This is a genomic window from Streptosporangium sp. NPDC049046 (genome assembly GCF_040649155.1).
GTDB lineage: Bacteria > Actinomycetota > Actinomycetes > Streptosporangiales > Streptosporangiaceae > Streptosporangium.
This window is the reverse complement of record NZ_JBEZEZ010000001.1, coordinates 171,753-286,261: the sequence shown is the minus strand read 5'-3', so window position 1 is coordinate 286,261 and position 114,509 is coordinate 171,753. Positions and strand designations below refer to the sequence as shown.

The 114,509-nt window shown below is 71.5% G+C and carries 103 protein-coding genes (2 of these 103 cut by a window edge); 68 read left to right on the top strand and 35 right to left on the bottom strand.

What is annotated here, in order from left to right:
* The 11 genes from murD to AB0B96_RS01115 all read left to right on the top strand — a co-directional run.
* A protein-coding gene (murD, locus tag AB0B96_RS01165; protein ID WP_362895480.1) for a UDP-N-acetylmuramoyl-L-alanine--D-glutamate ligase crosses the window boundary here: on the top strand, positions 1–274 show its end. 1,130 nt of this gene lie to the left of the window's left edge; 274 of the gene's 1,404 nt are visible here — the last part of the coding sequence; its start codon lies beyond the left edge, outside the window; it ends in the stop codon at positions 272–274.
* Positions 271–1,569, top strand: a complete 1,299-nt coding sequence (ftsW, locus tag AB0B96_RS01160; protein WP_362895478.1) for a putative lipid II flippase FtsW — start codon at positions 271–273, stop codon at positions 1,567–1,569. Before murD ends, ftsW begins: the two co-directional genes overlap by 4 nt.
* A gap of 14 nt (positions 1,570–1,583) precedes the next feature.
* Positions 1,584–2,672, top strand: a complete 1,089-nt coding sequence (gene murG, locus AB0B96_RS01155) for an undecaprenyldiphospho-muramoylpentapeptide beta-N-acetylglucosaminyltransferase (RefSeq protein ID WP_362895476.1) — start codon at positions 1,584–1,586, stop codon at positions 2,670–2,672.
* A 109-nt stretch (positions 2,673–2,781) separates the two neighbouring features.
* Complete coding sequence (gene murC / locus AB0B96_RS01150; protein ID WP_350948102.1) at positions 2,782–4,188, top strand: UDP-N-acetylmuramate--L-alanine ligase; 1,407 nt, start codon at positions 2,782–2,784, stop codon at positions 4,186–4,188.
* 40 nt (positions 4,189–4,228) lie between these two features.
* Positions 4,229–4,897 carry an FtsQ-type POTRA domain-containing protein gene (locus AB0B96_RS01145; RefSeq protein WP_350948103.1) on the top strand — a complete coding sequence of 223 codons (669 nt, stop codon included), beginning with the start codon at positions 4,229–4,231 and terminating at the stop codon, positions 4,895–4,897.
* Positions 4,898–5,122: 225 nt separating this feature from the next.
* Positions 5,123–6,499: a cell division protein FtsZ gene (gene ftsZ / locus AB0B96_RS01140; protein WP_362895473.1), complete on the top strand. Its 1,377-nt coding sequence runs from the start codon at positions 5,123–5,125 to the stop codon at positions 6,497–6,499.
* 90 nt (positions 6,500–6,589) lie between these two features.
* On the top strand, positions 6,590–7,294 hold the full coding sequence (locus AB0B96_RS01135; RefSeq protein WP_362895471.1) for a YggS family pyridoxal phosphate-dependent enzyme: 705 nt from the start codon (positions 6,590–6,592) through the stop codon (positions 7,292–7,294).
* A gap of 121 nt (positions 7,295–7,415) precedes the next feature.
* Positions 7,416–7,919 carry a cell division protein SepF gene (sepF, locus tag AB0B96_RS01130; protein ID WP_350948106.1) on the top strand — a complete coding sequence of 168 codons (504 nt, stop codon included), beginning with the start codon at positions 7,416–7,418 and terminating at the stop codon, positions 7,917–7,919.
* Positions 7,920–8,001: 82 nt separating this feature from the next.
* The gene (locus tag AB0B96_RS01125; protein ID WP_350948107.1) at positions 8,002–8,289 is read left to right on the top strand and encodes a YggT family protein; all 288 of its coding nucleotides are present in this window, start codon (positions 8,002–8,004) and stop codon (positions 8,287–8,289) included.
* Between the two features lie 49 nt (positions 8,290–8,338).
* Positions 8,339–9,196: a DivIVA domain-containing protein gene (locus AB0B96_RS01120; RefSeq protein ID WP_362895468.1), complete on the top strand. Its 858-nt coding sequence runs from the start codon at positions 8,339–8,341 to the stop codon at positions 9,194–9,196.
* Between the two features lie 42 nt (positions 9,197–9,238).
* Positions 9,239–11,377 carry a hypothetical protein gene (locus AB0B96_RS01115; RefSeq protein WP_362895466.1) on the top strand — a complete coding sequence of 713 codons (2,139 nt, stop codon included), beginning with the start codon at positions 9,239–9,241 and terminating at the stop codon, positions 11,375–11,377.
* A gap of 177 nt (positions 11,378–11,554) precedes the next feature.
* Here the strand turns inward: AB0B96_RS01115 and ileS are convergent, their stop codons facing one another.
* Complete coding sequence (ileS, locus tag AB0B96_RS01110; RefSeq protein WP_362895464.1) at positions 11,555–14,713, bottom strand: isoleucine--tRNA ligase; 3,159 nt, start codon at positions 14,711–14,713, stop codon at positions 11,555–11,557.
* A gap of 474 nt (positions 14,714–15,187) precedes the next feature.
* Here ileS and AB0B96_RS01105 point away from each other — a divergent pair, with 474 nt between their 5' ends.
* Genes AB0B96_RS01105 through AB0B96_RS01095 form a run of 3 tightly spaced genes read left to right on the top strand, consistent with a single transcriptional unit; the run spans position 15,188 to position 17,128 of the window.
* Complete coding sequence (locus tag AB0B96_RS01105) at positions 15,188–15,607, top strand: TraR/DksA C4-type zinc finger protein (protein ID WP_362895462.1); 420 nt, start codon at positions 15,188–15,190, stop codon at positions 15,605–15,607.
* Positions 15,571–16,206 carry a signal peptidase II gene (locus AB0B96_RS01100; RefSeq protein WP_350948112.1) on the top strand — a complete coding sequence of 212 codons (636 nt, stop codon included), beginning with the start codon at positions 15,571–15,573 and terminating at the stop codon, positions 16,204–16,206. The genes AB0B96_RS01105 and AB0B96_RS01100 overlap by 37 nt, the downstream gene beginning before the upstream one ends.
* Positions 16,199–17,128 (top strand): RluA family pseudouridine synthase, encoded by a 930-nt coding sequence (locus AB0B96_RS01095; RefSeq protein ID WP_362895459.1) that lies wholly within the window; start codon positions 16,199–16,201, stop codon positions 17,126–17,128. Before AB0B96_RS01100 ends, AB0B96_RS01095 begins: the two co-directional genes overlap by 8 nt.
* Positions 17,129–17,141: 13 nt before the next feature.
* Here the strand turns inward: AB0B96_RS01095 and AB0B96_RS01090 are convergent, their stop codons facing one another.
* The 7 genes from AB0B96_RS01090 to AB0B96_RS01060 all read right to left on the bottom strand — a co-directional run bounded on the left by AB0B96_RS01090 (position 17,142) and on the right by AB0B96_RS01060 (position 24,802).
* Positions 17,142–18,761, bottom strand: a complete 1,620-nt coding sequence (locus AB0B96_RS01090; protein ID WP_362895457.1) for a protein kinase — start codon at positions 18,759–18,761, stop codon at positions 17,142–17,144.
* 43 nt (positions 18,762–18,804) lie between these two features.
* Positions 18,805–20,181 (bottom strand): acetyl-CoA carboxylase biotin carboxylase subunit, encoded by a 1,377-nt coding sequence (locus AB0B96_RS01085; protein ID WP_362895455.1) that lies wholly within the window; start codon positions 20,179–20,181, stop codon positions 18,805–18,807.
* Positions 20,178–20,753: a biotin/lipoyl-containing protein gene (locus tag AB0B96_RS01080; RefSeq protein WP_362895453.1), complete on the bottom strand. Its 576-nt coding sequence runs from the start codon at positions 20,751–20,753 to the stop codon at positions 20,178–20,180. The genes AB0B96_RS01085 and AB0B96_RS01080 overlap by 4 nt, the downstream gene beginning before the upstream one ends.
* Positions 20,746–22,479, bottom strand: coding sequence for an acetyl-CoA carboxylase carboxyltransferase subunit alpha (locus tag AB0B96_RS01075; protein ID WP_362895451.1), 1,734 nt, complete (start codon positions 22,477–22,479; stop codon positions 20,746–20,748). Before AB0B96_RS01075 ends, AB0B96_RS01080 begins: the two co-directional genes overlap by 8 nt.
* The gene (locus AB0B96_RS01070) at positions 22,476–22,814 is read right to left on the bottom strand and encodes a TcmI family type II polyketide cyclase (RefSeq protein WP_362895449.1); all 339 of its coding nucleotides are present in this window, start codon (positions 22,812–22,814) and stop codon (positions 22,476–22,478) included. Before AB0B96_RS01070 ends, AB0B96_RS01075 begins: the two co-directional genes overlap by 4 nt.
* 303 nt (positions 22,815–23,117) lie before the next feature.
* Positions 23,118–23,792 (bottom strand): response regulator transcription factor, encoded by a 675-nt coding sequence (locus tag AB0B96_RS01065; RefSeq protein WP_350948119.1) that lies wholly within the window; start codon positions 23,790–23,792, stop codon positions 23,118–23,120.
* Positions 23,771–24,802: a histidine kinase gene (locus AB0B96_RS01060; protein WP_362895446.1), complete on the bottom strand. Its 1,032-nt coding sequence runs from the start codon at positions 24,800–24,802 to the stop codon at positions 23,771–23,773. The genes AB0B96_RS01065 and AB0B96_RS01060 overlap by 22 nt, the downstream gene beginning before the upstream one ends.
* Before the next feature lie 867 nt (positions 24,803–25,669).
* Here AB0B96_RS01060 and AB0B96_RS01055 point away from each other — a divergent pair.
* The 9 genes from AB0B96_RS01055 to AB0B96_RS01015 are packed head-to-tail and all read left to right on the top strand — an operon-like array spanning position 25,670 to position 33,108.
* On the top strand, positions 25,670–26,152 hold the full coding sequence (locus tag AB0B96_RS01055) for a SchA/CurD-like domain-containing protein (RefSeq protein ID WP_362895444.1): 483 nt from the start codon (positions 25,670–25,672) through the stop codon (positions 26,150–26,152).
* Entirely contained in the window at positions 26,149–26,895 is a 747-nt protein-coding gene (locus AB0B96_RS01050) for an SDR family oxidoreductase (RefSeq protein ID WP_350948122.1), read from the top strand. Before AB0B96_RS01055 ends, AB0B96_RS01050 begins: the two co-directional genes overlap by 4 nt.
* A complete protein-coding gene (locus AB0B96_RS01045) occupies positions 26,892–27,416 on the top strand; it encodes an antibiotic biosynthesis monooxygenase family protein (protein WP_362895442.1) in 525 nt (174 codons plus the stop codon). Before AB0B96_RS01050 ends, AB0B96_RS01045 begins: the two co-directional genes overlap by 4 nt.
* On the top strand, positions 27,413–28,633 hold the full coding sequence (locus AB0B96_RS01040; RefSeq protein WP_362895440.1) for an FAD-dependent monooxygenase: 1,221 nt from the start codon (positions 27,413–27,415) through the stop codon (positions 28,631–28,633). The genes AB0B96_RS01045 and AB0B96_RS01040 overlap by 4 nt, the downstream gene beginning before the upstream one ends.
* Positions 28,630–29,535, top strand: a complete 906-nt coding sequence (locus AB0B96_RS01035; RefSeq protein WP_362895438.1) for an SAM-dependent methyltransferase — start codon at positions 28,630–28,632, stop codon at positions 29,533–29,535. Before AB0B96_RS01040 ends, AB0B96_RS01035 begins: the two co-directional genes overlap by 4 nt.
* Positions 29,519–29,764 carry an acyl carrier protein gene (locus AB0B96_RS01030; RefSeq protein ID WP_350948126.1) on the top strand — a complete coding sequence of 82 codons (246 nt, stop codon included), beginning with the start codon at positions 29,519–29,521 and terminating at the stop codon, positions 29,762–29,764. Before AB0B96_RS01035 ends, AB0B96_RS01030 begins: the two co-directional genes overlap by 17 nt.
* Positions 29,765–29,795: 31 nt before the next feature.
* On the top strand, positions 29,796–30,632 hold the full coding sequence (locus AB0B96_RS01025) for a cupin domain-containing protein (RefSeq protein ID WP_362895435.1): 837 nt from the start codon (positions 29,796–29,798) through the stop codon (positions 30,630–30,632).
* Entirely contained in the window at positions 30,629–31,891 is a 1,263-nt protein-coding gene (locus AB0B96_RS01020) for a beta-ketoacyl-[acyl-carrier-protein] synthase family protein (RefSeq protein ID WP_362895433.1), read from the top strand. The genes AB0B96_RS01025 and AB0B96_RS01020 overlap by 4 nt, the downstream gene beginning before the upstream one ends.
* Positions 31,888–33,108, top strand: coding sequence for a beta-ketoacyl synthase N-terminal-like domain-containing protein (locus AB0B96_RS01015; RefSeq protein WP_362895431.1), 1,221 nt, complete (start codon positions 31,888–31,890; stop codon positions 33,106–33,108). Before AB0B96_RS01020 ends, AB0B96_RS01015 begins: the two co-directional genes overlap by 4 nt.
* A gap of 59 nt (positions 33,109–33,167) precedes the next feature.
* On the opposite strand, the gene AB0B96_RS01010 is transcribed toward AB0B96_RS01015, so the two are convergent.
* A complete protein-coding gene (locus AB0B96_RS01010; protein WP_362895429.1) occupies positions 33,168–33,341 on the bottom strand; it encodes a hypothetical protein in 174 nt (57 codons plus the stop codon).
* Positions 33,342–33,500: 159 nt separating this feature from the next.
* Entirely contained in the window at positions 33,501–35,684 is a 2,184-nt protein-coding gene (locus AB0B96_RS01005) for an MMPL family transporter (protein WP_362895427.1), read from the bottom strand.
* A gap of 121 nt (positions 35,685–35,805) precedes the next feature.
* On the opposite strand from AB0B96_RS01005, the gene AB0B96_RS01000 reads away from it, so the two are divergent.
* Positions 35,806–36,492: a response regulator transcription factor gene (locus AB0B96_RS01000; protein ID WP_362895425.1), complete on the top strand. Its 687-nt coding sequence runs from the start codon at positions 35,806–35,808 to the stop codon at positions 36,490–36,492.
* A complete protein-coding gene (locus tag AB0B96_RS00995; RefSeq protein ID WP_362895423.1) occupies positions 36,492–37,640 on the top strand; it encodes a HAMP domain-containing sensor histidine kinase in 1,149 nt (382 codons plus the stop codon). Before AB0B96_RS01000 ends, AB0B96_RS00995 begins: the two co-directional genes overlap by 1 nt.
* On the opposite strand, the gene AB0B96_RS00990 is transcribed toward AB0B96_RS00995, so the two are convergent.
* Genes AB0B96_RS00990 through AB0B96_RS00970 form a run of 5 tightly spaced genes read right to left on the bottom strand, consistent with a single transcriptional unit; the run spans position 37,609 to position 44,151 of the window.
* A complete protein-coding gene (locus tag AB0B96_RS00990; protein WP_362895421.1) occupies positions 37,609–37,920 on the bottom strand; it encodes an AzlD domain-containing protein in 312 nt (103 codons plus the stop codon). The two genes, AB0B96_RS00995 and AB0B96_RS00990, sit on opposite strands and share 32 nt — an antisense overlap.
* A complete protein-coding gene (locus AB0B96_RS00985; protein WP_362895419.1) occupies positions 37,917–38,597 on the bottom strand; it encodes an AzlC family ABC transporter permease in 681 nt (226 codons plus the stop codon). The genes AB0B96_RS00990 and AB0B96_RS00985 overlap by 4 nt, the downstream gene beginning before the upstream one ends.
* A gap of 22 nt (positions 38,598–38,619) precedes the next feature.
* Positions 38,620–39,453: an AraC family transcriptional regulator gene (locus AB0B96_RS00980; RefSeq protein ID WP_362895417.1), complete on the bottom strand. Its 834-nt coding sequence runs from the start codon at positions 39,451–39,453 to the stop codon at positions 38,620–38,622.
* A complete protein-coding gene (locus tag AB0B96_RS00975) occupies positions 39,450–41,405 on the bottom strand; it encodes a protein kinase (RefSeq protein ID WP_362895414.1) in 1,956 nt (651 codons plus the stop codon). The genes AB0B96_RS00980 and AB0B96_RS00975 overlap by 4 nt, the downstream gene beginning before the upstream one ends.
* Positions 41,406–41,451: 46 nt before the next feature.
* Positions 41,452–44,151, bottom strand: a complete 2,700-nt coding sequence (locus tag AB0B96_RS00970; RefSeq protein ID WP_362895410.1) for a protein kinase — start codon at positions 44,149–44,151, stop codon at positions 41,452–41,454.
* A 329-nt stretch (positions 44,152–44,480) separates the two neighbouring features.
* Here AB0B96_RS00970 and AB0B96_RS00965 point away from each other — a divergent pair, with 329 nt between their 5' ends.
* From AB0B96_RS00965 to AB0B96_RS00945, 5 genes are all read left to right on the top strand, one after another.
* Positions 44,481–45,428, top strand: coding sequence for a chorismate mutase (locus AB0B96_RS00965; RefSeq protein WP_362895406.1), 948 nt, complete (start codon positions 44,481–44,483; stop codon positions 45,426–45,428).
* A 234-nt stretch (positions 45,429–45,662) separates the two neighbouring features.
* On the top strand, positions 45,663–49,184 hold the full coding sequence (gene dnaE, locus AB0B96_RS00960; RefSeq protein WP_350948139.1) for a DNA polymerase III subunit alpha: 3,522 nt from the start codon (positions 45,663–45,665) through the stop codon (positions 49,182–49,184).
* Positions 49,185–49,364: 180 nt separating this feature from the next.
* Entirely contained in the window at positions 49,365–50,333 is a 969-nt protein-coding gene (locus AB0B96_RS00955) for a DJ-1/PfpI family protein (RefSeq protein ID WP_362895400.1), read from the top strand.
* A complete protein-coding gene (locus tag AB0B96_RS00950) occupies positions 50,330–51,079 on the top strand; it encodes an HD domain-containing protein (protein WP_362895397.1) in 750 nt (249 codons plus the stop codon). Before AB0B96_RS00955 ends, AB0B96_RS00950 begins: the two co-directional genes overlap by 4 nt.
* 443 nt (positions 51,080–51,522) lie before the next feature.
* Positions 51,523–52,911: a non-reducing end alpha-L-arabinofuranosidase family hydrolase gene (locus AB0B96_RS00945; protein ID WP_362895393.1), complete on the top strand. Its 1,389-nt coding sequence runs from the start codon at positions 51,523–51,525 to the stop codon at positions 52,909–52,911.
* A gap of 290 nt (positions 52,912–53,201) precedes the next feature.
* Here the strand turns inward: AB0B96_RS00945 and AB0B96_RS00940 are convergent, their stop codons facing one another.
* The 6 genes from AB0B96_RS00940 to AB0B96_RS00915 form a co-directional block, all read right to left on the bottom strand.
* The gene (locus AB0B96_RS00940) at positions 53,202–54,872 is read right to left on the bottom strand and encodes an ABC transporter substrate-binding protein (protein WP_362895388.1); all 1,671 of its coding nucleotides are present in this window, start codon (positions 54,870–54,872) and stop codon (positions 53,202–53,204) included.
* Positions 54,873–54,949: 77 nt separating this feature from the next.
* A complete protein-coding gene (locus AB0B96_RS00935; RefSeq protein ID WP_362895383.1) occupies positions 54,950–55,813 on the bottom strand; it encodes an ATP-binding cassette domain-containing protein in 864 nt (287 codons plus the stop codon).
* The gene (locus AB0B96_RS00930; RefSeq protein WP_362895381.1) at positions 55,810–56,871 is read right to left on the bottom strand and encodes an ABC transporter ATP-binding protein; all 1,062 of its coding nucleotides are present in this window, start codon (positions 56,869–56,871) and stop codon (positions 55,810–55,812) included. Before AB0B96_RS00930 ends, AB0B96_RS00935 begins: the two co-directional genes overlap by 4 nt.
* Positions 56,868–57,758, bottom strand: coding sequence for an ABC transporter permease (locus AB0B96_RS00925; RefSeq protein ID WP_362895379.1), 891 nt, complete (start codon positions 57,756–57,758; stop codon positions 56,868–56,870). The genes AB0B96_RS00930 and AB0B96_RS00925 overlap by 4 nt, the downstream gene beginning before the upstream one ends.
* The gene (locus tag AB0B96_RS00920) at positions 57,755–58,798 is read right to left on the bottom strand and encodes an ABC transporter permease (protein WP_362895377.1); all 1,044 of its coding nucleotides are present in this window, start codon (positions 58,796–58,798) and stop codon (positions 57,755–57,757) included. The genes AB0B96_RS00925 and AB0B96_RS00920 overlap by 4 nt, the downstream gene beginning before the upstream one ends.
* Positions 58,795–60,477, bottom strand: a complete 1,683-nt coding sequence (locus tag AB0B96_RS00915; protein WP_362895375.1) for an ABC transporter substrate-binding protein — start codon at positions 60,475–60,477, stop codon at positions 58,795–58,797. The genes AB0B96_RS00920 and AB0B96_RS00915 overlap by 4 nt, the downstream gene beginning before the upstream one ends.
* Before the next feature lie 442 nt (positions 60,478–60,919).
* On the opposite strand from AB0B96_RS00915, the gene AB0B96_RS00910 reads away from it, so the two are divergent.
* The 7 genes from AB0B96_RS00910 to AB0B96_RS00880 all read left to right on the top strand — a co-directional run bounded on the left by AB0B96_RS00910 (position 60,920) and on the right by AB0B96_RS00880 (position 68,751).
* The gene (locus AB0B96_RS00910) at positions 60,920–61,615 is read left to right on the top strand and encodes a hypothetical protein (protein WP_362895373.1); all 696 of its coding nucleotides are present in this window, start codon (positions 60,920–60,922) and stop codon (positions 61,613–61,615) included.
* A gap of 5 nt (positions 61,616–61,620) precedes the next feature.
* Positions 61,621–62,973: an amidohydrolase family protein gene (locus tag AB0B96_RS00905; RefSeq protein ID WP_362895371.1), complete on the top strand. Its 1,353-nt coding sequence runs from the start codon at positions 61,621–61,623 to the stop codon at positions 62,971–62,973.
* Complete coding sequence (locus tag AB0B96_RS00900) at positions 62,970–64,352, top strand: amidohydrolase family protein (RefSeq protein ID WP_362895369.1); 1,383 nt, start codon at positions 62,970–62,972, stop codon at positions 64,350–64,352. Before AB0B96_RS00905 ends, AB0B96_RS00900 begins: the two co-directional genes overlap by 4 nt.
* A gap of 203 nt (positions 64,353–64,555) precedes the next feature.
* Entirely contained in the window at positions 64,556–65,563 is a 1,008-nt protein-coding gene (locus AB0B96_RS00895; protein WP_362895367.1) for an aminopeptidase, read from the top strand.
* Between the two features lie 46 nt (positions 65,564–65,609).
* The gene (gene allE / locus AB0B96_RS00890) at positions 65,610–66,374 is read left to right on the top strand and encodes a (S)-ureidoglycine aminohydrolase (protein ID WP_362895365.1); all 765 of its coding nucleotides are present in this window, start codon (positions 65,610–65,612) and stop codon (positions 66,372–66,374) included.
* Entirely contained in the window at positions 66,361–67,644 is a 1,284-nt protein-coding gene (locus tag AB0B96_RS00885; protein WP_362895363.1) for an amidohydrolase family protein, read from the top strand. Before allE ends, AB0B96_RS00885 begins: the two co-directional genes overlap by 14 nt.
* Before the next feature lie 78 nt (positions 67,645–67,722).
* Entirely contained in the window at positions 67,723–68,751 is a 1,029-nt protein-coding gene (locus AB0B96_RS00880) for a LacI family DNA-binding transcriptional regulator (protein WP_362895361.1), read from the top strand.
* A 139-nt stretch (positions 68,752–68,890) separates the two neighbouring features.
* Here AB0B96_RS00880 and AB0B96_RS00875 read toward each other — a convergent pair whose 3' ends face one another.
* Together AB0B96_RS00875 and murA are read right to left on the bottom strand one after the other, a co-directional pair.
* Positions 68,891–71,230: a transglycosylase domain-containing protein gene (locus AB0B96_RS00875; protein WP_362895359.1), complete on the bottom strand. Its 2,340-nt coding sequence runs from the start codon at positions 71,228–71,230 to the stop codon at positions 68,891–68,893.
* 52 nt (positions 71,231–71,282) lie between these two features.
* Positions 71,283–72,599: a UDP-N-acetylglucosamine 1-carboxyvinyltransferase gene (gene murA, locus AB0B96_RS00870; RefSeq protein WP_350950346.1), complete on the bottom strand. Its 1,317-nt coding sequence runs from the start codon at positions 72,597–72,599 to the stop codon at positions 71,283–71,285.
* A gap of 107 nt (positions 72,600–72,706) precedes the next feature.
* Between murA and AB0B96_RS00865 the strand changes: the two genes are divergently transcribed.
* Positions 72,707–73,246 (top strand): hypothetical protein, encoded by a 540-nt coding sequence (locus AB0B96_RS00865; RefSeq protein WP_350950345.1) that lies wholly within the window; start codon positions 72,707–72,709, stop codon positions 73,244–73,246.
* 16 nt (positions 73,247–73,262) lie between these two features.
* Here the strand turns inward: AB0B96_RS00865 and AB0B96_RS00860 are convergent, their stop codons facing one another.
* Complete coding sequence (locus AB0B96_RS00860) at positions 73,263–74,651, bottom strand: amidase (protein WP_362895356.1); 1,389 nt, start codon at positions 74,649–74,651, stop codon at positions 73,263–73,265.
* Positions 74,652–74,887: 236 nt separating this feature from the next.
* A complete protein-coding gene (ybaK, locus tag AB0B96_RS00855; protein ID WP_362895354.1) occupies positions 74,888–75,388 on the bottom strand; it encodes a Cys-tRNA(Pro) deacylase in 501 nt (166 codons plus the stop codon).
* Between the two features lie 99 nt (positions 75,389–75,487).
* Here ybaK and hisD point away from each other — a divergent pair, with 99 nt between their 5' ends.
* The 14 genes from hisD to AB0B96_RS00785 all read left to right on the top strand — a co-directional run bounded on the left by hisD (position 75,488) and on the right by AB0B96_RS00785 (position 89,000).
* Entirely contained in the window at positions 75,488–76,795 is a 1,308-nt protein-coding gene (gene hisD, locus AB0B96_RS00850; RefSeq protein ID WP_362895352.1) for a histidinol dehydrogenase, read from the top strand.
* Complete coding sequence (locus AB0B96_RS00845) at positions 76,792–77,862, top strand: histidinol-phosphate transaminase (RefSeq protein WP_362895350.1); 1,071 nt, start codon at positions 76,792–76,794, stop codon at positions 77,860–77,862. Before hisD ends, AB0B96_RS00845 begins: the two co-directional genes overlap by 4 nt.
* A gap of 5 nt (positions 77,863–77,867) precedes the next feature.
* On the top strand, positions 77,868–78,482 hold the full coding sequence (gene hisB, locus AB0B96_RS00840; RefSeq protein WP_350950353.1) for an imidazoleglycerol-phosphate dehydratase HisB: 615 nt from the start codon (positions 77,868–77,870) through the stop codon (positions 78,480–78,482).
* A gap of 55 nt (positions 78,483–78,537) precedes the next feature.
* Complete coding sequence (locus AB0B96_RS00835) at positions 78,538–78,693, top strand: hypothetical protein (RefSeq protein ID WP_362895348.1); 156 nt, start codon at positions 78,538–78,540, stop codon at positions 78,691–78,693.
* Positions 78,690–79,325, top strand: coding sequence for an imidazole glycerol phosphate synthase subunit HisH (gene hisH / locus AB0B96_RS00830; protein WP_362895830.1), 636 nt, complete (start codon positions 78,690–78,692; stop codon positions 79,323–79,325). The genes AB0B96_RS00835 and hisH overlap by 4 nt, the downstream gene beginning before the upstream one ends.
* 18 nt (positions 79,326–79,343) lie before the next feature.
* Positions 79,344–79,685 carry a hypothetical protein gene (locus AB0B96_RS00825; RefSeq protein ID WP_350950339.1) on the top strand — a complete coding sequence of 114 codons (342 nt, stop codon included), beginning with the start codon at positions 79,344–79,346 and terminating at the stop codon, positions 79,683–79,685.
* 4 nt (positions 79,686–79,689) lie between these two features.
* Positions 79,690–80,421, top strand: a complete 732-nt coding sequence (gene priA / locus AB0B96_RS00820; protein ID WP_362895346.1) for a bifunctional 1-(5-phosphoribosyl)-5-((5-phosphoribosylamino)methylideneamino)imidazole-4-carboxamide isomerase/phosphoribosylanthranilate isomerase PriA — start codon at positions 79,690–79,692, stop codon at positions 80,419–80,421.
* 64 nt (positions 80,422–80,485) lie between these two features.
* Positions 80,486–81,256, top strand: coding sequence for an imidazole glycerol phosphate synthase subunit HisF (gene hisF / locus AB0B96_RS00815; protein WP_350950337.1), 771 nt, complete (start codon positions 80,486–80,488; stop codon positions 81,254–81,256).
* Between the two features lie 109 nt (positions 81,257–81,365).
* Entirely contained in the window at positions 81,366–83,072 is a 1,707-nt protein-coding gene (locus tag AB0B96_RS00810; RefSeq protein ID WP_362895828.1) for a serine/threonine-protein kinase, read from the top strand.
* On the top strand, positions 83,069–86,074 hold the full coding sequence (locus tag AB0B96_RS00805; RefSeq protein WP_362895343.1) for a BTAD domain-containing putative transcriptional regulator: 3,006 nt from the start codon (positions 83,069–83,071) through the stop codon (positions 86,072–86,074). Before AB0B96_RS00810 ends, AB0B96_RS00805 begins: the two co-directional genes overlap by 4 nt.
* A gap of 77 nt (positions 86,075–86,151) precedes the next feature.
* Positions 86,152–86,787, top strand: a complete 636-nt coding sequence (locus AB0B96_RS00800; RefSeq protein WP_362895341.1) for a hypothetical protein — start codon at positions 86,152–86,154, stop codon at positions 86,785–86,787.
* Positions 86,771–87,334 carry an OmpA family protein gene (locus tag AB0B96_RS00795; protein WP_362895339.1) on the top strand — a complete coding sequence of 188 codons (564 nt, stop codon included), beginning with the start codon at positions 86,771–86,773 and terminating at the stop codon, positions 87,332–87,334. The genes AB0B96_RS00800 and AB0B96_RS00795 overlap by 17 nt, the downstream gene beginning before the upstream one ends.
* A 575-nt stretch (positions 87,335–87,909) precedes the next feature.
* Entirely contained in the window at positions 87,910–88,323 is a 414-nt protein-coding gene (locus AB0B96_RS00790) for an ATP-binding protein (RefSeq protein WP_362895826.1), read from the top strand.
* A 44-nt stretch (positions 88,324–88,367) separates the two neighbouring features.
* Complete coding sequence (locus tag AB0B96_RS00785; RefSeq protein WP_362895337.1) at positions 88,368–89,000, top strand: Uma2 family endonuclease; 633 nt, start codon at positions 88,368–88,370, stop codon at positions 88,998–89,000.
* A 32-nt stretch (positions 89,001–89,032) separates the two neighbouring features.
* Here AB0B96_RS00785 and AB0B96_RS00780 read toward each other — a convergent pair whose 3' ends face one another.
* The 5 genes from AB0B96_RS00780 to AB0B96_RS00760 form a co-directional block, all read right to left on the bottom strand.
* On the bottom strand, positions 89,033–90,475 hold the full coding sequence (locus AB0B96_RS00780) for a VCBS repeat-containing protein (protein WP_362895335.1): 1,443 nt from the start codon (positions 90,473–90,475) through the stop codon (positions 89,033–89,035).
* Between the two features lie 18 nt (positions 90,476–90,493).
* Positions 90,494–91,870 carry a glutamine synthetase family protein gene (locus AB0B96_RS00775; protein WP_362895333.1) on the bottom strand — a complete coding sequence of 459 codons (1,377 nt, stop codon included), beginning with the start codon at positions 91,868–91,870 and terminating at the stop codon, positions 90,494–90,496.
* A gap of 96 nt (positions 91,871–91,966) precedes the next feature.
* Entirely contained in the window at positions 91,967–92,590 is a 624-nt protein-coding gene (locus AB0B96_RS00770) for a putative Ig domain-containing protein (RefSeq protein ID WP_362895331.1), read from the bottom strand.
* 349 nt (positions 92,591–92,939) lie between these two features.
* The gene (locus AB0B96_RS00765) at positions 92,940–93,101 is read right to left on the bottom strand and encodes a hypothetical protein (RefSeq protein WP_344744406.1); all 162 of its coding nucleotides are present in this window, start codon (positions 93,099–93,101) and stop codon (positions 92,940–92,942) included.
* A gap of 289 nt (positions 93,102–93,390) precedes the next feature.
* A complete protein-coding gene (locus tag AB0B96_RS00760) occupies positions 93,391–94,020 on the bottom strand; it encodes a TIGR03085 family metal-binding protein (RefSeq protein WP_362895329.1) in 630 nt (209 codons plus the stop codon).
* 153 nt (positions 94,021–94,173) lie between these two features.
* Here AB0B96_RS00760 and AB0B96_RS00755 point away from each other — a divergent pair, with 153 nt between their 5' ends.
* Together AB0B96_RS00755 and AB0B96_RS00750 are read left to right on the top strand one after the other, a co-directional pair.
* Positions 94,174–95,976: an ABC transporter ATP-binding protein gene (locus tag AB0B96_RS00755; protein ID WP_362895824.1), complete on the top strand. Its 1,803-nt coding sequence runs from the start codon at positions 94,174–94,176 to the stop codon at positions 95,974–95,976.
* 67 nt (positions 95,977–96,043) lie between these two features.
* Positions 96,044–97,816: an ABC transporter ATP-binding protein gene (locus AB0B96_RS00750; protein WP_362895327.1), complete on the top strand. Its 1,773-nt coding sequence runs from the start codon at positions 96,044–96,046 to the stop codon at positions 97,814–97,816.
* A gap of 67 nt (positions 97,817–97,883) precedes the next feature.
* Here the strand turns inward: AB0B96_RS00750 and AB0B96_RS00745 are convergent, their stop codons facing one another.
* From AB0B96_RS00745 to AB0B96_RS00730, 4 genes are read right to left on the bottom strand one after another with little or no spacing between them, the layout of a single operon-like run.
* On the bottom strand, positions 97,884–98,450 hold the full coding sequence (locus tag AB0B96_RS00745; protein ID WP_362895325.1) for a GNAT family N-acetyltransferase: 567 nt from the start codon (positions 98,448–98,450) through the stop codon (positions 97,884–97,886).
* Positions 98,447–99,487: an ABC transporter substrate-binding protein gene (locus AB0B96_RS00740; RefSeq protein WP_362895323.1), complete on the bottom strand. Its 1,041-nt coding sequence runs from the start codon at positions 99,485–99,487 to the stop codon at positions 98,447–98,449. The genes AB0B96_RS00745 and AB0B96_RS00740 overlap by 4 nt, the downstream gene beginning before the upstream one ends.
* A gap of 49 nt (positions 99,488–99,536) precedes the next feature.
* A complete protein-coding gene (locus tag AB0B96_RS00735) occupies positions 99,537–100,301 on the bottom strand; it encodes an amino acid ABC transporter ATP-binding protein (RefSeq protein WP_362895321.1) in 765 nt (254 codons plus the stop codon).
* Entirely contained in the window at positions 100,298–101,350 is a 1,053-nt protein-coding gene (locus AB0B96_RS00730; RefSeq protein ID WP_362895319.1) for an amino acid ABC transporter permease, read from the bottom strand. The genes AB0B96_RS00735 and AB0B96_RS00730 overlap by 4 nt, the downstream gene beginning before the upstream one ends.
* A 308-nt stretch (positions 101,351–101,658) precedes the next feature.
* On the opposite strand from AB0B96_RS00730, the gene ppk2 reads away from it, so the two are divergent.
* The 14 genes from ppk2 to AB0B96_RS00660 all read left to right on the top strand — a co-directional run bounded on the left by ppk2 (position 101,659) and on the right by AB0B96_RS00660 (position 113,398).
* Positions 101,659–102,615 (top strand): polyphosphate kinase 2, encoded by a 957-nt coding sequence (ppk2, locus tag AB0B96_RS00725; RefSeq protein WP_362895316.1) that lies wholly within the window; start codon positions 101,659–101,661, stop codon positions 102,613–102,615.
* A 161-nt stretch (positions 102,616–102,776) separates the two neighbouring features.
* Complete coding sequence (gene hisI / locus AB0B96_RS00720) at positions 102,777–103,124, top strand: phosphoribosyl-AMP cyclohydrolase (RefSeq protein ID WP_362895313.1); 348 nt, start codon at positions 102,777–102,779, stop codon at positions 103,122–103,124.
* Positions 103,121–103,717, top strand: coding sequence for a Trp biosynthesis-associated membrane protein (locus AB0B96_RS00715; RefSeq protein WP_362895311.1), 597 nt, complete (start codon positions 103,121–103,123; stop codon positions 103,715–103,717). Before hisI ends, AB0B96_RS00715 begins: the two co-directional genes overlap by 4 nt.
* Before the next feature lie 249 nt (positions 103,718–103,966).
* Positions 103,967–104,380, top strand: coding sequence for a DUF4190 domain-containing protein (locus tag AB0B96_RS00710; RefSeq protein WP_362895309.1), 414 nt, complete (start codon positions 103,967–103,969; stop codon positions 104,378–104,380).
* Positions 104,381–104,474: 94 nt separating this feature from the next.
* On the top strand, positions 104,475–104,918 hold the full coding sequence (locus AB0B96_RS00705; RefSeq protein ID WP_362895307.1) for a DUF2752 domain-containing protein: 444 nt from the start codon (positions 104,475–104,477) through the stop codon (positions 104,916–104,918).
* A gap of 169 nt (positions 104,919–105,087) precedes the next feature.
* Positions 105,088–105,897 (top strand): indole-3-glycerol phosphate synthase TrpC, encoded by an 810-nt coding sequence (gene trpC / locus AB0B96_RS00700; RefSeq protein WP_350948163.1) that lies wholly within the window; start codon positions 105,088–105,090, stop codon positions 105,895–105,897.
* Between the two features lie 28 nt (positions 105,898–105,925).
* Entirely contained in the window at positions 105,926–107,146 is a 1,221-nt protein-coding gene (gene trpB / locus AB0B96_RS00695) for a tryptophan synthase subunit beta (protein WP_362895822.1), read from the top strand.
* 69 nt (positions 107,147–107,215) lie between these two features.
* Positions 107,216–108,010, top strand: a complete 795-nt coding sequence (gene trpA / locus AB0B96_RS00690; protein WP_362895305.1) for a tryptophan synthase subunit alpha — start codon at positions 107,216–107,218, stop codon at positions 108,008–108,010.
* Positions 108,011–108,219: 209 nt separating this feature from the next.
* Positions 108,220–108,753: a MauE/DoxX family redox-associated membrane protein gene (locus AB0B96_RS00685; RefSeq protein ID WP_350948165.1), complete on the top strand. Its 534-nt coding sequence runs from the start codon at positions 108,220–108,222 to the stop codon at positions 108,751–108,753.
* Positions 108,753–109,517, top strand: coding sequence for a thioredoxin domain-containing protein (locus AB0B96_RS00680; protein WP_350948166.1), 765 nt, complete (start codon positions 108,753–108,755; stop codon positions 109,515–109,517). Before AB0B96_RS00685 ends, AB0B96_RS00680 begins: the two co-directional genes overlap by 1 nt.
* Before the next feature lie 26 nt (positions 109,518–109,543).
* On the top strand, positions 109,544–110,944 hold the full coding sequence (gene lgt, locus AB0B96_RS00675) for a prolipoprotein diacylglyceryl transferase (RefSeq protein WP_362895302.1): 1,401 nt from the start codon (positions 109,544–109,546) through the stop codon (positions 110,942–110,944).
* A gap of 148 nt (positions 110,945–111,092) precedes the next feature.
* On the top strand, positions 111,093–111,812 hold the full coding sequence (locus tag AB0B96_RS00670; RefSeq protein ID WP_362895300.1) for a VIT1/CCC1 transporter family protein: 720 nt from the start codon (positions 111,093–111,095) through the stop codon (positions 111,810–111,812).
* A complete protein-coding gene (locus AB0B96_RS00665) occupies positions 111,809–112,654 on the top strand; it encodes a hypothetical protein (protein WP_362895298.1) in 846 nt (281 codons plus the stop codon). The genes AB0B96_RS00670 and AB0B96_RS00665 overlap by 4 nt, the downstream gene beginning before the upstream one ends.
* A gap of 75 nt (positions 112,655–112,729) precedes the next feature.
* A complete protein-coding gene (locus tag AB0B96_RS00660) occupies positions 112,730–113,398 on the top strand; it encodes a hypothetical protein (protein WP_362895296.1) in 669 nt (222 codons plus the stop codon).
* Here the strand turns inward: AB0B96_RS00660 and AB0B96_RS00655 are convergent.
* A protein-coding gene (locus tag AB0B96_RS00655) for a bis-aminopropyl spermidine synthase family protein (protein WP_362895294.1) crosses the window boundary here: on the bottom strand, positions 113,373–114,509 show its 3' portion. 861 nt of this gene lie beyond the right edge of the window; 1,137 of the gene's 1,998 nt are visible here — the last part of the coding sequence; its start codon lies beyond the right edge, outside the window; the stop codon is at positions 113,373–113,375. The two genes, AB0B96_RS00660 and AB0B96_RS00655, sit on opposite strands and share 26 nt — an antisense overlap.

Below are 114,509 nucleotides of genomic sequence, written 5' to 3'. Positions count from 1 at the left end.
CGCGGTGCTCCTGGGCGCCGACCGCGAGCGAATTCGCGAGGCTCTGGCGCGACACGCCGGGAATGTTCCCGTGGTGGAGGTGGCGGGGCAAGACACTGGGGTCATGGACCGTGTCGTCACCGAAGCCGCCAGGCTCGCCGCCCCCGGAGACACCGTGCTGCTGGCCCCGGCCGGCGCGTCTCTGGACATGTTCGCCGGTTACCCCGCCCGAGGGGAGGCGTTCGCCCGGGCCGTGCACCGTCTCGCCGAGGGGCACGACGGGGGAGCGGCGTGAGCGCGACCACCCAGGAGGGCGCGCCCGCCCGCCAGGGCGCCCCAGGGCGCCCCGAGGGGTTCCGCGAGCACCTGACCGCCTTCCGTGAGTTGCTCAACCGGCCGCTGACCTCGTACTACCTGATCCTGGGGTGCAGCGGCCTGCTGCTCGTCCTCGGCCTGATGATGGTGCTCTCGGCCTCCAGCATCGAGGCGCTGCAGAAGACGGGCGATCCCTTCTACTGGTTCTTCAAGCAGTCGATCTCGGTCGGGCTCGGCCTCCCGCTGATGTGGATCTGCGCGCAGCTGCCGCCGAGGTTCTTCAGGCTCGCCGGATACCCGCTGATGGCGCTGGCGATCCTCGGGCTGGTGCTGGTGCTGTTCGTCGGCACCTCCCAGCTCGGCGCCCAGCGCTGGATCGACCTCGGCCCCGTCTACCTGCAGCCGTCCGAGCCCGCCAAGCTCGGGCTGATGCTCTGGGGGGCCGACCTGCTGGCCCGCAAGGCGCGCAACGGCATGATCGAGTGGCGCAGCCTGTTCATCCCGCTGATGCCGGGCACCGCCATCCTGGCCGTCCTGGTCATGCTGGGCAGTGACCTCGGCACCACGCTGGTGCTGATGCTCATCTTCCTGTCGCTGCTGTGGGTGGTGGGGGCGCCGCTGAAGCTGTTCGGCGGGATCCTCGGGGTGACGGCGCTCGCGACCATCGTCATGATCAGCACCGAGGGATACCGCTCGGCGCGGATCGCCGGGTGGCTCGACCCGTGGGGCAACGCCCAGGGGGCGGGCTTCCAGGCCGTACAGGGACAGATCGCGATCGGCAGCGGCGGCTGGTTCGGGCTGGGGCTGGGGTCCAGCAGGCAGAAGTGGAGCTGGATCCCGCACGCCGAGAGCGACTTCATCTTCTCCATCCTCGGCGAGGAGCTCGGCCTGATGGGCACGCTCGTCGCGGTGGCCCTGTTCGGGCTGCTGGGCTACGCGGGGCTGCGGGTCGCCACCCGGGTCAAGGACCCGTTCGTCAGGCTCGCCTCCTCCGCCGCGGTCGCCTGGATCGTGGGTCAGGCGCTCGTCAACATCGGCGCGGTCATCGGCGTGCTGCCCATCACCGGCATCCCGTTGCCGCTGGTCTCCTACGGTGGATCGGCCCTGCTGCCCACCCTCGCCGCCCTGGGCATGCTCCTGTCGTTCGCCAAGCAGGAACCCGGCGCCCGCGAGGCGCTGGCGGCCCATGGCCCCGGACCGGTGGCGCGGGGCCTAAGCTGGCTTGGCCTGGGTGGTCCGGCCAGGAAACGACGGCCGGGCCGCGGAAGACGATAAGCGAAAGGACCGAAATGAGGGTGGTCCTCGCCGGCGGCGGGACGGCCGGTCATATCGAACCGGCGCTCGCCCTGGCCGACGCGTTGCGCCGGCTCGACCCGAACATCGGGATCACCTGCCTCGGCACCGAGCGCGGCCTGGAGACCAGGCTGGTGCCCGCCCGGGGATACGAGCTGCAACTGGTGCCCGCGGTGCCGCTGCCCCGGTCCCTGACGCCCCAGCTGCTGAGCGTGCCGGGCCGCCTGGCGGGCGCCGTCAACGCGGCCGCCGGCATCATGGACCGCGTCCAGGCCGACGTCCTGGTCGGCTTCGGCGGTTACGTGGCGACCCCCGCCTACCTGGCGGCGCGGCGGCGCAACGTGCCGATCGTGGTCCACGAGGCCAACCCGCGCCCCGGCCTGGCCAACCGGCTGGGCGCGCGCCTCACCGAGCACGTGTTCACCGGCCATCCGGACACCCCTCTGGGCCGCGCCGAGCACATCGGGATCCCGCTCCGCCGCGAGATCGTCAACCTGGACCGGCTGTCCATGGGCGACAAGGCCCGGTCCTGGTTCGGCCTGGAGGCCGACCTGCCCACGCTGCTGGTCACCGGGGGTTCCCAGGGGGCACGCTCGCTCAACCGGGCGGCCCTGGCGGCCGCCCCGGCGCTGCGCAGGGCCGGGGTGCAGGTGCTGCACGTCATCGGCCCGAAGAACACGCTGGAGGAGGAGCCGCCGCCGGGCGACCCCCAGTACGTCGTGCTGCAGTACGTCGACCGGATGGACCTCGCCTACGCGGCGGCCGACTTCGCCCTGTGCCGCAGCGGCGCGATGACCTGCGCCGAACTGACGGCCGTGGGCCTGCCGGCCGCGTACATCCCGCTGCCGCACGGCAACGGCGAGCAGCGGCTCAACGCCACCCCGATCGTGCGGGGCGGCGGCGGTGTGATGATCGACGACGCCGAGCTGTCGGCGGAGTGGATCGTCCACAGCGTGCTGCCCATCCTGTCCGACCCCGAGCGCGTGGTCACCATGTCCGAGGCGGCCGCCAGGATGGGCAGGAAGGACGCCGACGTGACGCTGGCACGCAAGGTGCTGGGGATCGCGGCGCAGGGGAGAGGCTGAATGGGCGCGCAGGGGAGCCGGGGCGGCGGGCGCGGGACCGCCGGAGACGAACGACGGCCGGAGGGGCGCGGACGCGCCCGCGCGGCGAACGAGGAGGGGTGAGCGGCCGATGAGCCTGGTCAAGCTGGTGGATCCGGTCGCGGCCGGCGATCTGGGACGGGTCCACTTCATCGGGATCGGCGGTTCCGGGATGTCCGGGATCGCGCGCATCCTGCTCAAGCGGGGAGTGCCGGTCTCCGGCAGTGACGCGCGGGGCTCGGACCTGGTGACGGAGCTGCGCGATCTGGGGGCGAGGGTCCACATCGGCCACGCCGCCTCCCACATCAAGAACGTCGACACCGTCGTGGTCTCCACCGCGATCCGCGACTCCAACCCCGAGCTGGGCGAGGCGCTCCGCCAGGGCCTGCGGGTCATCCCCAGGGCCGCGGCGCTCGCCTCCGTGATGGCGGGCAAGACCGGTGTCGCGCTGGCCGGCACCCACGGCAAGACCACCACGACCTCGATGCTCACCGTGGCGCTGCAGAAGTGCGGCGCCGACCCCTCGTACTGCGTGGGCGGGCAGCTGGTGACGACGGGCCTGGGCGCCGACGAGGGTTCGGGCGGTACGTTCGTCGCCGAGGCCGACGAGAGCGACGGCTCCTTCCTGATGCTCGCCCCCGACATCGCCGTGGTGACCAACGTCGAGCCCGACCACCTGGACAACTACGGAGACCCGCGCGCGGTCCACGACAGCTTCGCCCGGTTCGTCGAGCGCGTCACCGCCACCATGGTCGTGTGCGCCGACGATCCCGGTTCCGCCGCGCTCATCCCGATCGCCCGCGCCCGCGGCCTGAAGGTGATCACCTACGGCGAGAGCGAGGACGCCGACCTGCGGGTGGACGGGATCGTCCCCGAAGGGCTGGGCATCACCTTCACGATCGTGGGGCACGGGGAGGTCAGGCTCGCGGTGCCGGGCCGCCACAACGCGCTCAACGCCGCCTCCGCGATCGCGGTGGCGAGGGAGCTGGGCGTCTCCTTCGACGAGATCCGTGACGGCCTGGCGGCCTTCACCGGCGCCAAGCGCCGTTTCGAGGCCAAGGGGGAGGCGGGCGGGGTGGCGGTCTTCGACAGCTACGCCCACCACCCGACCGAGCTCGCCGCCGACCTGCGCGCGGCGCGGGACGTGGTGGCGTCCTTCTCCGGCGACGGCAGGGTCATCGCGGTCTTCCAGCCGCACCTGTACTCGCGGACGAGATTCTTCGCCGACGATTTCGGTACCGCGCTCGGGCTGGCCGACGAGGCCATCGTCCTGGACGTCTACGGGGCCCGCGAGGACCCCGAGCCGGGCGTGTCGGGGGCGCTGGTGGCGGGGAAGGTGCCGCTGCCCGCCGAGCGGGTGGCCTACGCCCCCCGCCGCGACAGCGTGCCCGCCCTGGTGGCGGAGCGGGCCAGGCCCGGTGACATCGTCCTGACCATGGGAGCGGGCGACGTCACCGAGCTCGGTCCCAGGATCGTGGCGGAGCTGGCCGCGCGGTGACCCACGCCAGCGGGCGCGGGTCGCCGGAGGGGGAGTGGCGATGAACGGGGTGTGGAGGTCGGCCTTCCTGGCCCTGCTCACCGTGGGGGTGGTGGGCATCGCCGCCTGGCTGGTGTTCTTCTCCCCGGTGCTCGGGGTGAGGGAGATCCAGGTGGTGGGCAACGCGGGCCTGTCCGCCGAGCAGATCCGCCAGGCGGCGCAGGTGGCCGAGGACATGCCACTCGCCACCGTCGACGTGGCCGAGGTCGAGGGCAGGATCGGCAGGATCCCGCAGGTGGAGTCGGTGACGGTGAGTCGTGGCTGGCCGGGCACCCTGCGCGTCGAGGTCGTGGAGCGCGAGCCGGTGGCGGTGGTGCCGGTCGGTGACAGGTCCGCGCTGATGGACCGCCACGGGATCGTCACCGAGCTCAGGAACGTCGCGCCCCCGGCACTGCCCGTGCTGAGGGTGTCTCGGCCGGGCCCGGCGGATCCCGCGACCGCGGCGGCGCTCAAGGTCATCACCGCGCTGCCGCAGAATCTCGCCCGCCGGGTCGCGGAGGTTCTCGCGCCGTCGGCGGAGACGGTATCGCTGCGTCTCAAGGACGGCCGCGCGATCGTGTGGGGTGGCGGTGACCGCCCCGCAGACAAGGCGCGGATCCTTGTTACGCTGCTCAAGCGTCCCGCTGACACCTATGACGTCAGTTCGCCTGACGTGGTGACGGTTAAGTGATCTCATCGGATGGCGGGCGTTCCCGGAAAAGGACGGCCCGCGACACGCTGGACACGCTTGCGGCGCGGTTAGTTGACCCGCCAGGAGCGTAACTCCTACTGTCCGTATCACTCCTCAGGTTGACATAAAGCTAAATCTCAACTTGAGGGTGAGGGTTTTGGAAACGACGGCACGGGCCCCGTGCCGCATGAAATTGCAAGTCAACGAGCGGAAAGGCCCCTCGTCGTGGCAGCACCGCAGAACTACCTCGCGGTCATCAAGGTTGTAGGAATCGGCGGAGGCGGAGTCAACGCCGTCAACCGGATGATCGAGGAGGGACTCAAGGGCGTCGAGTTCATCGCCATCAATACCGACGCCCAGGCGCTGCTGATGAGTGACGCCGACGTCAAACTCGACGTCGGGCGCGAGCTCACCCGCGGCCTCGGCGCGGGGGCCAACCCCGAAGTCGGGCGCAAGGCGGCCGAGGACCACCGCGAGGAGATCGAGGAGGTCCTCAAGGGGGCCGACATGGTTTTCGTCACGGCGGGCGAGGGCGGTGGCACGGGCACCGGCGGCGCCCCGGTGGTGGCCAACATCGCCCGTACGCTGGGCGCGCTCACCATCGGTGTCGTGACCCGGCCGTTCAGCTTCGAGGGACGGCGCAGGGCGATGCAGGCCGACGCCGGCATCGAGACCCTCCGCGAGGAGGTCGACACCCTCATCGTGATCCCGAACGACAGGTTGCTGTCGATCTCCGACCGGCAGGTGAGCGTGCTCGACGCCTTCAAGGCGGCCGACCAGGTGCTGCTCTCCGGTGTCCAGGGCATCACCGACCTGATCACCACGCCCGGCCTGATCAACCTCGACTTCGCCGACGTGAAGTCGGTCATGTCCGGAGCCGGTTCGGCCCTGATGGGCATCGGCCACGCCCGCGGCGACGACCGCTCGGTCGCGGCGGCCGAGATGGCCGTCTCCAGTCCGCTGCTGGAGGCCAGCATCGACGGCGCGCACGGCGTGCTGCTCTCGATCGCCGGAGGCTCCGACCTCGGTCTTTTCGAGATCAACGAGGCGGCCCAGCTCGTCTCCACCGCCGCCGCGCCGGATGCCAACATCATCTTCGGTACGGTCATCGACGACGCCCTCGGCGACGAGGTGCGCGTCACGGTGATCGCGGCCGGTTTCGACGAGCCCGCTCCCGAGCCCAAGCAGGCCGCGCAGCCGGCCGCGCGCCCGCAGGCCGTCTCCCGCCCCGCCCCGCCCGCCGCGACGGCGCCGGTCCGCCCGCTGGCGCCCACGGTCAAGGCCGAGCCCCGCCCCGAGCCGAGGGTGGAGCACGCGCCGCCCCCTCCGGTGCGGCCGGTCGCCACCCCGCAGCCGGCGCCGGCGGAGCCCACGCCCCAGCAGCAGATCTACCCGGTCCAGCAGGCGCAGCCCTCGGCGGAGCACGCCGAGCCGCACCGCGCGGAGGAGTCGCACTCCCCGCCGTTGTCGATCCCCCGCCCGGCTCCCGAACCCTCGCAGCCGACGCCGATCTCCGCCAGGGCCACCGACCCGGCCCGGCGCCGACCGGTGATCTTCGAGGAGCAGGAAGAGGAGCTGGACGTCCCCGACTTCCTGAAGTGAGATCTCTCACTGTGGGGGTGGCGACGACCTGCCCGGCCGTGCCGGGAAGAATGGGCTCCGCCGGTTTGCCGACGTCCGAGCGGCGGAGATGTGACGGAAACAACACGACGTGATGAGATCGCGGCCGGGCTGGCCCGGGTGGAGGCGGAGATCGCCCAAGCCTGCCGGGCCGCCGGCCGTCACCGCGAGGAGCTGACGCTCATCGCGGTGAGCAAGACCTATCCCGCCTCCGACGTGCGGATCCTGGCCGAGCTCGGGATCACCGACGTGGGGGAGAACCGCGACCAGGAGGCGTCCGCCAAGGCGCGCGAATGCGCCGGCCTCGATCTCCGCTGGCACTTCGTCGGCCAGTTGCAGACCAACAAGGTCCGCTCGGTGGTCGGGTACGCGGACGTCGTCCACTCGGTCGACCGTCCGCGCCTGGTGGCCGCGCTCAGCCGGGAGGCGCTCGCGGCGGGACGCCCGGTCACCTGCCTGGTGCAGGTCGCGCTCGACGGCGACCCCGCGCGGGGCGGTGCGCGGCCCGAGGAGGTGGAGGCCCTGGCCGACGCCGTCGCCGGAGCCGAGGGGCTTGAGCTGGGCGGGGTGATGGCGGTCGCGCCACTGGGCGAGGAGCCGGGCAGGGCGTTCGCGAGGCTGAGGGAGATCGCGAGGTCCGTCCAGCGGGCTCACCCCGGCGCCGATGTCGTCTCGGCGGGGATGAGTGGGGACATATCCCAGGCTATCGCCAACGGCGCGACACACCTGCGTGTTGGTACGGCGTTGCTCGGTCGCAGGAAGCCCTTCGTCAGGTAATGTCCCTTCAAGTGGACCTTGGCGTCCACGTGTCCGGACAGCGGTCGAACGGTGGTGAGCTCAGGGCGGTCGGGCTGTCCCCCTGGGGCACATCTGAAGTAAGACGGAGGAAGAAGTAGCGATGGCCGGCGCGATGCGCAAGATGGCGGTCTACCTCGGTCTTGTTGAGGACGACCGCTACGAGAGATACGACAGCTACCCCGACGACGAGTACGAGGAGTTCGACGACGCGCGCCGCGAGGGCGACGAGCGGTCTGGCACGGTCCACGACCTCCAGGACGACACCGACTCCGGCGTCCCCGCCCCGAGGCCCGCGACGGCCCTTCTGGAGCGCCGTACGACCGATCTGGCGCGCATCACCACCCTGCATCCCCGCACGTACAACGAGGCGCGGACCATCGGCGAGCACTTCCGTGACGGCACCCCGGTCATCATGAATCTGACCGAGATGGTTGACAGTGACGCCAAGCGGCTCGTTGATTTCGCGGCAGGTCTCGTCTTTGGCCTACACGGCAGCATCGAACGTGTTACGAACAAGGTGTTCCTGTTGTCCCCAGCCAATGTCGAGGTGACCGCCGAGGACAAGGCTCGAATCGCGGAACGCGGATTCTTCAACCAGAGCTAGAGTTCCATCATGAACAGTGACCGGCCTAACAGGTCCCGACGGGCCAGAGGACGGCAGAGCGAAGTGGAGGCGGGCACGGACCGTGGGGATCGTTAGCGGGATCTTGGTCTTCGTCCTGTCCATCTACCTCGTCCTGCTGATCGGCAGAATGATCTTGGAGACGGTGCAGGCGTTCGCGCGCCAGTGGCGCCCCACCGGCATCGTCCTGGTGCTGGCGGAAGCCGTATACACGGTGACCGACCCACCTCTCAAGTTCCTCCGCCGTTTCATTCCACCACTCCGGTTGGGTACGGTGGCCTTTGACCTAAGCTTCACAGTGCTGTTCATTGTGGTCTTGGTCTTGATCCAACTCGTGTCCGCGCTTCGTTGATCGGGTACCGTCCCCCCGGACAGACTCCAAGCGCGCCAAGGAGACCGAAATGCCGCTGACACCCGCCGATGTGCGGAACAAGCAATTCAGTACGACCCGCCTTCGGCCGGGTTACGACGAGGAAGAGGTAGACGCCTTCCTCGATGAGGTCGAGTCCGAGTTGGACCGTCTCATTCAGGAGAACGAGGAGCTCCGCGCCAAGCTGGCGGAGTGCCTGCGGGGCAAGGTCCCCGGCGGTATGGGCATGGCCATGGCGCCGGCCCCCATCGCCGAGCCCAAGCCCGAGATGATGATGCAGCAGCCGGAGCCCATGCGCGCTCCCGAGCCGGTGCAGCATCAGCAGCCTGTTCCCGTCGCGATGGGAATGCCTCCGGCCGAGGACAACATGGACACCGCGGCCCGCGTTCTCGCCCTCGCCCAGCAGACCGCCGACCAGGCCATCGCCGACGCCCGCCGTGAGGCGGACGAGACGGTGACCCGGGCGCGCCGCGAGGCCGACGACATCCTCGGCAAGGCACGTCGCCAGGCCGAGCAGGTCATCGGTGACGCGCGTGCCCGAGCCGAGACGCTGGAACGTGACGCGCAGGAGCGGCACCGCCAGGCCATGGGCTCCCTGGTGCAGACCCGCGACGAGCTTGAGCGCAAGGTCGAGGAGCTCCGCAGCTTCGAGCGCGAGTATCGCAGTCGCCTGAAGCTGTACCTGGAGAACCAGCTCGCAGAGCTTAACGTGGCTGCCGAGGGCAGCGGCGGGTTCCCGATCGTGAGCGGGCCTCCGGCGATGTCCCACGCGGTGGCTCAGGGCGGTCAGCCGACCCTCCAGAGCGCACCCAACCCGTTCGGCGGCGACCCCTCGCAGCACTCCGGTGCCTTCCAGGGCGTTGACGGTCCTCACAACGACCGCCGCTAAGGTGTCGGGTCATCCCCTTGACCCGCACCCGGGAGTCTCTCTGTGATCCTTATCAGCGCCGGTTTGGTACTCACGGCCATCGTCCTGCTCATCGCGGGGTTCGTGCTGGCCAAGCCATTTCTGGTCATGTGGTCGATCGCGGTCAGCGTGCTGTCGGCGGTCTTCCTGGTGATCGGGGCGTTGCTGCGCCGCCACGAGTTGTTCCCCGGCGGGGACGCCGGGGCATCTCAGCCCCTTCCCCAGAAGGGACCGATGCCGGCCGGGCCGCTGCCCGCGCCGCACGGGGTGCCGAACCACCCTTCGGCGCCACAGCAGATGATGGTGCGGCACGGGATGCAGCAGGCGCCCGTGGCCCCGGCCCAGCCGCGACGCGGCCCGGTGGCCGGACCCGCCACCGCCGCGGCGAGGCGGGGCGCCCTGGCCCCCGAGGCCATCGTGCTGGTCATCCCCGGCCGTAAGCGCTATCACGTCGCGGGGTGCCGCCAGCTGGCCGGCAGGGATCATGAGGAGCTCACCCACGAGGAGGCGCTGGAGGAGGGCTTCACGCCCTGCACCACGTGCCTGCCCGCAGACTCCGCCTCCGGGCCCCAGCCGCGGGAGACCTCGCCCGAGGCGCGGAAGCCCGACGAGCCTCTGACCGCCTCTCGGGAGTCCGGCCCCGTCGCCGGTGCTCGCGAGCCAGGTGTTCATGAGGCCACCGCCCGCTTCACCTCCCCGTACCGGCCCGTGCAGCCCACCGCTCCGTCCGGTGGGGTCTCGTCCGGCGGGCAGCAGACTCCCGGAGCGCGGCCCGAACCTCAGCGGCCCGAGTCCCAGCGGCCCGGCGAACAGCAGGGGTCCGAGACTCAGGGGTCCGAATCGCAGCGGCCCGAGACAGCGGCATCGCAGGACCGTTTCGAGGCTTCGCAGACCAGGGCTGAATCTCCGGTGTCTCCGGCGTTTCCGGTCGCGAGCCGCGACGCCGCGCCCGCCAGGCCGGAGAGCTCCGCAGGCGGTCGCGAGAGCACCGCGTCCCGCCAGGAGACCAGGCGTCCGGAAGCCGAGCCCTCACAGCAGGACCCCGTCGTCCCGGTCGCCCGGCCCTACGTGCGGTCCTCCGAGCCCCAGCCTCGGGCCTCCGAGCCCCGGCCCCAGCCTCAGAAGCCCGCGAGCCCTCCGGCCCGCCCGGCGGAGCAGCCCACCCGACCGGCGATCCAGTTGCCGAAGATCCCCGAGATCCCGCACGCCGCGTCCGAGGCCACCAGCTGGTTCAGCCGTGATGTGGCCGCGCAGGCGGCAGGGGAGAGCCGGGAGGCCTCCGCCGGCTCCGTGGGCGCCTCGGCCAAGCCTGGTTCGCCGAAGCCGGAGCCTGACTCCGCGAAGGCCGGACCCGAGCCCGCCGCCTCCTCCGGTACGTCGGCCACGGACGCCTCGGCGAGCCGGGCCGGGGCGTCCGACCCCGATGAGCCGGACGCCGGCGGGGGCGCGTCCGCGAAGTCCGGGTCAGCCGGGCCCGAGCAGGCCGAGGTCGAGCCCACCAGGCCCGCTTGGACCAAGCCCGCGAAGGACGAGCAGACCAGGAGCCGACCGGCCGAGGCCACGTCCGCCGACTCCGCGAAGGGCGGGTCCGGCGGCGGGGAGGCCCGCGCCGAGGCCGTCTCCGGCGAGAACGCCTCCTCCGCGGAGGCGGAAACCACGACCGCCGGTCGGGAGACCTCTCCGGAGCCCTCGGGTTCCTCCGGGCGAGAAGACTCCGCCACGGTCGGCACCCCCGAGCCGGTGGAGCCGGCCGAGACCGCACCCGGGCGCGCCGGGCGGCAGGTAGCGGCCGACTCCACCTCAGCCGAACCCGACCCGGCACCCGAGAACGCCTCGGCCGATGTGAGGTCCGAAGCCGGCACGGGGACCTCCTCCCGCGACGGCCGCGACGACGGCGACGCCCCCGATGATCGAGACGACGACACCTCTCCCGGCGGTATTCCCGCCATCAAGGACCGGCCGCGCCCCGCGACCGAGGAGCGGGAGACGGACGGCGAGACGGTCACGGTCATCGCCGGTACCCGCCGTTTCCACGATTCCGACTGCCCTCTCGTCAAGGGGGCCAGCGTGGGCGGCAGCGGCGTCGAGACCACGACCCGAGCCGAGGCCGAGCGGGCCGGTCTGAGCAACTGCCCGATCTGCCGGATCGACCGCCGGACGTGAGCTGACCGGGCAGGCCGGACACCCGGCCCTTACCGGCCCCTCCGCACATCCGTATCGCTGTGAACCATGACGGCCGGGGTTTCCTGGAGGACATCCAGAAAACCCCGGCCGCGTCCGGTCTCGCCGACCTTCCCGGGCCGGTCCGACCGGTTGAGCCGATCGGACCGGCCGGACCGGTCAGACCGTCGTCGTCGTGCGGCGGAGCTGGAAGGTCAGGCCCAGCTCCGCGTCGCCGTGGACGGGGAGGTCGTCGGCGCCGCCCTCGGTGAGGGAGACGGCGAGGACCTCGTCGGCCACCGTCTGTCCCTGGGTTCGCAGGGCCTCGGCCAGGTCGGCGTCGCCGGTGGACCACCACACGTCGATCCGGTCGGCGATCGACAGGCCGGTGGACTTGCGGGTGTCCTGGAGCAGGCGGATGACGTCGCGGATCAGGCCCGCGCGGCGCAGCTCGTCGGTGATGGTCAGGTCGAGGGCGACCGTCTCACCGGCCCCGGCCTCCACCGCCCAGCCGGACCTCGGCTGCTCGGTGACGATCACGTCGTCGGCGCCGAGCTCCACGGTGCCCAGCTCTCCCGCCTCCACCGGGACCGGTGAGCCGGTACGGAGCGCGCGGGCGAGCTCGGCGGGATCGGCGGCGGTGACGGCCGAGGCGACCAGCTTGGTCCGCGAGCCGAACCGCTTGCCCAGCGCCCTGAAGTTGGGCTTGACCGTGAAGGACACCAGGTCCGCTCCGATCCCGGACAGGTCCTCCAGGTCATTCACGTTGAGCTCGTCGGTGATCAGCTCGCGCAGTTCCGGGGGGAGCGCGGCCCAGCCGGGGGCTCCGACCAGGGCCCGGCCGAGCGGCTGGCGGGTCTTGACCCCGCTGGAGGCGCGGGCCGAGCGGCCCAGCTCCACCAGGCGGCGGACCAGCGCCATCCGCTCGGACAGCTCCGGGTCCAGCAGTTCGCCGTTGACCTCGGGCCAGGAGGCGAGGTGGACCGAGGAGGGGGCGTCGGCGTCGCGGAGCACGTCCCACACGTAGTCGGTGGTGAACGGCACCACCGGCGCCATCAGCCGGGTGACCGTCTCCAGGCACTCGTACAGCGTGGCGAACGCCGCGGGGTCACCGCCCCAGAAGCGGCGCCGGGAACGCCGTACGTACCAGTTGGACAGGTCGTCGAGGAACTCGGCGAGGCGCCGCCCGACGCGGGCGGTGTCGAAGACGTCCATCGACGCGGTGACCTCGTCCACGGTCCTGTGCAGCTCGGCGAGGGCCCAGCGGTCGATCAGCGGGCGCTCGTGGTACGCGGGCGCCGCCGACAGCTGGGACGGCGACCAGGACTCCGCGTTCGCGTACAGGGTGAAGAACGACGTGGTGTTCCAGTAGGTGAGCAGGACCTTGCGGACGATCTCCTCAAGGGCGCCGTGCCCCACCCTGCGGGCCGCCCACGGCGAGCCGGAGCAGGCCATGTACCAGCGCAGCGCGTCGGCGCCGTGCTGGTCCATCAGCGGCATCGGCTGCAGGACGTTGCCCAGGTGCTTGCTCATCTTGCGGCCGTCCTCGGCGAGGATCAGGCCGAGGCAGAGCACGTTCTCGTACGAGGACCTGCCGAAGACGAGCGTGCCCACCGCCATCAGCGAGTAGAACCAGCCGCGGGTCTGGTCGGTGGCCTCGCAGATGAACTGCGCGGGATACGCCTTGGCGAGCATCTCCTCGTTCTGGTAAGGGGCGCCCCACTGGGCGAACGGCATCGAGCCCGAGTCGTACCAGGCGTCGATCACGTCGGGGACCCGGCGCGCCTCGTCGCCGCAGGTGGGGCAGGGCAGGGTGACGTCGTCCACGTAGGGGCGGTGCGGGTCGAGCGCGGAGACGTCCTGACCGGACAGGCGGCCCAGCTCGTCCAGCGAGCCGACGCAGGTGACGTGCGAGTCGTCGGTGGTGCAGACCCACAGGGGCAGCGGGGTGCCCCAGTAGCGTGAGCGCGACAGCGACCAGTCGACGTTGTTGCGCAGCCACTCGCCGAACCGGCCCCACTTGATCGTCTCGGGGTACCAGCTGGTCTTCTCGTTCTCGGCGAGGAGCTGGTCCTTGATCGAGGTGGTGCGGATGTACCAGGCGGGGAGGGCGTAGTAGAGCAGCGCGGTGTGGCAGCGCCAGCAGTGCGGGTAGCTGTGCTCGAAGTGGCTGCCCCGGTAGAGCAGGCCGCGCGTCCGCAGGTCGGCGGTGAGCCCTTCGTCGGCGTCCTTGAAGAACGTGCCGCCGACCTGGGGAACGTTGTCGAGGAAGCGGCCGTCGGGGCCGATCGGGTTGACCACGGGCAGCCCGTAGCGCTTGCAGGTCGTCATGTCGTCGGCGCCGAAGGCGGGCGCCTGGTGGACCAGGCCGGTGCCGTTGTCGGTGGTGACGTAGTAGCCGAGCACCACGTAGTGCGCACCGGGGATGTCGACCAGCTCGAAGGGGCGCGTGTAGGTGGTGTGCTCCAGGTCGGCCCCCTGGAAGGAGGCGAGGACCTCGGCGCCCTCGCCCAGCGCGGCGGCGAGCAGCGGCTCGGCCACGACGAGGACCTCGTCGGATCCGGCGGGACGGGCCGCGACGTAGGTCACGTCCGGGTGCACGGCCACGGCGGTGTTGGAGACCAGGGTCCACGGCGTGGTGGTCCAGATCAGCAGCGAGGCGCCGAGGTCGGCGAGCGGCCCCGAGGTCGCGGGCATGCGGACGTAGACCGACGGGCTGTTCACGGTCTCGTAGCCGCCCGGCTGGCCCAGCTCGTGGTCGGACAGGCCGGTGCCGCAGCGGGGGCAGTACGGGGTGATGCGGAAGTCGCGGGTGAGGAGGTCCTTGTCGAAGATGACCTTGAGCGACCACCAGACGGACTCCACGTAGGCGGGGTCCATCGTGCGGTACGCCTGGGACAGGTCGATCCAGTAGCCCATCCGCTCGGTCATTTCCTCGAAGGCGTCCACGTGCTTCAGCACGGACTCGCGGCACCTGTCGTTGAACTCGGCGATGCCGTACGCCTCGATCTCCTTCTTGCCGGAGAGGCCGAGGGACTTCTCGACGGCGACCTCGACGGGCAGTCCGTGGCAGTCCCAGCCCGCCTTGCGGGGGACGTTGTAGCCACGCATCGACTTGTAGCGGGGGAAGACGTCCTTGAAGACACGCGCCTCGACGTGGTGGACGCCGGGCATGCCGTTGGCGGTGGGCGGACCCTCGTAGAAGACCCAGTTGGGGCCGCCGGCGTTCTGCTCGACCGAGCGCTCGAAGATCTTGCCGTCCCGCCAGCGGTCGAGCACCTCGTGCTCAAGCGCGGGAAGATCGACCTGCGCGGGAAGAGAACGGAAATAGGCGGACATGATGGGCTGGACCTCCACGCTGGAACCGGCTGTGGCGTGGAGGGACGAGGCCGTCGGGCCCCGCGGTACCACCCTCCTTGACCTCGCGTGCGAGGCCCTCTTCCTTCGGTCTGCTGCCGGGTCTACTGGGCCGCCGCGGATCTTCTCCGGGACGTCGCGGCCGTTCTTCCGGCGGCTCCGGGGTGATCGTGCCTTCGCGCCTCGCCCCGGGCTCGCACCGTCCCCGGGTCGCTCGTGCGAGGGGATGCGGAGGTTGCTGTCCCCATCAACGCCTTGCAGGCTCACACGATAACGCACCCGCCCCCCTGGAAGCTTCCCGTTATCGAGGCAGGCTGAGCGGAATCAGGGGGAAGCGACCGGATGTTACGGGAGTGGTAAACAATGCGGCGGGTCGTTTGCCGTTCTGTTATAGAAGACCTAAGCTGCCCGCACCGCTTACCACATTGGAAACGGTCATCGAGCAAGGAGGCCGCCATGGCTGCGACCGTGCGCGCACACAACAGCGCGGTGGCGCCGTCCCAGGACGGCGCCGTCGTCACCTGGTCGGCCGAGGAACTCAAGGTGGTCCGTGAGCAACTGGCCACGGAGATCCGAGAGCTCACCGAGGAGATCGCCAGGGCCGAGACGGAGATCGCGTCGAGCGACGTCACCGACGGCGCGGGAGACGATCAGGCCGACGCCGGAGCCCGGACGTATGAACGCGAGCGCGAAATCGCCCTTACCCTGAACTCGCGCGACCTGGTCGCGCAGAACGAGCGAGCGATCGCCCGGATCGACGCGGGGACCTACGGAGTGTGCGAATCGTGCCATCAGCCGATCGGAAAGGAGCGCCTTCAGGCGTTTCCGAGGGCGACGCTGTGCGTGGCCTGCAAGCAGCGGGAGGAGCGCCGCTGACCGGTGACAGCGAGGACGGGGCGGTTTCCGCCGCCCCGCTCCCGAGGCGGCGGATCGCCGTACTCGCGACGATCGTCCCCGTCATCTACGCCCTCGACCTGGCCACGAAGACCCTCGTGCTTCGGACCCTGGAGGGCAGGGAACCGCTCGTGGTCGTCCCGGATCTCCTCCAGTTCCGGGTGATCTTCAACTCGGGGGCCGCCTTCAGCCTCGGCACCGGGATGACGATCATCTTCACCTGTGTCGCGACCGCCGTCGTGGTGGCGATCCTGCGCACCGCGCGCAACCTGCGCAGCCTGCCCTGGGCGATCACGCTGAGCCTGCTGCTCGGCGGGGCACTCGGCAACCTCACCGACCGTATCTTCCGCTGGCCCTCGGGCTTCGGGCCCGGCAGGCCCTCGCCCTTCCAGGGGCACGTGGTCGACTTCATCGAGACCTTCCCCGGCCACTTCCCGGTCTGGAACGTCGCCGACTCGGCGATCGTCTGCGGGGGCATCCTGGCGGTCGTTCTCGCCTGGCGGGGTTACCAGCTCGACGGCACGCGCGACATGGGGGCCGAGAAGACCACGAAGGAAACGAAGGAGAACAGCGATGGCTGACCGGCGAAGCCTGCCCGTCCCCGACGGGCTGGAGGGCGAGCGTCTCGACGCCGCCCTGTCACGCCTGTTCGGCCTCTCCCGCACCCGCGCGGCCGAGCTGATCGTCGCCGGTGACGTGCTGGTGGACGGCGCGACCGCGATCAAGTCCGACCGGGTCCACGGCGGCGCGTGGCTGGAGGTCACCCTCCCGCCGCCGCCCACCACGCCGATGCCGGTGGCCGAGCCCGTGCCCGGAATGCACATCGTGTACGAGGACGACGACATCGTCGTCGTCAACAAGCCCATCGGCGTGGCCGCCCACCCGACCACCGGGTGGACCGGTCCCACCGTGATCGGCGGTCTGCTGGGCACCGGCCACCGGGTGGCCACCAGTGGCGCGGCCGAACGCCAGGGCATCGTGCACCGGCTGGACGCCAACACCACCGGCGCGATGGTCGTCGCCAAGAGCGAGCACGCCTACTCCCACCTGAAGAGGGCTTTCAAGGAGCGTACGGTCGACAAGCGTTACCACGCGCTGGTCCAGGGCCACCCCGACCCGCACCGAGGCACGGTGGACGCGCCGATCGACCGCCATCCCGTCGGTGACGGTCGCTGGGCGGTGGTGGCCGGGGGCAAGGACTCGGTCACCCACTACGACACGATCGAGGCGTTCCGCGCGGCGTCGCTGCTGGACATCAAGCTGGAGACGGGCCGCACCCACCAGATCAGGGTCCACATGTCGGCGCTGCGCCACCCGTGCGTCGGCGACATGCTGTACGGGGCCGACCCCACCCTGGCCGCGCGCCTGGGGGTGAGCAGGCAGTGGCTGCACGCGGTCTCCCTCGCCTTCGAGCACCCTTCCACCGGCGAGTGGGTCTCCTTCAGCACCACCTACCCCGAAGATCTGGCCCAGGCTCTCAGGATCGTCGCCGCCGAGTCCTAGCGCCGCACACCGATCAGCCGTTCCTGATCTCGCCTCCGGTGTCCGTGTCCTGGCCCGGTCCGTTGATCACTCCGGCGTTCGCGACCTTGCCCTCGGGGGCCGTCCCGGCGTTGGGGTCGACCTGGTCGGGTGAGTCGCCCTGCTGCCCCTCGCCCGGCGCGGTGTCCTGCCCCGAGCCCTCGCCGGTCCCCTCACCCTGGTCCTGCTCCTCGTCCTGCCCCTGGCCGGCGGGGTCCTCCTCAGGCCTGTCGGGTTTGTTGGGTTTGTCGGGCTTGTTTTGAGGGTCCTGTGACGGCTTGGGCGACGGCTTCTCCGACGGTTCGCCCGACGGCCTGTCCCGTGGCGCGGGGTCGTCGTTCCTCGCCCTTTCCGGGGCGGGGCGACCCGAGGTCCCGCCACCGTTGTCTCGCGCGGGTACCTTCGCCTGCTCGGGCTTGTTCGAGGGCTTCTTCTCGTCGGGCCCCACGCTCGCCGACGTCGGCTGATCCCGGGGGATCGGGGGCGAGGAGTTGACGGCGACCCATGCCGCACCTCCCGCGGTCGCGGCGATGGCGAGCGTCGCCGCGACCAGGGCGGCCATCGCCGGACGTCGCCTCCTCCGGGGGACGAAGGCCGGACCCTGCTCCGGGCCGGATCCGGCGGGCACGGGAGGTAGCGGCGGTGTGGCCTCGGCCGGCGCGGTGGGTGCGCCGTCCGGACCCGGGACCGCGGCCACCAGGGGAACCGCCATGGAAGATCCGGCCGACGGTCCGGTGGCGGCCCCGGCGGGCGGTGCGGCGGGCAGTTCGATGGGCATGGTCGGTTCCGGTGCGGTGCCGTTCACCAGGGAGGTGAGGTGGACCTGCACATCGCGGGCCGACATGCGTCGCGCGGGATCCTTGTGGAGCAGGCCGAAGATCACCGGGGCGAGCGGCCCGGCGAACCGCATCGGCGACGGCTCCTGGTGCATGACGGCGCTGAGCGTCGCGAGCGGGTGGGCCCGCTCGAAGGGGGAACGTCCCTCGACCGCCACGTAAAGCGTCACGCCGAGCGACCACAGGTCGGAGGCGAACTCGGCCGGCCCGCCGCTCGCCCGCTCCGGCGCGATGAACGCCGGGGTGCCGATGAGCGAGCCGGTCCTGGTGATCGAGGAGTCGCCCTCCAGGACGGCGATGCCGAAGTCGGTGAGCACCGCCCGTCCGTCCCTGGCGATCAGCACGTTGTCCGGCTTCACGTCGCGGTGCAGGACACCGGCGTGGTGGGCGGCGAGCAGCGCGCCCAGCACCTCCAGCCCGATCCGCGCCACCCGCATCGGCGGCAGCGGCCCGTCCTCCCTGACCACCGCTCCGAGCGTGCGGGAGTCGATGAGCTGCATGATGATCCAGGGGCGCCCGTTCTCCTCGATCACGTCGTAGACCGTCGCCACTCCCGGGTGGCCGCCGATCCGCCCGGCGGTACGGGCCTCCCTGAGGGTCCGGACGGTGAAGACCTCACGCTCGGGACCGGTGAGGTCGGGGGAGGGGACGACCTCCTTGACCGCCACCTCCCGGCCCAGGACCTCGTCCCGCGCTCGCCAGACCGTTCCCATGCCTCCTCGGCCGATGCGTTCGAGTAGGCGGTAGCGGGCTCCGATGATCCCCTGAGAATCGGTCATGGGGTGGCGAGTACCCAGGATTTACGTCGGCATTCAGGAAAGTTTACGCAGACCAGAGCATGTGCCCTTCTTCGCGCATGAACGTGTCCACGAATCCGGTGCCGTGCTCACCCGCCGCGAACCGCGGTTGCGCGAGCAGGGCGCGCAGCAACGGGATGGTGGTGGCCACCCCCGGTCCCTCCACGGCGAACTCGGCGAGCGCGCGGTCTGCCCTGGCGATCGCCTCCTTTCTGGTGGGCGCCCAGACGACCAGTTTCGCGATCATCGAGTCGTAGTCGGGGGGAATCGTGTCGCCCTGGGCGAACCCGGAGTCGACCCGCACCCCGGGGCCGCCGGGCGGACGGAAGACCGTCAGGCGGCCAGGAGTGGGACGGAACCCCGCGCCCGGGTCCTCGGCGTTCACCCGGCACTCGACGGCCGCGCCGGTGAAGCGGATCTGCTCCTGGGTGAACGGCAGGAGCTCGCCCGCCGCCACCCGGATCTGCTCCCTGACCAGGTCGACGCCGGTGAGCATCTCGGTCACCGGATGCTCGACCTGGATACGGGCGTTGATCTCCATGAAGGTCGCCTCACCGGTCGGGCCGACCAGGAACTCCATCGTCCCCGCCCCGGTGTAGCCCACGTGCCGCGCTCCGGCCACGGCGTACTCGCCAAGCCGCCCGCGCGCCTCCTCGGACAGGGCGAGGGAGGGCGCCTCCTCGACGAGCTTCTGGTTGCGCCGCTGCAACGAGCAGTCGCGCTCCCCCAGGTGCACGACGGTCCCGGCGGAATCTCCCAGCAGCTGCACCTCCACGTGGCGGGCCACGGGCACGAACCGCTCGATGTAGACGTCGCCGTCACCGAACATCCGCCGGGCGAGCGCGGTGGTGCGCCGGTAGACGTCACGCAGCTCCGCCCGGTCGCGCGCCACCTCGATGCCCCGCCCGCCGCCGCCCGCGACGGCCTTCACGATGACCGGATAGCCGATCTCGGAGCCGATCCGCTCGGCCTCGGCCGCGGAGGAGACGGCGCCGTCGCTGCCGGGCAGGACGGGCAGCCCGGCCTCGGCCATCAGGGAGCGCGCCCGCGCCTTGTCGCCGACGTGCTCCATGACCTCGGGACGGGGACCGATGAAGGTGATCCCGCTGTCCGCGCAGATCCTCGCGAAGTCGGCGTCCTCCGACAGGAAACCGTAGCCGGGGTGGATCGCCTCCGCCCCGGTCTGCAGGGCCGCCTCGATGACGGCGGGCACCGAGAGGTAGCTGCGCCGCGCCGGGGCCGGGCCGATGTGGACGGCTCTGTCGGCGTAGGCCACGAACCGGGCGTCCCGGTCGGCCGTGGAGTACACGGCGACGGTCTCGATGCCCATCTCGCGGCAGGTCCTGGCCACGCGCAGCGCGATCTCGCCCCGGTTGGCGATGAGTATCCTTCCGAAGCTCATGGCTCGTCCGTCCGTAGCCGCACCAGGACCTGCCCGTACTCCACCGGCTCGCCGTTTCCCACGACCACCTCGACGACCTCGCCCGCCTGGCCGGCGGCCACCGGGTTCATGAGTTTCATCGCCTCGACGAGGCCGACCGTCTGCCCCGCGTCCACCCGGTCGCCGGGTCGTACGAACGGCGGGGCTCCCGGCTCGGCGGCGACGTAGAAGGTGCCCACCAGGGGAGAGGTCACCGCGTACGAGGCGGGGTCCTCTCGCTCGGGCGACCCGGCCGCCTGCTCCGTGGTCACGGCCGTAGGCTGCTGGACCGGCGCGGCGGGCTGGGAGGCGGGCCGCAGGACCGGGGGAGGGGCCTGGGGAAAGGCCCAGGTCACCTCAAGGGCGCACTCGCCCAGGCGCAGGGAGATGCCGGCCACCGGTCCCGGGACGGCCTTGACGAGGTTGGCGACCTCCTCGCGCAGCAGCCGCATCGCCGCGTGGGTCTCCTCCCCCTCACTTCGCCTCTCGGTGTCTCGGACTACCGCGTGGGTGTCCTCTCCCCGGCCCTGCCTTCCGGTGGCCCGCTCACTCATCCTCGACCACCCCCAGCACGCGGAACCTCTCGTGGCGGTGCTTGCGCAGCTCGTCGCCGTCGAGCCCGGACAGCTCGCGCAGTGATTCCAGTACGGCCGACCTGAGCGCGTCCATCGCCGCTCGCGGATCCTCCTGGGCACCGCCCGCGGGCTCCGGCACGACCCCGTCCACGACACCGAGCCGCAGCAACTCGGGCGCGGTGATCCGCAGGGAACCGGCCAGCTCGGTGGCGTGTGAGGGATCGCCGTACAGGATCGCCGAGCAGCTCTCCGGGCTGATCACCGAGTAGACGGCGTGGCGCAGCATCAGGACCCGGTTGGCCAGCGCGAGGGCCAGCGCCCCGCCGCTGCCTCCCTCACCGACCACGGTGGCGACCACCGGCACGGACAGCTCCGACATGCCGGCGAGGCACTCGGCGATCGCCCAGGACTGCCCGCGATCCTCGGCTCCGACACCCGGGGCCGCGCCCTGGGTGTCGACGAGCGTCACCACCGGCAGGCCGAGCCGGTCGGCGAGCCGCATCAGCCGCAGTGCCTTGCGGTAGCCCTCGGGATGGGCGAGACCGAAGTTTCTGGCGACGAGTTCCCCGGTGTCGTGCCCCTTCTGATGACCAATGATCATCACGGGTGTCCCGTCGAGCAGGCCGGTGCCGCCGACGATCGCCGGGTCGTCGCGATGCGTGCGGTCTCCGTGAAGCTCCACGAAGTCCGAGCACAGATGCCAGATGTAGTCGAGAGTGGTCGGACGCCGGGTGTCGCGGGCCAGCCGCAGGGTCTCCCGGGCGGTCGGCTCGCCGGACAGCTCGCCCGGATCGCGGATCACCGCCGCGGACCGAGCGGGGAGCGGCGTCCCCTGCGCGGACCCGTTCCCGTTTCGCGCGTCTCGGTGTGGTGCGTTCCCGGTCTGTTCGTTTCCGGGGCGGCCGGTCGTGGACAGCAGCCGGGCGAGCAGGGGACGCAGCCCTTCGCGGGGCTCGACCCGGTCGAGCATGCCGCGTTCGGCGAGGTATTCGGCGCTCTGGAAGCCGGGCGGGAGCTTCTCGCGGGTGGCGGAGGCGATGACGCGCGGCCCCGCGAAGCCGACGAGCGCACCGCGCTCGGCGATCAGCACGTCCCCGAGAGTGGCGAAGGAGGCGGTCACCCCGCCGAAGGTGGGATCGGTCAGCACGCAGACGCTGAGCACGCCCGCCCGCCGCAGTCGTCGCATCGCCTGGGCGGTCTTGCCCATCTGCATCAGTGACAGGCAGCCCTCCTGCATGCGGGCGCCTCCCGAGGCGACGGCCAGGACCAGCGGCACGCGCTCGCTCAGCGCCCGCTCGCAGGAGCGGGTGACGGCCTCGCCGACCGCCGAGCCCATGCTGCCGCCGAGGAAGGAGAAATCCATGACGGCGACGACCACGCGGTGGCCGCCGATCGTGGCGGTGCCGTGCAGGACGGCGTCGTCCAGGCCGGTGCGCTCGCGTGCCCGCGCCAGACGCTCGCCGTAGGGCAGGGAGTCGGTGAATCCCAGCGGGTCGCCACCGCGCACCCGGGGGGCGGCGACGAAGGAACCGTCGTCCACCAGTGTGCGCAGCCGCTCATCGGCGCACAGCCGGTGGTGGTGGTCGCACTCGGGGCAGACGCCCCGCGTACGGGCCAGGCGGGGGACGTACACGATGGACGCGCAGCCGGGGCAGCGAGACCACAGGGCGGGGGCGGTGGCCGGTGCGGCGGGGGAGATCGTCACAGGGCACGCTCCGGGGGGGTCCAGTGGTAGAACCGCTGTGCCATCGCGTCGGCGGGGCCGCGCCAGGTGTCCGGGTCGTACGGTCTGACGTGCGGGGCGAGCTCCCGGCTCAGCCGCAGGAAGTCCTCGCGTCCGCCGGCCGTGGCCATCGCCTCGGCGGCGGATCCCTCGAACTCGACATGGTGGAAGTAGAGGTCTCGGTAGCGGAACAGGTCGCGGCGCGTCACCCCGAGCGCGCGGGGCAGCTCGCCGGCGTCGGACTCGCCGAAGAGGCGGGAGACCTCGCCGGAGCCGCCGGGGGTGAGGCGGGCGACGATCAGAATCCGGTCGGGCACGGGAACTCCTCGGTGTCCGGTCGATCGGGTCCGTCCCACCGTAGGAACCGGGCCGGGCCGCTGTCGCCCGCCGCCGGCGTGAACCCGGGACTCCTCCGGGGAGGGGACCCTCTCCTTCCCCGAGGGGAGCCGTGCCCTTTTCCGGGCCCCCTTCGGGACCTTCCTTCCGGTCCTCTTCCTGGCGCCTTTTCGGGTTGCCGGTGCTTTTGCGGGATCGGGCGGAAGGTGGTTTCGCGGTATGGGCGGACGCGAATGGGCCGCCCCCCGTGGGGGAGACGGCCGCCGTCGCGTGCCTGAGCCGTGTCAGCCCCGAGGGGTGGCCGCCACCAGGCCGTTCTCGTACGCGAAGATCACTATCTGGACCCGGTCGCGGACCCCGAGCTTCTGGTAGAGGTGCTGGACATGCGACTTGATCGTGCTGTCGCCGAGCACGAGCGCGCGTGCGATCTCGTCGTTGCCGTAGCCACGTACGAGCAGGCGGAACACCTCCCGCTCCCGCTCGGTGAGCTGGTCGAGCACGGCGGTCGGCGCGGCCGAGAGCACCGGGCGCCTGGCGAACTCGTCGATGAGCTTTCGCGTCACCGAGGGCGAGAGCAGGGCGTCGCCCTCGGCGACCTCGCGCACGGCCTCCACCAGCCGGTCGGTGGGCGTGTGCTTGAGGATGAAGCCGCTGGCCCCGCTGCGCAGCGCCTCGAAGACGTGCTCGTCCTGGTCGTAGATGGTGAGGATCACGACCTTCGCGGGGTAGGCGGCACCCAGCTTGCAGATCTCCCTGGTGGCGGTGATGCCGTCCATGCGCGGCATGTTGATGTCCATCAGCACCACGTCCGGGCGGAGTGACTTGACCGACTGCACCGCCTGTAGCCCGTGCGGTGCCTCTCCGACCACGACGATGTCGGGCACCCCGTCGAAGACGGCGTGCAGGCCGCTGCGGATCAGCGGCTGGTCGTCGGCGATCAGGACGCGGATCTTCCGCATGGCTCGTCCTCTCTGGAGATGGCGGAGGTGACGGGGATGACGGCCCGGGTGGCGAACCCGCCCCCGGGCAGTGGCCCCGACTCCAGGTGCCCCCCCTGCTCCGCGACCCGCTCGGACAGACCGGACAGTCCTGTGCCGCCCCGTTCGCCGGGAACCCGCCTGCCGGGAAAGGGCACGGGAGCGGCCACGGTCATCACACCGGGGCGCGTCTCGTTGACCACCGAGACGCTCAGCTCGTCACCGAAGCAGACATCCAGATGGACCGGGCCGGCGTTGTGCTTGAGCGCGTTCGTCAGTGCCTCCTGGGCGACACGGAACGCGGTCTTGGCGACCTCGGGTGGCACGTGGCGTTCGTCGGCGATGTTGCGCAGCCGTACGGCCAGGTCGGGGAGAGGAAAGCGCCCGGCGAGCTCGGTCAGCCTGGTCGAGAGCGGCACCCCGTCGTCACCGCGTCGAGGCTCCTGCCGGATGAGCCCGCCTGAAGGCTCCTCCAGGGGGAGGCCACGCGCCGGTCGCCTCCGGGAGAGACGGCGTGGCGGCTCCCTTCGAGACGGACCACGCGGAGGCCGCTCCCATGCGGGGTCGCCCAACGGGTCCTTCCAGGGCGCCAGGTCGAGCCTCCCCCGTGGGAGAGACGGCTCGTGCCGCAGGGCGGCCAGTGTTTCCCGCAGGTCCTCCAGGGTCGCCTGGGCCGTCTCCTCGATGATCCGGGCCACCTGGTGTCCCGTCGTCGAGGAGCCGGACAGCCGTCTGGCCTGGAGCGCGATGACGGTCAGGCCGTGCCCCACGCCGTCGTGCAGGTTGCGGGCGATCCAGCGCCGCTCGCGGAGCATCGCGCTGGTCTCGCTCCCGGTCGGGATGGTCTGGGCCGAGGTGGTCTGGGTCGGTGTGATCCGGGCCTGGCGGGGATCGGTCGTCGCCGACACGGTGGCCAGGATCACGGCCGCCGTGGAGCACAACAGGTCGGTCCAGCTCAGCTCGGAGAGGAGATAGCCGAAGAAGTCGCTCACCGGACCCACCCCGTTGGGGTCCGTTGAGATCTCCGCTGGGATCGGCTGATCAGTGGATGTGAGAGGTGCTTGCATTTCTGGGTTGTTTTGCCCCGTCGTTCCCCCATGAAAGGTGAGCGTAGTCAGAAAAGGGAGCTATATCAAGCAAATTATATGGGCCGTCACAGGCTTCGTTAAGATTCTGTTCTCCGGGTAAGTGAAACGCCGATCGCGCGTCTGTAAATGTTCTCTGGCGGGCCGTCGGGGAATTCGAGGCGATCCTGTCGGCGGATACCATCGACGGGCTCCGCATTCAAGTGATCTATGGGTTCTCACAGGGAGGTCTCGGAGGTTCTTAAGGTGCGCGGACCGAATCGCATTATGTGCGGTGACTTGATATGCGGGTAAAGTGGCGTGAATCGTGACAACGAGGCATTGTGGTGATGATGTTTTGAATTAAAAGGCGAGGCGGTTTAAGTGCTGGGCGCAATGGCACCATCGCCTCCGCGCCTCTCGCCTCCGCGCCCCTCACCCCTCGATCCCCACGCCCGTGTCCTGGACCTCGGTGTCTCCGTCTCCTCGCTCCGACCTCTGTCGATGCCCTGGCCCTCCCGGTCTCCCGCGCCTTCATACTCCCGTGCCCCGGCCCTGTGCCCTCGGCCCCGTGTCCCCGATTCCGTAGCCAGGGTGCCCGTCCCGTGCTCCCGGGCTCGCACCGGAGGCCGGGAGACACCGCGGTGAGGGGACGCCTGCTCCCACCCATGGCGGAGAGGACCCCACCGAGGGGGGACCGACGGGTTCGGTCACGTGGTGGAAGACAGTCGGGCCCGCCGCGAACAGGCTGGTTCCAGAAGGCGGCGGACGGCTGCCACCGGCCAAGGGAGACCGATGCGGCGCTACGCGATCACTTTCCAGATCAGGCCCGGCACGGAGGCGGCGGTGCGGAAACTCCTGTCGGAGTACGCTCCCCCGGATTGGGAGACCTCCGACGGGACGCGTCTGCTCAGTACGTCGATCTTCATGCACGGCACCACGGTCGTCCGTGTCATCGAGATCGACGGCGATCTGCCGAGTGTGATGGCCCACCTGTCCAGGCAGCCGGGCATTCAGCGACTGGAACGCGAGCTGGACGCCTACCTCGTGGTCCCGCGCGACATGAGCGACCCGCGGGGAGTGCGCGCCTTCTTCGCGTCGGCGCTCATGGACCACGTGACCACCCGCGTCGCCGGGCCGGCCAGGAGCGAGCCTGTCCAGGCAGAGCCCGTACAGGCAGAGGCCGTCCAGGTTGAGGCGGTACGAGGGGAAGCGGGCAGAGCTGAGCCGGCTGAGCCCTTCCGAGCTGATCCGGTTCGAGTGGAGCCGGTTCGATGAGCGCCCCGGCCTTCCTGATCACCGGGGCGACCGGGCAGCTCGCCGAGTCCGTGATCGAGCTGCTCGGCGGCCGGGGCGACCGGCTGCTGCTCACCGGCCGTGACAAGGACCGCCTCGACGGGCTGCGGCGACGGCACGGGGTCGTCGGACGGATCGAGACGCTGGCCACGGACGTCTCCGATCCCGAAGGCGCCCGTCTCGCCGCCGAGGAGGCGATCAGGCGTTTCGGCCGCCTCGACGGGCTGGTCCACCTGGTCGGCGGCTTCCGGGCGGGACCGCTCTTCCTGACGGACATCGGGGTCTACGAGCGGATGCTGCGCGACAACTTCCTGTCGGCGGTGATCGCCACCCAGGCGGTTCTGCCGTACCTGGGCGAGGGGGCGCGGCTGGTCTACTTCAGCACCCCGCTCGCCGGTGAGCCGCTGCCCGCGCTGTCGGCCTACACCGCCGCGAAGGCTGCCCTGGTCGCCTGGGTCCGTTCCATCGCGCACGAGGTGAAGCGGAGCGGCATCCATGCCAACACGGTCGTCATGACCGTGGCGGACACACCGGACAAGCGCCGGGAACGGCCCGGGATGAACTTCGACCACACCGTCACCCCCGAGCTGGTCGCCAGGGTCGTGGGGTTCCTCACCTGCGAGGAGTCGGACGGCCTGTACGGCAGCTGCGTCCCGGTGCTGGGCCGGTTCGAGTTCACCTCCGAGCTGGGCGGACCGCCGCCCGGTGCGGGAGGTCCCCGATGAGGGCCAGGATCGTCTTCTTGATCAGGGTGCCCGACGAGCGGCGAGAGGACTTCCTGGCCGCCTACGAGAAGATCCGTTACCAGGTGTCCGCAGGTGTCCCCGGCCACCTGAGGGACCAGGTCTGCCAGTCGGCCACCGACCCCGAGCAGTGGCTCATCACCAGTGAGTGGCGCGAACTGGCCGACTTCCTCACCTGGGAGGCGACCGAGGAACACCGCGAACTCGTCGGGCCCATGCGCGAGTGCATGACCGAGGCCCGTTCCCTGCGCTTTCTGATCCGCGAGGAGACGGGGGCGGCCTTACCGTCTCCCGAGGGGATGGCGGCCGTACCGCTTCCCGAGGGGACGGCGGCGGCCGTACCGCTCTCGGAGGGGACGGAGGACGGCCATGCCGTCCCCGGAGGGGCACCGCCTGCCGGGGGGACGGCGGTGGCCGTGTCACTCCCTGAGGAGGCGGCCGTGCCGTCCGCGGGGAAGGCGGGGGCCGTCGTGGCCGCCGCCGTCGCGCGGGAGCCGTCGTGAGGGTTGCCGTCGTCGGGGGCGGCATCGGCGGGCTGAGCGCGGCGCTGGCGCTGCGGGCCGCGGGAGCCGAGGTCACCGTGTACGAACGCGTCATCGAACCGTGTGCCGCGCGGGCGGGACACGGCCTGGTGCTCTGGCACAACGCCGTACTGGCACTGCGCGCGCTCGGTGTGGGGCCCGAGGTCGAAAAGATCGGTCACGAGCTTCACCGGCATCGCTTTCGGGACGCGCGTGGCAGAAGGATCGCGGAGTGGTCGATGGCGCGCATGGCGGGGCGCCTCGGCGCCCCCGTCTACGGCGTCGGCCGCCCCCACCTGCACGCGCTCCTCGCCGACCGGGTGGGGGACGACCTCGTGACCGGCTTCCGGTTCACCGGTTTCACCGCGACCGGGGACGGCGTCGTCGTCCGGTTCGGCGAGGGCCGCGAGGAGCGGGCGGACCTGCTCGTCGGCGCGGACGGGCTGCGCTCGGCCGTACGTGCCGCACTGCTCCCCGGCGACCCTCCGCCCCGATACGCCGGGTTCACCGCCTTCCAGGGGGTGATCAGGCTGCCCGGCTCCGGGATGCCCGAGCACACCTTCCTCAGCACGTGGGGCCGAGGCCGGTGGTTCGTCTGCTACCGGCTCTCCGACGACCACGTCTACTGGGACGGGGTGCTGGGCGACCGGGTCGCGCCGCGGCTCGGCGAGAGCCCTCTCGGCCTGCTGGCCGCGGAGTTCGACGGCTGGCCCGACCCGATTCCCGGCCTGATCGCCGCCACCGGGGCCGACGACGTCACCCCGGTGCACGTCTTCGACCGTCCTCCGCTGCGGCGCTGGAGCCACGGCCGGGTGACGCTGCTGGGGGACGCGGCTCATCCGATGACGTTCAACCTCGGCCAGGGGGCCGGACAGGCGATCGAGGACGCGCTCGTCCTGGGCGAGGAGCTCGCGGGCGGCGACGTTCCGGCGGCACTCGCCGCCTACGAGGCCCGCAGGGTGGAACGCACCACCCGGATGGTCCGGCGGTCGCGGGCCAACGGCGAGCTCACCCGCTGGCGACACCCGATCGCCTGCGCGGCACGCGACGCGTTCATGCGCCTGACGTTCGACCGGCTGGTGTACCGCGAGACGTACCGGCTCACCATGGCCGTCGACTTCACCGGAGACGCGGGCGCCATCGGAGCCGGGAGGTCCGCCGGCGACGGAGACCTCACGGCGGAGGGGAGTGAGACGTGACCAGACTCGCGGGGGAGCCCGGACTGCCCACGGGCGTGAGCCGCACCGCGGTGGTGATCACCCAGGCGCGGGAGGCGGAGAGCGCGCGGCCCGACCGGCTCTTCGACGATCCGCTCGCGGGCCCGCTCGCCGACGCGGCCGGGCGGATCACCGGGATCAGCGAGGCGGGCCGGCACGCGGCCGAGCACTTCGTCCTGCGCACCCGCTTCTTCGACGACCGGCTGCGCGAGGCCGCGGAGGCGGGCCTGCGGCAGGTGGCCCTGCTCGCCGCGGGCCTGGACACCCGCGCCTTCCGGCTGAAATGGCCAGAAGGCACCCGCCTGTTCGAGGTCGACCTGCCGGACCTGATCTCCTTCAAGGAGAAGGCGCTCGCCGACCAGGGGGCCCGGTCCGCCTGCGATCGCGCGGTCGTCCCCGCCGACCTGCGCGAGGACTGGCCGTCGGCGCTGCTGTCCGCGGGCCTCGATCCGGACGCGCCGACCGCCTGGCTGATCGAGGGCGTGCTGATGTACCTCACGCCTGACGAGGCGGGGCGTGTGCTCGGCCGGGTCTCCGAGCTGTCGCCCCCCGGGAGCAGGCTCGCCGTCGAGCACGTCAACAAGGCGTACGCCGAACTGCCGCAGATGCGGCCCGCGATGGGCAGGCTCGCCTCCACCCGGGCCGCCTGGCGGTCGGCCGTCGAAGACCCGTCCGCCTGGCTGGCCCGGTACGGGTGGCGTGCCACGGTGACCCACCAGGCCGACCTCGCCCGGGCGCTGGGCCGTCCCGTCCCGGTGATGGCGGATCCCCGGACGGTCGGCTCGGCCCGGATCTGGCTGGTGGACGCCCTGCGAGACGAAGTGCGAGACGAAGAAGGACACCGACCGACGACAGGAGCCGATGACGATGCCGTTCACCGATGAGAACGTACGCGAACTGCTGCTCTGTGTGGGCCTGGACCCCGCGGCCGGGGACGAGGCCCTGGAACTCACCTTCGACGCGCTGGACCTCGACTCCCTGGCCAGGGTGGAGATCGCCACCCGCATCCAGGACAGGTTCGGCGTGGACGTGGAGGAGGAGCTGACGGCCCAGACCACACCGTCCCTGATGAGAGAACTCGTGACCGAGCGGCTGGCGGCGACCGGCGCCTGACCGGTGTCTTCTGAGGAGGCGAACGCACATCATGATCGGACACACCGACAACACGATCGAGATCGACGCTCCCATCGGATTCGTCTGGGACCTGACGAACGACGTCCGGGCCTGGCCGGAGCTCTTCTCCGAGTACGCCAAGGTGGAGGTCCTCACCGAGTCGGACGACTCGGTGACCTTCCGGCTCACCATGCACCCCGACGAGCTGGACCGCGTCTGGTCCTGGGTGTCGGAGCGCTCCTGGGACCGCGACACCTGGACGGTGAGAGCGCGCCGGGTGGAGACCGGGCCGTTCGAGTTCATGAACATCACCTGGGTCTACGAGGAGCTCGGCCCCGACCGTACCCGCATGCGCTGGGTGCAGGACTTCCACATGAGGCCCGAGGCGCCGGTCGACACCCAGGAGATGACCGGCCGGATCAACGCCGGCTCCGCGGTCCAGATGTCGTTGATCAAGGAGAAGGTGGAGAGACGCCGCCGGCGCGTCGTGGGGTTTCACGACGTGCCGTCCAACACCAGGCGCGGCGGCGACCTGCGCACCCTGGTCTCCCCGGCGACCTGCGGTTCCTCGTCGGGCTTCTGCGGGGCCGTGCGCCTGGCGCCCGGCGAGGGCGTCAGCGAGCACTACCACCCCTACTCCGAGGAGTACGTGTTCGTCGCGACCGGGACGCTCAGGGTGGACCTCGACGGTGAGCCGCTCACCGTCGGCGCCGAGCAGGCGCTGCTCATCCCCCGCGAGGTGAGGCACCGCCTCACCAACGTCGGCGACGACGACGCGCTCGTGGTCTTCCAGCTCAGCCCGCTCGCCCCGAGGCCCGAACTCGGGCACGTGGACACCGAGCCCTGTCCGGAGGCGGTGGGAAGGTGAGACGGGTCGTCGTCACCGGCATCGGGGTGATCGCCCCGGGCGGGGTGGGCCGGGAGCGGTTCTGGAACCGGATCGTGGACGGCAGGCCGGCCGTCCGCCGGGTCACCGCCTTCGACCCGTCCCCGTTCCGCTCCCAGATCGCGGCCGAGGTCGACTTCGACCCGGCCGCCCACGGTCTCACCGCGCGTGAGGTCCGGCGCATGGACCGCTTCGTCCAGTTCGCCGTCGCCTGCGCCGACGAGGCGGTGGTCGACTCCGGCCTCGACCTCGGTGCGGCCGATCCCGAGCGGGCCGGGGTGAGCCTCGGCTCGGCGGTCGGGGCCACCATCACCCTGGAGGAGGAGTACGTGGTCGCGAGCGACCGCGGCAAGGACTGGGAGGTGGATCACCGCCACCTGAAGCCGTTCGTTCACCAGGCGCTGGTGCCCTCCAGCGCGGCGGCCGAGCTGGCGGTCCGGTTCGGCCTGAACGGCCCGGCCGCCGTCGTCTCGACCGGCTGCACCTCCGGCATCGACGCCATCGGCAGGGCGTACCGGCTCGTCCAGGACGGCGAGGCGGACATGATGCTCGCGGGGGCGTCGGACGCGCCGATCTCCCCGATCACCGTGGCGTGCTTCGACGCCATCCGCGCGACCAGCCCGGACAACGCCGAACCGGAGACGGCCTCGCGGCCCTTCGACGCCGGGCGGAAGGGCTTCGTCCTCGGTGAGGGCGCGGCGGTGCTGGTGGTGGAGGAGCTGGAGCACGCCCGGCGGCGCGGTGCCCGGGTGTACTGCGAGATCACCGGCTACGCCGCGCGGGCCAACGGCTTCCACATGACCGGGCTGCGGCCCGACGGCCTGGAACTGGGCAGGGCGATCGGCCACGCGCTCGACCAGGCGAGGCTCAACCCCGAGGACATCGGCTACGTCAATGCCCACGGGTCGGGGACCAGGCAGAACGACCGGCACGAGACGGCCGCCTACAAACGGAGTCTCGGCGAGCACGCCCGGCGGGTGCCGATCAGCTCGATCAAGTCGGTGATCGGCCACTCGCTCGGTGCGATCGGCTCGATCGAGATGGCGGCCTGCGCCCTGGTCCTGCAGCGGGGCGTGATCCCGCCCACGGCCAACCTGACCGTCCCCGACCCCGAGTGCGACCTGGACTACACGCCCCTGGTCGCGCGGGAGGTGACCGCCGGGCACGCGCTCTCCGCGGGCAGCGGCTTCGGCGGGTTCCAGTCCGCGATGATCTTCTCTGAGCCGGGGGCGGTCCGATGAGCGACCGCAGGGCGGTGATCACCGGGCTCGGCGTGGTCGCCCCGACGGGTGTCGGCGCGGCCGGGCACTGGAAGGGGTCCCTGTCCGGGCGGAGCCGGATCGGCCCGGTGACGTCGTTCGACGCCTCGGGGTCGCCGGTCAGGCTGGCGGGGGAGGTCACCGGTTTCGACGAGCGCGAGTTCGTCGACAGCAAGCTGCTGGTGCAGACCGACCGGTGGACCTGGTTCGCCCTCGCCGCCACCCGGCTCGCCCTGGCCGACGCCGCCCTCGACCCCGCCAAAGAGGATCCGTTCGACCTGTCGGTGGTGACCGCCGCCGCCTCGGGAGGAAACGCCTTCGGTCAGCGGGAGATCCAGGCGCTGTGGCGGAAGGGGCCACGAGCGGTGAGCGCCTACCAGTCCATCGGCTGGTTCTACGCCGCGAGCACCGGCCAGCTGTCCATCGCTCACCGGCTCAAGGGCGCCTGCGGGGTGCTGGTCGCGGACGCGGCGGGGGCGATCGACGCGCTCGCCGAGGCGGCACGGCTGATCCGCGCGGGTACCGAGGTCGTCGTGACCGGGGGCACCGAGGCGCCGCTGTCGCCGTACGCGCTCGCCTGCCAGGCCGGTGAGGCGACGGTGAACCGCTCGGCCGACCCCGCCGCGGCCTACCGGCCCTTCGCGCCCGACGCGGCCGGGCATGTTCCCGGCGAGGGAGGCGCGATCCTCATCGTGGAGGACCGGCACAGCGCCTTGGGCCGGGGCGCCCCGACCGTCTACGCCGAGATCGCCGGGACCGCCTCCACCCACGACGCCCACCACGTGAGCGACCCGGCCCCCGACCACCGTCAGTACGCCAGGGCGATGCGCGAGGCGATCGCCCGTGCCGGGCTCGGCGTGGACGACGTCGGCGTGGTCTTCGCGGACGGGGCGGGAGACGTGGTCAGGGACTCCCTTGAGGTGGCGGCGCTGCGGGAGGTGTTCGGGGATCGTCGCGTGCCGGTGACGGTGCCCAAGACGATGACCGGCCGCCTGTGCTCAGGCGGTGCGGCCCTCGACCTCGCCTGGGCGGCTATGACGCTGACCGAAGGGGTGATCCCGCCGACCGTCGGCACCGTCGCCCCCGAGGGCGTGGACCTGGTCACCGAGCCCAGGGGGGTGGAAGGGCTCTCGTCCGCGCTGGTCGTGGCCCGAGGCTCCGGCGGCTTCAACTCCGCGGCGGTGCTGACCGCTGTCTGACGGCTCGGGACGAACCCTCCCCGAGGCCCGTGAAAGGGAAGCGTGGACGGCCACCGGCTTCACAGCCGGTGGCCGTTTCGTTGTCCGGTGACCCCGGCCCTGGCCCCGGTCTTGGCCCTGGTCCCGGCCCCGGTCCTGGCCCCGGCCCCGGCCTTGGCCTTGGTCCCGGTCCCGGCCTCGGCCTCGGCCTCGGCCTCGGCCGACCCTCGTCCGGCGCGAGTCCGGAACGGCATGCCCGGCGGCCTCGATCCGCGGCTCTTGGGACGGTGGTCCGGTGCCCCCCGGCCCCGGCCGACTCTCACTCTCCCCCGGTCGACCCGCTCCCGGGCCCTCACCCCGGACCTGCGGCCCCCGGACCATCGGTCCGGGGGCCGCAGGTCCGGAGGCGGGTCCTAGACAGGCTCCGGGATTCGGGTGGGCTCGGGGTTCTCCCACCTCAACGGCGAGGGCTCCACCCGCAGGATCCGAGCGGCCCAGACGGGCAGCCACCAGTTCCACCGGCCCATCATCGCGACCACGGCCGGGACCAGGACGCCGCGGATGAGGGTGGCGTCCAGGAAGACGCCGAGGGCCAGACCGCTCGCGAACACCTTCACGTCCAGCTCGGGGGTCATGGCGAGCGCCGCGAAGGAGACGAACAGGATCAGCGCCGCCGAGGTGACCAGCCGGCCGGTGCGGCCCACCCCCTCGATCACCGCCTGCTCCGTGCTGCCGGACCTGTCGTACTCCTCGCGCATCCTGGCCAGGATGAACACCTCGTAGTCCATGCTCAGGCCGTACAGGAAGGCGAAGATGACGAGCGGCACGAACTCGCCGATCGAGCCGGTCGGCTGGATGTCCAGCAGCTCCCTGGTTCCCCAGCCGAACTGCCACAGCACCACCATCGCGCCGATCACCGCGCCCAGCGAGAGCAGGTTGAGCGCGATCGCCTTCAGCGGCAGCAGCAGCGAGCGGAACGCCCGCGCCAGCATGACGAAGGTGACCAGCGCGATCAGGCCGAGCATCCAGGGGAACGCCCCGTAGGCGTGCTCCTGGAAGTCCATGCTCTGCGCCGCGTTGCCGCCGACGCGCGCGGTGACCGGCACCGCCTCGCGCACCCGGGCGATGGTCGCCTCGCCGGCCTCGGTGCCGTTCTCCGAGATCGGAAGCACGGTGATGACGGCGGTGCCCTCGCGGCGCCAGGACGGGTCGTCGGGGGCGAGCACCGTGGACACGCCCTCCACGTTCCTGATCCGTTCGGCGGCCTGGGCGGGGTCGCCGCTCACCAGGACGTCGAACGGGGTGATCGAGCCCGCGGGGACGCCCGCCTGGCGCAGCGCGGAGAGTCCTTCGGCACCGGGGCCGGTGGTCAGCAGGTTCCCGCTCGCGGGCAGGCCGAGGTTGACGCTCAACGCGGTCACCGTCAGCGCCGTCAGCAACCCGCCGGTGAGCAGGGCGGCGAGCAGGCGCATCCGCACCACGCCGCGGGCCCACGCCGACCAGGCCCGTCCGGCTCGCGCCTCGCGCTGGAAGGGAGCCCCGTCCCGGCCCGCGCGGGTGCGCCTGCGGTCGAGTCGCCGGCCGGTCAGGGCGAGCAGTACCGGCAGCACGGTGAGTGTGGTGGCCACGCTCGTCGCCGCGATGATCATCCCGGCGAGGCCGAGGCTGCGCAGGAACGGCACCGGCAGCACCACCATGGTCACCAGGCCGACCGCGACCGCCGCGCCGCTGAACAGCACCGCCCGTCCCGCGCCCGCCATGGCCCGGTGCACGGCCTCGTCGCCGCGGTGCCCGTTCGCCCGCTCCTCACGCCAGCGGGCCACCAGCAGCAGCGAGTAGTCGATCGCGATGCCCAGGCCGAGCAGGGGCATCGTGGTGAGGGCCACGTCGTGCACGGTCGTCACCAGCGTGAGCAGCAGGATCACGACGAACGACAGGAAGATGGACAGGACCGAGATGAGGAGCGGTACGAAGGCGAGTGCCGAGCGGAACACCAGCAGCAGGACCACCACCGCGGCGAGCACTCCGACACCGATCTTGGTGGGCACGTCCACCCCGCCCGCGTCCACGCTCGGCGCGAGGGCGTCCAGGCCCGTCACGTGCACGCTCGTGCCCGCCGGCAGCACCGGGGTCATCGCCTTGACGATGACCGGGCTCTCGTCCGGTGTCTCCCCGAGGCCCCCGCCCGGAGGGCTGCCGTCGGAGTAGGTGCCGGGGAAGACGAGTCCGAACGTGGTCCGGCCGTCGGTGCCGATCAGCCGGGGATCGCCGGTGCTCGCGTAGGAGACCACGCGGGCCTTGGGCAGTTCGGCGGAGACGGCGGCGAAGGCGCGGCCGAGGATCTCCCTGTTGTCTTCGGCCCGCATTCCCTCAGGAAGCACGACAACTGGAACAAATGGCCGCTGATAGCCACCATTCCCATAGATTCTGACTATTTCCTGGTTGGCCTCGAAGGCGGGCATTCCGGGATGCGAATATTCCTCGGAGAGCCGCTGGATCGCGATCGGCGTCGCGCCCAGGCCCACCAGGAATCCCAGCACGGTCAGCAGGGCGACCAGTCCCTTGCGCCGCAGTACGAAAACCGAGATTCTCTCCATGGCCTCCAGTGCAACAAAATGATCTTCAATGGTTGTGTGCCCGCCCTTAGAGCGGCATGTGAATCACTCTTCACAGAGTTTTCTATGGTCTTTTCAAGATCTTCCGAGTGAAACTTGTCGGGTGAACCGAATACTGGTCGTAGACGACGAGCCCTACCTCGCCGACCTCGTCGCAACCGCGCTTCGCTACGAGGGGTTCGAGACGGCGATCGCGGGGACGGGGGCCGCGGCGGTGTCGCTGGCCGAGACCTTCGGTCCCGACCTGATCGTCCTGGACGTGATGCTGCCCGACGTGCTCGGCACCGAGGTCTGCCACCGGATCAGGTCGAAGGGCTCCGAGGTGCCCGTGGTCTTCCTCACCGCCCTCGACGCCACAGAGGACAAGATCGGCGGGCTCACCGTGGGAGGTGACGACTACGTCACCAAACCGTTCAGCCTGGAGGAGCTGATCGCGAGGATCCGCGCCGTGCTGCGCAGGACCAGGCGGGCCGGCGCCGAGGAGGGCAGGGTGACCTTCGCCGACCTTGTCATCGAGGAGGACGCCCACGAGGTGTGGCGCGACGGCCGGCGCGTCGACCTCACCCCGACGGAGTTCAAGCTGCTGCGCTTCCTGGCGGCCAACGCCGGCAAGGTCGTCTCCAAACGGCAGATCCTCGACTACGTGTGGGAGTACGACTTCGGCGGGAACGACGGGGTCGTGCAGACCTACATCAGCTACCTGCGCCGCAAGGTCGACGCGTCGCATCCTCCGCTCATCCACACCGTGCCCAGGGTGGGATACGTCCTGCGCCTGCCGAGGGAGGACTGATGTCGCTGCGGACCCGCCTCGTGCTCACCGTCGTGGGCCTGGTCGCGCTCGCGCTCGGGATGGCGGCGGGGGCGACGTTCGGCGCGCTGCAGGACTGGCGTGGTCACGGCGGCGCCAGGCTGCTCGTCCTGCCCACCCCCGAGGCGCTCATGGCCGCCTCCGACGAGCTGGTCAAACGCGTCGCCCTCGTCATGATCGGCTCCTCGGCGTTCGCGCTCGTCTGCCTGACCCTGCTCGCCACCCACCTGATCCGCCGGGGGCTGCGCCCGCTGGACCGCATCGTCGAGACCGCGGCGGCGATCGGCGAAGGCAACCTGGATCGCCGCATCGAGGCGGCGCCCATCACCGGGGAGGTGGGCCGCCTCGGCCACGCGCTCAACCAGATGCTCGCCCAGATCGAGGAGGCGTTCCGCGAGAGGGAGGCGTCGGAGGACCGGCTGCGCCGCTTCGTCGCCGACGCCTCCCACGAGCTGCGCACCCCGATCGCCTCCATCCGCGGTTACGCCGAGCTGTTCCGGCGCGGCGCGGACACCCGGCCGGAGGACCTGGCCAAGGCGATGCGCAGGATCGAGGCCGAGGCGACCCGGATGGGCTCCCTGGTCGACGAGATGCTGCTGCTGGCCCGTCTCGACCAGGGCCGCCCTCTGGAGCGCGTCCCGGTGGAGCTCACCGAGCTCGCCGCCGACGCGGTCGCCGACACCCTCGCCATCGAACCGCTCAGGCCGCTCTCACTGGAGTGCGAGGGCCGTGTCGAGGTGCCGGGCGACGCCGCCAGGATCCGCCAGATCGTCGGTAACCTACTGGCCAACGTGCTCAACCACACCCCCGAGGGGACGGCGGCGGTCGTCAGGATCCGGACGGACGACGAGTACGCCGTGGTCGAGGTGGCCGACGAGGGACCCGGCCTCACCGAGGAGCAGGGCGCCCTGGTCTTCGAGCGTTTCCACCGGGCCGGTCATCCCCGCGACGGCGCCCGCCAGGGGGGCGCGGGCCTCGGGCTCTCCATCGTCGCCGCCGTCGCCGCCGCGCACGGTGGCGACGCCACGGTGACCTCCCGCCCCGGCGCCGGCGCCACCTTCCGGGTACGGTTCCCGCGCGGCACGGACGACCTCGACCTCAGCTTAGGACGTGGCGCAGCGCGGCGGTGACGAGGGCGGCCGCGGCGAGGACCACCAGGAACGGGGCGCGCAGCAGCAGCGCCACGACGGCGGCGCACATCCCCGCGGTGCGCGGCCAGTCGAGATGCAGCGCCTGCCCCTCGCCGAAGGTCTGCACCGCGATCAACGCCGCCAGCAGGGCCACCGGGACGAGCGTCGCGAAACGCTGCACCCCCGGGTGGTCGAGGACTCGGCGCGGTGCCGACAGCCCGGCGAGCTTGAGCGCGTAACAGGCGGCGCAGGTGATGACGACGGCCCACCAGATGGTCACTTGGGTCTCCTCAGGATCACCGCGAGCACGGCCACGGACGAGAGCAGCACGGGCACGCCCGGCGGGGTGAAAGGGGTCGCGGCCAGCGCGACCGCCGCGCCGCCGCACGCGATCAGGCGCAGCGCGCGGGCCTCGGCGCCGCTCCCGGTGAGCCGGGGCCACAAAATGGCGAGGAAGGCCGCGGGACCGACGACGTCCAGGCCGAACGCCGAGGGGTCGGCCACCCACGAGGTGCCCAGCGCGCCGAGGAGGGTGGTGGCGTTCCAGGTCAGGTAGAGACTGACGAAGGTGACGAAGAACGCCGTCCTGGCCGACTCCTCGTCCGGCTGGGCGAGGGCGACCGCCGTCGTCTCGTCGATCACTCCCTGGGCCGTCAGCGGCCTGCGCCATCCCCGGACGCCGAGCACCCCGGCCATGCGCAGGCCGTACAGGCTGTTGCGGGCGCCGAGCAGCATCGCACCGGCCGTGCCCGCGACCAGGTTGCCGCCGCCCGCGACGACGCCGACCAGGGCGAACTGCGAGGCGCCGGTGAAGGCGAACAGGCTCAGCACGCACGCCTGCGCGACGCTGAGCCCTGCGGTGACCGCCGCGGCGCCGAAGGCCACCCCTGACAGTCCGACGGCGATCCCCACGCCCAGTCCGTCCCTGATCGCGGAGGAACGAGTGGTTGTTTCCATGGGAGGCGAGCCTAGGTTCGGGTCACGTTCCGGTCTTGTACGTTCCTGCGCGCTGGTACGCGGCCGGTGGCACGCCCACCGTCCGCTTGAAATGCCTGCTCAGGTGGGCCTGGTCGGTGAATCCCACGTCCCCGGCGACCTGGGCGGGAGGTGTGCCCGCCTGGAGCAGCCGCCGGGCCCGGATGATCCTCAGCGTGTTCAGATAGGCGTGCGGAGGCAGTCCCGTCGCGGCCTTGAAAGCCCGGATCAGGGCGAAGGGCCCGGTGCCCACCGCCCGCGCCAGGTCCTCGATCGTGGGCGGATCGACGAGCCGCTCGTGCAGGATCTCCCGGGCCCGGCGCACCGCCGGGTCGTCGTTCCAGCGCGGCGCCTCCGGAGGGCGGCGGGAGGCGTGGTGGCTGAGCAGGGCGGCGAAGGCCGTGCGGGCCAGCGTCGAGGAGGCGAGGTCGTCACCACCCTCCGCGGCGTCGTGCGCGGCCCGCAGCAGCGCGACGGTGGGCCGGTGGTAGGTGACGGTCTCGGGGAAGCAGGGGGTGCCGTGCCCGGCCATCAGCTCTGCGGCGATCCCGGAGACGAACTCGACCGAGGGATACAGCACCCGGTAGGACCAGCCGTCGGGGACGCCCGCGTGGCCGTCATGCACCTCATCGGGGTTGAGCATGCTCAGGCTGCCCGGCCCCACGCGGTGGACGGTGCCCCGGTAGGCGAACTCCTCCACCCCGGACAGCACCAGCGCGATCGCGTAGCTCTCGTGCGCGTGCGGCGGGAAGCGGTGGGTCACGTACCTGGCCTTGAGGAGGTCCACCCCGGGCAGGGCCGGGGTGCGCCAGAAGCGCGCGCTCTCCGGGCCGCTCATGGCCGGAAGGTGTTGGTGAACGCGGCGAAGAGCGATCCGGACCGCCTGGCGTCCGGGCTCTCCCAGTAGATCGCGTACGGTTTGCCGTCGCGGGTGCGAAAACCCCGGTCCAGGACGCGGGTGCGGACCCCGTTCTTGAGGTAGGTGAACTCCCAGTCGGCGGCCGGCACCCCCTGGTACGTCAGTGCGGTGATACTGACCCGCCGGTAGCCCGGCCAGACGTTCTCGGCGACCCCGGCCCGCTCCACCTTCTCCCAGTGCCTCTCCGGGTCCTTCTCCGGGTCCTCGGTCGACTCGATCCACAGGAAGCTGTCGCTCGCGCCGGGGGCACGGAACTCCACCCGGTCACGGCCGGAGAACCGCTTGACCTGCCAGCTTCCGGGCACCGCGATGGAGAAGCCCATCGGGTCGCGGTGCAGCCGCCAGCCCGAGGGGATGATCCTGGACGGACGCGGCGTCGCCGTCGGGGTCGCATCCCGGGTGGGGGTCGCCTCGGGCGACGCGGCGGGGGTGGGGTCGGTGATCGGGGCCGTGACGCCGGCCCGGCCGCCCGTGTCGACCGGGGTACCGGGATTCCTCAGGACCAGCCACGCGCCGACCCCGACCGTCACCGCGAGCGCGGGCACCCCGGCCAGGAGGGCCAGGCGTCGCGCCCCGGTCCGCCGCGCGGGCGCGGCCCCCGTGTCGGTGGGCTGCTCCCGCCTCGTCCAGGGCTCCGAGCCGTACGCCCGCTGCTCGGGACGCGCGTGCCGAGGCTGCTCGGGGTGTGTGTATGAGGACTGGTCGGGGTGTGTGTACGGCTCGGAGGGCACGGACGAGGAGTGGCCGGGATGTGTGTAGGGCTGCGCGTACGGCGGCTGCTCGGGCCGGGTGTGGGCCACCGGGGGGCGGGACTGTTCGGGGTGAGGGCTCCCCGCCGGGTACGGGGAATGCTCGGGGTGGGTGCGGGCCACCGGGGGGAAGTGCTCGGGTGGCGGGGGCGCGGACGGGTGGCGAGGCTGCCCGGAACCGCCAGGGGAATTCCCGTACGTCGGCCGCCACGCGTCCTGAAGCGGTGACGGGCCGGTGCGCGGCGGGTCGGTCTGGAAACCGGGCGAACCGTACGCCCGCTGCCCGGAGTGCGGCCCGGGGGAGGCCGGGGAGCCGGGGGAGGCGGCGCGGCCGAGCAGGGCCTCGGCCTGGTCGGGGACCATCCGGGCGGCGGGATCCCTGGCCAGGAGGCCGAGGATCGCCGCCGACAGGGGGCCGGAATGGCTCATGGGACTCGGTTCGCCGTGCAGGACCGCCATCATGGTGGCGGCGGCCGTGGCCCGCTCGAAGGGTGGGCGGCCCTCCAGCGCGGCGTACAGCGTCGCCCCCAGCGACCACAGGTCCGACTCGGGGGTGGCGGGCATCCCGTGCAGCCGCTCGGGAGGCAGGAAGGCGGGGGTGCCGACCATCGCGCCCGTACGGGTGATGCCGGTCTCCTGCGTCATGGAGGCGATGCCGAAATCGGTCAGCACCACCCGGCCGTCGTCGGCGAGCAGCACGTTCTCGGGCTTGACGTCGCGGTGCAGCACCCCCGCGGCGTGCGCGGCCCGCAGCGCGCCCAGCACGTGCAGCCCGACCGAGGCGACCCGCTCCGGAGGGAGCGGGCCGCCCGAACGGACGATCTCACCCAGCGACCGGGACCGGACCAGCTGCATGACGATCCAGGGCCGCCCGTCCTCCTCGACCACGTCGTGCACGATGATCACGGAGGGGTGGTCGAGGCGCCCCGCGGTCCTCGCCTCGCGGATGGTCCGCCGGTTCAGGTCGGTGCGCGCGGCCTCGTCGACCCCCCGGTAGCGGACCTCCTTGACGGCCACCACCCGGTCGAGGAGCTCGTCGTGGGCACGCCAGACGATGCCCATGCCGCCCTCGCCGATGTGTTCGAGCAGCCTGTAGCGGCCCGCCACCCTGCTTTCCGCCATCCCCCGCCCTCCCAGAATCACTCACCGCAGGCGGTGGGGCTCCCGCTCACTTTTTGGAGGAGAAGGTCGCGGTGAACCCCTCGAAGAGGTGCATGTTCTTCTTCCAGTCCTTGGCCAGGGTATGCCAGTAAATCGCGTACCCCCGGCCGCCCTTGGTGACGAACCCCCTGTTGATCACACGAGCCTTGCCCGAGTTGGTGTTCCAGGTGAACTCCCAGTCGGCGGCCTTCACCATGTACTTGACGTTCGCGATCCGGATCCGGTCGTAGCCGGGGAAGTTGCCCCGGACGGCCCCCTCCTGGCTCTCCCAGTCCTTCTTCGGATCGGGACCCGCCTTGTCGACGTACTCGACGAAGACGAAACTCGTCCGGTCGGGGCCGCGGAACCACACCTGCCGACCGGGCCGCTTCTCCACCGCCCATCCCTTGGGCAGGCCGATCGAGAAGCCGTTGCCGTCCTTGTGCATCCGCCAGCCGGAGGGAAGGGGGGACTTCTTCTCCTTCTTGGTGGGGCTCGGGCTGGAGGAGGGGGACGTCGAAGGATCTTCGGACGGCGACGTCTCAGGACTCGGCGAGCCCTCAGGGGTCGTCTCGGCGCCGCCGCTGGGGGCCTCCGACGCGCTGGACGCGCTCGGATCGACCGGCTTGGCCTGCGGGGTCTCGTCGCCGTCGCCACTGCGCAGACCGAGCCAGCCGGCGATCCCGCCGACGATCAGCAGCGCGGGCACGAGCACGAGCAGCCCTCGCTTCACCGGGGAGACGCCGGAACTGCGGGAGATGAGTGTGTCGCCCCCGTCGCCATGGCCCCCGTAGGCAGCGGGCTCCTCTCGCGGAGCGGGCTCGGCCTTGGAGGCGGAGGCGGGCATCTGTTCGGTGCCGGGCCCGCGCCCCACTGGCGGGAAGGGGTTGGGGCGCGAGACGGGTTTGCGGCCCTCGGCTCCCGGCTCCGCGACCGGCGGGGCGCCCTCGCGGCTCACCTCGGGGCCGGTGGACCTGCTCCCGGCGGGGAGGTCGGGCTCGGAGGGGGCCGTGCCCGGTTTCGTCTCGCGTACCCGCGTGACATCGGCCCCGGGCTTGGGGGTGGGTTCGGTTTTCTGGCCGATGGTGGGTCTCGGCTTGGGAGCGAACCTGGCCAGGATCGGAGGCGCGGCCTCGTCGGCCGCCGCGGACGCCGGGGCGGGTTCGGTCTTCTGCGTCGGTTCGGGCCCGGGGGTGGGTTCGGTCTTCGCGCCGACGGCGGGCTTCGGCTTGGGAGCGAACCTGGCCAGGATCGGGGGCGCGGCCTCGTCGGCAGGTGTGGCCCCGGTGACAGGCGCGGAGGGCGGGGCGGGTTCGGGCCCGGGGGTGGGTTCGGTCTTCGCGCCGACGGGGGGCTTCGGTTTCGGGGCGAACCTGGCCAGGATCGGGGGCGCACCCTCGGACGCGGCCTCGGCGGCGGAGGACACCGGGGGAGCGGGGATGGCCTTGCCGGTGGGACGCTTCGCCTTCGAGTCCGCTCCCGCCTCGGGAGCCCGCGCACCCGCTCCGGCGTCCGGGCCGGGGGAGTCCGCAGCGGCCTCGGCGGCCTGCCCGCCCCGCGCGGTCTTCTTCGGCGCCGCCTTCGCCTTCTCCGCGGAACCGGCCGCCGGAGCGGACGGGGGAACGTCGGGGGCGGGGGTGGGCGTCGGCCGTACGGCTTCTGCGGGCGTCCCGGCGGGGGTCTTGGGGTTCTTGGCCGGGTTCTTGGACGGAGGCTTCCGCGGCTCCTCGCCGCGCGCGGGCGGGGCGGACGCCTCCTCCTTGGCACCCGAGGGTTCCGAGGGTACGGAGTCCAGCTTGGCGCCCGTCTCGGGGACGGCACCCGGCTGGAAGCGGGCCCCGGGATCGGTGTCGTCCCCCGCGTTCACGGCCGGCATGACGGCGGTCCTGGGAGGCCGGACCCGGTCGCCCTCAGCCACCCGGCGCAGCAGCCGCTCGGCCTCCTTGTAGGGCATGCGCAGCGCCGGATCCTTGCGGAGCAGCCCTTCCAGGACGGGGGCGAGCGGCCCGGCGTGCACCGGAGGCTCGGGCTCGTCGTTCAGGATCGCGTGCATGGTCGGCAGCGCCCCGCCCCTGTCGTGCGGCGGCTTGCCCTCGACGGCGGCGTACAGGGTCGCGCCGAGCGACCACAGGTCGGACTCGCGCTGCGCGGCGCCGCCCTTGATGCGCTCCGGCGGGATGAACGCGGGCGTGCCCGCGATGCCGGTCATGGTGAGGGCGGTCTCGGCCTCGAGCGTGGCGATGCCGAAGTCGGTCAGCACCACCCGGCCGTCGTCGGCGAGCAGCACGTTCTCCGGCTTGACGTCGCGGTGCAGCACTCCCTGGGCGTGGGCGGCGCGCAACGCCTCGAGCAGCTTGAGACCGATCTCCGCGACCCGTCGAGGCGGCAGCGGCCCGTCCTGGCGCATCACCTTGCCGAGGGAACGAGACTCCACCAGCTGCATGACGATCCAGGGACGCCCGTCCTCCTCGACGACGTCGTGGACGACGACCACGTTCGGGTGCGTCAGACGCCCTGCGGCGCGAGCCTCGCGCTTGGTGCGCCGGTTGAAGTCCTCCTGGTTGTCCTCGCCGAGCATGTCGGCGTAGCGGACCTCCTTGATCGCGACCTCACGGTCGAGGAGCTCGTCGTGGGCCCGCCACACGATGCCCATGCCACCTCGGCCGATGGCTTCGAGCAGCTGGTATCGGGAGGCGACTCGCCGTCCCGCGGGCTGTGCTTCGGCCATCAACCGGCTACCTCCTTCTGAACCCCCGAATACTCTCATAGCCCAGTAAAGTGATCGACTCACACGCCGCAGAAAAGTCCACGCCTTGAGATGCGCTGTCCAGTACGTGGCGGATGCCGGGAAGATGACCTAAGGTTGAGGCCATGACCTGCCACTTCGCGTTCATCGCGTCGGCTCAGGAGAGCCGGCCGTGACAGTCGGGAACTAGCGGCCGGCCGGAGCCGGCACGAGGCGGGGACATGAGGTCTCTGCCTCTTTCTCTTTCAGAAGTCCCTTCTCGAACGGCCGCCGGCTCGCGGGACGCGCGTCGGCCGAACCAGGGGAGCCTCATGTCGTCCACCGCACAGCGCGCCGCGCACACGGAACGCGCAACGGTACGGCTGGGCACGCTCACGGTGGGCGCGGGGCCGGCCGTGGTGATCGGCGGACCGGGCGCGGACGCCCGCTGGATCAGCCTGCGGGACCACCGCGGGGGAGTCTCCGCCCACGGGGCGGAGGAGTCCGTGGCCCGCGCCCAGGGGGCGGGGCCCGTCCTGGTGGAGCCCTCCTGCGAGGGAGATCTTCCGCTGATCGCCGAGAGGGCCGACGGCACGGTGGTCGGCGCGGCCTGGATGCGGGACTCCGGGCTGGTGCGCGCCACCGCCGGGCTCGGCCTGCCGATGCTTCTCCAGCGCGACCCCTCCGCGACGCTGGAGGAGTGGCTGGAGGTCGCCGGTCACTGCGCGGCCGAGGGCAACGAAGGGATCGTGCTCTGCGAGGGCGGCCGTGGCCCCCTGGGCGTCGCCGCTCCCGACCTGGCCCTGATGCGCACCGCGCGTGAGAGGTCGGGGCGTCCCGTCCTGGCCGGTCTCGGCACCGACCCCGTGCTGGCCGCCGCCGCGATCGCCGCGGGTGCCGACGGACTCCTTCTGGACCCCTCCGCGAGCGATCGGGACGCGCTGGCGGCGCACGAGGCCGTGAAGATCGTCGGAGCCCTCATCCGCAGGGAGAGCCCCGACTCGGTGCCCGCCGCCCGCGAGGCCATCGACCGTGTCGACGCCGCCCTCGCCGTCCTCCTGGAGCGCCGCGCCGAACTGGCCGGGACCATCCAGCGCCTCAAGCCCGTCGGAGGTTTCGCCGGTCGCGACCCCGACCGCGAGCGCCGCCTGGTCGCCGAGATGGCCCGCCGTGCCCCCGTACTGGGCGAGACCAGGCTCGCCCCCATCATGAACGCCGTGATCGAGGCGGGCCTCCACCTCGCCGAGGAGCGCCGGGCCGCGCCTCGCGACCGAAGGTGAGAAGAACGCCGACGACCCGGGTGCCTCGGCCGCTCCGAGGCGCGGTGAAAGACTGAGGCGCGGTGAAGGACTGAGGCGCCGCGAAAGACCGGGGCGCCGCGAAGGATCGGGGTGCCCCGGGAGGGCCGGGGCGTCGGGAGGAGAGACGACTCAAAGCGCATGAGTCACTTCCGGAACTCGGATTTGGATACGCTTTCCCCGCCGACGGTGCGACTAGGGGGAGGACGGGGCCGCATGTCAGACTCGTTTGTGCATCTGCACGTTCACACGGAATACTCCATGCTGGATGGGGCCGCCCGTTTGAAGCAGATGTTCAAACAGGTCGGCGATCTGGGCATGCCCGCCATCGCGATCACCGACCACGGCAACATGCACGGGGCCTACGACTTCTACAAGCAGGCGACCGGGGCCGGGATCAAGCCGATCATCGGCATCGAGGCCTACGTCGCCCCCGCCTCCCGGCACCAGAAGAAGCCGGTGCTGTGGGGCGAGCCGCACCAGAAGCGCGACGACGTCTCCGCGGGTGGTTACTACACCCACATGACCATCTGGGCGAAGAACGCCAGGGGCCTGAGCAACCTGATGAAGCTCTCCTCGCGCGCCTACACCGAGGGATTCGTCCGTAAGTGGGCCCGGATGGACGCCGAGATCCTCGCCGAGCACGCCGAGGGCCTGATGGCCACCACCGGCTGCCCGTCGGGCGAGGTGCAGACCCGCCTGCGCCTGGGCCAGTACGACGAGGCGGTCGCGGCGGCGGCGAGGTTCCAGGACCTGTTCGGCAAGGACAACTACTACCTGGAGATCATGGACCACGGGCTCGACATCGAGCGCCGGGTCCGCGACGGCCTGACCCGCATCTCGCGTGAGCTGGACATCCCGCCGCTGGTCACCAACGACTCCCACTACACCTACGAGTCCGACGCGACCTCGCACGACGCGCTCCTGTGCATCCAGACCGGCAAGCAGCTGTCCGACCCCGACCGCTTCCGCTTCGACGGCAGCGGTTACTACATCAAGAACGCCGACGAGATGCGCGCCGTCGACTCCTCGGACCTGTGGGCCGAGGGCTGCCGCAACACCCTGCTGGTCGCCGAGAAGGTCGACCCGAGCGGCATGTTCGGTTTCAAGAACCTGATGCCCACCTTCCCGCTGCCCGAGGGGGAGACCGAGGAGAGCTGGTTCCGCAAGGAGATCTGGTCGGGCATGGAGCGGCGCTTCCCCGAGGGCGTCGACGAGGAGCACCGCGCGCAGATCGAGTTCGAGATGAACGTCATCCTGCAGATGGGGTTCCCCTCCTACTTCCTCGTGGTCGCCGACTTCATCATGTGGGCCAAGAACAACGGCATCCGCGTCGGCCCCGGGCGAGGCTCGGCCGCGGGTTCGCTGGCCGCGTACGCGCTGGGCATCACCGACCTCGACCCGCTGCCGCACGGGCTGATCTTCGAGCGATTTCTCAACCCCGACCGTGTCTCCATGCCCGATGTCGACATCGACTTCGACGAGCGCAGGCGCGGCGACGTGATCCGCTACGTGACGGAGAAGTACGGTGCCGACAAGGTCGCCATGATCGCCACCTTCGGCACCATCAAGGCGAAGGCCGCCATCAAGGACGCGGCCCGCGTCCTCGGGCATCCGTACGCGCTGGGCGACAAGGTCTCCAAGGCGTTCCCGCCCGCGGTGATGGGCAAGGACATCCCGCTGTCTGGCATCTTCGACTCCAGCCACCCGCGCTACAACGAGGCCGGTGAGCTGCGCAGGCTGTACGAGGAGGACGTCGACGTCAAGTCGGCGATGGACCTGGGCAGGGGCCTGGAGGGCCTGATCCGGCAGACCGGCGTGCACGCCGCCGGGGTCATCATGTCGGCGGAGGTGCTGACCGACTACATCCCGATCATGCGCCGCGACTCCGACGGTGTGATCATCACGCAGTTCGACTACCCGACCTGCGAGACGCTCGGCCTGCTGAAGATGGACTTCCTGGGCCTGCGCAACCTCACGATCATCGACGACTGCCTGAAGATGATCGAGGCCAACACCGGCGAGGCCATCGACCTGCTCAAGCTGCCGCTGGACGACCGCAAGACGTACGAGCTGCTCGGCAGGGGCGACACCCTGGGGGTGTTCCAGCTGGACGGCGGCGGCATGCGGTCGCTGCTGCGGCTGATGAAGCCCGACAACTTCGAGGACATCTCCGCCGTCGGCGCCCTGTACCGGCCGGGTCCGATGGGCGCCAACTCCCACACCAACTACGCGCTGCGCAAGAACGGCCAGCAGGACATCGTCCCGATCCACCCGGAGTTCGAGGAGTCGCTGCAGGAGATCCTCGGCACGACGTACGGCCTGATCGTCTACCAGGAGCAGGTCATGGCCATCGCGCAGAAGGTCGCCGGGTTCTCGCTCGGCAAGGCCGACCTGCTGCGCCGGGCGATGGGCAAGAAGAAGAAGGCCGAGCTGGACAAGCAGTTCGAGTCGTTCGAGCAGGGCATGAAGGACAACGGCTACTCCGCGGCCGCGATCAAGACGCTCTGGGACATCCTGCTGCCCTTCTCCGACTACGCCTTCAACAAGGCGCACAGCGCCGCCTACGGCCTGGTCTCCTACTGGACCGCCTACCTCAAGGCCAACTACCCGGCCGAGTACATGGCGGGGCTGCTCACCTCGGTCAAGGACGACAAGGACAAGTCGGCCCTCTACCTCAACGAGTGCCGTCGCATGGGCATCAAGGTGCTGCCGCCGGACGTCAACGACTCCGACTTCGACTTCACCCCGCGTGGCACCGACGTCCGGTTCGGCCTGTCGGCGATCCGTAACGTCGGAGGCAACGTGGTCGACGGGATCATCGCCGCACGCCGGGAGAAGAGCCGTTTCGCCGACTTCAAGGACTTTCTGCGCAAGGTCCCCATGGTGGTCTGCAACAAGCGGGTCATCGAGTCGCTGATCAAGGCCGGCGCCTTCGACTCCTTCGGGCACGTGCGCAAGGGCCTGGTGATGGTCCACGAGCAGGCCGTCGACAGCATCATCGGGATCAAGAAGAACGAGGCCCAGGGGCAGGACTCCCTGTTCGGCGCCATCGAGGGCGCCGAGGACCAGACCTTCGACGTGCAGATCCCGCTGGGGGAGTGGGACAAGAACACCCTGCTGCAGTTCGAACGGGAGATGCTCGGCCTGTACGTCTCCGACCACCCGCTCTTCGGCGTGGAGCACATCCTCGCCTCCGGGGCCGACTGCTCGATCGCCTCGCTGCAGGACGAGCACCGGCCGGACGGTCAGGTCGTCACCGTCGGCGGTATCCTGAGCGGCCTGCAGCGCAAGGTCACCAAGAAGGGCGACACCTGGGTCCTCACCCAGCTGGAGGACCTGGAGGGCGCCATCGAGGTGATGATCTTCCCCTCGGCGTACCAGCTCTGCGCGACGGTGCTCGCCGAGGACGCGATCGTGTTCGTCAAGGGGCGCCTGGACAAGCGTGAGGACGTCGGGAAGATCATCGCCATGGAGGTGACGGCTCCCGACCTGACCCGCGAGGCCGGTGGCCCGCTGGCCGTCAGTCTCGCCCTGGCCCGCTGCACCCCGCCGGTGGTCGGCCGCCTCAAGGAGGTGCTGACCGCGCACCCCGGCACCACCGAGGTGCATCTGCAGGTCCACAACGGCCCGAAGACCACCATCGTGCGCCTCGACGACCGCCTGCGGGTGTCGCCGTCCCCGGCCCTGATGGGCGACCTGAAGCAACTGCTCGGCCCCGCCTGCCTGGGGGCCTGAAAGGCGTCGGGCCGTTTGCGGGGGCGGTCACGGCGACCGGCGATGGGCAGGGTGCCGTCGATCAGGACGATGGTCCCGCTCGAGGAGGGCGTCCCGAACGACGAGCCGAGCGACGCATGTCCGGATCTGTGGGATAGCTGTCCTTGTGGACCTTTCGGCGAGGCCGCCAGAATCGACGCCGTGAAAGACCTGGTGGTTGCCCTCTACGACGGTGTGGTGTTGCTGGACGTGGCGGGGCCGGTGCAGATCTTGCACGGGTCCCGCGGTTACCGCATCCGGCACGCGTCCGTCGACGGGCGGCCGGTGCGCACGGATGTCGGTGTGCCGCTGGGGGCCGACCTGGCTCTGGGCGAGATCGACGGGCCGATCGACACGCTGCTGGTGCCGGGGTACGCGCCGCTGGACGGCGATCGCTCCGGCGAGGTGTTCCTGGACCTGCTGCGTGACATCGGCGCTCGCGCGCGCCGGGTGGCGTCGGTGTGCACGGGTGCGCTCCTGCTGGCCGAGGCCGGCCTGCTTGACGGGCGGCGGGCCACCACGCACTGGGCCGTCTGCGCCGAGCTGGGGTCTCGGTTCCCGGGGGTGAGCGTGGAGCCGGACGCCATCTTCGTGCGTGACGGACCGGTCGTGACCTCGGCGGGCGTCACCGCCGGCATCGATCTGGCGCTGGCCCTCGTCGAAGAGGATCATGGACCGGATCTCGCGCGCGTGGTGGCCAAGTACATGGTCGTGTTTTTGCAGCGGCCGGGCGGCCAGTCGCAGTTCAGCGTGCGCGGGGCCCTCCCCACGACCCGTCACACGGCGCTGCGCCGCCTCCTGGACGCGATCGTCGCTGAACCGGCGGCAGAGCACACCCTTGCCTCGATGGCGGCCCAGGTCAGGGTCAGCGAGCGCCATCTGACCCGGTTGTTCCGCCGCGAAATCGGGCTCACCCCCGGCCAGTACGTCGAGCGGATCCGGGTGGAGGCCGCGCAGGCCCTGCTGGAGACCACGGCCGACGGCGTGGCGTCGATCGCCCGAAGGTGCGGTCTGGGATCCGACGAAACGATGCGCAGGACGTTCCTGAAGGTCCTGGGCACCACGCCGACCGCCTACCGCCGGGGCTTTCGCGCCACCCATACGCCGATAACCCCGAAGGAGACCACATGAGCCCATCCCCTGACCGCCGTACCGTGCTGGGAGCCGGCCTGGCCGGCGCGGCGGCCCTCGCGATCGGCACGCCTGCCGCGGCCGAAAGCGGGCACGCCGACCTGTCCTTTCCCGCCACCCGCGTCGCCAAGGCGGCCAGGCAGCTGGTGACGGACGCCCAGCAGCCGTACCTGCGCAACCACAGCCTGCGCAGCTTCCTGTTCGGCCGGGCGGCCGCTGCCCGGGCCGGCCGCCTGCCGGGCCGCGACTACGACGCCGAGGTGATGTTCCTCATCTGCGTGCTGCACGACATGGGCCTGACCACACACGCCGACACCGGCCGGCGCTTCGAAGTCGACGGCGCCGACTTCGCCGCCCGATTCCTGGAGCAGCACGGCATCACCGACGCCCGCGTCGACACCGTCTGGGACGGCATCGCCCTGCACACCTCCAAAGGTCTCCACGACTCGCCGGTGTTCGCCCGCCGCCGCCCGCCGGAGATCGCGATCGCGCAGAACGGCATCGGCATCGACCTGCTCCGCGGCCCCGGCGATCTGCCCGCCGGATACGCCGACCGCGTGCACGCCGTCTACCCTCGCCACGGCGGCGCCCGTGCCCTGACCGACGCCATCATCGCGCAGGGCCTCGCCGATCCGCGAAAGGCGCCGCCCATGACCCTGCCCGGCGAGATCCTGCACCAGCGGCATCCCGAGGTCCCCTACACCACCTGGCAGGACATCCTCGACGCCGGCGGCTGGCACGACTGACGGTGCCGCAACCGCTCGGCCCCGCCTGCCCGGGGGCCTGAGGGCGGGATCCAGCCGGTGTGACCGTGTGAACGTTTCATCACAGAGCCGATCTCGCGCGGTGCGATCGGATGCCCGTAAGGGCAGATGAAGGCCCACGGGGGCGGGAGTATCGGGGGAACGGGCGAGGGGCAGTGTCTTGACGCGGATCGGCCGCATCGTATTGGCTCCGCGCACCACCCCACTCTCACCGGAGAAACGAGCAGTCCGCCAGCGGACGTCTTGTTAACGCTAACAAAAACCGTGGCCCCGTATACGTCCGGGCCGAACCCCCCGGGTGCATCCACACCAGTCCCTGACAGCGGCTGGACGAGAAGATGAGGAGCACGCACATGCGCCTGCCCTGGCGAACGCGGACACCGCGCCGCTCCGCCGTCACACCGACGGCACCGTCCCGATCGGCCATGCGCCGAGGCCTGGCGATCGTCACGATCCCGATCCTGATGGCGGCCGCCGGTCTAATTGCCACGCAGCCCGCGCAGGCGGCCGTCGCCTGCCGGGTCGACTACACCGTCAGCTCGTCGTGGCCGGGGGGCTTCGGCGCCAACGTCACCATCAACAACCTGGGCGACCCGGTCAACGGGTGGCGGCTGACCTGGTCCTTCGGGGGCGGCCAGCAGGTCACCCAGATGTGGAACGCCACGTCCGCCCAGTCCGGTTCCGCGGTGACCGCGACCAATGCCGCCTACAACGCCGCCATCCCCACGGGAGGCAGCACCTCCTTCGGGTTCAACGGCTCGTACAGCGGCAGCAACCCGTCGCCCACCTCGTTCTCCCTGAACGGCGTGGCCTGCACCGGGAACCCCGGAAACCCCGATCCCACCCCCACGCCCACCCCCACGGTCACGCCGACTCCCACGCCGACGCCGACTCCGACGCCCGGTAACTGCACCCTTCCCTCGACGTACCGCTGGACCTCCTCGGGCGTGCTCGCGACACCGAAGGCGGGCTGGGTCTCGCTGAAGGACTTCACCGTCGCCCCCTACAACGGCAAGCAGCTCGTCTACGCCACCACCCACAACACCGGCACCAGCTGGGGTTCGATGAACTTCAGCCTGTTTACCAACTACTCGGAGATGGCCTCGGCCAGCCAGAACACGATGAACAACGCCACCGTGGCGCCGTCGCTGTTCTACTTCGCGCCGAAGAACATCTGGGTGCTCGCCTACCAGTGGGGCGGCCCGGCGTTCTCCTACCGCACCTCGACCGACCCCACCAACCCCAACGGCTGGTCGGCACCCCAGACGCTGTTCTCCGGCAGCATCTCCAACTCCGGCACCGGCCCCATCGACCAGGCGCTCATCGGTGACGGCCAGAACATGTACCTGTTCTTCGCCGGCGACAACGGCAGGATCTACCGGGCCAGCATGCCCATCGGCAACTTCCCCGGCAGCTTCGGCTCGAACTACACGACCATCATGACCGACACCACGAACAACCTGTTCGAGGCCGTCCAGGTCTACAAGATCCAGAACGAGAACCGGTACCTCATGATCGTCGAGGCGATCGGCTCGCAGGGCCGCTACTTCCGGTCCTTCACCGCCACCAGCCTCGGCGGCAACTGGACCCCGCAGGCCGCGACCGAGAGCAACCCCTTCGCCGGCAAGGCCAACAGCGGCGCCACCTGGACCAACGACATCAGCCACGGTGAGCTGCTGCGCACCAGCGCCGACCAGACCATGACCATCGACCCCTGCAACCTGCAGCTGCTGTACCAGGGCCGCAGCCCCAGCTCCGGCGGCGACTACGGCCTGCTGCCCTACCGCCCCGGCCTGCTCACCCTGCGGCGCTGACGGACATGACACCGATCCGGACCGGGTGTACCTGACACTCACGGGGAAGGCGCACACCCTCGTCGGGTGAGCGTGATCAGGACCGGCCGGCGACGGAGGGGCGGGCTCGGCGTTACGCCGAGCCCGCCCCGTGTCATGTGGAGAGACCAGATCATCCCGCTGTCCGAGCGGGCGGTTCACCTCCGGGGGCGCCGATACGCCAAGCACTCGAAATGAGTCCGTACCGGCCGGCATGTCCGCGGCCCGAAGCCGAGGCGGTCGGCTTCGGGCACGCCATGACGTCCCGCCGGTCAGGAGCGGCCGATGTCGGCGGCCCAGGGATAGGTGAGCTGGACCGAAGAGGTGGGCGCCCCGGTAAGGCCCTTGCCCAGGTAGAGCGGGTTGAACGGCGCGTACAGCGGGATCCAGATCAGCTGTTCCGCGGCGATCTTCTGCGCTTCGGCCACGAGTCCGGCCCGCTCGGCCGGGTCGGCCGCCGAGGTGGCCTCGCCGATCAGCCGGTCGAACTCCGGGTCGGCCCACCCGGCGTAGTTGAACGTGTTGCCGCCCTGAAGGTACTGGTAGATCTGCGTCGGATCCGGGTAGTCCGTCTGCCAGAGCGAGAAGATCATGTCGATCCCCTCCCGAGCCTTGGCGTCGCTGTACAGCGCGTTGTAGTTGTCGGCGGGCAGCGTCCTGAGCTCCACCTTGAGGCCGACGGACTCGCCCGCCCGCTTGACCTCCGCGCCGATGACCGGCATCTCGGCCTGCGAGCCGGTGACCGCGATCGTGATCGGGGTCGCGGGCACGCCCGCCTCGGTCACCAGCCTCCGCGCCTCGTCGACCGGGCCGCTGGGCTCGGGCAGCGCGTCGTACGCCGCCTTCAGCGTGTCCTGCCCATAGCCCCAGGTGCCCGGGGAGGCGGGGGCCTTGAGCGGCTCGGCCGCCCCCGACATCGCGGCCTTGATGATGCCCGGCCGGTCGATGGCGAGCGAGAGTGCCCTGCGGATCCGCACGTCGGCCAGCGGGCCCTTCAGGCTGGTCACCATGCCGACGTAGCTGCCGGAGGTACGACCGAAGTAGAGCTTCCCGGTGTCGGTGGCCTGGAGCCGGGTGAAGCCGGAGGAGGGCACGTACCAGGATCCGTCCAGCTCTCCCGCCAGCATGGCGGTGACCCGGGCCGCGGGGTCCCGGATGAAGTCGAAGCGGATACCGGGGGACTTGGCCCGGTGCGCGGTGTCCCAGTAGCCGTCGAAGCGGGCCAGCTCGATGGACTGTCCCGCCGTCCAGGTGGCCAGCCTGAACGGGCCTGTGCAGTCCACGCCCCCCTGAGGCGTGCCGAGCCTCTTGCCGGCCGCCTCGGACGCGGCTCTGCCCAGGACGCGGCCCGCCGGGGTCGCCATCGACTGGTTGAACAACGCGTCCGGCTTCTTCAGCCGGACGGTGACCTCACCGTCGCCGGTGGCCTTGATGTCCTTGACGTTCTGGTAGACGGCGTCGTTGTAGGAACCCAGGTCCTTGTCGAGGTTGCGGTTGAGGCTGTATGCGACGTCCTCGGCGGTCAGGTTGGCGCCGCTGTGCAACTTCACCCCGGGGCGTAACGTGTAGACCCAGGTCAGGGAGTCGGGTTGTTCCCACGACTCGGCCAGCGAGGGCTGGAACGAGAAGTCGGGTGCGACCTTCACCAGGCTCTCGCACACGTTGGCGAGGACCTCCATCGGCGGGAAGTCGTTGCTGTAGATCGGGTCCAGAGAGGACGGCTCGGCGTACAGCGCCCAGCGGAGCGTGTCCGCCTCGCCGGTGGCGGCGGGCAGTGACTCGGTGAGGACGGGGCCGCCCGATCCGCCGGGCGAGGAGGAGGCGCCGTCGGCTCCTCCGGCCCCGGTGGCGACGGTGCCTCCTGAGCATGAGGAGACGGTGAGGGCGGCGCAGACGGCCAGTGCGAGGAGCGGGCTGCGGCCAGGGGCGGGTCCGACGGTCATGGGATTCCTTCCGGGGTCTCTGTCACGAGGCCGGTGGTCGGTGGGGGGACGCGGAGAGAGGGGAGTGGTCGGCGGGGTCAGTACCGGGCGAGAAGATCGCGGCGGGCCTGTCCCACACGGGCCGGGTCCCAGCCGGGGCGCGGGACACTGGACAGCAGCAGCCGGGTGTAGGGGTGCTCCGGCCGCTGGAGCACCCGGGAGGTGGGACCGCGTTCGATCACGGCCCCGCGGAACATGACCACCACGTCGTCGGTGACCCAGCGCACGACCTCCAGGTCGTGGCTGACGAACACCAGCGCCACGCCCGTGTCACGGCGGATCTCCGAGAGGAGGTTGAGAATCTGCGCCTGGATGGACACGTCCAGCGCGGCCACCGCCTCGTCCAGCACCAGCATGCGCGGCCGGGCGGCCAGCGCCCTGGCGATGGCGACGCGTTGCCGCTGTCCGCCGGACAGCGCGCGGGGCAGCGCCGCCGCCTCGCGTGAGCCGAGCCCGACCTGGTCGAGCAGTTCCCGCCGGCGGCGGGCGCGGGTGGGCGGGTCCGACTCGGTGTGCAGCCGGAGTATCTCGTCGAGGGCGTCGGCGACGCTCTGCCGGGGATCCAGGCTCTGGTAGGGGTCCTGGAAGACGAGCTGTACGATCCGGGCACGCCGCATCCGGTCGCGGCGGTCGCGGCCGTGGCCGGATTCGAGGCCGTCGAAGCGGATCGTGCCGGAGTCGGGCCGCTCCAGCCCGACGATCAGCCGTGCCGTCGTGGTCTTGCCGGAGCCGGACTCGCCGACGACACCCAGCGAGCCGCCGGCCGCGACCTCGAAGGAGACGTCGTCGACCGCGACGACCCGCCCTCGGTCGTACGTCTTGCGCAACCCCTCGGCCCGCAGCAGGGGGTGCTCACCCGCTGCGGCGGTCCGGGGGGAGGTGGGACTCGCCTCTGGTGTCACGGTCGGCTCCTTTGTCGCGGCCGGGCCGGTCCGGCGGGTTCCCCGGTCTCCGCCCCGGACGTGACCGGGGCGGAGGTGTCGGTGAGGGTGAGGTCGTCGGCCCGGTGGCAGGCGACCAGGTGCCCGGCGATCGTCCGAGGGCGGGGAGCCGATTCGTGGCAGGCGTCGGCCGCGTACGCGCAGCGCGGCGCGAAGGCGCAGCCGAGCGGCGCCTCGAACAGCCCGAGCGGGCGTCCGGGCACCGCCCGCAGCGTCGTCCGGCCGGGGCCCGGCCGGGAGGCGAAGAGCGCCGCCGTGTAGGGGTGGCGCGGGCGGCGGTGCAACGCGTCCGCGTCGGCGACCTCGACGATCGAGCCCGCGTACATCACATGGATGCGGTCGCAGACGGCCGCCGCGAGGTCGAGGTCATGGGTGACCAGCACGATGGCGAGCCCGCGCTCGCGTCGAAGGCGCAGCAGGATCGCCATGATCTCCGCCTGGGTGGTGACGTCCAGCGCGGTGGTCGGCTCGTCGGCGAGCAGCAGCTCGGGCTCGCCGGCCAGTGCGGCGGCGATCATCACTCGCTGGAGCATCCCGCCGGACAGCTCGTGCGGGTACTGGCGCAGGTGGCGTCCGGGGTCGGGCAGGCCGACCTCGTCCAGCAGGCCGGCGGCCACGGCGAGCGCCTTGCCGCGCGGCAGCCCCCGGTGGACGCGTAGCCCTTCGGTGAGGAACGCGCCGATGCGCTGGAACGGGTTGATGTGCGCCCGGGGGTCCTGGAAGATCATCGCGGTGGTGCGGGACCGTATCTCGCGCAGCACCGGCGCCGGGGCGCCGAGGACGTCCCGCCCGGCCACCAGGACCCGGCCCTCCACCCGGGACCGTGGCGGGACGAGTCCGACGGCGGTGCGCAGCGTCATCGACTTGCCGGAGCCGGACTCTCCGACCAGGCCGACGATCTCACCTTTCCCGCAGGTCAGAAAGACCGTTTCGAGGATGGGGCGGCCGACGCCGCCGGTGGTCACAGCCAGGGACAGGCCCCGCACCTCAAGCATCGGATCGATCCGGGGCGCGCTCACCGGTCCGCCTTCCTGATGTGGTCGGCGATGCCCTCGCCGAGCAGGCTGAACGCGACGACGGCGATCACGATGACGGCGCCGGGGGCGAGCGCGGACAACGGCGCTCCCTGGAGCAGCGCCGACTGGCCCTCGGAGATCATGGCGCCCCAGTCCGCCTGCGGTGGCTGGACGCTGAAACCGAGGAAGGAGAGCCCGGCGAGGTCGATCATCGCGTAGCCGAAGCACAACGACGCCTGGGCCAGCACGAACGGCGCGATGTTGGGGATGAGGTGCCGCGTCGTGATGCCCCAAGCGGAGAAGCCCTGGATCTCCAGTGACCGGATGTAGGGGCGGTGCCGTTCGCTGAGCGCGACGCTGCGCGTCATCCGCGCCATGTACGGGGTGTAGGCGACGGCGAGGGCGAGCACCGTGGAGTCCAGACCCGCGCCGAGCACGGCGACCAGCAGGATCGCCAGCAGCACCCCGGGGAAGGAAAAGATCACCTCGATGACGCGGGACAGCGCCGCGTCGATCCAGCCGCCGTACCAGGCGGCCACCACGCCGACCGCGACGCCGAGGACGGTGGCTCCGGTGACGACGCCGAGCGGTCCGAGCAGCGAGGTGCGGGCGCCCCAGATCAGCCTGGACAGCACGTCGCGTCCGGCCTGGTCGGCGCCGAGCGGATGCGCGGCGGACGGCCCGGCCAGGCTGTCGGAGAGCGAGACCGCGTCCGGGTCCTGCGGGGACAGCCACGGGGCGAAAACCGCCACCACGACCAGGACCGTGAGGACCGCGACCGAGAACACGACCAGCGGGCCGCCTCCGACCGGACGGGGTATCCAGCGGCGCCGCACCAGGGGGGCGGCGTCGGCGAGGGGCCCGGCGGGATTTCCGGCGGGAATGCTCATCGGGCACCCGCCTTTCCGCGCACCCGCGGGTCGATCAGCGGGTACAGCAGGTCCACCAGCAGGTTGGACAGCGCGAACACCGCGACGATGATCAGGACGATGGCCTGGGTGACGGGGAAGTCCTTGGCGTTGACCGACTGCACGAGCAGCGACCCCATTCCGTTGAGCCCGAAGGCGGTCTCGACCAGGGTGGTGGTGACCAGCAGGCCGGAGATCACCAGTCCGGCGAGCGTGACGACCGGGGCCATCGCGTTGCGGAACACGTGCCGCCAGATGATCCGGCGCTCGGGCATGCCGCGGACCCGGGCGGTCTCGACGTACTCCTTGCCGAGTTCGGTGAGCATGGAGGACCGGGTCGCGCGGGCGACCAGCGCCACCGACGACAGCGCCAGCGCGATCGCGGGCAGGGTGAGGTGCCAGATCCGGTCCCAGAGCCCTTCACCCGCACCGAAGGCGGGAAACCAGCCGAGCGTCACGGCGAAGAGCGAGGTCAGCCCGATCGCGACCACGAAGGCGGGGGTGCCCATCGCGACCGTGGTCCCGATGATCGCGACCGCGTCCACCGTGCCGCGGCGGACCGCGGCGAGTACGCCGAGCAGGACGCCGGACAGCAGGATGAGCACCGAGGCGTACGCGACGAGCGCGAGCGTGGTGGGGATCCGGGAGGCGATCAGGCCGCCGACCGGCTGGCGGAACTGCAGGGACTGGCCGAAGTCGCCCGTCAGCAGCCCGCCGAGCCAGGAGACGAACCGCTGGGGGAAGGGATCGTCCAGGTTGTACTGGGCGCGGATGGCCCGCAGTGTGTCGGCGGTCACCGAGTTGCCGCGGGCCAGGAAGGACTCGGGGGATCCCGGCGCGAGGTACATCGCGCCGAAGATCACCACAGAGGTCGCCAGCATGACCAGGACCAGCGCGAGCAGCCGGCGACCCAGCACGGGCAGCACCGTCCCCGGCCATCCCGGTGGGCGGTCGCGTTCCGTCCCCGGTTTCCGTGCCTCCGGCGGTGGCACGACGGCCGCGCCCGGCGGGACTCCGGTCACGACGCCGCCCCGAGATCGGCCGCCCACGGGTAGTGCAGCTGGACGTAGGAGGCGGGAGTGCCGGTGAGCCTGTTGTTGAGGAAGAGGGTGTTGTACGGCGCGTACAGCGGGATCCACACCAACTCGTCGACCACGATCCGCTGCGCGTCGGCGACCAGCGCGGCACGGGCCTCCGGGTCTCCGGTCTTCCCAGCCTCGGCCACCAGCTTGTCGAACCCGGTGTCGGAGAACCCGGCGAAGTTGTAGAAGTGCCCTGTCTGGAAGTACTGGTACATCTGCAGCGGGTCGGCGAAGTCGGTGCCCCAGCCGGTCAGGTACAGGTCGATGCCCTCACGGGCCTTCTTGTCGGTGTACACGCCGCTGTACTGGTCGGCGGGGATGCTTCTGATCTCGACCTGGAGGCCGATCTGCTTGGCGGCGGCCTGGATCTCCGCGCCGATCACCGGCACCTCGGCCTCACCGTTCGTCGTTGCCAGCACGATCGGCGCGGTGGGCGCGCCCGCCTCGGCGACCAGCTTCCTCGCCTCGTCGAGACGGCGCTCGGTGACGGTGAGGGCGTCCCACGCCTTCTGGTACGTCTCGTCGGCGTAGCCCCAGGAGCCGGGCACGGCGGGAGCCTTCTGTGGTTCTCCCGCACCCTGGAGCACGGCCTTGATGATGCCGTCGCGGTCGATCGCCATCGACAGCGCGCGGCGGATGCGCACGTCGCCGAGCGGGCCGCCGAAGTTCATCACGATGGCGTTGAAGCCCTGGGTGCTGCGGCCGTAGTAGACCTTCCCCTGCCCGCTGGAGGCCAGGCGCCGCAGCGAGGACGGCGGCAGGAACCAGCCGCCGTCGATCGACCCGGCCAGCATGCCGTTGACCGCGGCAGCCGGGTCGCGGACGAACTGGAACACCACCTCCTTGGCCTTGGCCCTGTGCGCCGGGTCGAAGTAGTCGTCGTCACGGGCGAGCGTCATGGATTGGCCCTTGTCCCAGGAGGCGAGCGAGAACGGGCCGACGCAGTTCACGCCGCCGTCCGGTGTCCCGTAGGACTTCCCCTTCGCCTGCACGGTCGCCTTGCTGTCGATGATCCCGGCGGGACTGCTCATGTAGGAGTTGAAGAGCGCGTCGGGCTGCTTGAGGGTGACCGTGACCTCCAGCGGGCCGGTCGCCTTGACCGTGGAGACGTTGGCGTACGCGCCGGACCAGAAGGACCCGGCGGCGGTGTCGAGGTTGCGGCTCAGGCTGAAGGCGGCGTCCTCGGCGGTCAGCGGGGTGCCGTCGTGGAAGGTGATCCCGGAGCGCAGCCGGTAGACCCAGGTCTTCGGGGACGGGTTGTCGAAGGACTCGGCCAGCGCGGGCTCCAGCGACATGTCGGGGGCGAGCCGCAGCAGACCCTCGCAGACATTGGCCATGATCTGGCCGGTCGCGAAGCTGGCGTTGTAGATCCAGTCGAAGGACGAAGGCTCGGCCGCCACGGACCAGGTGACCCGGTCGAGTTCCCCTGCTCCGGTGGGGGTCCGTTCGGTGACGGTGATCGTGTCCTTGCCCTCGGAGGCGGTGGGGGTGGTGGGAGAGGCGGATCCCGCGGGGGCGGCGCAGCCGGCCAGAGAGAGGACCCCGGCGGTGAGGGCCGCGGCGATCGACCGATGGCGGGCTGGTCTGGCAGGTCTGGCAGGTCTGGAGTCGGCGGTCAAGGGATACCTCCGGGACTGCGGATCAGGTGGCTCGGGCGGTGGGCGTACCGCGTCCGGCCACCGGTTCTGTGACTGCGGGAGCACCGGTTCCGGGGTGGGGGCCGGTGTCGAGTCGAGGTTGTGTGACTGGGTGGGGCGCCGGCTCGGATGACGGGATGAGCGTCCGGTCGCGGGTTCTGTGACTGTGGGCGGGGCGTCGGTTCCGGCGGCGAGGGCCGGTTCCGGGCCGAGGATTCGGCGAGGGGTGTTCGCCGTGGTTGGCGGCAGTTAACCCCAGCTGGTTCCGGGGGGTCAAGGGTCTAAAGAAACGTTCCTGTTAACAAAAGAAACGTTTCTTTTTTCTCTTGCATGGGTCATGATGCTGTCCGTCGGCGCTCTGGCCTCCCCGAGGGGAGGCGGGGCCGCCCCGCCCCCTGTCCTTCCATCCACCGGAAGGTGTGTGATGACCCAGCCCTGGATCCTGGTGACCGGGAACGGTGCCTTCGGCGCTTCGGCGAGCCGCGCCGAACTGCACTACCCCGAGAATCCGAGTAGCGCCGTCGCCCTCGCGCTCGACGGCGAGACGATCGCCGGGCACCGCGTGGCAGCCCGGAGCCTGGCCTGGCGCTCACACCCGGAGGAGGCGCTGGCCCCCCTGCTCGTCGGCCCGTCCGCCGGTGAGGGGCCTCCGGCGGCGGTGGTGTCGTGCGGGGTGTTCTCCGGGCGTGCCGTCGTCACCGCGGAACGGGTCGCCGTCAACGTGCAGGACTTCCAGTTCGCCGACGACCGGGGTCACCGGCCGGCCGGTGACCCCGTCTATCCGGGCGGTCCCGCCGCCTACCTGTCGACCCTGCCGATCAAGGCCATGACCATGGCGATGCGCGCGGCCGGCGTCCCCGCCCTGGTCTCCAACTCCGCCTCCACCCATGGCTGCAACTCCGTCATGTACACCGCGCTGCATCTGGCCGCCAGGCACGGGCTGCCCTCCAGGTGCGGCTTCCTGCATCTGCCGGATCCTCCGGGCCACGTGGCCAGGATCGGGCACAACGGACCGAGCATGGACCTGTCGCTACAGGTCACCGCGGTGCGTGCGGCTCTGCGCGCACTGGTCGAGAACCCGGCCGACATCAGCACGCCGGCCAACGAATGGGAGTGGTGACCGACATGCCACAGGAACTCGACCTGTTGATCCGCGCCGGGCGGGTCCACGGCCACGACGGCCTCGTGGACGTCCACATCAGGAACGGGCTGGTCGTCGCGGTGCAGCCGACCCTGCCCGTCCCCGCCGGGGACGGACACGCGGGAGACGGGCACGCGACGGCCGCCCCGGCCGAGGCGCGCGAGGTGCTGGACGCCGGTGGCGGGCTGGTCTCGCGTTCCTTCACCGAGCCGCACTATCACCCGGACAAGGCATACAGCCGCCGCCTGGCCCCCGAGGGGATGGCGGACGGGTTCGCCCGCGCCCGGGCGATCAAGGCGGGCTTCACCGTTCCCGATGTGACCGAGCGCGCCCTCCGGGCGCTGCGACTGGCGTCCGCGAACGGTGTCACGGCACTGCGCGCCAACGTGGACGTCGACTCGGTGTCCGGGCTGACCGGGCTGCACGGCGTGCTCGCCGCCCGCGAGCGGGTGGCGCACCTGCTCGACGTGCAGATCGTCGCGTTCCCGCAGGAAGGGCTGCTGCGGGACCCGCTGGCCAGGCCGCTGCTGGTCGAGGCGCTGCGCTCGGGCGCCGGGCTGGTCGGTGGCTGGCCCAACGTCGAGGAGGGGGCCGAGGCGCAGCGGGCTCACGTACGCGAGGTGTTCGACCTGGCCGAGCGGTTCGGCACAGATGTGGACATCCACCTGGACTGTGAGATCGACGCGACCCAGACCATGCTGGAGTTCACCGCCGCCGAGACCGTACGGCGCGGCTACCAGGGACGGGTCGTGGCGAGCCACTGCTGCAGCCTGGAGGTGTACGACGACGCGGACGCGGCCCGGGTGATCGCGGCGGTGGCCGAGGCCGACGTGCGAGTGGTGGTCGTCCCGCTGAACCTGGTGGACGGCGGCCCGCGCGGGCTGTCCCGGCCACGGCAACTGGCCGAGGCCGGGGTGGTCGTGGCCGCGGGCAGCGACAACCTGAACGACGGCTGGTACGCGCTGGGGACGCTGGACCCGATGGACCGGGCACGGACGGCGTTCCTCGGCGCCGGCTACCACGACGAGGGCGCGCTGGACACCGCGTGGGACCTGGTCTGCGGGCAGGCGGCGGCCGCGATCGGCGGGCGCCCCGGTGACATCGCCGTCGGGGAGGACGCGGACCTGGTGGTGTTCGACGTGCCGGACCGGGCCACCGCCCTGGCCGGGGTTCCGGGGCGCCGCGTCACGCTGCGGCGCGGCCGGGTGGTCGGTCGCAGGGACACCACCGGAACCACCGCGTACGGGCCGATCGGTCTCACCGCCGCCCTCTCCGGCACCGGGACACCCGGCGGCACGGGCCCCGGCCGTCCCGCACAGGAAAAGGCGAGCGCGTGATCGGGCGGGTGGACCTGGCGGTGGTCGGGGGCACCGTGCTGGCCCCCACCGGCGCGGCGCCCGCGACCCTGCTGGTCGACCGTGGGCGCGTGCGCGCGGTGGTCCCGCGGGAGACCCCGGTGGACGCCGCCGAGGTGCTCGACGCCACCGGCCTGCACGTGATGGCCGGGATCATCGACCTGCACGTCCACTTCGACGTCCCCGGCATCTCCTTCGAGGAGGACTTCCGCACCGGCACCCGGTGTGCCGCCGCCGGAGGTGTCACTTTCGTGATGGAACACCCCTTCTCCAACCCGCCGACCACGACCGCAGCCCGGTACGCCGCCAAGAGCGAGCGGGCCGCGGCCGGCGCGGTCGTCGACTTCGGCCTGTGGGGCGCGCTCACCCAGCCGTCGCTGGAGGAGATGGCGGGCCAGCGCGCACTGGGGGCTCCCGGCTTCAAGGCGTTCCTGCCGGAGAACACCATGGGCTTCCCGCCCGCCACCGAGACGGACCTGCTGACCGGAATGGCCACCGCGGCCCGGCTCGGCGCGCGAGTGCTGGTGCACGCCGAGGATCACGACACGCTGGTCTCCGCCGAGGCCAGGCTGCGCGCCGGCGGGCGTACCGACCTGACCGCGCTGCTGGAGGCACGCCCGCCGTCGGCCGAGATCGACGCGGTACGCCACGTGCTGCGGCTGGCCCGCAGGACCGGCTGCGCCGTTCACCTCGTGCACCTGTCCACTCCCGAGGCGGTCGACCTGGTCGCCGGAGCACGGGCGGAAGGGATGGACGCCACCTGCGAGGTCACCGCCCACCATCTGCTGCTGGACGACGGCGACCTGCGGCGGGTCGGCGGGTTCGGGGTGTGCGCCCCGCCGCTGCGCGACGCCGGGCGGGTGGAGCGGCTGTGGGATCGGGTCCGCGCCGGACTGGTACAGGCGATCGTGTCCGACCACTGTCCCTACGACCGCGCGGGCAAGCTCGTCGCCGAGACCGACGTGTTCAGCTGTCCGTTCGGGATCCAGGGCGTCCAGGAGTACGCGCCGCTGGTGCTCGGCGAGGCACTGAACCGGGGCCTCCCGCTGGACGAGGTCGCTCCGCTGCTCACCACGGGGCCGGCCGCGATCTGCGGGGTCTCCGGCTCCAAGGGCGTGCTGGCGCCGGGCATGGACGCCGATCTCGTCCTCCTCGACCTGAACTCTCCCTGGGTGGTCGACTCCGAGGCGCAGCAACTCGCGGCGGAGCGCTGGTCGCCCTACGACGGCCGCGGCTGCGACGTCCGGGTGGTGCGTACCCTGGTGCGCGGCCGGACGGTGGCCGTGGACGGCGAGGTCGTGGCCGTGCCCGGCTCGGGGCGCTTCGTCCCCCTTTCCGAGGGAGCCCCGTGTCCGATCTGACCCCCCACGCCCCCGGCCCCCCGACCCCCGGCCCCCCGACCCCTGGGCCGTCGGACCAGCCCCTCTCAGATCAGACTCGGACTCCGACCCCCGGCGCCCCCGAACCCTCATCGCGGGCACTTCCCGGTCCGGCCTCCCCGAGGCCGGACCTCGGGAAGACCGCGCTCCCCGACGCGCGGCTACGCCGAGGGGCAGCGGAGCTGGTGGGGACCTGCCTGGCCGTGGCGAGGGAGGATCGGGTGCTGGTGCTGACCGACCGAGCCACCCGGCGGCTGGCCGGGATCGTGGCCGACGAGGCCCGAACCCTGGCACCGGACACCGTCGTCGAGGTGCTCCCGGATGTCGCGGCAGGCTACCCGGCGGCCCGGCGAGCGGTCGAGGCGGCGTTGGACGCCCACCGGCCCACCGTCACCGTGTTCGCCGCCGCCGACCCCGAGGACCTGCTCGCCTGGGACCCCTCGTTCTGGGCGCTGCTGGCTCGCGACGGCGTCCGCCACGCCCACATGCCCGCCCTGGACGACGCCTGCCTGGGCATCGGCATGGCCGTCGACTACACCGAGGTGGCCGGGTTCACCCTGGGCGTCCGCGACCTGCTCACCGGCTGCGCGTCGGTGCACGTCACCAGCGCCACCGGTACGGACCTGACGCTGACGTGCGATCCGGCCCGTCCGTGGACACCGTTCACCGGCCTGTACCGGTGCGGTGGCCAGGGCGGACGGCTGCCACAGGGTGAGGTGTTCTGCAGCCCGCGCTCGGCCGAGGGCGTCCTCGCCGCCTCGGTGCTCGGCTACCCCCTCAACTCCCGCCACGGCCTGCTCACCGAGCCGGTGCTGATCGAGGTGGCGGCCGGCGAGGCCGTGGAGGTGCGCCACCCCGACACCGCGCTGGCCTCGGAGGTGTACCGCCTCCTGGCGGAGGCACCGGGCGGCCTCCGGCTCGGCGAGCTGGCCCTGGGCACCAACCGGGCCCTGACCGGGCTCACCGGCAACCTGCTGTTCGACGAGAACGTGCCCGGCGTGCACATCGCGTTCGGGCACCCGTTCCCGCAGTACACCGGCGCCGACTGGGAGTCCCCTGTCCACCTGGACCTGGTGCTGGAGCGCCCCTCGGTCCGCGTCGACGGGCACACCGTCCTGGACTCCGGCCGGTACGCCTCCGCCGACCCACCCCTTTTCCTCTCGCCACGCCTCCACGGAAGGAAGCGACATTGACACCCTCCCCACGGCCAAGCCGGGGCCTCCGCGCCGGAGGCATCCGATGAACGGCACCACCCGAGCCGATTACGTGAGCGCCAACCGCGGACGCGTCCGCGACTCCTACATCCTGATGTGCCCGGACAACCTCGTCGAGAACTCCCTTCCCCATCTGCACGGCGTGGTCGCCAGGCCACTCGCCACGCCGAGGGTCCGTCCCGCGGCCTTCGGCGAGTACCTGCTGGAGTTCGAACCGGGCGGTGGAGGCACTCGCCCGCTCGGCGCCGGCTTCGAGAACTTCCTGTACGTCCTCGACGGCGACGGCCTGGACATACGAGCCGGAGGGGAGACCCACTCCCTGACACCCGGCGGATTCGCGTTCCTCCCGCAGGGCACCGAGTTCGAGATCCTGGCGCCCGGGAACGCGACCCGGGCCCTGTGGGTGAAACGCCGATACGAGGAAGTGGACGGCGTTCCCGCGCCCGAGCCGGTGACCGGGCACGTCGAGGAGGTCGAGCACATCCGCGACGAGAGCATCGGCGGCACGTACGCGCCGCTGCTGCCGCTGGACGAGCGCTACGACATGGCGATGAACGTGATGCGGTTCGACATCGGCGCCAGGTTCACCATGGTGGAGGTCCACCACCAGGAGCACGGCCTGTACATGCTCGAAGGCCAGGGGGTCTACTACCTCGGCGACGACCACCTGGAGGTCGCCGAGGGCGACTTCGTCTACATGGCGCCCTACTGCCCGCAGTACTTCTACGCCACCGGATCGACCCGCGCCGGCTACCTGCTCTACAAGGACATCAACCGTGACGGCTTCTGAACCGCCCGCCGACCTCGTCATCGAGAACGCCGTGTACGAGGACACGGCCGTGGACATCGTGATCCGCGGCGGCCTGATCGCCGCGCTCGGCGCCGGCGCCGGCGCCGGTCTGCCCGCCCGCGAACGGATCTCCGCCCGCGGCGGCCTGGTCACGCCGCCGTTCGTCGAGCCGCACAGCCACCCGGACAAGGCGTTGAGCCGCCACTCGATCCGCCGGCTCGGCCTGCCCGAGCGGCTCGTCCACCGCCCCGCGATGATGCGGCGGCAGCGCGACCTGAAGGCGTCCTTCACCGTCGAGGACGTGGCGGCTCGGGCCGGGGCGTTTCTGCGGCTGGCCGCGTCCCAGGGCACGGGGACCGTCGCCGGGCAGGTCGACATCGACACCGTCACCGGGCTGACCTCGTTCGAGGGTGTCATGCGGGCGCGCGAGGAGCACGCCGGCTTGGTGGACCTGCTGGTGACCGCCTTCCCACAGGAGGGGCTGGTACAGGATCCCGGCGCGTACGACCTGGTGGCCGAGGCGCTGGCCGCAGGCGCGCACCGGGTCGGTGGGTGGCCCAACAACGAGCGGACCGAGCAGGACCGGCTGTCCCACCTGGACCAGGTCTTCGCGCTGGCCGAACGGTTCGGCGTCGGGATCGACGTCAACATCGACTACTTCACCGACCCGAGTGAGCGGATGCTGGAACCGCTGGCCGAGCGGACCGTCGCGCACGGCATGCGAGGCCTGGTCAACGCCAACCACGTGGGCGCGCTGGAGACGTACGCCGACGACGACGCGCGGCGGGTGATCGAGAAGGTGGCCGCCGCCGGGATCACGGTGACGGTGTGCCCGTCCAACCTGGGGGGATCGCTGCCCTACCGGGGTGTCTCCCGGGCGAACGAGCTGCTCGCCGCAGGAGTGGTCGTCGCGGCCGGAACCGGCAACATGCAGGACAACTGGGAGCCGTTCGGCAACCTGGACCCGCTGGACCTGGCCAGACTGGCATGGCACGCCTTCCCGCTCGCGGACGAGTCCGACGTCGGGATCGCCGTCGCCTGGGACCTGGTCGGCGCGTACGCGGCACAGGCGGCCGGGGTCGCCTACGGGGAACTGCGGCAGGGAGCGCCGGCCGATCTCGTCGTGCTGGCGGCCGGAACGTTCACCGACGCGTTGCGCAACGAGCCGGGCCCGCGATGGCTGGTGCGCGGCGGCCAGGTGGTGGCGAGCCGGTCCGGTGAGCTGTGGACGGCGGACGAGCCTGACACCGACCCGGTGGGCCTACGGTGAGAAAACCTCAAGAAATCTCGATCCGAAACGTTTCTGCTTCGATCGCTCGCCTAGCGGGGCGGTGATATTTTGAAGGACGTGACCAGGGCCTCAGGCGGGCGGGTGACGATCCGCGACGTCGCGGCCGTCGCCGAGGTCTCGGTGACGACGGTCTCCGACGCGCTCAACAACAAGGGCAAGCTCCGTGAGGAGACGCGGGCCCGTATCCGCGAAATCGCCGAGTCTCTCGGCTACCGTCCCAGCCGGGTCGCGCAGGCGTTCCGGCTGGGACGCACCGGCACCATCGCCCTCGTCCTGCCCAACATGGGCGAGCACGCCGCCGAGCAGGAGATGATCAGCCTCGACTACTACATGTCGATCGCCTCCGGCTGCGCGCGGGCCGCGTTCAGGGAGAGATACTCGCTCACCCTCACCCCGCACATCAGCACGGCCGACGAGTGGCGGCTGATCGGCGCGGACGGGGTCGTGCTGTGCGATCCCGCCGGCCTGGACCCGCGTATCGACATGCTGGAGGGCATGGGCGTGCCGGTGGTGTCGATCGAGCGCGACCCGGCACGGCCCGAGCGCCCGTACTACACCTCGGGTGACAACGAGCGCAACATTCGCGACCTGCTGGAGCACCTGCACGAGGCGGGCGCGCGGCGCATCGCGCTGCTGTCGGCCCAGTCGTCCTGGGCGTGGTCGCTGGACGGCCTGCGCGCGTACGAGACGTGGTGCGCCGAGCGGGGCATGCGGCCGAGGGTCGCCCCCGTCTCACTGGACCGGTTGGAGGCCGACTCCTACCGGGCGACCCGCGCGTTGCTGGACGGTGACGACCCGCCCGACGCGCTGATCGCGTCGGCCGAGCAGTACAGCGAGGGAGCCACCCGGGCCTGCCGCGAGCGGGGCGTCCGCATCCCGGAGGACCTGATGCTCGCGGTCGGCATCGACAGCCGGTTCGCCCAGCAGTTCGACCCGCCGATCACCGCCATCGACCTGCGGCCGGTGGACCAGGCGTCGGCCGCGGTGGACATGCTGCTGAGGAGGCTGTCCGGCGAACGGGTGGACCGGCCAGAGGTGGTCGCCAGCAAACTGCACATCCGGGCCAGCACCCGGCGTCGGGCCTGAAGGGCCTCCTCGGGCGGGGCGGGGCGGGGCCCGGGAGCGGGGTTCCGCGCTGCGGCGCGGGCCGCGGGCGGTTTCGCCGATGTGACCGCAGCCGTTCCGCTGGTGCCCTGTGAAGTTCCGGCGGTGCCCTGTGAAGGGGTCAGCGGTGGCGCGGGCGGTCGAGCCGGTGGGGGGCGCGGTACCGGCGGTGCGCGTCGTTCTCGCGGTACCGCCGCTCCTGACGATACCCGCGCTCCCGCCGGTAACGGCCCTCCTCGCGGAAGCGGCGTCCCCCCTCTCCCCGGGCGTCGCGGTCCCCTCTGGCGCCGCGACGGCCCTCGCCGTCAGTGCCGTCAACGCCCTCCTCCTCGCGCTCCCTGGCCATGGCCTCCTCCAGGCCAGGGGTGAACCCACCGCCGAAACGGCTCATGTCGGGACGGCGGAAGTGGGTCTCGCGCGTACCGTCGAGGGCCGCCGACATCGACGAGACCCAGATCGGCCCCGGCAGGGAGGCGCCCTGGACCGAGCCGAAGTACTCGCCGCCGATCTCGACGTCGGTGAGCGGGTAGCGGTAGGAACCCCGGATGTCGCCCACGCTGACCGCCGCGGCCAGGTCGGGGGTGTAGCCGGCGAACCAGGCCGACGTGTAGCCGTTGTTGGTGCCCGTCTTGCCCGCGGCGGGACGGCCGATGCTCTGACCGGTCATCGTCCCCTTGGTGAACACCCCGGACAGCAGATGGTTGACCGCGTCGGCCACGGCGGGCTCGATCGCCCGCGCGCAGCTGGGCGGGATCTTGAAACGCCTGCCGTCCCGCTCGGCGATCTCGACGATCGCCGTCGGGCGGCAGTAGCGGCCCCGAGCCCCGAACGCGGCGAACGCGGCGGCCACGGTCACCGGGTCCATCTCGTTCACGCCGAGGGTGAAGGTCGGCACCTCCCGCAGCGGGGCGCCGTCGGCGCGGACGATGCCCAGGGCCTTGGCCGTCGTGACGACCGGGCACAGGCCCACCCGCTGCTCCAGCATCATGTAGAAGATGTTCACCGACTTCCAGGTGCCGGTGGACAGGCTCTGCGGGCCTCCCTTGCCCTCGCCGCTCGCGTTGAAGATCTCCGCGCCGGGATCGTTGACCTCGCGTCCCCGGCAGTCGGTGAAACCGCTGTCGGGGACGAAACTGCCGGGCGTCATGAAACCCTGGTCGAACCGCCAGCCCTGGGTGAGCGCGGTCGCGAGGGTGAACACCTTGAACGTCGAGCCCGCCTGGAAGCCCTGGCCGCCGCCGTGCGCCGTGTCGGCGGGCAGGTTGTAGGTGGTGTTGGGGCCGTTCTTGGAGTTGGCGGCGTTGCCGGGGTTGCTGCCGTACCTCTTGCTCGCCGCCATGGCCCGGATCCGCCCGGTGCCCGGCTGGACCATCGCCTCGGCCGCGACCTCGGTGTCCTTCCTGTCGACCCGCGCGGTGATGGCGCGCTCCGCGGCCCGCTGCGCCTTCGGCGACAGGGTGGTGCGCAGCACGAGGCCACCCTTGGCCAGGCGGCGTTCCCGCTCGGCGCGGGTGTGGCCGAAGGCCGGGTTGGTGAGCAGTTCCCGGTGCACGTAGAGACAGAAGTAGGGATAGGCGCTCCCGTCACAGCCGCCGGGCTCGGGTTTGAGCCGGATGGCGAGCGGGCGCCTCTTGGCGGCCTCGGCCCGCGCCGGGGTGACGTACGACAGCTGGGCCATCCGGTCCAGGACGAGGTCCCTGCGCTCGCGCAGCCGCTGCCTGCGCCCGGCGTCCAGCGAGGGGTCGGTGGTGTACGGCGCGCGGACCGCCCCGGCCAGCGCCGCGGCCTGGGGCAGGGTGAGCCGGGCGGCCGGGACGGAGAAGAACCGCTGGGCGGCGGCCTCCACCCCGAAGGCGCCCGCGCCGAAGTAGGCGATGTTGAGGTAGCGCTCCAGGATCTCGGCCTTGCTGTACTTCTTCTCCATCGCCAGCGCGTACCGCAGCTCGGTGATCTTGCGCTGGATGCTGGGCGCGCGGGCACGGGCGCGTTCGGTGTCGCTCTCGGCGTTCTCGACCAGGATGTTCTTCACGAGCTGCTGGGTGAGCGAGGACCCGCCCTGCCGCACCCCGCCCGCCCTGGTGTTGGTGATCAGGGCGCGCAGGGTGCCCTTGACGTCCAGGCCCGCGTGCTCGTAGAAGCGCGCGTCCTCGATCGCCACGATCGCGTCACGCATCACGGGGGCGACCTGGGCGAGCGTCACCACCGTCCGGTTCTCCGTGTAGAACTGGGCGAACCGCTTGCCGTTCTTGTCCAGCAGCACGGTGCGCTGGGAGAGCGGGTTCTCCCGAGGGCTCGGAGGCAGGTCGGTGAGGGTCCTCGCGACGCCGTTGGCGGTGAGTCCGGCCGTGCCGACCAGTGGCAGCGCGGCCATGGCGGCGAGCAGCCCGCCGAACACCCCGCAGACCACCAGTCCGAGCAGGCACGCGCCGGGCCCGCGTCTCACCTCTGGGCGCGATGTCACGCATAGTAACGTGCGACCAGGTGATCACCTATAAACGCCCGATTGCCAATCCTTACCCGTCCTGCACCTTTTCTCGACTGATCTTCAGCCCGAGTGAGGCGAACTGCTCGAACGGCCGGTGGTAGCCCCGCTCGATATGGTGCACCCCGCGCAGGGTGGAGGTGCCCTCGGCGGCCGCGGCGGCGAGCACCGCCGAGAACCCGGCCCGGATGTCGGGCAGTGTCACGTCGGCGCCGCTCAGCCTGGAGACGCCGCGCACGACCGCCGAGTGCTTGGCGTTGGTGTCGTGGTAGCGGCAGGCGGGACCACCGAGGCAGACGTCGAACACCTCGATCTCGCAGCCCATCTTCTGCAGGGCGGGCACGTAGACCAGGCGGTTCTCGAACACCGTCTCGTGCAGCACCGACATGCCCTGGGCCTGGGTGAACAGCACCATCAGGGGCGTCTGCCAGTCGGTCATGAACCCCGGGTGCGTGTCGGTCTGCACCGCCGCGGCCCGCAGCCCGTTCGGCGCGGACGCCGACAGGTAGTCGTCGGTGATGTCGACCTCGGCGCCCATCCTGGCCAGGGTGGTGATCGCGGTGACCAGCCGGTCCTGCGGGCAGCCGTGCACCCGCACCTGCCCGCCCGTGATCAGACCGGCGGCCAGGTAGGAGAACGCCTCGATGCGGTCGCCGTTGAGCCAGGTGGAGGCGCCGTGCAGGCTCTCCACACCCTCGATCACGATGCGCCGGTCGGGACTGAGCTCGATGCGCGCGCCCATGCGCTGCAGGAACAGGGCGAGCTCCACCACCTCGGGCTCCATCGCCGCGCCCTTCAGCACGGTCTTGCCCTCGGCGAGCACCGCGGACATCAGGATCGTCTCGGTGGCTCCGACGCTGGGGTAGGGCAGTTCGATCCGGGTGCCGCGCAACCTCTTGGCCTTGGCGTAGACCCCGGTGTCGCTCACCTCGACCTCGGCGCCCATCGCCCGCAGCGCCTCGACGTGGAAGTCGACGGGCCGGCGGCCGATCGGGTCGCCGCCGACCAGCGGCACGAACGCCTCGCCCGCCAGGTGCAGCAGGGGGCCGAGCATCAGGATCGGGATCCTGTTGAGGCCGGTGAACGCCGCGGGAACGTGCGGGTTGATCTGCTTGCCGGGAGCGACGGAGATCTCGCCGGCGCTGATCTCCACGTCGATGCCGAGCGCCCTCAGCATCTGCGCGGTGATCCCCACCTCGCCCACGTCCGGGGCGTTCTGGATCGTGCTCTCACCGCTCCCCAGCATCGCGGCGACCATGTGCTTGGAGACGCCGTTCTTGGAACCGCGGACCTCGACGTCACCGCGCAGCGGCCCGGAGGGTTCGATCAGCCATACCTCTTCGTTCACTCCGCCAGAGTAACGGGATTCGGTCGAAGCCTCGGATGGCACCGGGCCGATAGGTATGTAACATCGGGCACATCTGCACAGAGGGTGAGGGAACCATGGTGCGAGGCGTGCGTGATTTCGCGATCACAGTGCTGGTGCTCGCGCTGATCGGGGTCGTCGCCGGGGTCCTGTGGTCGCTGGCCGCGCCGCGCCCTCCGTACGTCGTGACGGGCAGGGGGCCGCTGCTCGCCGATCCCTCCACACAGGCGCTGATCGCCGCGGACGGCTGGTTCGCGGTGATCACCGGTGCGTTCGGCCTCGCCTGCGGGGCGATCGGCTACAGCGTGTCGCGCGGGGGCCGCCCGCTGCCGGTGGTGGTGGGCCTGGCGGCCGGCGGCCTGCTCGGCGCGCACCTGGCGCTGGTGGTGGGGGAGGCGGCCAACCTCGGTGCCGTGAGCGTGACCGCCTCGGGGGTGTCCGCGTCGCTGGTCGCGGGGCCGCTGAAGCTGACCGCCAGGGGGGTGCTGTTCGCGTGGCCGACGCTGGCCGCCGGTCTCTTCTTCGCGCTGGAGGGCATCGCGGGCTACCGCGACTCCCCGCTGCGCCGGCCTTTCGGCGGGGACGACCCCTACGGGCCGCTGTCGTCGTACGACATCAGCGGCCGGTAAGGCCCGGTGAGAGGCGTCAGAGCGGCGGCCGGTGCGAGCCGTGGCCGGTGGCGCGCTCGAACGCGTGGGCGAGCCGCAGCACCGCCATGTCGGCGAACGGGCGCCCGACGATCTGCACGCCCACCGGCAGCCCGCCGGAGGTGAACCCGCACGGCACCGATGCCGCGGGGGCGTGCAGCACGCTGATCCAGTAGGCCGAGCGCATCCACGCCAGATAGTCGGGCAGCGCCTCCCCGTTGATCTCCGAGACGTGGGGGGCGTCCACCGGGAACGGCGGCACCTGGCTCACCGGCGCGATCAGGAAGTCGTAGGTGTCGAAGAAGGAGTTCATCCGCCGGTAGAGCCCGCTGCGCAGCCGCTCGGCGCGGGCCAGGTCGGCGCCGGTCACCTCCCGGCCCCGCTCCACGTTCCAGCGCGTGTTCGTCCCCAGGCTCTCCTGCGGCAGGTTTCCGAAGGAGAGCGCGTAGTACCACGCCCGGTAGATCCGGAAGGCGTCCTCGGCGGCCGACAGGTTCAGATCCACCCGTTCCACCCGCGCGCCCAGCTCCGCGAGCGCGGCCGGGGCGTCCGCGGTGACCTTCGCCGTCTCCGCGTCGACCGGCAGCCCGCCCAGGTCGGGGCTCCAGGCGATGCGCACCCCTGTCAGGTCGAGGTCCAGCGGCCCGGCGAAGACGGAGCCGCTCTCGGTGATCGAGAAGGGGGAGGCGGCGTCGAACCCCGCCACCGCGCTCATCAGCAGCGCCAGGTCCTGCGCGGTGCGGGCCATCGGTCCCGGCACGCCGAGGGTGAACCAGGCCGCGACGGGTGACGGGGAGGGGACCCGCCCGGGGGTGGGCCGCAGCCCGGCCACGTTGCAGAAGGAGGCCGGGTTGCGCAGCGAACCGCCCATGTCGGAGCCGTCGGCGAGCGCCACCATGCCGGTCGCCAGCGCCGCCGCGGCCCCGCCGCTGCTGCCCCCGGCCGACCTCGACAGGTCGTACGGGTTGCGGGTGGCGCCGAAGATCTCGTTCACGGTGTGCGAGCCGGTGCCGAACTCCGGGGTGTTGGTCTTGCCGATCGTGATCGCCCCGGCCTCGCGCATCCGCCGCACGATCGGCGCGTCGGCGACGGGGACGTGGTCGGCGAAGATCGGTGAGCCGTAGGTGGTGCGGATCCCCGCGGTGTCGGCGAGGTCCTTGTGCGCGACCGGCAGGCCGTGCAGCGGCCCCCGCCACCGGCCGCGGGCCAGATCCCTGTCGGCCTCCTCGGCCTCCCGCCTGGCACGCTCGGCCACCAGCGTGACGATCGCGTTGACCTTCGGGTTGACCTCCTCGATCCGCCGCAGGTGCGCGTCGAGCAGTTCGACCGCGCTGATCTGCCCGGTGCGCAGCAGTTCGATCATCTCGGTAGCGGTCAGGTAGTGCATCGTGCCCCCGATGTCCCCGGTCAGGTGTCTGTCTTCCCACCCGAGTCTGGCCGAACGTCGCCGCGTGTCGCGTCGGCAACCTTCGACAGGACCCGCCAGGGGGAGCGGGCCTGTCTTACGGGCTCGTCTTACAGGCCCGTCTTTTGGGCCCGTTCCGCGCGACCTCGGGAGAGCCACCAGGGCGACGGCGCCGAACCGTCTCCCGCACGCCTGTCCCGCGCGACCCCGGGAGAGCCTCAGTCGGCCTTGCCGATGGGGGCGGTGACCGCCTGGGTGAGCCGTACCAGCTCCGAGGGGTCGGTCTCGATCTGCAGTCCACGCCGCCCGGCGGAGAAGTAGATCGTCGCGAAGCCGAGCGCGGAGGCGTCGACCACCGTGGGCAGTCGTTTGCGCTGCCCGAGGGGGCTGATGCCGCCGACCACGTAGCCGGTGACCCGCTCGACCTTCGCCGCGTCGGCCATCGTGGCCCGCTTGCTTCTCATCGCCGCCGCGAACGCCTTGAGGTCGAGTTTGCCCGCCACCGGCACCACCGCGACGGCGAGCCCGCTCTCCACCTCGGCCACCAGGGTTTTGAAGATCCGCTCGTACGGCACCCCAAGGGCGTCGGCCGCCTCCTCGCCGTAGGTCTGCGCGCCGGCGTCGTGCTCATAGGGGTGCAGGGTGAAATCGACCTTGGCCTGGGTGAGGGCCACCGTCGCGGGGGTCCCCTGGCCGCCCTTGTTCTTGCTCTTGCTCACGGGGGAAGCGTAGCGGCTGGTTAAAATCTACATAGTAAAGGCGCCGTCCGGATAATGGACAGGACGATATCGGGTGGCGGACCTCCGTAGACTGAACGGGTGATTTCGCGTACCGACCTGCGAGGCCCTCTGCCGGAGGACCTTCGCGACGTGCTGCCCCGCGCCGACCTCGACGTCGAAGCCGCCCTGGAGAAGGTGCGGCCCATCTGCGAGGACGTACGCCATCGCGGGGCGGTCGCCGTGCGCGAGCTGACCGCCAGGTTCGACGGCGTCGAGATGGAGTCCACCCGGGTGCCCGCCGAGGCGATCGCCGGGGCACTGGAAGGGCTCGACCCGAAGGTGCGGGCGGCGCTGGAGGAGTCGATCCGCCGCGCCCGCCTCGTCCACCGCGACCAGCGGCGCGCCGACGTCACCACCCAGGTCGTGCCCGGCGGCACCGTCACCGAGCGCTGGGTGCCCGTCGACCGGGTGGGGCTTTATGTCCCCGGTGGCCGGGCGGTCTATCCCTCCAGCGTGGTGATGAACGTCGTTCCCGCCCAGGAGGCGGGGGTGCCCTCCCTCGCGGTCTCCTCGCCCGCGCAGCGCGAGTTCGGCGGGCTGCCGCACCCGGCCATCCTGGCGGCGTGCGCGCTGCTCGGCGTGGACGAGGTCTACGCGGCCGGCGGCGCCTCGGCGGTGGCGATGTTCGCGTACGGCACCGAGGAGTGCCCGCCGGTCACCATGGTCACCGGCCCCGGCAACATCTGGGTGGCCGCCGCCAAACGCCTGCTCAAGGGGCGCATCGGCATCGACTCCGAGGCCGGTCCCACCGAGATCGCGATCCTCGCCGACTCCACGGCCGACCCGGTGCACGTCGCCGCCGACCTGATCAGCCAGGCCGAGCACGACACGATCGCCGCCGCCGTGCTCGTCACCGACTCGGTGGAGCTGGCCGAGGGGGTCGAGCGGGAGCTGCCCCGCCAGGTCGCCGCGACCAAGCACGCCGAGCGGATCACCGAGGCCCTGTCGGGACGTCAGTCGGGCATCCTGCTCGTCGACGACATGGAGGCCGGGCTGCGCGTCGTCGACGCCTACGCCGCCGAGCACCTGGAGATCCACGCCGCAGGGGCGCACGAGCTCGCCGCCCGGGTGCGCAACGCGGGGGCGATCTTCGTCGGCTCCTACGCGCCGGTCTCGCTCGGCGACTACATGGCCGGTTCCAACCACGTGCTGCCCACCGGGGGCTGTGCCTGCCACTCTTCGGGGTTGTCGGTGCAGACGTTCCTGCGGGGCATCCACGTCGTCGACTACAGCCGCGAGGCCCTCGCCGGTGCCGCCGCCCACGTGTGCGTGCTGGCCGACACCGAGGACCTCCCGGCGCATGGCGCGGCGATCCGCGCACGATTCGACTGGGAGATCCCGGCGTGAGGCTTGAAGACCTGCCGATCCGCGACGACCTTCGGGGGCGCACGCCGTACGGTGCCCCCCAGATCGACGTCCCGGTCAGGCTCAACACCAACGAGAACCCGTACGGGCCCTCCGCGTCCCTCGTCGCCGACCTGGCCGAGGCCGTACGCGTCCAGGCGGGCGAGCTCAACCGCTACCCCGACCGCGACGCGCTCGCCCTGCGCGGGGATCTGGCCTCGTACCTGGGTCACGGCCTGGCCGTGGAGCAGGTCTGGGCGGCCAACGGCTCCAACGAGGTGCTCCAGCAGATCCTGCAGGCCTTCGGCGGTCACGGCCGGGTCGCGATGGGCTTCGAGCCCTCCTACTCGATGCACCCGATCATCACCACCGGGGCCTCCACCGAGTGGATCTCCGGGGCGCGTGAGGACGACTTCGGGATCGACCCGGGCAAGGCCGTGGCCGCGATCGAGGAGCACCGGCCGGACGTCGTCTTCCTGACCTCGCCCAACAACCCGACCGGCACCGCCCTGGACCCGGCGGTGATCGCCGCGATCGTGGCGGCGGCGCCGGGCATGGTGGTGGTGGACGAGGCCTACTTCGAGTTCGCCCGCGGCGGCACCCCGTCGGCGCTGACGCTGCTGCCGGACAATCCCCGGCTGATCGTCACGCGGACGATGTCCAAGGCGTTCGCCATGGCCGGGACCCGGCTCGGCTACCTGGCGGCCCACCCGGCGGTGATCGAGGCGTTGCTGCTGGTCCGGCTGCCGTACCACCTGTCCACGCTCACCCAGACGGCGGCGCGGGTCGCGCTCGCCCACAGCGCCGAGCTGCTCGGCGCGGTCGACGCGCTGCGGGCCGAGCGGGACGGCACGGTGGAGTGGTTGCGCGGCCGGGGGCTGACGGTCGCCGACTCGGACGCCAACTTCGTGCTGTTCGGGCTCTTCGAGGACCGGCACGCGGTGTGGCGGGGCATGCTGGAGCGCGGTGTGCTGATCCGCGAGGTGGGCCCGCCCGGGTGGTTGAGAGTTTCGATCGGTACCCCTGAGGAGATGGCGGCGTTCCGCGCCGCCCTGGAGGAGATCCTGTGAGCAGCATCACTGACGGTGTCGTGGTCGCACCGCGTCGCGGTCGCGTCGAGCGCGTCACCAAGGAGACCTCGGTGCTGGTCGAGGTCGACCTCGACGGCACCGGGAACGTCGAGGTGTCCACCGGTGTCGGGTTCTTCGACCACATGCTGAACCAGCTCGGCAAGCACGGGCTGTTCGACCTGACCGTGAAGACCGAGGGCGACCTGCACATCGACGCCCACCACACGATCGAGGACACCTCGCTCGCGCTGGGGGCGGCGTTCCGCGAGGCGCTGGGCGACAAGTCGGGCCTGCGGAGGTTCGGCAACGCCTCCTGCCCGCTGGACGAGTCGCTCGCGGAGGTCACGGTCGACCTGTCGGGACGCCCCTACCTCGTGCACAGCGAGCCCGAGGGCATGGCGCCCATGATCGGTGCGGAGTACGACACGACGATGACCAGGCACATCCTGGAGTCGTTCGTCGCCCAGGCCGCGATCTGCCTGCACGTGCGCGTCCCGTACGGCCGCAACGCCCACCACATCGTGGAGGCGCAGTTCAAGGCGCTGGCCAGGGCGTTGCGGGCGGCCTCCGAGCGCGACCCGCGCGCCACCGGGGTGCCCAGTACGAAGGGCGTGCTGTGACCTTCTCTCGCGGAAGTTCTCGCGGGGTTTCTCGCGAGGGGAGGGGGAGGCGCCGGTGACCGGCAACTGGACGGCCGTCGCGATGGCCTTCGTGGCCCTCTTCCTCGTTGGCGGGATCGTCTCATTCCTCAAACAGGGTCTGAAGAAGGGCGCGGTGCTGCTCGCCGCCCTCGCGGCCCTGGCGACCACGGCGGCGGTGCTCTGGTGGTGAAGAAGAAGGTGACCGTTCTCGACTACGGCTCGGGCAACCTCCGTTCCGCGGAGCGCGCGCTGGCCAGGGTCGGGGCGGAGGTCACGGTGACGGCCGACTACGAGGCGGCGCTGGAGGCCGACGGCCTCGTCGTGCCGGGGGTGGGGGCGTTCGCCGCGTGCATGACGGGGCTGCGCGCCGTACGGGGTGAGCGGATCATCGGCCGGCGCCTGTCGGCGGGGCGGCCGGTCCTCGGCATCTGCGTCGGCATGCAGATCCTCTTCGAGACGGGCGTCGAGCACGGCGTCACCTCCGAGGGGTGCGGGGAGTGGCCGGGCACGGTGGAGCGTCTGGACGCTCCGGTCCTGCCGCACATGGGCTGGAACACGGTCAAGGCCCCCGCCGAGACCGCGCTGTTCGCCGGGCTCGACGCCCAGACGCGCTTCTACTTCGTGCACTCCTACGGCGTGCGCTCCTGGGAGTTGGAGGCGGGACCGGGTTTCCCCGATCCGCTGGTCACCTGGGCCGAGCACGGTGTGCCGTTCGTCGCGGCGGTGGAGAACGGCCCGCTCGCGGCCACCCAGTTCCACCCGGAGAAGTCGGGCGACGCCGGTGCTCAGCTGCTCACGAACTGGCTCGGGACCCTCGCGTGAGCGTCCGGTGAGTTCTCGATGAGCAAGGAGCGGGCCAGGCGCAGAGCCGAGCGGGAGGCCGAGCAGGCACGCCAGGCGGCTCTGCGCGCCGAGCGGGAGGCCCGCCTGGCGCGGCGGCGCGAGCGGGTCGGCAGGGTGGTCGCGCTGCTGCCGGGCAGGCCGGTGCGCATCGTGTCCCAGGGCGGCATCATGGCCCGCCGCCGCCGGACGCAGAACGGTGTCGCGGCGGTGCTGTTCCTGATCGTCCAGGTGATCGTCTGGTTGTTGTGGTCCTCGTGGGCGGCCCGGTTCGGGGCGCTTGTCCTCTCTTTGTTGTTGCTACCGCTTCTCATCACCCTTGTCTTCGACCGGAGGTCTTGAACAGATGACGCTTGAGCTGCTCCCCGCCGTGGACGTCGCCGACGGTCAGGCGGTCCGCCTGGTCCAGGGCGCGGCCGGCACCGAGACGTCGTACGGCGATCCCCTGTCCGCGGCGCTCGCCTGGCAGGAGGCCGGTGCCGAGTGGATCCATCTGGTCGACCTGGACGCGGCGTTCGGCCGGGGCAGCAACCGCGAGTTGCTCGCCACCGTGGTCGGCGCGCTCGACGTGAAGGTGGAGATGTCCGGCGGTATCCGCGACGACGCCTCGCTGGAGCTCGCGCTGGCCACCGGCTGCCGCCGGGTGAACATCGGCACCGCGGCGCTGGAGAACCCCGCCTGGTGTTCCAAGATCATTTCTGAGTACGGTGACCGGGTCGCGATCGGTCTTGACGTGCGGGGGACCACGCTGGCCGCCCGGGGCTGGACCCAGGAGGGCGGCGACCTGTGGGAGGTGCTGGCCCGGCTGGAGAAGGACGGCTGCTCCCGCTACGTCGTCACCGACGTCACCAAGGACGGCACGCTGCGCGGCCCCAACCTCGACCTGCTCCGTGAGGTCTGCTCCCGCACCGACGCGCCGGTGGTCGCGAGCGGCGGCGTCTCGTCCCTGGACGACCTGCGCGCGCTGGCCTCGCTCGTCCCGATCGGCGTCGAGGGGGTCATCGTGGGCAAGGCGCTGTACGCGCAGCAGTTCACCCTCGAAGACGCCCTCGCCGCCGTCGCCGCCGCGAGTTCGTGAGAGGTCCGAAGATGATTTTCTCTCCAGACCCAAAAGCGGGGGTTTCCACGCTGAAAGGAACGCGATGACTGTCGCGGTACGAGTGATCCCCTGCCTGGACGTGGACGCCGGGCGGGTGGTCAAGGGCGTCAACTTCGAGAACCTCCGCGACGCGGGCGACCCGGTGGAGCTGGCCCGCCGCTACGACGCGGAGGGGGCCGACGAGCTGACGTTCCTGGACATCACGGCCTCCAGTTCCGACCGGTCGACGATGTACGACGTGGTCAGCCGGACGGCCGAGCAGGTGTTCATCCCGCTCACCGTGGGCGGAGGGGTGCGCGCGGTCGAGGACGTCGACAGGCTGCTGCGGGCCGGCGCCGACAAGGTGAGCCTGAACACGGCGGCCCTCGCGAGGCCCGAGCTGCTGACCGAGGCGTCGCGGCGCTACGGGGCGCAGTGCATCGTGCTGTCGGTGGACGCCCGCAGGATCGTCGACGGCCCGCCGACGCCGTCCGGTTTCGAGGTGACCACGCACGGCGGACGCCGGGGCACCGGCATCGACGCGGTGGAGTGGGCCCGGCGGGGCGAGGAGCTCGGGGTGGGGGAGATCCTGCTCAACTCCATGGACGGTGACGGCACGCGTCACGGCTACGACCTGGAGCTGATCCGGGCCGTACGGGCCGAGGTGTCGGTTCCGATCATCGCGAGCGGCGGGGCCGGTGCCGTCGAGGACTTCCCGCCCGCGGTCGAGGCGGGGGCGGACGCGGTGCTGGCGGCGTCGGTGTTCCACTTCGGGCAGCTCAAGATCGGCGATGTCAAGGAGACGCTGAGGGTGGCGGGGCATCCGGTCCGCTGACGTCGTTCCGATTCGCCGTGGCTCGCGGAAGGGAGCCGGTAGCCGAGTTCTTTGGTGTACAAAATGCCGGTGTGCGTGAATTTGACGGCATAGGGTGACTCCGGTGAACATGATCGGCGGCTACGCGCTCAGACGTGAGCTGGGCAGGGGCGGCATGGGCGTGGTGCACCTCGCCGCGACCCCGGCGGGGAGCCTGGCCGCGGTGAAGGTGATCCATCCGCACCTGGCCCGCGACCCCGCCTTCCGGCGACGCTTCGATCGGGAGGTGGCGGCGGCGCGCAGGGTGGCGAGGTTCTGCACCGCCCCGGTGCTCGACGCCGGGGTCGAGGACGGCGTCGCCTACCTCGTCACCGAGTACGTCAGGGGACCCGACCTGGCGCAGGCCGTACGCGAGCAGGGGCCGCTCACCGGCGCCAACCTGGAGGCGCTCGCGGTCGGGATCGCCACCGCCCTCCACGCGATCCACGGGGCCGGGGTGATCCACCGCGACCTGAAACCGTCGAACGTGCTGCTCTCGCCCCTCGGCCCGCGCGTGATCGACTTCGGTATCGCGCAGCTCGTCGACACCGAGAGCCTGGCCAGCCAGGCGATCCTGGGCACCCCCGCGTTCATGGCGCCCGAGCAGGTGCGCGGCGAGCCGCTCACGCCGGCGGCCGACGTGTACGCGTGGGGCGGGGTGATCGCGTTCGCCGGTACGGGACGGTTGCCGTTCGGCGGAGGCTCGCCGTCCGAGGTCCTCTACCGGATCGTCAGCGACGGGCCGAACCTCGAAGGTCTCGACGAGAGCGTGCGCGCCGTCGTCGAGAGGGCGATGGCGAAGGACCCCGCGCGGCGGCCGAGCGCCCAGCGGCTGCTGGACGAGCTGGTCGGCGGCCGGCCGACCCCGGCGACGGCGAGTCAGGTCGTCGAGCGCGCCTGGGCGGGCGGGGGGCCGGTCGCGCCCGGGGGAGCGGGTCTGCGGGAGGGCTCGGCGGTGGCCGCAGGACCGGGCGTGGCCGGGAAGCCGGGTGCAACGGGAGGATCGGGCGCGCCTGGGGAACCGGGCGTGGTCAGGAGGCCGGGTGCGTCAGGGGAACCGGCCGTGGTCGGGGGGCCGGGTGCGCCGGGGGGATCGGCGCTGTCCGGGGAAGCGGCTGTGGCCGGGGCGCCCGTACGGTCCGGTGTCACGGTCGCGAGAAGACGGCGGTGGCCCTGGGCGGCGGGTGTCGCCGTGCTCGTGGCGGTCCTGGTGAGCGGGGTGATCCTGTACGCCGGTTCAGGCGCGCCCACGTCGCCGTACCGTGCCGGTTTCGCCGAGTCGTGGGCCGTCGGCGCGTCCGACGGAGGCAGCACCGAGCTGGACGACGGGGTCTACCTGCTGACCGCCAACCCCGGATGGCGGCTGTGGAAGTCCGCCCCCTTCTCCGAGGGTTCCGCCGGGGGTGTCGTGGTCAGCTCCAGGATGCGGCTACGGGAAGGCTCGGGGGAGTTCGGCGTGTGGTGTCGCGGCGACGCCGATACCGGAGACCGCTACGAGTTCACGGTCACCGCCTCGGGCGAGGCCTCGATCACCAAGCGGCACGACGGGCGGGGCGTCGTCCTGCACGGACCCGTACGGATGAGGAAATCCGCTGACAATCGGGTCGTCGCCCGATGCGCGCAGCAGGGCGAGCGGGTCGTCCTCGGCATGTGGCTCAACGAGGAGCCGGTCGGGGAGACCGAGGACGCCCAGGACCCCTACGGCCCCGGAGCCGTCGGCGTCCACGCGGCACCGGACACGGCCACACCCGTCCTGGTCGGGTTCCAGTCGTTCGAGGTACGCCCGGCGGAGGGGTGAGCGTGCGGTTCGGGGTGCTGGGAGCACTGCGGGTCGTCGAGGGCGAGCGTGACCTGACGCCCGGCCCCGCCAAGCACCGCGCGCTTCTGGCCGCCCTGCTGCTGAGGCCGGGACGGACGCTGACCGTCGGGCGGCTGGTCGCCGAGGTGTGGGGAGAGGAGCCGCCCGCCTCGGCGGAACCGGTGCTGCGGGTGTACGTGAGCGCGCTGCGCAAGCTCGTCGACGGGATCCGCACCGTGCCCGGCGGCTACCTCCTCGACGTCGACCCCGAGCAGGTGGACGCGCACAGGTTCGAGCGCCTGGTGGCCGCGGGCAGGCGGGCCAGGGACGCGGGCATGAGCGCGGAGGCGGCCCGCGAGCTGCGTGCCGCCCTGGCCCTGTGGCGGGGACCCGCGCTGGCCGACGTCGACTCGGCCGAACTGCGGCGGGCGTACGCCCTACCGCTGGAGGAACTGCGGCTCACCGCGCTCGAAGAGCGCGTCGAGCTGGACGTGGCGCTCGGCCGTGGCGCGGAGGTGACGGGGGAACTGCGCGCGCTCGTGACCTCGCACCCCCTGCGGGAGCGGGCCTGGGCACAGCTCGTCCTCGCGCTCGGCCAGGCGGGGCGCCGGTCGGAGGCGCTGAGCGCCTACCGGGAGGCGCGGCGGCTGCTCGTCGAAGAGCTCGGCCTTGAGCCGGGTCCCGAGCTGAACCGGGCACACGAGCGCGTGCTGAGGGGGGACGCCCTCGCACGGATCGTGCCTGGTGAGTCGGCGGGGGGTGTTCCTGTGCGGGTCGTGCCGAACGAGATCGTGCCTGATGAGACGGCGGGGGGTGTTCCTGTGCGGGTCGTGCCGAACGAGATCGTGCCTGACAAGGCGGCGGGGGGTGTCCCTGCGCGGGTCGTGCCCAACGAGACGCCGCCGGACATCGCCGACTTCACCGGGCGCCAGCGCGTCCTGGACCGGATCCGCCGGTCCGTGCCCGCCGCGGGGAGCGCGCCCGTCCACCTGGTGCTGCACGGGCCCGCGGGGGCGGGCAAGTCCGCGGTGGCGGTCCGCGCGGCCGGCGGGCTCGACTTCCCCGGCGGACGGTTGTACGTCTCGCTCGGGGCCAGGACGCCGGGCGCGGTGCTGGAGGACCTGCTGCGCTCACTCGGCTGCCCCGAGGGTGCGGTTCCCGCTCACCTGGCCGAGCGGACGCGCCTGTACCGCAGCCTGGTGAGCGGGCGGCGGCTGCTGGTGGTGCTGGACGACGCGGCCGACGCCGCTCAGGTGCGCCCGCTGCTGCCCTCGGGGCCCGGTTGCCTGACGCTGGTGACCAGCCGCTCGCCGCTGTCCGGCCTGGAGGCGGCGCGCGCCTTCGAACTCGGCGTGTTCGACACCGACGAGTCCGTGGAGATGCTCGCGCGGGTGGTGGGGGAGCGGCGGGTGCGGGCCGAGCCACGGGCGGCCGCGCGGATCGCGGTGTTGTGCGGCGGACTGCCGCTGGCGCTCAGGATCGCCGGGGCCAGGCTCGCACGGCGGCCCAGCTGGACGCTGGAGCACCTGGCCGGACGCCTTGAGGACGAGCGTGGCCGCCTCGACGAACTCAGCGCGGGAGATCTGGCCGTACGCGGCAGTCTGGCGTTCGGCTACCGCGCGCTCTCGGATCGCGAACGCCTGCTGCTGCGCCGCCTCGGCGCACTGTCCGCGCCCCACGTCGCCCCGTGGGCGGCCACCGCCGTTCTCGGGGCGCCCGCCGAGCGGTTGCTGGAGGCACTGGCCGAGGCGGGCCTGCTGCGCTCGCGCGGGCTCGACGCGAGCGGTCAGGAGAGGTACGACTGCCACGACCTGACCAGGCTTTATGCCGCCGAGCGCCTGGAGGCAGAGGAGGGAGCGCCCGCCCGGGTCCTCGCCGCCGCCACCGGGGAGATACTCGACCGCGCCCGGCGGGCGAGGACGCTGCTGCTGCCCGCCGAGCCGGGGTCCGGCCAGACCGTCGCCCGTACGGCGGAGCAGGCCGCGGACCTGGACACCGCGCGGCTGCGGGAGTCGGCCCGCTGGCTGGCCGCCGAGCGCGGGTTCCTGGTCGCGGCCGTCGCCGACCTCCAGCGAGCCGGCCTGGACGAGGCGACCTGGCGGCTCGCCTTCTACCTGACCCCGTTCTTCGAGCTGGGCGCGTACCGCGAGGACTGGAACACGGTCGTGGAACTCGGCCTGCGGGCCGCCCGGCGCGCGGGCCACCGCCACGGTGAGGCACTGCTGCTGCGATCCCTGGCCGACCTTCGCCGTACGGAGGGCCGTCTGGAGGAGGCGGCCGACGCCCTCGGACGGGCGCTTCCGCTCACCGAGGCGCACGAGGTGGCCCGCACCCGCCACCGGCTCGGCCTGGTGCGCCTCGCCCAGGGGCGGCGTCCGGAGGCGGAGGCCTGCTTCGTCGCCTGCCTGGCCGCGTTCTCGGCGGCGGGGGATCGGCGCGGCAGGGCCGATGCGCTGCGTGCCCTCGGTGGGGCGCGGCAGGCAGGCGGCAGGGCGCGGCAGGTCCTCGGTGGGGCGCGGCAGGCCGAGGACCTGCTGCGCGAGAGTCTCGCCGTCTACCGGGAACTGGGCGATCCACGCGGCGAGGCGGCCGTCTCGCTCGACCTCGCGGGGCTTCACCTGGAGCGGCGGCGCCTGGCTGAGGCGCGCGAGCGGGCCGAACGCGGCCTCGGCCTGGTCAGGCGTCTGGGGGACCGGCTCCCCGAGGCCGCGGGGCTGGTGCTCCTGGCGAGGGTGGCCCTGGCGGAGGGGCGGCCCGACATCGCCCGCGGGGGTGTGGAGGAGGCGCTGGGGACGTTCCGCGAGTACGGGGACCGCCGGGGTGCCGGGCAGGCGCTGCTCACTCTGGCAGCGGCCCTTTTGGATCTTGATGAGGTGGATGGGGCGGTTGGTGCTGTATCGGATGCTGTGGGAGAGTTTGACGCTCTCGGCGACAAGGACGGCCTCGCCGAGGCCGAAGAGCTCGCCCGTGAGGTGTCGCGGCGCCGTGGCCTGCGCGTATAGCGCGCTATACGGTTTCTGAAGGCGGATCTCCTACGGTCGGGCTCGATGTGATCCACAACGGGCGGAGGCGGTACGGGATGCGAAGAGGGACCACGCCGGTGGCGGTCGTGGCGGTGGTGGCCGCGATGCTGAGCGGCTGCGGGATGCTTCCTGGGCAGCAGGGGGGCGGCGGCGAGGAGAGGCAGCCGGTCTCGCAGAAATCGCAGGAATCGCAGGGCTCACCGGAGGAGCGGGCGACGAGTACGGCGGATGTCACGGAGGCCACGGCGACCGGCGATCCCGGTGAGCCCGCACCTGCGGAGCAGGAGAGGGTGATCGCCCGCAGGGAGGTCAAGGCGAGCGGCGCGGACCTGACCGTGGAGATCACCGGTCTCAAGCGCCAGGGCCGGCTTTCCACGCTGACCTGGAAGGTCACCAACAACAGCGACGACCGGTGGCAGATGAACAGCGACATGGGCGACACCCCGGGCGGCCTCGGCCTGACCGTGGCCGGGATCAGCCTCGTCGACCCGGTCAACGGCAAGCGGTACGTCGTCGCGCGCACCGGGAAGTATCCCCGGGCCAAGTGCCTGTGCTCCGATTACGACGTGTTCACCGAGGCCGGCGAGGTGCTGCCCCTGCACGCCACGTTCGCCGCCCCGCCGCCGGACGTCACGAAGATCAATGTGGACCTCAAGGTGCTGGGTGTGTTCACCGATGTCCCGATCTCCTGAGCGCCTCACGATCCTGTTCCTCGGACTCGCCCTGGTCGTCACGGGGTTCGTGCCGGCCGCGTGGGCGGATCCGGGTGGCGACGCCGTGGCCGAGGTGGAGGATGTCATCGCGGTCGTCGAGGACATCGTGGCCGAGGTGGAGTCCCTCGACGGCGCCGAGAGCGAGTCGCGACAGGGCGAGAAGGTCACCGTGGCGCTCACCAGCGACGTGCTGTTCGCGCTCGACAAGGCCGTGCTGACTTCGAAGGCTCGGCAGCGGCTGGGACAGGTCGCCGCGAAGGTCCGGGCCGACTCCGCGGGCGGGACGGTCGGGATCGAGGGGCACACCGACGACCAGGGCGACGACGCCTACAACGCCGCGCTCTCGCTTCGGCGGGCGCAGGCCGTACGGCAGGCGCTTCAGGGGACGCTCACGGGCGTGACCTTCCAGGTCGAGGGCTTCGGCGAGAGGCGGCCCCGGGTGCCCAACGTCGTCCAGGGGCGGGCACTGGAGGAGAACCGGGCGAAGAACCGGAGAGTGGAGATCGTGTTCACCGCCAGGGAGTGAAGCTCGGAGGGCTTCTGCGGTGCTTCGCGGTTGGGCGTGTGTTGCCTGTTGCGGGGTTGAGTGTGCTTCCTGGTTGAGCGTGTCCTACGGTGTGGTTTCCGCACGTCGGGGCTTCCTGTGTTCGCCGCTGTGCTGGAGTTCGACTCCGTGATCGCCAGCGCCGGTGCGGCTGGGGAAGGACCGTTTACGTCCGACCTGTGTCGGTGTTCCGGAGCGGGGTTCGCGCTGCGGCGGGCCGGTGCTCCGGGCGGCCGTCGTGGTGAGGGTCTGGTTCTTCAGGCCTCCGGCCTGCTCGGGCGCGCGGGGTTGCGCTTTTTTATAAGCCGCCCGGAACACCGGCCCGCCTCCGCGCACGGCGGCTCCGTCGCATGAGGGTGCGGGCCGTAGTCGCTCCGTTTCCGGCCGCCCAGAGTGCTTTCCCGCGCTGAAGCCTTCGTGCGGGGAGGTTTCTTGGGTGGCCGCCGTAGCTGAAGCGCCGCTGCGGAAAGGAGCGCAGGGCTGGGCTCCTTGGCGTACGGGGGGTGGGTGCGCACGGGTCTGGCGGTACGTGATCCCGGTGAGGGTGATCGGTGGCTATGTGCTCATGCCTGAGCCGGGCCGGGGTGGCATGGGTGCGAGGGTTCCGGGGTCGATCGTCAGGGGGACGGGACCGGGCAGGGTGGCGGTGGTACCTGGGGCGAGGGCGGCCACCTGCCTGTAGAGGTCGCCGTCGAGCTGGTAGCGCGGCGAACGCCATCGCGCACACGAGCAGCGGGAGCCCCGAGGGGACGTTCATCGTCGAGTTGACCCGCAGGACGACAGGCGTTCGGATCACCGTCTATGACTGCGGCCGGGGCGCCACCCCCCGGTTCGGCCCGCGACGTGACGCCGATCCGCTCGCCGAGGGCGGCCGGGGTCTGGCCGTGGTCGCCGCCCTGGCCTCCAGGGTCGGCTTCCGTGGCACCCAGACGAAGGGCCACGCGGTCTGGGCAGAGATCATTACGGTCTGATGGCTTCAGGTTTAAGAGCCTTCGCGGTGATGTCTTTCGCACCCGTGTCCCCTGCCGAAGATGATCCGCGCGATGCGGCGCCGCATCTCGTTCGCTGGCATCATTGGATGCGGGCGAAGCGAGGAGGAGCCGAGATGTCGGATGATTCGAGGACGTTCAGCGAGCTCCTCGCACTGGCGGCGGAGCGTGACGGTTACAAGGTCGAGTGGTATGCCGGGAAGATCGTGATGCAGGCGTCCGCATCCGCCTTCCATAATCTGATCGTCAGCGAGACGATCCGTCAGATTCCTTCTGATGCGTGGTGGGCTCTGCCCGACATGGGGGTCGGGACTCCGGGTGATCATCGGGGGCCGCAGCCCGACATTGTGATCATTCCTGCCGGAAGTCTCAGCGACGACGAGAACCCGGTTCGTAAGGAGATCGTGGCGGCGGTCATCGAGGTGGTGTCGAAGAACACCCGTTCCGAGGACTACGGCGACAAGCCGGAGGCGTACGCCTCGATGGGGATTCCCGTCTACGTGATCATCGACCGGAAGTGCGAGACCATCAGGGTGTTCAGCGAGCCCGATGTCAACCGCTACACCCGCGAGAACGTGAGCTCCTTCGGCAAGCCGTTCACGCTGCCGGAGCCGGTGCTGCTGACGATCGGCACGGAGGGTTATCCGGCCGCCCTGTAGCGGCGGTGGTGCGGCGGGCCCGGTGACCTTCCCTACCAGTCACCGGTGCCGAAGGTGTTCTCGTCGCGGTCGCCGTCCGTCACCCACCACAGGGACGGCGCCGAGCCCCATTCCGGTAGGTGATTGACGGGGGGCCAGGTCAGCAGCAGTTCGTCCCGGCCGTCGCCGTCGTAGTCGGCCGACGTTCGGGGAAACGCCGGGCGTTCGTCGGGGCGCAGCTTCCGGCCCGTCGGGTCCGTGGCCGGTCCGAGCCGGTGGATCGTCCTCCCGCCGCGTCGCAGCCCGTTTCCCCCGCCGTGGAGGAGTTCGACGCCGTCGGGGCGGCGGGCGATCGCGAGGTCGTCGGTCCCGTCGCCGTCGTAATCTCCTGCCACCACCGTCCGCGCGGCTTTGACGTTCCTGAACACCTGTGGCACGCGCCGGGCCCCGCCGAAGTAGACGGTCATCACGCCGTCGACGTGGGGCGGCTCGGTCTCGTACCCCGGCTCGTTGTTGCGGCCGCCGCTGTCGGCGACCACGACGTCGCCCCTGCCGTCCCCGTCGAAGTCCCCCAACGCGACGGCGTTGCCCTCGTTCAGCCGCCGGCTTCGGTGGGGCAGCCCGCCGGGGCCGCCCCTGAGGAGCCACGACGCCGACTGCCCGCCGTCGTTCGACTCGCGCACGAGCAGGTCGGTGGCGCGCCTTCCGCCGATCCTGCCCGCGACCAGGCCGCCGGAGTCCAGGGTGACCTCCGACGGATGGACGACGCGACGGTGGGGGACGCCCTCCCGGGTGAACGGCCCGTACAGCACGGCCAGGCTCTTCATGGTCGAGTCGTTCCCGCTCGCTCCCTCCGTTGTCGGTGTCCACAGCGCCAGATCGGCCGCGCCGTCGCCGTCGAAGTCGCCCGGCACCGTTTCCGCGCGGAAGTTGTCGGGGGGTGCCGGGGTTCGGACGGCGGTCGGTGGCGCCTCCGGATCCACCCCCTCCGGGCCGCCCCACAGGATGTGCGGGATGTCCGGGGGGCTGCCCGCCCTCGCCACGTGGCCGTGGACGAGGACGTCGGCGAAGCCGTCGCCGTCGAGGTCGGCCGTGCTCGTGGACCCGCCGAACTCAAGATGGATGCCGGGCACCACCGTTCTGGTCCGGGGGTTCAGGCCGCCCTTCGAGCCGTACACGATCACGAGGTCGGGTGACCAGGAGTCGTGGGACATGACGAGGGTCAGGTCCGCGAAGCCGTCGCCGTTGACGTCGCCGGGCTCTCGGCCGCCCTTTCCCGCGGGGGGCGGTGATGCCTGCGACCGTAGCGACGCGGGCCGGGGGGACGGCGACGGTGGCGGCGGTGGCGGCGGCGGTGGCGGTTCGGGGAGCAGCGCCGACGGTGTCACGTACGGGGCCGGAGACGCGTCCCGCCCGTCTCCGAGGCTGCATCCGCCGAGCAGGAGGACGAGTGCCAGGGCCGTTCCGGTTCTGGTTTTTATCGCGCCCTCCCACATGTATGGGGATATTAGGACCTAGAAGACCCGGAAGTGGTGGAACATCTCGTAGGCGGCGTCCTGGGCGGCGAAGGACCTCGCCTCGGAGCGTTTGACGGCGAGGTAGGCGGAGGCGCGCAGGGGGCCGAGGGCGTTCATGAGGACGTCGTCGGACTCCAGGGCGTCCAGGGCCTCGTCCAGGGAGGCGGGGAGGCGGGGGACGCGTCCGGAGGGGAGGGTCGCGGGGTCGACGTTGACGGGGTCGCCGGGGTCGAGGCCGCGGCGGATGCCGTCCAGGCCGGCGTGGATGACGGCGCCCAGCGACAGGTAGGGGTTGGCCGAGGAGTCGGAGGGCTTGAGCTCCAGGTTGGCGGACGCTGAGGTGTCGCGGCCCGTGGGGGAGCAGATCCGTACCGCCGCCTCGCGGTTGTCCATGCCGTAGCAGGCGTACGCGCTCGACCACGATCTCGGTGTCAGGCGCCGGAAGCTGTTCACCGAGCCGCAGGTGAGGGCGGTGAGTGCGGGGAGGTGGGTGATCAGGCCGCCGATGAAGTGATAGGCGGTGGCCGACATGCCGTAGCGGTCGGAGGGGTCGGCGAAGGTGTTGGCGCGCAGTGCGGTGTCCCAGAGGGAGAGGTGGAGGTGGGCGCCGTTGCCGGGCTGGCCGGCGAGGGGTTTGGGGGCGAGGGAGGCCCACATCGACATGCGGGTGGCGACGCCTCTCACCGTCTCGCGGTAGATGACGTGGTTGTCGGCGGTCTGGAGGGCGGGGGCGTGACGGATCGACAGTTCGTGCTGGCCGTGGCCGAGTTCGGGATGGTAGTGCTCGGGCCGCAGCCCTTGTCTTTCCAGGGCGTGGAGCAGGGCCATCGTGTAGTCGTGGAGCTGGTTGAAGCCGACGGTGGAGTAACACAGGCTGTCGTCGGCGGGGATGAGGCGGTCCGGGCCGCCCTCGGGGTCGGGTACGCGGCGGCCGAGGGTGAACTCGGGTTCGTAGGCGGCGACGAGGGTGTGGCCCTCGGCGGCCAGGGCGGCGACGGCCTCGCGCAGGAAGGTGCGCGGGCAGACGGGCCAGGAGGAGCCGTCGACCTGGCGCAGGTCCGCCAGCATGGCCGCGCTGCCGGGAGCGTAGGGCAGGTGGACGAACGTGGCAGGGTCGGGGACGAGACGGACCTCCCCGACGGGGCCGAGGCCCTCGACGTCCTGGAGTTCGTCGAGCATGTTCATCGCCATCATCCCCACGGTGTGCCCGATGCCGGTGTGGAGCCGCTCCGCGAGCCGGGGGTGGGAGGTGGCCTTGCCCCTGATCACGCCGCCGTGGTCGGCGTACAGGAAGCGGATGAGTTCGACGCCCTCGGTGTCGGCGCGTTCGATGGCGCGAAGGGCCGCGGCGTCGAGTGTGTGAGGAGCGGTCATCGCCTGGTGATCTCCTATGCCTCCTGCGCGATACGTCCTCTGGGGAGGGAGAGCCTCCGGGATGCTCCGGGGAGGTCGTGGGGTTACGGTCCGCGGTTATGTGGTGAGTACGTCGGCGGTGCCGTTGTCGGAGCAGGGGGAGCTCGACGGGGGGAGGGGTGCGGGGGGTGAGTCGGCGCAGCGGCAGGTGATGGTGATCGTCACCGTGCCGGTGGTGCACCCGCTGGAGGGGGCGCAGGCCTCGACCGGGACCGTCCAGGTGCCCGGTACCCGGGAGGTGCCGCCGAGCAGGCCGTCGGCGTCGAGCGTGATCCCGGCGGGAAGCAGGGTGGGGCTGGTCACCTTGAAGGAGAGCCTCTCGCCGGTCGGGTTGGCCAGCGTGATCCTTCCCGTCAGCGGCCGGTCGACGGCGGTGCCGAAGTGGCCGAGGAGGGGGTGGGCCGAGAGGGAGGAGGGACCTTTCGTGCTCCCTGAGCTCTCCGACGCCTCTATGCCTGCCGGGCTTCCCTGCGCTTCCGTGCCTCTCAGGATTTCCGGGGCTTGTGTGCCGCTCGGAGCTTCGGTGGCGGGGGCCCGGACGGTGATCTGGGGGGAGGGGGGTGCCGGCATGGGGTCCGGTGTCGGGGTCGCGAAGGCGACTCCCGGGGTCGCCAGCACGCCGCACGTGACGGCTCCCGCGATGATCGCCCCGAGCCCGGGGAACCTCTGCCTGCCGTGCATGAAACGATCCCCCGTACGAGAAACGGATTTCCCACCCAGGGTGCAGGAAAGATCATCAAGGGAGTGCCGTGATGTCTTCCGTGGTCACCCATGATCGGGTCAGGACGTTCGTCGTACGGGCACCACCCTGGTTCCGTACCACTCTGTACGGTGGGGCCGCGCGGCTTCGGGCGGCGGGGTGCGAGGGGGACCTCGTGGGGGCGGGCGGTTTCCGGCGACCGTCGCGATACGTTTCCGGGATCGGCGGGGCCGACGGCATGACTTTCGAGGCGGGGGGTGTGCGCTCCCCTGTGGATCAGACGGGAACGCGGGTGGCGCGGTTAGGGGCGGGAGGGGACCCGCCGGGTGGTTAGGTGAGCACGCGGGTGAAGAACAGAGCCAATTGGTCTGCTCCCCTGATGATCCCGTCGAAGACTCCGTTGACCGCGCTCGCCGCCTCGGCGGGCTTGGTGAACAGATAGAAGACCACGAAAGCTACCGCGAGGTAGGTGAGGATCTTCTTTACCTGCATGGGGGCCTCCTGGCAGTTCCAATCCCAGCCGTATATACCCGAATTTTATCGATCATTGGCATCTGCGGCCCGGGTGGCTCCCGGATTTTCGATGATCATACCCGTCCCGCGGAAGCAAACCGTGGTCTGGTCGGGAGTTTGGCATAGGTCACACTCGCCATCGTGGGGTCGCGAGGCGCTCCTGTCCAATCTTCACTGCCAGGTATACCGGTAGGGCTAGATCGGCGCCGCTCGTACGCCGATCCCGGGGAGCGTCTTTGCCCGCCCGGTGATCGGCTCCACGTTTCCCTCAGACCCCCAGGGAGGCGTCCATCAGCCGGGCCACGGCCTCGTCGTCACCGTTCACGGTCACCTTGGCGTGGGACTGGCGCCCGAAGCAGAACAGCAGCAGCTCCCCGGCCGTGCCCGTCACCTCGACCTGGGGACCCTCCTTGGCGCCGCCGACGGCCGTGCCGCCGCCGGCGCGGTGCAGGACGACCTGGACGGGGGCGCGGCGCAGGAACAGCCGGGCGCCCCGGTGGATCTGCTTCCAGAACCGCTCCTCCAGCTCGGCGGGCAGCTCCCGCGGCTCCCAGACCCGCTGTGCCCGCCGTACGTCCTCGTGGTGGACGAAGAACTCCGTGGTGTTGGCCGCCTCGTCCAGGCCGGGCAGGCGGTAGGGCCCCCCGGGGCCGGAGCGTACGAGCTCGACGAGGCCCGCGTACCCCTTCCTGGTCTTCATGGACTCCTGCACCCTGGCGGTGTGGCTGGCCAGCGGCTTGAGGAGGATGCCTGCGGCGGCGTCGGGGCGGCGTTCGCGGACGACGAGGTGGGCGGCGAGGTCGAAGGTGGTCCAGCCCTCACAGAGGGTGGGAGCGTCCGGGCCGAGCCGGGTGAACAGGTCGCTGAGCGCGGCTCGTTCGGTGCGGGCGTAGTGCATGTGTGGTCCTGACAACGTCGTTGGGCGGGCGATCAGAGGGGTGGGCGTGACATTGCCGAAGGTGGTTCGGGAATAACCGCTTGATCCACAGTGATAGGGACTTAGGTAGCAACGTTCCCCCGTCGAAAGGACATCCCCCGCGTGGCGAGCAAGATGACCGGCGCAGTCATGCGTAAGGGACTCGGGGTCCTGGGGGTGGCGGTTCGGGCGGAGAAGCCGATCTTCTCCGCCGCGGTGCTGTCCAGTGCCCTGTACGGCGTGATGACCGTCGCCTCGGCGTGGGCGCTGGGCTGGGCCACCGACCACGTCGTGCTCCCCGCCTTCAGGGACGGGCAGATCACGACGGGCACCCTCGCCGTCGGCGCGCTCCTCATCATGGGGGCGTCCCTGATCAAGGCGCTGGGTGTGGCGGGACGGCGGTATTTTGCCGGGGTCATGCAGTATCGGATGCAGGCACGCTCCCGCCGGGACGTCACCCGCCAGTATCTGAGGCTTCCCCTGGCCTGGCACCACAGGCACCCGACCGGGCAGCTGCTGTCCAACGCCGGGTCCGATGTGGAGGCCGCCTGGGCGCCGCTCGCCCCGCTGCCGATGGCGGTCGGCGTGGTCGTGATGCTGGTCACCGCCGCCGTCGCCATGGTGATCACCGATCCGATCCTCGCCCTCGTCGGTTTCCTGGTCTTTCCCGCGATCGCCGTGCTCAACCTGGTCTACCAGCGCAGACTGAACCCGCTCGCCACCCGCGCGCAGCAGTTGCGCGCCGAGGTCAGCGAGATCGCCCACGAGAGCTTCGACGGCGCCCTGGTCGTCAAGACCCTCGGCCGCGAGGACGAGGAGACCGCGAGGTTCCTGGCCAAGGCCGAGGAGCTGCGCGACGCCAACATCGCCGTGGGCCGGGTCCGCGGCCTGTTCGACCCGCTGCTTGAGGCGCTGCCCACCCTCGGCGTGCTCGCCGTGCTGCTGATCGGCGCGATGCGGCTGGAGAGCGGCGCGATCGGCTCCGGGGTGCTCGTCCAGGTCGCCTACCTGTTCACCCTGCTGGCCTTCCCGATCCGCGCGCTGGGCTGGGTGCTCGCCGAGCTGCCCCGCGCCGTCGTCGGCTACGAGCGGATCCAGGCCGTGCTCGAGGCCACCGGTTCCATGGAGCACGGCGCCGTCGAGCTGCCCGGCAAGGAACCGGCCAGGCTGGAGGTCCGCGGCCTCGGCTACGCCTACGGCGACGGGGAGTTCCCCGTCCTGCGCGACGTGAGCCTGGAGGTCGCCTCCGGCCGCACCGTCGCTCTGGTCGGCCCCACCGGGTCCGGCAAGTCGACACTCGCCCAGACCCTCGTCCGCCTGGTCGACCCGGCGGAGGGCGTGGTGCTCGTGGACGGCACGGATCTGCGCGACGTCGCCAGGAACGGGGTGAGCGACGCGGTGGCGCTGGTGCCGCAGCAGACGTTCCTGTTCGACGACACCGTACGCGGCAACGTCACCCTCGGCCTGGAGGTCGGCGACGAGGAGGTCTGGGCGGCGCTGCGCCTGGCGCAGGCCGAGGGGTTCGTCAGCGCGCTGCCCTCGGGGCTGGACACCCGGGTCGGCGAGCGCGGCACCAGCCTGTCGGGCGGCCAGCGCCAGCGGATCGCCCTGGCCCGCGCCCTGGTGCGCTGCCCGCGGCTGCTCGTGCTCGACGACGCCACCTCCAGCGTCGACCCGCAGGTCGAGGCGAGGATCCTGTACGGGCTGCGGGACGCGGCCCAGGTCTCCACCGTGGTCGTCATCGCCTACCGGATGGCGACCATCGCCCTGGCCGACGAGGTCGTCTATCTCGACCACGGCCGGGTCGTCGACCGGGGCGGCCACGCGGAGCTGCTCGCCCGCTGCGAGGGCTACCGCAACCTGGTTACCGCCTACGAACGCCAGGGCGCCGAGCGGGAGGCGCTCGACGCCGAGCGAGAGGAAGAGGTCAGCGCGTGAGGAAGCACTACCGGCTCAGGGGGCGTCCTGCCGAGCCGACGCGGGGCCTGCTGAAAGGACGGTGCCGGTGAGCTCGTTCCAGGGGGTCGAGCGCTCGGGGCTGGCCACCGTCAGGCACGGCCTGTCGCTCACGCCGGAGTTCCGCAAGGGGCTGGCCGGGACGCTCGCGCTCGCCGTGGTCGCCACGGCCGGCAAGATCATCGTGCCGATCGCCGTCCAGCAGACCATCGACAGGGGCCTCGGGGGAGGGGCCCCGGACGTGGCCTACATCCGCACCGCCGTGCTGCTGTGCGCCGCGGCCGTGGCGTTCACCGCGCTGTGCGCGTACCTGATGAACGTCCGCCTCTACAAGGCCACCGAGTCCTCTCTCGCCACGCTCAGGGTGCGCGGTTTCCGGCACGTGCACGACCTGTCGGTGCTCACCCAGAACACCGAGCGCCGCGGCGCCCTCGTCTCGCGGGTCACCGGCGACGTCGACCAGATCAGCGTGTTCATGCAGTGGGGCGGGCTGATGATCATCATCGCCCTGGGGCAGCTCCTGGTCGCCACCGGGCTGATGTTCGTCTACTCCTGGCAGCTCGCCCTGGTGGTGTGGGCGTGCTTCCTGCCGCTCATGGTCGTCCTGCCGCGCTTCCAGCGCTGGCTCTCCGGCGCCTACACGCGGGTCCGCGAGCGCACCGGCGACATGCTCTCGGCCGTGAGCGAGTCGGTCGTGGGCGCGGCCGTGATCAGGGCACACGGCTCGGAGGCCCGTACGGCGGAGCGGCTCGACGTCGCGATCGACGCCAACAAGGCGGCGCAGGCGCGCACCCAGCGGATCGTCGCGACCGTGTTCCCGCTGACCGAGATCGTCGCCGCCGTCGCGCTGGCCGCGGTGGTGCTGGTCGGGGTGCGGCTCGGGCTGGCGGGCGACATCACCGAGGGGCGCCTGGTCGCCTTCCTGTTCCTCATCACGCTGTTCGTCTCGCCGATGCAGGTCGCCACCGAGGTGCTCAACGAGGCGCAGAACGCCGTGGCCGGATGGCGGCGCGTCCTCGGCGTGCTCGACACCCCCGCCGACGTCGCGGACCCGGGCCCGGACGGTGTCGAGCTGCCGCGTGGTCCCATCTCGGTCTCCTTCGAGGACGTGGGGTTCTCCTATCCCGGAGGGGCGCCGGTGCTGCACGGGGTCTCGGCGCGGATCCCGCCGCGCTCGCGGATCGCGGTGGTGGGGGAGACCGGCTCCGGCAAGACGACCTTCGCCAAGCTGCTCACCCGCCTGATGGACCCGGTCTCGGGGCGGATCACGATCGACGGCCACGACCTGCGCGACGTGCGCTTCTCCTCGCTGCGCAGCCGCATCGTGATGGTGCCGCAGGACGGGTTCCTGTTCGACGGCACCCTGGGGGAGAACATCGGTTTCGGCCGCCCCTCGGCGACCGAGGAGGAGATCCGGCTCGCCATGACCGAGCTGGGGCTCGCCGATTGGCTGGAGGGGTTGCCCGCAGGCCTGTCGACCAGGGTCGGCCAGCGCGGCGAGTCGCTGTCGGCGGGCGAACGCCAGCTCGTCGCGCTCGCCCGCGCCTACCTGGCCGACCCCGACCTGCTGCTGCTCGACGAGGCCACCTCCGCGGTGGACCCGGCGACGGAGGTGCGGCTGGCCCGCGCCCTGGAGGGCGCCACGCGGGGCCGCACCGCCGTCTCCATCGCCCACCGGCTCTCCACCGCCGAGGCGGCGGACGAGGTGTTCGTCTTCGACAAGGGGCGGATCGTGCAACGCGGCCCGCACGCCGAGCTGGTCCGCGAGCCCGGTGTCTACGCCGACCTGCACGCCTCCTGGGTCTCCTCGGCCCGCTCCTAGCCGTTTCCGCACGTGACGCCGATCGGCCCGCGCCGGGGCGGGCGTGGTCGCTCCGGCGGCCGACGTCTCACCCCGATCCTCCGATGATCTTCTCGAAGGGGTGGGGGCCGACCGTCTCGGGGTCGGCGGCCAGGTCGTAGAGCGGGCTGTATCCGGTCGAGAGATACAGCCCGGCCGCCTCGGGCTGCCGGGGCCCCGTGGTCAGGTAGATCCGGCGGTAGCCCTGCCGTGCGGCCTCCCGCTCCAGTTCCCGTACGACGGCGACCCCCAGGCCGCGTCTGCGGTGGCCGGGGTGGGTCCAGATCCGTTTGAACTCGGCGGTCTCCTCGTCGTGACGGAAGAACGCGCCTCCGGCGACGGTCCGCCCGCGCTCGACGAGGATGAGGAACGCGCCGCCGTGTTCCGGGGTGAACCGCTCGTCGGGATAGCGGTTGATCTCGTCGTTGGGACCGTATCGGCCGGTGTACTCGGCGTGCAGGTCCTCCAGGAGCGGTCTGACCGCCGGGTCGCGGACGGCGACGTGCCGTACTTCGAAGGGGGCGATCCTGAGGTGCCCGTCGGTGGCGTGCCCGCTCGGTGCCGGTGGGGCGTGTTTCGTGTACGGGGCGGAGGGCCTCGCGGAGTCGATCGTCACTTCGGCTGCCTCGGCAGGCCGGGCGGGTTGATCTTCGAGGCGGTGAGCGCCTCGTTGTCCAGGCCCCACCGCTTGAGCACCTCGGCGTACTTGCCGTTCTCGATGAGCGTGTCGATCGCCTCGCTGACCGGCTCGACCAGGCCGTTGCCCTTCAGGGTCATCACCGCGATCAGGCCCTCGACCGATCCGCCGCCGGAGAGCGTCCCGACGATCCTGCTGTCACCGCCCACCGCGACCTGGTAGGCGATGGAGGGGTTCGGGCCGAGGTAGGCCTGGACGCGGCCGGACTTCAGCGCGAGCAGGACGTCGCCGTACTTCTGGTAGTACTGGATGTTCGCGGCCTTGAGCCCGGCCTTCTGGTTCTGCGCGTCCCACTCCAGCAGGATCTTCTCCTGGTTGGTGCCGGATCCGACGGAGACGTTCAGTCCGGCGATGTCGGCGGCCTTCTCGATCTTGGTGATCGGGCTGTCCTTGCCCACCTGCCAGGCGAGCTGGTCGACCCGGTAGGTGGCGAAGTCGTAGATGTCCTTGCGCTCCTCCGTCACCGTGACGTTGTTGAGCACCAGGTCGTACTTGCCCGACTTGACCGCGAGGAACAGGTTCTCCCATGAGGTGTTCTCCTCCTTCAGCGGCAGGCCCAGCACATCGGAGATCAGGTGGGCGAGGTCGGTCTCTACGCCGATCAGGGTGGTGTCGTCGTCGGCCAGGAACACCAGGGGCGGCGAGCCCTCGCCGTTGAACCCGGCGGTGAGTGAGCCCTTGGCGCGGATCGCCTCGGGGACCTTGGCGGCGATCTCCTCGACCTTGTCGGCGCGGACGCGGTCCTGCTCGGGAGAGGTGTTGATCTTCGCGCCACCGGTCTCCGAGGGGGCGGCGGCCGGAGCTGCCGAGGACGCCGAGGACGCCGAGGACGCTGAGGACGCTGAGGACACGGCCCTGTCCGTCGTGCCGGCCGAGGTCTCGGCACCACCGCAGGCGGTGGCGAGCAGGAGAGGCAGGGCGGCGACGACTGGGGCGAGTCTCGATATGAGCGACATGTCGGTCCTTGCTGGGATCGGGTGGTGGGGACGGGGCTGCATGAGGGGGTCAGAGGACCTTGCTGAGGAAGAGGCGGGTGCGCTCGTGCCGGGGGGCCTCCAGCACCTCGGCGGGGGTGCCCCGCTCGACGATCCGGCCCTCGTCCATGAAGACGACGGTGTCGGCGATCTCGCGGGCGAAGCCGACCTCGTGGGTGACGACGATCATGGTGGTGCCGCTCCCGGCGAGGCCCTTCACCACGTCGAGCACCTCGCCGACGAGCTCGGGGTCGAGCGCGGATGTCGGCTCGTCGAAGAGGATGACCTTGGGCTCCAGGGCGAGGGCGCGGGCGATGGCCACCCGCTGCTGCTGGCCGCCGGAGAGTTTGCGGGGGTAGGAGTGCGCCTTGTCGGAGAGCCCGACCCGCTCGAGCAGCCGGGTCGCCAGCGCGTCCACCTCCGCCTTCGGCCTGCGCTGGGCCGACAGGGGCGCCTCGGTGACGTTCTGGTGCACGGTCAGGTGCGGGAAGAGGTTGAAGTTCTGGAAGACGAAGCCAATCCGGGTCCGTTGCCGGAAGATCTCGCGCTCGGGCAGCTCGTACAGCCTGTCCCCGGACCTGCGGTAGCCGACCAGCTCGCCGTCGACGCTCACCGAACCGCTGTCCACCTTCTCCAGGTGGTTGACGGTACGCAGAAGCGTGGACTTCCCCGACCCCGAGGGCCCCAGGATCACCGTGACCTCGCCCGGCGCGACCCGCAGGTCGACGCCGCGCAGCACCTCCAGCGACCCGAAGCTCTTGCGCACCCCCCGCAGTTCGACCATCGCGGCGCTCATGCGCGGCCCCTGCCGTAGTACCGCTCGATGTAGTGCTGCGCGAGGGACATCACGGAGGTCATGGCGAGATACCAGACGGTCGCCACCAGCAGCAGGGCGATCACCCTGCCGTTGCGGTTGTAGATCACCTGGACCTGGTAGAAGAGCTCGGGCAGGGCCATGATGTAGACGACCGAGGTGCCCTTGACCAGGCCGATGACCTCGTTGCCCGCGGTCGGCACGATCGACCGCATGGCCTGCGGCAGGATGATCCGGAACAGCTGCCTGCTTCTGGGGATGCCCAGCGCGGAGGCGGCCTCCCGTTGGCCGTGGTCCACCGAGAGCAGCCCCGCCCGGACGATCTCGGCGGCGTAGGCGGCCTGGTGCAGGGCGAGGCCGAGTGCGGCGGCGGTGACCGGGCCGATCAGGTCCATCGTCCCGATGTCGAAGAAGGCCGGGCCGAACGGCACGCCGAAGGAGATCCTCGGGTACAACAGGGCGAGGTTGTACCAGAACAGCAACTGCAGGATCAGCGGCACCGATCGGAACAGGGCGATGTAGCCCCAGGCGACCGAGTTGAGCAGCGGGTTTCCCGACAGCCGCATGAGCGCCAGGACCGTGCCGAGCAGGAAACCGAAGACGATTCCCAGCGCGGTCAGCTCCAGCGTGAACACGACCGCGCGCAGCACGGAGGGCGCGAACAGGTACTCCCCGACCACCTCCCACTCCCAGGCGGGATTGGTGAGCAGCGCGCTGACGGCCATGGCGAGCAGCACCGCGACGCCCAGGGCCGCCACCCATCGCCCGGGGTGGCGGGTGGTGACCACCTTCAGGGAGGGCTCGCCGGCCTCGGCGTCCGCCCGGCCGCCCGGGGATTCGTCGGCAGGGGGAGCGGCGGATCGGATCGCGACGGACCCGCCGGGGGCGGACGCGGGGACGAGACGCGCCCGGCTCCACGCGTACCCGAGATGCATGCGCCCCCGGCCGCCCGCCGACGGTGGGGCCTTCGCGACGGCCGCGGGGGAGTCGTGCGTCTCACCGCCGTCGGCGTCTGGAAGTTCGACGGGCATGGCTGAGGCCTTTCTGGCTGGTCGTACCGGGTGGGGCGGGGGCGTGCTCCGCGCGAGGCGGGCGGTGATGTGGGCATGGGCGGGTGCGGCGGAGGCGACGCGCTCGCCTGTCGCCGACCGGAGCCATGGGCTCACGGCATCACTTCAACACACGTTCACAATCCCGTCAAGACCTACTTGTTTAGTGGGTTTTTTGTCGAAGTGGATCTCCTAGGAGAAAAAGGGGCGTTCGGGAAGGACTATCCAGCTCAGGGCGCGGTAGAAGCAGGGCGGAGGCGGGCCCCACGTCCGCCCGAGGGAAGGGACCGATGGCGGAGTTGGTTGGCGGGGAGCTGCCGGACGGCCGGTTCCCCGTGGTGAACATTCACGCGGCCCTGGAGCGCAGCGACCTGCTCGACGAGCTGGCGGACCTGCGGGTCGACGACGATGACGACGACGACCCCGTCCTGGTCCGCCAGGACGGCAGTCCGGTCGACACCTGGCGGGAGAAGTATCCCTACGACAGGCGGATGGAGCGGGCGGAGTACGACCGGATCAAGCGGCTGCTCCAGATCGAGCTGCTCAAGCTCCAGTACTGGATCAAGGACACCGGAGGGCGTCTGGTCGTCCTCTTCGAGGGGCGTGACGCCGCGGGCAAGGGCGGCACGATCAAGCGGTTCATGGAGCACCTCAACCCGCGGGGCGCGAACGTGGTGGCGCTGGAGAAGCCGAGTGAGCGCGAGAGCACCCAGTGGTACTTCCAGCGCTACATCTCCCACCTGCCCGCCGCCGGAGAGATGGTCTTCTTCGACCGTTCCTGGTACAACCGCGCCGGGGTCGAGCGGGTGATGCGCTTCTGCACCCCCGAGGAGTATCTGGAGTTCCTGGAACAGGCCCCGGAGTTCGAGCGGATGCTCGTCCGTGACGGCATCCACCTGGTGAAGTTCTGGTTCTCGGTCTCGCGCTCCGAGCAGCGCACCCGGTTCGTGATCCGCCAGGTCGACCCGGTACGGCAGTGGAAGCTGTCGCCGATGGACCTGGAGTCGCTCGACAAGTGGGAGGACTACACCGCCGCCAAGGAGGACATGTTCGTCAACACCGACACGGAGGAGGCCCCGTGGACGGTGATCAAGAGCAATGACAAGAAGCGGGCCAGGGTCGAGGCGATGCGCCACCTGCTGAGCCTGTTCGAGTACGAGAACAAGGACCACGAGGTCGTCGGCGTCCCCGACCCCAAGATCGTCGTCCATGCCGCCGACGTCCTCGACGACGACCGCGGCCACTGAGACGAGGACCGCCCCCGTTCCCATGTCGGTGCCGGCCGAGCCGCCCGGACGTCTTCGCCCACGGCTCGGCCCTCCGGCGCCGGCGGTGCCCTGCTCGGCCTGCCCGCTCACGCGGCCAGGCCGGAGGCCACCCCTCTCCCCTGTTGCGGCACAATTGCCGCATGTCCCTTGACCCCGCCATCGCGGCCCGGCTGAAGCGCACCGCCGACGGGCTGGTTCCCGCCGTCGTCCAGCAGTACGACACCGGCGAGGTGCTCATGCTCGCCTGGATGGACGACGAGGCGCTGCATCGCACGCTCACCACGGGCAGGGCCACCTACTGGTCGCGCAGCCGGGGAGCCTACTGGGTGAAGGGCGACACCTCCGGCCACGTCCAGCACGTCAAGTCCGCCGCGCTCGACTGCGACGGCGACACCGTCCTGCTCAAGGTCGACCAGGTGGGCGCCGCCTGCCACACCGGCGACCGGACCTGCTTCGACGCCGACGAGCTGACGGTGACCCGGGCGTGACGGCGAGGCGGGAGCTGTGGACCTGGCTCGCGGTGTGCGTGGCCGGTGCCGCGCTCGTGCTCCTCGCCGCGGGACGCGACTGGTTCACCGTGACGTACGGCACCCGCGAGGTCGCGGTCTCCGCCGCCGAACTGGTCCCCGCCCTCGGCCCCGGCGCCTGGGCGGCGCTCGCCGCGGTGGTCGCCGTCCTCGCGACGAAAGGCGTGTGGCGCGGGCTCGTCGGAGCGGTGATGGCGCTCGGCGGGGCCGGGATGATCGCCGGTTCCTGGTGGGGAGGCGGCGCGAGCGCCGCGCTGCGGATCTCCGCCGAGCAGGCGCCGCTCTCCGTCGGCTCCACCCCGCAGGTCGCCTCGGCCGTCGTCTGGCCGATCCTCGCCTCCGTGGGAGGGTTTCTGCTGGTCGCCGGGGGAGTGGCGGCGATCGCGCGCGGCGGGCGCTGGCCGGGCATGTCCGGCCGGTACGACCGGCAGGGGGCCGGCCCCGCGGGCGGTACTGCCGCCGCACGCGGTGGTGCCCCCAGCGAGCGGGAGTTGTGGGACGCCCTCGACGAGGGCGTCGACCCGACGACCGGTCCCGACCCCCGCGAACACTGACCTTCGCGAGCCCTTGGGCGGACGGCGGGTTCCGCTCGTTCGCACGACGTCCGCGGTTCCCGCCGTGTTCCCGGTGTTCCCGGCGCGGGGATCTTCTCATGTCGTTTCGGTGCCCTCCCACCGTCCGGGGCGGGTGTGCCCCCGGCCACGACTTGCTCACAACGCGCTCGCGAGCGTGAACGGATCGTCTCCTCCTGGGAGTGTTTTCGCTAGGATTTCGCCTGTAACTCGGATAATGGGGAGTCATTCATGAGCTACGGCGATCAGGGTGGCTATGGCCCGCCCCCGAAGGGCGGCGGCTACGGCTCCTCGGGTGGTTATGGCTCTTCGGGCGGTTACGGTTCCGGAGGGTACGGTGCGCCCGGTGGCGGTTACGGGGGATACGGCGCGCCGCCGCCGCGGGGCAACAACGGCATGGCCATCGCCGCGCTGATCATGGGCATCGCCGGGCTGTTCATCTGCGGACTCCCCTCGATCGTGGGCGCTGTGCTGGGGCACATCTCGCTGGGGCAGATCAGGCGGACGGGCGAGGAGGGGCGGGGCATGGCCGTCGCGGGCCTGGTCCTGTCCTATTTCGGCATCCTGTCCTGGCTGGCGGCGCTGGTGTTCATCTGGGTGATCGGAGCCGGTGCCCTGATCCTCGGTGGCGCCACGGGCTACTGACGCCGACGCTCGCGCCGCCGGTGAGGGGCGCGTGAGTGGGTAAGTAGGGTGGCCGGTGGGGGTGACCAGCGGTGAAGGGTGCTGAAGGACCGTGGTGACGGGGAGGATCGCGGGTTCGCGTGCCGTGGCCGTGCTGGCGCCGCTCGGCACCGCGCTGGCCGCCGGCGCGGCGGTCGCGTTCGTGGGCGCGGTGGACCCCAACGAGCCGGGCCACTACCCGCCCTGCCCGTTCCTGCTGCTCACCGGCCTCTACTGTCCCGGTTGCGGAGGCCTGCGAACGGTGTACGCGCTCGCCCACGGGGACCCCGTGGCGGCCCTGGGGCTCAACCCGCTCGTCGTGCTCATGGTCCCGGTGCTGGTCCTGCTCTGGGGTCGGTGGGCGCTGCGTGCCTGGTCGGTGGGCGGATCGGCCGGAAAATCCGGTGGCGGGCCCGGATGGAAATCCATACGACCGGTCTACGTGTGGTTATTGCTCGCTTTGATGGTCGTGTTTTGGATAGTGCGAAATCTTCCTTTTGGGGAATTCCTGGCCCCATAGTCACCGATAGGTCTCACCCCGTGGCGGGGCGACCCCGGCCGGGCCGATAGCATCGGCGGAACAAGGGCAGTCGACCGGGAGGGGCCTTACTCGTGAGCGAGCGGAGCGAACGAACCACGGATACGGCGGCGTTCGCGAACCCGGCCCCGGAGCTTCGCGAGGAGGGCAAGTGAGCGTGCTTGAGGAAATCCTCGAAGGAGTCCGCGCCGATCTGGCCGAGCGCCAGGAAAGGGTGACGCTGGCCGAGCTCAAGGAGCGGGCCGGGCGGGCACCGGCCCCCCGTGACGCGTACGCGGCACTGGGCGGCGACCAGGTGGCGGTGATCGCCGAGGTCAAGCGTTCCAGCCCTTCCAAGGGCGCGCTGGCCGCGATCGCCGACCCCGCCGCGCTGGCCGGTGACTACGAGTCGGGTGGCGCCCACGTCATCAGCGTGCTCACCGAGCGGCACCGCTTCGGCGGCAGCCTCGACGACCTGGCCGCCGTGCGCGCCGTCGTCGACATCCCGGTGCTGCGCAAGGACTTCATCGTCACCTCGTACCAGCTCTGGGAGGCCCGCGCCTACGGCGCCGACCTGGCGCTGCTGATCGTCGCGGCGCTCGACCAGAACGCGCTGGTCTCGCTCATCGAGCGGGCCGAGTCGATCGGGCTCGCCCCGCTGGTCGAGGTGCACACCGAGGAGGAGCTCGACCGGGCGCTCGTCGCCGGAGCCAAGATCATCGGTATCAACGCGCGGAACCTCAAGACCCTTGAGGTCGACCGAGAGGTGTTCGTCAAGCTGGCTCCCAAGATCCCCGAGGGCGTCATCAAGATCGCCGAGTCGGGTGTGCGCGGCCCCCACGACCTACTCGCCTACGCCAGGGCGGGAGCCGACGCCGTCCTGGTCGGCGAGAGCCTGGTGACCGGCAAGGACCCGCGCGCCGCCGTGGTCGACCTGGTCACCGCCGGTGCCCATCCCGCATCCCGACCCGAGGGGCAGTAAGCCAGTGACAACGCACGAGGGAACCGTCATCACCACCGCCGACCTCGCCGGTAACGCCGCCCACGGAAACGACCCGGACATCCACGGCAAGTTCGGGATCTTCGGCGGGCGCTACGTGCCCGAGGCGCTCATCCCCGCGCTGGACGAGGTCGCGGCGGAGTACGACAAGGCGAAGAACGACGCGGCGTTCCTGCGGGAGTTCGACCACCTGCTGCGCACCTACGCCGGGCGGCCGACCACGCTGACCGAGGTCCCCCGCTTCGCGGAGCAGGCGGGTGGCGCCCGGATCATCCTCAAGCGCGAGGACCTGACCCACACCGGCGCCCACAAGATCAACAACGTGCTCGGCCAGGCCCTGCTGACCAAGCGCCTGGGCAAGACGCGGGTGATCGCCGAGACCGGTGCCGGACAGCACGGCGTCGCCACCGCGACCGCCGCCGCCCTGATGGGCCTGGAGTGCGTGATCTACATGGGGGCCGTCGACTGCGAGCGCCAGGCGCTCAACGTCGCCCGCATGAAGCTGCTCGGCGCCACCGTCGTCCCGGTCACCAACGGCAGCCAGACCCTCAAGGACGCCATCAACGAGGCGTTCCGCGACTGGGTCGCCAACGTCGACCGCACCCACTACCTCTTCGGCACCATCGCGGGCCCGCACCCGTTCCCGGAGATCGTCCGCGACTTCGCGCGCATCATCGGCGTCGAGGCCCGCCGCCAGACGCTGGAACTCACCGGCAGGCTGCCCGACGCGGTCGCCGCGGCCGTCGGCGGGGGATCGAACGCCATCGGCATCTTCCACGCCTTCCTCGACGACCAGGACGTCCAGCTGCACGGTTACGAGGCGGGCGGCCGGGGCCTGGAGAGCGGAGAGCACGCCCTCACCCTCACCGCGGGCTCCGTCGGCGTGCTGCACGGCTCGCGCACCTACGTGCTGCAGGACGAGGAGGGCCAGACGGTCGAGTCGCACTCGATCTCGGCCGGGCTCGACTATCCGGGCGTCGGCCCCGAGCACGCCTGGCTCAAGGACAGCGGCCGCGCCACCTACCACGGCATCACCGACGCCGAGGCGATGGACGCCTTCTCCCTGCTCGCCCGCACCGAGGGCATCATCCCCGCCATCGAGTCCTCGCACGCGCTCGCCGGAGCGCTCAAGCTGGGGCGCGAGATGGGACCCGGGGCGACGATCCTGGTCAACCTCTCCGGCAGGGGCGACAAGGACATGAGCACCGCGATGAAGTACTTCAACCTCTGACACCCCTCTCACGGCCGACTTGCCTCCCCTCTGGCGGGCCGAAGGGGACGAACCGCAACGGAAGCAACGATGACGACTCTTCAGACGGTGTTCGCCAAGGCTAAGGCGGACGACCGCGCCGCCCTCATCGGATACCTGCCCGCCGGGTTCCCCAGCAAGGACGGTGCGATCGCCGTCGCCACCGCCATGGTGGAGGCGGGCTGCGACGTGATCGAGATCGGCCTGCCCTACTCGGACCCCCTGATGGACGGCCCGACGATCCAGGACGCCGTCCACCGGGCGCTGACCAACGGCACCCGTATCGCCGACGTGCTCCGCACGGTCGAGGGTGTGGCCGCCACCGGTGCCGCCACCCTGGTCATGACGTACTGGAACCCAATCGACCGCTACGGTGCCGACCGCTTCGCCAGGGACCTGGCGAACGCGGGCGGGGTGGGCACCATCACGCCCGACCTCACCCCCGAGGAGGCCGGCCCCTGGCGCGAGGCCAGTGCGGGGGCCGGGATCGACACGGTCTTCCTGGTCGCGCCCAGCTCCACCGAGGCCCGCATCAAGGCCGTCGTCGACAGCTGCACCGGTTTCGTCTACGCGGCGTCGCTGATGGGCGTCACCGGCGCCCGCGCCTCGGTCGGCGAGGCCGCGCAGGGCCTGGTCGAGCGCACCCGCCCGCACACCTCCCTGCCGGTCTGCGTCGGCCTGGGCGTCGGCACCGGACTGCAGGCCGCGGAGGTCGCGGGCTACGCCGACGGCGTCATCGTGGGCTCGGCGTTCATCCGCCGCGTCCTGGACGCCCCCGACGAGAACTCGGCTCTCGCGTCCGTCCGCGAGCTGGGCGCCGAGCTGGCGGCGGGCGTCCGGGGCTGAGGTCTCTCCCGCAGGGCGCGGTCCCCCTTCCACCGGGACCGCGCCCTGAAACATGCCTTTCGAACACGCTTATTCGACGCTTATCCAGCTCGTGGTGAGCTTTCCTTCGGATACCTTGCGTTCGCCGGAGACATCCGTGCCTAGGGCGTGGGAGTAGGAGAATGATGCTCGTGACCTCTGAGAAGCCCGCGCCCAATAGGTCGCGTATCGTGATTTCGGCGCTACCCTGGGTAACGACCGTCTCGCGGCTGGTGCTCGCGGGTGTGCTGATCGTCGCGGGTTGGGGCAAGATCGGCACCCCGGTGCTCTCGGTTCAGGCGGTCGAGGCATACGAACTGCTCCCAAAATCGCTCGCCACGGTGGTCGGCTACGGCCTGCCGATCCTGGAGATCGTCGTGGGGGTGTTGCTGGTCGTCGGGCTGCTCACCCGGGCGGCGGGTGTCATCTCGGCACTGCTCATGCTGGCGTTCGTCATCGGGATCGCCTCGGCGTGGGCGCGCGGGCTGCGCATCGACTGCGGCTGCTTCGGCGGCGGCGGTCAGCTGGCGGCCGGGGTGGAGCCCGACTACCTCATCGACATCCTGCGCGACTTCGGTCTCTTCGGGCTCGGTGTGATCGTCGCCTGGTTCCCTCCGGGTCGCTTCGCGCTGGACTCCGCCCTGGGGCTCACCCCCGGGCGGGAGCCGTACGACGACCTTGAAAGCGACGACGAGGAGGAGCACCAGGAAAAGGAGACTGACTGATGGGCAAGGCCGCGCGGGACCAGTCGGCGCGTGATCGGATCAAGGCACAGCGCCAGGAGCAGATGCTGAAGGAGAGGCGCAAGCGCATAACGACCATCACGACGGCCGCCGTGCTCGCGGTCGCCGCCGTCGGGGCGGGCTGGTGGTTCGCCGCGCAGAGCAGCAGGTCCGAGCAGGTCGGCGCCAACCTCGCGCCGATCACCGTCGCCTCCGACGGCTCGGTGGTCATGGCCAAGGCGGGAGTGGAGTCGCCGGTCCTGGACGTCTTCGAGGACTTCCAGTGCCCCGCCTGCAGGGCGCTGGAGGAGACCAGCGGTCCCACGATCAAGAACCTGGCGGCCGAGGGCAAGGCGAAGGTGGTCTACCACCCGATCACGATCTTCCAGGAGCAGACCAACAAGGGCATCACCCGGGGTAACTCCGTGCGGGCCGGGGCGGCCTCCCGCTGCATTCCCGGAGGCGTCGCCTGGAGCAGGTTCCACGACAAGCTGTTCGACGCACAGCCCTCGGAGACCGTGGAAGGCTTCAAGATCCCTGACCTGATCGCCTGGGGCAAGGACGCCGGGGTGACCGATCCCGGCTTCGACAAGTGCGTGACCAGCCAGGAGAAGGCTCCCGAACACCTCGCCTACAGCACCAAGGTCCTGGAGACCCAGAAGCTCACGGGCACCCCGACGCTGAAGCTCAACGGCACCGAGATGGACACCGGCGTGGCTTTCAAACCGGCCGAGCTACGTCAGGCCGTCCTTGATGCCGCCAAGTAGCCCGGGACACGGTAACGTCACCTGACATGCCCCTCGCCTCGATTCCCAGCCCCTCCCAGGGGGTCTGGCATCTCTTCGGCGTGGTCCCCATCCGGGCCTACGCACTGTGCATCGTGCTCGGCGTCATCGTCGCGGTCGTCATCGGCGAGCGCCGCTGGCGCGCCCGCGGCGGTGTCCCTGGAACCATCGTGGATCTCGCCGTCTGGGCCGTGCCGTTCGGCCTGGTCGGTGGACGCCTCTACCACGTCATCACCGACTGGCAGCTCTATTTCGGGCCGGACGCGCCCAATGAGCCGATCGAGGCGCTGTACATCTGGAACGGCGGCCTAGGCATCTGGGGCGCCGTCGCGCTCGGTGGCGTGGGCGTCTGGCTGGGCTGCCGCGGCCGGGGCATCTCCCTGACCGCGGTGGCCGACACCGTCGCCCCCGGCATCGCGGTGGCCCAGGCCATCGGCCGCTGGGGCAACTACTTCAACCAGGAGCTGTTCGGCGGCCCCACCGACCTGCCGTGGGGTCTGGAGATCGACCCCGACCGGCCGGGCACGGTGCCGGGCGTGGACACCTACCACCCCGCGTTCCTGTACGAGTCGATCTGGGACCTGGGTCTCGCGCTGGTCCTCATCTGGATCGGCCGCAAGTACGTGATCCGCCACGGCCGCCTGTTCGCTCTCTACGTCGCCGGCTACACCGTGGGCCGCTTCTGGATCGAGGGCCTGCGGGTCGACGCCGCCCACCACATCCTCGGCCTGCGGCTCAACCAGTGGACCTCGATCATCCTGTTCATCGGGGCGATGGCCTACTTCTGGTACGCCAGGAACAAGACCGACGAGGAGCGGGTGAGGTCGGCGACCGACCCCGACACCGACCTTGAGGGCGGCGTCGCCACGCCGGGCGAGGGCGAGAGCCCAGGCGGCCCCAACGGCACCGACGGTACGGACTCGGCGAAGGCCGTCACCCTGGTCGCGTCGGACGCGGGGGGCGGCGCGGCGGATCCCGTCGATCTGGCTCACCCCTCCGACCAGGCCGACGAGGCCGAGAACGACCGTGCGGCCCGGCGGGACGACGAGGCGCGTCCGGCCTCGATGACGTTGGTGGCCGAGGGCTTGAGCGAGGACGGAGGGGCGGTCGATCCGGCTCATCCGTCGGACCAGGCCGATCCCGAGGAGAGCGGCCGGGGCGGAGACGCCGAGGTCGAGGCAGAGCCGGCTTCGGCGGTTTCTGAGGTTCCCTCCGAGGCCTCGGACGCCGCCGAGAGCGTGCCCGCCTCTGACGGCACCGCTTCGGAGAGCGCGGACTCGGAGAGCGCCGTCGGCACGGCCTCGGGCGCGAGCGTTCCCGAGGAGCTCGTTTCCGGTGCGAAGAAAGGCGAGCTCCAGGAGGAGGCCGTGACGAAGGCCGCTCCCGAGAGCGAGAAAGAACGACGTTGACGCCTCTCCCACGGTCGAGGTCCCGGGATCTCGGACGCGCTGCCGGATCGTCCGGCGCACCGGCGCGTTCTGATTCCGGGGCCGAGACCGGTGGCCCGCGCCCTCCCTTCGGTGCCGGGCCCTGGGGACCGCCGCCCGGGGGATCGCGATGAGTCCGGACGCCTCGGGGAGGCGTGCCGAGATGCACCACCGGCATCGCGACGTCAACGGCGGCTGGCTGAGGCCGTCGGTGTTCGGCGCGATGGACGGCCTCGTCTCCAACTTCGCGCTGATCGCCGGTGTCGCCGGTGGCGCCGCGGGAACCAAGGTCATCCTGCTGGCGGGCATCGCGGGGCTGGCCGCCGGCGCGTTCTCCATGGCCGGTGGCGAGTACGTCTCGGTGGCGAGCCAGCGCGAGCTCGCCCTGGCCGAGATCGCCGTCGAGCGACGAGAGCTCGAACGTAACCCCGAGGCCGAGCTGGAGGAGCTCGCCAAGCTCTACGAGGAGCGGGGCGTCGATCCCGCCGTGGCCGCAGAGGTGGCGCGGCAGATCTCGGCGGACCCGGAAAGGGCGCTCGAGGTGCACACCGAGGCCGAACTGGGCGTCACCGTCCACGACCTTCCCTCGCCCAGGATCGCCGCGCTCTCCTCGTTCCTGTCGTTCGCGGTGGGGGCGCTCCTGCCCCTTCTGCCGTACCTGCTCGGCGTCACCAGCCTGGTGACGTCGGCGGTGGTCTCCTGCCTGGCACTGTTCGGCGCGGGCGCGCTGGTCTCCCAGGTCACCGCGCGCAGCTGGTGGTACAGCGGGCTGCGCCAGCTCTTCGTCGGCGCGGTCGCCGCCGGCCTGACCTTCGCCCTGGGCACCCTCCTGGGAGGAACCGGACTGTGACCGCCCCGACCTCGCCCCCGCCCCCCGCCCCGGGAGGGCGCAAGCGCCGCCGCACTCCCAGCAAGGCGCAGACCTGGAGCATCCCCCAGCTGGAGGAGTGGGGGCTGACCCCGACCCAGCAGCGGTTGCTGGTGGTGTTCGGATCCATCGCGGGCGTGCTGGTCGCCGCGGTCGTCCTCACCCTCGCGATCTCCGCGATCGGCAACGACTTCGAGCCCGAACGGGCCACCGCCTCGGTCATCGGGACCGAACCCCGCCCCGACGTCTACAGGGGATGGCCCTCCTCCAAAGTGTTCGCGCCGATCGCGGAGAGCAAGGCGGACCCCAAACCGCTCACGGCCAAGGACCTCTTCCCCAAGACCCTCAGCGAGGGCAGGACCACGCTGAGGCTGGCGGGCAGCCCTCGGCTGGAGAGCGCCTGCGCGGCGGCGGTCTGGGGCCAGGAGCTCACCGACCTGCTCGCCCAGGGCGGATGCACCCAGGTGGCCAGGGGCCTGTACACCAGCGCCGACAACCGCTACGTCGCCCAGTACACCCTGTTCAACCTCCGCGACACCGCCTCCTCCGACACCTTGGTGAACACGCTGACCACCCTGCACCGGGGCGGCTGGGTCCGGCCGGTCCAGGCGCCCAGGGCCGCCTTTCCCGCCGACGGCCACACCGAGGCGAGCGGCCACGCGATGGGGCACTACGCGGGCCTGGTCTGGATCGGCAGGGCTGACGGAGCGGAGCCCGGCGCGAGGGACGACTTCGTCTCGCTCTCCCTCGCGGTCCGCGCCACGGAAAAGGCGATCTTCCGCCGCATCGTCGCCGTCTCCCCGGCGCCCGCCCCGAGCAAGTAGTTTCCGGGTTCGTTTTTCGGGCGGGAATCCGGGTTCTTCGAGGGCGGGGAGGATGTCGAAGTAAGCTTTTTCCTCATGCGCAAGTGGATCATCATCGTCGTGCTGGCCGGGGTCGCCGGGGTGGGGGCCTTCCTGTGGCTGGGCGACGAGCCCGCCCCGCGCGCCGCCGTCCTGCGCGCGGAGCCGGGTACGGCCCACTACGCGCCCATCGCGACCCGCGACCTCGACCCCCAGCCGCTCACCGTCGCCGAGATGTTCCCCGCCCCCTCGGTGTCGGCGGGCACGACCAAGCTCGCCCTCAAGGCCACCGAGACCCTCGCCGACTGCGCGGAGGCGGTCTGGGGGAGCGCGCAGGACGCGCTCGGCGGGTGCACGCAGGTGCTGCGCGCCCGCTACGAGACCGAGGACGGCGCGGTCTCCGGCCAGTTCCTGATTTTCAACCTCGCCGACTCCGCCGCCGCCGACAGGCTCGTGGCGGCGCTCAAGGGCGACGGCGGCGACGGCTTCGTCAGGCCCGCTCCCGACACGCCCGACGGTTTCGACGGCTCGCGCAGCTGGGCCCAGGTCCGCGGCCTCGGGCACTACGTCACGGTGAGCTGGGTCGCCCCCGTCGCCGGCGGGAGCACCGCCCGGGCAGGCGCGGGGGAGGGCGGCGAGGGCGGCGAGGGCAGGGTGGATCTCACCTATCCGCAGGTCGCGATGGACGGCCTCGGCCTGGTCATCCAGCGTCGGCTGGTGCGCTGAGGGAGCTCTCCACCGCGGCCCTGAGCTCCAGCAGCCGGTGGGCGGGCAGTTCGAGGACGGTGACGTCGCCCGCCCACGGGGCCACGGCGGCGACGATCGCCCTCGCCTGCCTCTTCGTCAGGTCGCCCCTGACCTTGATCAGGGCCTCGCGCCAGGTGTTGGCGAGCCTGCCGTGCGCGTTGTCCAGGACGCGGCGCAGAATCCGGGCCGTGTCGTTCGCGTGCGCGTCGTTCGCGTTTGTGGCGCTCTTGCTGTCTCCGGCGGGCGGTGCCACCCGTACGGCGCGCACGGACGCTCCCTCGGCGGTGAGGTCGTAGACGGGGGCGAGAAGGTCGTGGGGGAGATCCTTCGGGGCCGTCGCCAGGGTGACCCGGACCTCCCTGGCGCGGGTGGCCAGCAGCAGCCGGGGCAGCGCGGCCTCCAGACCGGCGGGTACGGAGATCGCCACCCTGGCCGGGTCGCTGGCGTAGGGCTTGGCCAGCCAGGTCGTCAGGCGCGCCCTGGGGGCCTTGGGCAGCACGTCGCGGGGCCACTCGCCCACCAGCACCTCCGGGACGAACCCCTCACCGAAACCGGCGGCCGAGGCGGCGGGGGAGCTCGCCGACTCCACCGACTGGGGCCCCTGCGTGTAGATGGCGGTGCCGGACGTCTCGGTGCGGGCGGCCGCGGCGGGCCAGGTCTTCGTGGTGGGGCGCAGGACGTACAGGTCGGCGGCCGAACCGATGGCCTCGGCGCCGAAGTAGCGGTTGAAGTCGGGGTAGATCGCTTCGTTGACGAGGTTGAGCTGCGACAGGGCCTGCTGAACCTTGAGGGCGAGCGCGGGGGTGCGCTCGCTGGCGCCGTACGCCAGCATGATCCGGCCCTGCTCGCGGTCGCGCAGCCCTTCCGCGCAACGGGCGACGAACAGCCCGACGCCCTCGGGGGTGTAGGGAGGGTCGGTGATCGCCAGGTCGGCCCAGGACCGCGCGGAGGCGGGCAGCCCCAGGCGCAGGTCGGCCCAGCGGGTCCGTACGGCCAGACCAAGCCGGTCGGCCTCACCGGCGATGTAGGCGAGGATGCGCTCGTCGACGTCGACGACGGTCACCTCGACGCCCGGGTGCAGCATCGCCGT

Coding starts and splice junctions, on each gene's coding strand:
- murG (WP_362895476.1), top strand. CDS start 1,584: ATGAGGGTGGTCCTCGCCGGCGGCGGGACGGCCGGTCATATCGAACCG.
- murC (WP_350948102.1), top strand. CDS start 2,782: ATGAGCCTGGTCAAGCTGGTGGATCCGGTCGCGGCCGGCGATCTGGGA.
- AB0B96_RS01145 (WP_350948103.1), top strand. CDS start 4,229: ATGAACGGGGTGTGGAGGTCGGCCTTCCTGGCCCTGCTCACCGTGGGG.
- sepF (WP_350948106.1), top strand. CDS start 7,416: ATGGCCGGCGCGATGCGCAAGATGGCGGTCTACCTCGGTCTTGTTGAG.
- AB0B96_RS01120 (WP_362895468.1), top strand. CDS start 8,339: ATGCCGCTGACACCCGCCGATGTGCGGAACAAGCAATTCAGTACGACC.
- ileS (WP_362895464.1), bottom strand. CDS start 14,713: ATGTCCGCCTATTTCCGTTCTCTTCCCGCGCAGGTCGATCTTCCCGCG.
- AB0B96_RS01105 (WP_362895462.1), top strand. CDS start 15,188: ATGGCTGCGACCGTGCGCGCACACAACAGCGCGGTGGCGCCGTCCCAG.
- AB0B96_RS01095 (WP_362895459.1), top strand. CDS start 16,199: ATGGCTGACCGGCGAAGCCTGCCCGTCCCCGACGGGCTGGAGGGCGAG.
- AB0B96_RS01090 (WP_362895457.1), bottom strand. CDS start 18,761: ATGACCGATTCTCAGGGGATCATCGGAGCCCGCTACCGCCTACTCGAA.
- AB0B96_RS01085 (WP_362895455.1), bottom strand. CDS start 20,181: ATGAGCTTCGGAAGGATACTCATCGCCAACCGGGGCGAGATCGCGCTG.
- AB0B96_RS01080 (WP_362895453.1), bottom strand. CDS start 20,753: ATGAGTGAGCGGGCCACCGGAAGGCAGGGCCGGGGAGAGGACACCCAC.
- AB0B96_RS01065 (WP_350948119.1), bottom strand. CDS start 23,792: ATGCGGAAGATCCGCGTCCTGATCGCCGACGACCAGCCGCTGATCCGC.
- AB0B96_RS01055 (WP_362895444.1), top strand. CDS start 25,670: ATGCGGCGCTACGCGATCACTTTCCAGATCAGGCCCGGCACGGAGGCG.
- AB0B96_RS01050 (WP_350948122.1), top strand. CDS start 26,149: ATGAGCGCCCCGGCCTTCCTGATCACCGGGGCGACCGGGCAGCTCGCC.
- AB0B96_RS01045 (WP_362895442.1), top strand. CDS start 26,892: ATGAGGGCCAGGATCGTCTTCTTGATCAGGGTGCCCGACGAGCGGCGA.
- AB0B96_RS01030 (WP_350948126.1), top strand. CDS start 29,519: ATGCCGTTCACCGATGAGAACGTACGCGAACTGCTGCTCTGTGTGGGC.
- AB0B96_RS01025 (WP_362895435.1), top strand. CDS start 29,796: ATGATCGGACACACCGACAACACGATCGAGATCGACGCTCCCATCGGA.
- AB0B96_RS01015 (WP_362895431.1), top strand. CDS start 31,888: ATGAGCGACCGCAGGGCGGTGATCACCGGGCTCGGCGTGGTCGCCCCG.
- AB0B96_RS01010 (WP_362895429.1), bottom strand. CDS start 33,341: ATGCCGTTCCGGACTCGCGCCGGACGAGGGTCGGCCGAGGCCGAGGCC.
- AB0B96_RS01005 (WP_362895427.1), bottom strand. CDS start 35,684: ATGGAGAGAATCTCGGTTTTCGTACTGCGGCGCAAGGGACTGGTCGCC.
- AB0B96_RS00995 (WP_362895423.1), top strand. CDS start 36,492: ATGTCGCTGCGGACCCGCCTCGTGCTCACCGTCGTGGGCCTGGTCGCG.
- AB0B96_RS00985 (WP_362895419.1), bottom strand. CDS start 38,597: ATGGAAACAACCACTCGTTCCTCCGCGATCAGGGACGGACTGGGCGTG.
- AB0B96_RS00980 (WP_362895417.1), bottom strand. CDS start 39,453: ATGAGCGGCCCGGAGAGCGCGCGCTTCTGGCGCACCCCGGCCCTGCCC.
- AB0B96_RS00975 (WP_362895414.1), bottom strand. CDS start 41,405: ATGGCGGAAAGCAGGGTGGCGGGCCGCTACAGGCTGCTCGAACACATC.
- AB0B96_RS00970 (WP_362895410.1), bottom strand. CDS start 44,151: ATGGCCGAAGCACAGCCCGCGGGACGGCGAGTCGCCTCCCGATACCAG.
- AB0B96_RS00965 (WP_362895406.1), top strand. CDS start 44,481: ATGTCGTCCACCGCACAGCGCGCCGCGCACACGGAACGCGCAACGGTA.
- dnaE (WP_350948139.1), top strand. CDS start 45,663: ATGTCAGACTCGTTTGTGCATCTGCACGTTCACACGGAATACTCCATG.
- AB0B96_RS00950 (WP_362895397.1), top strand. CDS start 50,330: ATGAGCCCATCCCCTGACCGCCGTACCGTGCTGGGAGCCGGCCTGGCC.
- AB0B96_RS00945 (WP_362895393.1), top strand. CDS start 51,523: ATGCGCCGAGGCCTGGCGATCGTCACGATCCCGATCCTGATGGCGGCC.
- AB0B96_RS00940 (WP_362895388.1), bottom strand. CDS start 54,872: ATGACCGTCGGACCCGCCCCTGGCCGCAGCCCGCTCCTCGCACTGGCC.
- AB0B96_RS00925 (WP_362895379.1), bottom strand. CDS start 57,758: ATGAGCATTCCCGCCGGAAATCCCGCCGGGCCCCTCGCCGACGCCGCC.
- AB0B96_RS00910 (WP_362895373.1), top strand. CDS start 60,920: ATGACCCAGCCCTGGATCCTGGTGACCGGGAACGGTGCCTTCGGCGCT.
- AB0B96_RS00905 (WP_362895371.1), top strand. CDS start 61,621: ATGCCACAGGAACTCGACCTGTTGATCCGCGCCGGGCGGGTCCACGGC.
- allE (WP_362895365.1), top strand. CDS start 65,610: ATGAACGGCACCACCCGAGCCGATTACGTGAGCGCCAACCGCGGACGC.
- AB0B96_RS00860 (WP_362895356.1), bottom strand. CDS start 74,651: ATGCACTACCTGACCGCTACCGAGATGATCGAACTGCTGCGCACCGGG.
- AB0B96_RS00825 (WP_350950339.1), top strand. CDS start 79,344: ATGAGCAAGGAGCGGGCCAGGCGCAGAGCCGAGCGGGAGGCCGAGCAG.
- priA (WP_362895346.1), top strand. CDS start 79,690: ATGACGCTTGAGCTGCTCCCCGCCGTGGACGTCGCCGACGGTCAGGCG.
- hisF (WP_350950337.1), top strand. CDS start 80,486: ATGACTGTCGCGGTACGAGTGATCCCCTGCCTGGACGTGGACGCCGGG.
- AB0B96_RS00810 (WP_362895828.1), top strand. CDS start 81,366: ATGATCGGCGGCTACGCGCTCAGACGTGAGCTGGGCAGGGGCGGCATG.
- AB0B96_RS00800 (WP_362895341.1), top strand. CDS start 86,152: ATGCGAAGAGGGACCACGCCGGTGGCGGTCGTGGCGGTGGTGGCCGCG.
- AB0B96_RS00795 (WP_362895339.1), top strand. CDS start 86,771: ATGTCCCGATCTCCTGAGCGCCTCACGATCCTGTTCCTCGGACTCGCC.
- AB0B96_RS00790 (WP_362895826.1), top strand. CDS start 87,910: ATGTGCTCATGCCTGAGCCGGGCCGGGGTGGCATGGGTGCGAGGGTTC.
- AB0B96_RS00780 (WP_362895335.1), bottom strand. CDS start 90,475: ATGTGGGAGGGCGCGATAAAAACCAGAACCGGAACGGCCCTGGCACTC.
- AB0B96_RS00775 (WP_362895333.1), bottom strand. CDS start 91,870: ATGACCGCTCCTCACACACTCGACGCCGCGGCCCTTCGCGCCATCGAA.
- AB0B96_RS00770 (WP_362895331.1), bottom strand. CDS start 92,590: ATGCACGGCAGGCAGAGGTTCCCCGGGCTCGGGGCGATCATCGCGGGA.
- AB0B96_RS00765 (WP_344744406.1), bottom strand. CDS start 93,101: ATGCAGGTAAAGAAGATCCTCACCTACCTCGCGGTAGCTTTCGTGGTC.
- AB0B96_RS00760 (WP_362895329.1), bottom strand. CDS start 94,020: ATGCACTACGCCCGCACCGAACGAGCCGCGCTCAGCGACCTGTTCACC.
- AB0B96_RS00755 (WP_362895824.1), top strand. CDS start 94,174: ATGACCGGCGCAGTCATGCGTAAGGGACTCGGGGTCCTGGGGGTGGCG.
- AB0B96_RS00740 (WP_362895323.1), bottom strand. CDS start 99,487: ATGTCGCTCATATCGAGACTCGCCCCAGTCGTCGCCGCCCTGCCTCTC.
- AB0B96_RS00735 (WP_362895321.1), bottom strand. CDS start 100,301: ATGAGCGCCGCGATGGTCGAACTGCGGGGGGTGCGCAAGAGCTTCGGG.
- AB0B96_RS00730 (WP_362895319.1), bottom strand. CDS start 101,350: ATGCCCGTCGAACTTCCAGACGCCGACGGCGGTGAGACGCACGACTCC.
- ppk2 (WP_362895316.1), top strand. CDS start 101,659: ATGGCGGAGTTGGTTGGCGGGGAGCTGCCGGACGGCCGGTTCCCCGTG.
- hisI (WP_362895313.1), top strand. CDS start 102,777: ATGTCCCTTGACCCCGCCATCGCGGCCCGGCTGAAGCGCACCGCCGAC.
- AB0B96_RS00710 (WP_362895309.1), top strand. CDS start 103,967: ATGAGCTACGGCGATCAGGGTGGCTATGGCCCGCCCCCGAAGGGCGGC.
- trpA (WP_362895305.1), top strand. CDS start 107,216: ATGACGACTCTTCAGACGGTGTTCGCCAAGGCTAAGGCGGACGACCGC.
- AB0B96_RS00680 (WP_350948166.1), top strand. CDS start 108,753: ATGGGCAAGGCCGCGCGGGACCAGTCGGCGCGTGATCGGATCAAGGCA.
- lgt (WP_362895302.1), top strand. CDS start 109,544: ATGCCCCTCGCCTCGATTCCCAGCCCCTCCCAGGGGGTCTGGCATCTC.
- AB0B96_RS00670 (WP_362895300.1), top strand. CDS start 111,093: ATGAGTCCGGACGCCTCGGGGAGGCGTGCCGAGATGCACCACCGGCAT.
- AB0B96_RS00660 (WP_362895296.1), top strand. CDS start 112,730: ATGCGCAAGTGGATCATCATCGTCGTGCTGGCCGGGGTCGCCGGGGTG.